The 115,343-nt window shown below is 62.2% G+C and carries 104 protein-coding genes, 3 tRNA genes and 1 pseudogene (2 of these 108 cut by a window edge); 63 read left to right on the top strand and 45 right to left on the bottom strand.

Translation table 11 applies throughout. The features are described 5' to 3' along the window. From NB311A_RS22290 to NB311A_RS10805, 6 genes are all read right to left on the bottom strand, one after another. Positions 1-886: the 5' portion of a hypothetical protein gene (locus NB311A_RS22290; RefSeq protein WP_009798583.1), read on the bottom strand. It extends 98 nt beyond the left edge of the window; the window shows 886 of its 984 coding nt (coding positions 1-886); its start codon is at positions 884-886; its stop codon lies beyond the left edge, outside the window. Then, the gene (locus tag NB311A_RS10825) at positions 886-2,409 is read right to left on the bottom strand and encodes a class I SAM-dependent DNA methyltransferase (RefSeq protein WP_009798582.1); all 1,524 of its coding nucleotides are present in this window, start codon (positions 2,407-2,409) and stop codon (positions 886-888) included. Before NB311A_RS10825 ends, NB311A_RS22290 begins: the two co-directional genes overlap by 1 nt. 207 nt (positions 2,410-2,616) lie before the next feature. Next, on the bottom strand, positions 2,617-4,575 hold the full coding sequence (locus NB311A_RS10820) for a DUF3732 domain-containing protein (protein ID WP_009798581.1): 1,959 nt from the start codon (positions 4,573-4,575) through the stop codon (positions 2,617-2,619). Further along, complete coding sequence (locus NB311A_RS10815) at positions 4,572-5,057, bottom strand: three component ABC system middle component (protein WP_009798580.1); 486 nt, start codon at positions 5,055-5,057, stop codon at positions 4,572-4,574. The genes NB311A_RS10820 and NB311A_RS10815 overlap by 4 nt, the downstream gene beginning before the upstream one ends. Next, on the bottom strand, positions 5,054-6,271 hold the full coding sequence (locus tag NB311A_RS10810) for an ABC-three component system protein (protein ID WP_009798579.1): 1,218 nt from the start codon (positions 6,269-6,271) through the stop codon (positions 5,054-5,056). The genes NB311A_RS10815 and NB311A_RS10810 overlap by 4 nt, the downstream gene beginning before the upstream one ends. Before the next feature lie 170 nt (positions 6,272-6,441). Beyond that, entirely contained in the window at positions 6,442-6,702 is a 261-nt protein-coding gene (locus tag NB311A_RS10805; RefSeq protein ID WP_009798578.1) for a helix-turn-helix domain-containing protein, read from the bottom strand. A gap of 80 nt (positions 6,703-6,782) precedes the next feature. Here NB311A_RS10805 and NB311A_RS10800 point away from each other — a divergent pair, with 80 nt between their 5' ends. From NB311A_RS10800 to NB311A_RS19735, 5 genes are all read left to right on the top strand, one after another. Further along, complete coding sequence (locus tag NB311A_RS10800) at positions 6,783-8,030, top strand: MBL fold metallo-hydrolase (RefSeq protein ID WP_009798577.1); 1,248 nt, start codon at positions 6,783-6,785, stop codon at positions 8,028-8,030. Next, the gene (locus NB311A_RS19745; protein WP_245256979.1) at positions 8,027-9,013 is read left to right on the top strand and encodes a hypothetical protein; all 987 of its coding nucleotides are present in this window, start codon (positions 8,027-8,029) and stop codon (positions 9,011-9,013) included. The genes NB311A_RS10800 and NB311A_RS19745 overlap by 4 nt, the downstream gene beginning before the upstream one ends. A 216-nt stretch (positions 9,014-9,229) precedes the next feature. Then, a complete protein-coding gene (locus tag NB311A_RS10790) occupies positions 9,230-9,829 on the top strand; it encodes a DUF4339 domain-containing protein (RefSeq protein ID WP_009798575.1) in 600 nt (199 codons plus the stop codon). Between the two features lies 1 nt (position 9,830). Then, positions 9,831-10,247 carry a superinfection immunity protein gene (locus NB311A_RS19740; RefSeq protein ID WP_009798574.1) on the top strand — a complete coding sequence of 139 codons (417 nt, stop codon included), beginning with the start codon at positions 9,831-9,833 and terminating at the stop codon, positions 10,245-10,247. A gap of 90 nt (positions 10,248-10,337) precedes the next feature. Then, positions 10,338-11,117 (top strand): PP2C family serine/threonine-protein phosphatase, encoded by a 780-nt coding sequence (locus NB311A_RS19735; RefSeq protein ID WP_009798573.1) that lies wholly within the window; start codon positions 10,338-10,340, stop codon positions 11,115-11,117. Positions 11,118-11,334: 217 nt separating this feature from the next. On the opposite strand, the gene NB311A_RS10775 is transcribed toward NB311A_RS19735, so the two are convergent. From NB311A_RS10775 to NB311A_RS10765, 3 genes are all read right to left on the bottom strand, one after another. Then, a complete protein-coding gene (locus tag NB311A_RS10775; RefSeq protein WP_009798572.1) occupies positions 11,335-12,855 on the bottom strand; it encodes a DUF6538 domain-containing protein in 1,521 nt (506 codons plus the stop codon). Between the two features lie 86 nt (positions 12,856-12,941). Next, positions 12,942-13,031: transfer RNA gene (locus NB311A_RS10770), tRNA-Ser, on the bottom strand. 489 nt (positions 13,032-13,520) lie between these two features. Next, a complete protein-coding gene (locus NB311A_RS10765) occupies positions 13,521-14,648 on the bottom strand; it encodes an ROK family protein (RefSeq protein WP_009798571.1) in 1,128 nt (375 codons plus the stop codon). Between the two features lie 433 nt (positions 14,649-15,081). On the opposite strand from NB311A_RS10765, the gene NB311A_RS10760 reads away from it, so the two are divergent. The 14 genes from NB311A_RS10760 to NB311A_RS10695 all read left to right on the top strand — a co-directional run bounded on the left by NB311A_RS10760 (position 15,082) and on the right by NB311A_RS10695 (position 30,287). Further along, positions 15,082-17,883 carry a hypothetical protein gene (locus NB311A_RS10760; RefSeq protein ID WP_040674735.1) on the top strand — a complete coding sequence of 934 codons (2,802 nt, stop codon included), beginning with the start codon at positions 15,082-15,084 and terminating at the stop codon, positions 17,881-17,883. A gap of 268 nt (positions 17,884-18,151) precedes the next feature. Beyond that, the gene (gene rplU / locus NB311A_RS10755; protein ID WP_009798568.1) at positions 18,152-18,610 is read left to right on the top strand and encodes a 50S ribosomal protein L21; all 459 of its coding nucleotides are present in this window, start codon (positions 18,152-18,154) and stop codon (positions 18,608-18,610) included. An 85-nt stretch (positions 18,611-18,695) separates the two neighbouring features. Further along, positions 18,696-18,968: a 50S ribosomal protein L27 gene (rpmA, locus tag NB311A_RS10750; RefSeq protein WP_009798567.1), complete on the top strand. Its 273-nt coding sequence runs from the start codon at positions 18,696-18,698 to the stop codon at positions 18,966-18,968. A 134-nt stretch (positions 18,969-19,102) separates the two neighbouring features. Next, positions 19,103-19,705, top strand: coding sequence for a GNAT family N-acetyltransferase (locus tag NB311A_RS10745; protein WP_009798566.1), 603 nt, complete (start codon positions 19,103-19,105; stop codon positions 19,703-19,705). Between the two features lie 184 nt (positions 19,706-19,889). Next, positions 19,890-20,966, top strand: coding sequence for a GTPase ObgE (obgE, locus tag NB311A_RS10740; protein WP_009798565.1), 1,077 nt, complete (start codon positions 19,890-19,892; stop codon positions 20,964-20,966). Between the two features lie 143 nt (positions 20,967-21,109). Further along, positions 21,110-22,249 (top strand): glutamate 5-kinase, encoded by a 1,140-nt coding sequence (proB, locus tag NB311A_RS10735; protein ID WP_009798564.1) that lies wholly within the window; start codon positions 21,110-21,112, stop codon positions 22,247-22,249. A 244-nt stretch (positions 22,250-22,493) separates the two neighbouring features. Continuing rightward, positions 22,494-23,786 carry a glutamate-5-semialdehyde dehydrogenase gene (locus NB311A_RS10730; protein ID WP_009798563.1) on the top strand — a complete coding sequence of 431 codons (1,293 nt, stop codon included), beginning with the start codon at positions 22,494-22,496 and terminating at the stop codon, positions 23,784-23,786. Between the two features lie 39 nt (positions 23,787-23,825). After that, the gene (locus tag NB311A_RS10725) at positions 23,826-24,491 is read left to right on the top strand and encodes a nicotinate-nucleotide adenylyltransferase (RefSeq protein ID WP_040674732.1); all 666 of its coding nucleotides are present in this window, start codon (positions 23,826-23,828) and stop codon (positions 24,489-24,491) included. Between the two features lie 137 nt (positions 24,492-24,628). After that, on the top strand, positions 24,629-25,039 hold the full coding sequence (gene rsfS, locus NB311A_RS10720) for a ribosome silencing factor (RefSeq protein WP_086008706.1): 411 nt from the start codon (positions 24,629-24,631) through the stop codon (positions 25,037-25,039). A 45-nt stretch (positions 25,040-25,084) separates the two neighbouring features. Further along, positions 25,085-25,567: a 23S rRNA (pseudouridine(1915)-N(3))-methyltransferase RlmH gene (gene rlmH / locus NB311A_RS10715; RefSeq protein WP_040674729.1), complete on the top strand. Its 483-nt coding sequence runs from the start codon at positions 25,085-25,087 to the stop codon at positions 25,565-25,567. A 138-nt stretch (positions 25,568-25,705) separates the two neighbouring features. Then, positions 25,706-27,013, top strand: a complete 1,308-nt coding sequence (locus NB311A_RS10710; protein ID WP_009798558.1) for a murein hydrolase activator EnvC — start codon at positions 25,706-25,708, stop codon at positions 27,011-27,013. Further along, positions 27,010-28,365, top strand: coding sequence for a S41 family peptidase (locus NB311A_RS10705; RefSeq protein ID WP_009798557.1), 1,356 nt, complete (start codon positions 27,010-27,012; stop codon positions 28,363-28,365). Before NB311A_RS10710 ends, NB311A_RS10705 begins: the two co-directional genes overlap by 4 nt. 151 nt (positions 28,366-28,516) lie before the next feature. Continuing rightward, positions 28,517-29,719 carry a divergent polysaccharide deacetylase family protein gene (locus tag NB311A_RS10700; RefSeq protein ID WP_009798556.1) on the top strand — a complete coding sequence of 401 codons (1,203 nt, stop codon included), beginning with the start codon at positions 28,517-28,519 and terminating at the stop codon, positions 29,717-29,719. Between the two features lie 55 nt (positions 29,720-29,774). Next, positions 29,775-30,287, top strand: coding sequence for an RNA pyrophosphohydrolase (locus NB311A_RS10695; RefSeq protein ID WP_009798555.1), 513 nt, complete (start codon positions 29,775-29,777; stop codon positions 30,285-30,287). Positions 30,288-30,420: 133 nt separating this feature from the next. On the opposite strand, the gene NB311A_RS10690 is transcribed toward NB311A_RS10695, so the two are convergent. From NB311A_RS10690 to NB311A_RS10665, 6 genes are all read right to left on the bottom strand, one after another. After that, positions 30,421-30,831, bottom strand: coding sequence for a F0F1 ATP synthase subunit epsilon (locus NB311A_RS10690; RefSeq protein ID WP_009798554.1), 411 nt, complete (start codon positions 30,829-30,831; stop codon positions 30,421-30,423). A 118-nt stretch (positions 30,832-30,949) separates the two neighbouring features. Continuing rightward, a complete protein-coding gene (atpD, locus tag NB311A_RS10685) occupies positions 30,950-32,380 on the bottom strand; it encodes a F0F1 ATP synthase subunit beta (RefSeq protein WP_009798553.1) in 1,431 nt (476 codons plus the stop codon). A 28-nt stretch (positions 32,381-32,408) separates the two neighbouring features. Beyond that, entirely contained in the window at positions 32,409-32,813 is a 405-nt protein-coding gene (locus tag NB311A_RS10680) for an organic hydroperoxide resistance protein (RefSeq protein ID WP_009798552.1), read from the bottom strand. Positions 32,814-32,829: 16 nt separating this feature from the next. Next, positions 32,830-33,708, bottom strand: a complete 879-nt coding sequence (locus NB311A_RS10675; RefSeq protein ID WP_009798551.1) for a F0F1 ATP synthase subunit gamma — start codon at positions 33,706-33,708, stop codon at positions 32,830-32,832. Positions 33,709-33,848: 140 nt separating this feature from the next. Next, on the bottom strand, positions 33,849-35,381 hold the full coding sequence (gene atpA, locus NB311A_RS10670) for a F0F1 ATP synthase subunit alpha (RefSeq protein WP_009798550.1): 1,533 nt from the start codon (positions 35,379-35,381) through the stop codon (positions 33,849-33,851). Continuing rightward, positions 35,381-35,941 carry a F0F1 ATP synthase subunit delta gene (locus NB311A_RS10665; RefSeq protein ID WP_040674906.1) on the bottom strand — a complete coding sequence of 187 codons (561 nt, stop codon included), beginning with the start codon at positions 35,939-35,941 and terminating at the stop codon, positions 35,381-35,383. The genes atpA and NB311A_RS10665 overlap by 1 nt, the downstream gene beginning before the upstream one ends. A 670-nt stretch (positions 35,942-36,611) precedes the next feature. Between NB311A_RS10665 and NB311A_RS10655 the strand changes: the two genes are divergently transcribed. Further along, positions 36,612-37,136: a septal ring lytic transglycosylase RlpA family protein gene (locus NB311A_RS10655; protein ID WP_009798547.1), complete on the top strand. Its 525-nt coding sequence runs from the start codon at positions 36,612-36,614 to the stop codon at positions 37,134-37,136. A gap of 80 nt (positions 37,137-37,216) precedes the next feature. Here the strand turns inward: NB311A_RS10655 and NB311A_RS10650 are convergent, their stop codons facing one another. Beyond that, complete coding sequence (locus NB311A_RS10650; protein WP_009798546.1) at positions 37,217-39,433, bottom strand: primosomal protein N'; 2,217 nt, start codon at positions 39,431-39,433, stop codon at positions 37,217-37,219. A 138-nt stretch (positions 39,434-39,571) separates the two neighbouring features. Here NB311A_RS10650 and NB311A_RS10645 point away from each other — a divergent pair, with 138 nt between their 5' ends. Next, positions 39,572-40,537, top strand: coding sequence for a tyrosine recombinase XerC (locus tag NB311A_RS10645; protein ID WP_040674903.1), 966 nt, complete (start codon positions 39,572-39,574; stop codon positions 40,535-40,537). Between the two features lie 239 nt (positions 40,538-40,776). Here the strand turns inward: NB311A_RS10645 and lpdA are convergent, their stop codons facing one another. From lpdA to NB311A_RS10595, 10 genes are all read right to left on the bottom strand, one after another. Next, entirely contained in the window at positions 40,777-42,180 is a 1,404-nt protein-coding gene (lpdA, locus tag NB311A_RS10640) for a dihydrolipoyl dehydrogenase (protein ID WP_009798543.1), read from the bottom strand. A gap of 10 nt (positions 42,181-42,190) precedes the next feature. Beyond that, complete coding sequence (locus NB311A_RS10635; protein ID WP_009798542.1) at positions 42,191-42,691, bottom strand: hypothetical protein; 501 nt, start codon at positions 42,689-42,691, stop codon at positions 42,191-42,193. A 122-nt stretch (positions 42,692-42,813) separates the two neighbouring features. After that, a complete protein-coding gene (gene odhB / locus NB311A_RS10630) occupies positions 42,814-44,100 on the bottom strand; it encodes a 2-oxoglutarate dehydrogenase complex dihydrolipoyllysine-residue succinyltransferase (RefSeq protein WP_009798541.1) in 1,287 nt (428 codons plus the stop codon). Positions 44,101-44,209: 109 nt separating this feature from the next. Further along, entirely contained in the window at positions 44,210-47,167 is a 2,958-nt protein-coding gene (locus NB311A_RS10625) for a 2-oxoglutarate dehydrogenase E1 component (RefSeq protein ID WP_009798540.1), read from the bottom strand. A 132-nt stretch (positions 47,168-47,299) separates the two neighbouring features. Next, positions 47,300-48,184: a succinate--CoA ligase subunit alpha gene (sucD, locus tag NB311A_RS10620; protein WP_009798539.1), complete on the bottom strand. Its 885-nt coding sequence runs from the start codon at positions 48,182-48,184 to the stop codon at positions 47,300-47,302. Continuing rightward, positions 48,184-49,383: an ADP-forming succinate--CoA ligase subunit beta gene (gene sucC / locus NB311A_RS10615; RefSeq protein ID WP_009798538.1), complete on the bottom strand. Its 1,200-nt coding sequence runs from the start codon at positions 49,381-49,383 to the stop codon at positions 48,184-48,186. The genes sucD and sucC overlap by 1 nt, the downstream gene beginning before the upstream one ends. A 147-nt stretch (positions 49,384-49,530) precedes the next feature. Then, on the bottom strand, positions 49,531-50,499 hold the full coding sequence (gene mdh / locus NB311A_RS10610; RefSeq protein WP_009798537.1) for a malate dehydrogenase: 969 nt from the start codon (positions 50,497-50,499) through the stop codon (positions 49,531-49,533). A 104-nt stretch (positions 50,500-50,603) separates the two neighbouring features. Beyond that, entirely contained in the window at positions 50,604-51,788 is a 1,185-nt protein-coding gene (gene zapE / locus NB311A_RS10605) for a cell division protein ZapE (RefSeq protein WP_009798536.1), read from the bottom strand. A 72-nt stretch (positions 51,789-51,860) separates the two neighbouring features. Then, entirely contained in the window at positions 51,861-52,397 is a 537-nt protein-coding gene (gene thpR / locus NB311A_RS10600) for an RNA 2',3'-cyclic phosphodiesterase (RefSeq protein ID WP_009798535.1), read from the bottom strand. 138 nt (positions 52,398-52,535) lie between these two features. Then, positions 52,536-53,177 carry an arylesterase gene (locus NB311A_RS10595; protein ID WP_366006677.1) on the bottom strand — a complete coding sequence of 214 codons (642 nt, stop codon included), beginning with the start codon at positions 53,175-53,177 and terminating at the stop codon, positions 52,536-52,538. A gap of 187 nt (positions 53,178-53,364) precedes the next feature. Here NB311A_RS10595 and NB311A_RS10590 point away from each other — a divergent pair, with 187 nt between their 5' ends. The 6 genes from NB311A_RS10590 (at position 53,365) to NB311A_RS10565 (ending at position 61,336) form a co-directional block, all read left to right on the top strand. Then, positions 53,365-54,087 (top strand): ABC transporter ATP-binding protein, encoded by a 723-nt coding sequence (locus NB311A_RS10590; RefSeq protein ID WP_009798533.1) that lies wholly within the window; start codon positions 53,365-53,367, stop codon positions 54,085-54,087. 82 nt (positions 54,088-54,169) lie between these two features. Continuing rightward, a complete protein-coding gene (locus NB311A_RS10585; protein ID WP_009798532.1) occupies positions 54,170-56,725 on the top strand; it encodes an ABC transporter permease in 2,556 nt (851 codons plus the stop codon). A 308-nt stretch (positions 56,726-57,033) separates the two neighbouring features. Next, on the top strand, positions 57,034-57,825 hold the full coding sequence (locus NB311A_RS10580; RefSeq protein ID WP_009798531.1) for a Bax inhibitor-1/YccA family protein: 792 nt from the start codon (positions 57,034-57,036) through the stop codon (positions 57,823-57,825). 165 nt (positions 57,826-57,990) lie between these two features. Then, on the top strand, positions 57,991-59,037 hold the full coding sequence (locus tag NB311A_RS10575) for a ligase-associated DNA damage response exonuclease (protein WP_009798530.1): 1,047 nt from the start codon (positions 57,991-57,993) through the stop codon (positions 59,035-59,037). Beyond that, entirely contained in the window at positions 59,034-60,785 is a 1,752-nt protein-coding gene (locus NB311A_RS10570) for a cisplatin damage response ATP-dependent DNA ligase (RefSeq protein WP_009798529.1), read from the top strand. Before NB311A_RS10575 ends, NB311A_RS10570 begins: the two co-directional genes overlap by 4 nt. A gap of 245 nt (positions 60,786-61,030) precedes the next feature. Beyond that, entirely contained in the window at positions 61,031-61,336 is a 306-nt protein-coding gene (locus NB311A_RS10565) for a DUF6460 domain-containing protein (RefSeq protein WP_009798528.1), read from the top strand. 66 nt (positions 61,337-61,402) lie between these two features. Here the strand turns inward: NB311A_RS10565 and NB311A_RS10560 are convergent, their stop codons facing one another. Further along, complete coding sequence (locus NB311A_RS10560; RefSeq protein WP_009798527.1) at positions 61,403-62,497, bottom strand: quinone-dependent dihydroorotate dehydrogenase; 1,095 nt, start codon at positions 62,495-62,497, stop codon at positions 61,403-61,405. Next, on the bottom strand, positions 62,494-62,838 hold the full coding sequence (locus NB311A_RS10555; RefSeq protein WP_009798526.1) for a DUF952 domain-containing protein: 345 nt from the start codon (positions 62,836-62,838) through the stop codon (positions 62,494-62,496). The genes NB311A_RS10560 and NB311A_RS10555 overlap by 4 nt, the downstream gene beginning before the upstream one ends. Before the next feature lie 219 nt (positions 62,839-63,057). On the opposite strand from NB311A_RS10555, the gene NB311A_RS10550 reads away from it, so the two are divergent. Beyond that, complete coding sequence (locus tag NB311A_RS10550) at positions 63,058-63,684, top strand: helix-turn-helix transcriptional regulator (protein ID WP_040674897.1); 627 nt, start codon at positions 63,058-63,060, stop codon at positions 63,682-63,684. Positions 63,685-63,799: 115 nt separating this feature from the next. On the opposite strand, the gene acs is transcribed toward NB311A_RS10550, so the two are convergent. From acs to tsaD, 4 genes are all read right to left on the bottom strand, one after another. Continuing rightward, positions 63,800-65,758: an acetate--CoA ligase gene (gene acs / locus NB311A_RS10545; RefSeq protein ID WP_009798524.1), complete on the bottom strand. Its 1,959-nt coding sequence runs from the start codon at positions 65,756-65,758 to the stop codon at positions 63,800-63,802. A gap of 164 nt (positions 65,759-65,922) precedes the next feature. Beyond that, positions 65,923-66,336 (bottom strand): EVE domain-containing protein, encoded by a 414-nt coding sequence (locus NB311A_RS10540; RefSeq protein WP_009798523.1) that lies wholly within the window; start codon positions 66,334-66,336, stop codon positions 65,923-65,925. Between the two features lie 2 nt (positions 66,337-66,338). Further along, complete coding sequence (locus NB311A_RS10535; protein ID WP_040674895.1) at positions 66,339-67,319, bottom strand: NAD(P)H-dependent glycerol-3-phosphate dehydrogenase; 981 nt, start codon at positions 67,317-67,319, stop codon at positions 66,339-66,341. A gap of 13 nt (positions 67,320-67,332) precedes the next feature. Then, positions 67,333-68,406: a tRNA (adenosine(37)-N6)-threonylcarbamoyltransferase complex transferase subunit TsaD gene (gene tsaD / locus NB311A_RS10530; protein ID WP_009798521.1), complete on the bottom strand. Its 1,074-nt coding sequence runs from the start codon at positions 68,404-68,406 to the stop codon at positions 67,333-67,335. Positions 68,407-68,499: 93 nt separating this feature from the next. On the opposite strand from tsaD, the gene hemC reads away from it, so the two are divergent. The 8 genes from hemC (at position 68,500) to NB311A_RS10490 (ending at position 75,359) form a co-directional block, all read left to right on the top strand. Beyond that, on the top strand, positions 68,500-69,450 hold the full coding sequence (gene hemC / locus NB311A_RS10525) for a hydroxymethylbilane synthase (RefSeq protein ID WP_009798520.1): 951 nt from the start codon (positions 68,500-68,502) through the stop codon (positions 69,448-69,450). A gap of 3 nt (positions 69,451-69,453) precedes the next feature. After that, positions 69,454-70,200 carry a uroporphyrinogen-III synthase gene (locus tag NB311A_RS10520; protein ID WP_009798519.1) on the top strand — a complete coding sequence of 249 codons (747 nt, stop codon included), beginning with the start codon at positions 69,454-69,456 and terminating at the stop codon, positions 70,198-70,200. Positions 70,201-70,289: 89 nt separating this feature from the next. Continuing rightward, entirely contained in the window at positions 70,290-71,687 is a 1,398-nt protein-coding gene (locus NB311A_RS10515) for a hypothetical protein (protein WP_040674894.1), read from the top strand. A gap of 7 nt (positions 71,688-71,694) precedes the next feature. Beyond that, positions 71,695-73,350: a heme biosynthesis protein HemY gene (locus NB311A_RS10510; RefSeq protein ID WP_040674892.1), complete on the top strand. Its 1,656-nt coding sequence runs from the start codon at positions 71,695-71,697 to the stop codon at positions 73,348-73,350. Positions 73,351-73,481: 131 nt separating this feature from the next. Beyond that, a tRNA-Thr gene (locus NB311A_RS10505) sits at positions 73,482-73,557 on the top strand. A 66-nt stretch (positions 73,558-73,623) separates the two neighbouring features. Continuing rightward, positions 73,624-74,028, top strand: a complete 405-nt coding sequence (locus NB311A_RS21980; RefSeq protein WP_165475252.1) for a hypothetical protein — start codon at positions 73,624-73,626, stop codon at positions 74,026-74,028. After that, a complete protein-coding gene (locus NB311A_RS10495; RefSeq protein ID WP_009798515.1) occupies positions 73,992-74,471 on the top strand; it encodes a TerB family tellurite resistance protein in 480 nt (159 codons plus the stop codon). The genes NB311A_RS21980 and NB311A_RS10495 overlap by 37 nt, the downstream gene beginning before the upstream one ends. Before the next feature lie 105 nt (positions 74,472-74,576). Beyond that, positions 74,577-75,359, top strand: a complete 783-nt coding sequence (locus NB311A_RS10490) for an SDR family oxidoreductase (protein ID WP_040674722.1) — start codon at positions 74,577-74,579, stop codon at positions 75,357-75,359. Positions 75,360-75,453: 94 nt separating this feature from the next. On the opposite strand, the gene NB311A_RS10485 is transcribed toward NB311A_RS10490, so the two are convergent. Further along, positions 75,454-75,529: transfer RNA gene (locus NB311A_RS10485), tRNA-Ala, on the bottom strand. Positions 75,530-76,108: 579 nt separating this feature from the next. On the opposite strand from NB311A_RS10485, the gene NB311A_RS10480 reads away from it, so the two are divergent. Genes NB311A_RS10480 through NB311A_RS10470 form a run of 3 tightly spaced genes read left to right on the top strand, consistent with a single transcriptional unit; the run spans position 76,109 to position 77,634 of the window. Beyond that, complete coding sequence (locus NB311A_RS10480; protein ID WP_040674890.1) at positions 76,109-76,399, top strand: YggT family protein; 291 nt, start codon at positions 76,109-76,111, stop codon at positions 76,397-76,399. 11 nt (positions 76,400-76,410) lie between these two features. Then, positions 76,411-76,731, top strand: a complete 321-nt coding sequence (locus tag NB311A_RS10475; RefSeq protein WP_009798512.1) for a DUF167 domain-containing protein — start codon at positions 76,411-76,413, stop codon at positions 76,729-76,731. Between the two features lie 18 nt (positions 76,732-76,749). Then, positions 76,750-77,634 (top strand): bifunctional methylenetetrahydrofolate dehydrogenase/methenyltetrahydrofolate cyclohydrolase, encoded by an 885-nt coding sequence (locus NB311A_RS10470; protein ID WP_009798511.1) that lies wholly within the window; start codon positions 76,750-76,752, stop codon positions 77,632-77,634. 231 nt (positions 77,635-77,865) lie between these two features. On the opposite strand, the gene ppa is transcribed toward NB311A_RS10470, so the two are convergent. The 6 genes and pseudogenes from ppa to NB311A_RS10445 all read right to left on the bottom strand — a co-directional run bounded on the left by ppa (position 77,866) and on the right by NB311A_RS10445 (position 84,509). Then, the gene (gene ppa / locus NB311A_RS10465; protein ID WP_009798510.1) at positions 77,866-78,396 is read right to left on the bottom strand and encodes an inorganic diphosphatase; all 531 of its coding nucleotides are present in this window, start codon (positions 78,394-78,396) and stop codon (positions 77,866-77,868) included. 93 nt (positions 78,397-78,489) lie between these two features. Then, positions 78,490-78,999: a GNAT family N-acetyltransferase gene (locus NB311A_RS10460; protein WP_040674887.1), complete on the bottom strand. Its 510-nt coding sequence runs from the start codon at positions 78,997-78,999 to the stop codon at positions 78,490-78,492. 348 nt (positions 79,000-79,347) lie between these two features. Continuing rightward, positions 79,348-79,483, bottom strand: a pseudogene (locus NB311A_RS21325) (short-chain dehydrogenase); the annotation flags it as partial. 9 nt (positions 79,484-79,492) lie between these two features. Then, the gene (locus tag NB311A_RS10455) at positions 79,493-80,752 is read right to left on the bottom strand and encodes an NAD(P)/FAD-dependent oxidoreductase (RefSeq protein WP_009798508.1); all 1,260 of its coding nucleotides are present in this window, start codon (positions 80,750-80,752) and stop codon (positions 79,493-79,495) included. An 84-nt stretch (positions 80,753-80,836) separates the two neighbouring features. After that, positions 80,837-83,563 (bottom strand): DNA mismatch repair protein MutS, encoded by a 2,727-nt coding sequence (mutS, locus tag NB311A_RS10450; protein WP_009798507.1) that lies wholly within the window; start codon positions 83,561-83,563, stop codon positions 80,837-80,839. Positions 83,564-83,717: 154 nt separating this feature from the next. After that, complete coding sequence (locus NB311A_RS10445; protein ID WP_050752105.1) at positions 83,718-84,509, bottom strand: class I SAM-dependent methyltransferase; 792 nt, start codon at positions 84,507-84,509, stop codon at positions 83,718-83,720. Between the two features lie 143 nt (positions 84,510-84,652). On the opposite strand from NB311A_RS10445, the gene NB311A_RS10440 reads away from it, so the two are divergent. From NB311A_RS10440 to ispG, 3 genes are all read left to right on the top strand, one after another. Next, positions 84,653-85,513, top strand: a complete 861-nt coding sequence (locus NB311A_RS10440) for an alpha/beta fold hydrolase (RefSeq protein ID WP_009798504.1) — start codon at positions 84,653-84,655, stop codon at positions 85,511-85,513. Positions 85,514-85,886: 373 nt separating this feature from the next. Next, complete coding sequence (locus NB311A_RS10435) at positions 85,887-86,384, top strand: Fur family transcriptional regulator (RefSeq protein WP_009798503.1); 498 nt, start codon at positions 85,887-85,889, stop codon at positions 86,382-86,384. A 264-nt stretch (positions 86,385-86,648) separates the two neighbouring features. After that, positions 86,649-87,941, top strand: coding sequence for a flavodoxin-dependent (E)-4-hydroxy-3-methylbut-2-enyl-diphosphate synthase (gene ispG, locus NB311A_RS10430; RefSeq protein ID WP_009798502.1), 1,293 nt, complete (start codon positions 86,649-86,651; stop codon positions 87,939-87,941). Between the two features lie 5 nt (positions 87,942-87,946). Here the strand turns inward: ispG and NB311A_RS10425 are convergent, their stop codons facing one another. After that, entirely contained in the window at positions 87,947-88,873 is a 927-nt protein-coding gene (locus NB311A_RS10425; RefSeq protein ID WP_009798501.1) for a polyprenyl synthetase family protein, read from the bottom strand. 260 nt (positions 88,874-89,133) lie between these two features. Between NB311A_RS10425 and mtgA the strand changes: the two genes are divergently transcribed. From mtgA to NB311A_RS10400, 5 genes are all read left to right on the top strand, one after another. Then, the gene (mtgA, locus tag NB311A_RS10415) at positions 89,134-89,814 is read left to right on the top strand and encodes a monofunctional biosynthetic peptidoglycan transglycosylase (RefSeq protein ID WP_009798499.1); all 681 of its coding nucleotides are present in this window, start codon (positions 89,134-89,136) and stop codon (positions 89,812-89,814) included. A 99-nt stretch (positions 89,815-89,913) separates the two neighbouring features. Continuing rightward, entirely contained in the window at positions 89,914-90,099 is a 186-nt protein-coding gene (gene rpmF / locus NB311A_RS10410) for a 50S ribosomal protein L32 (protein ID WP_009798498.1), read from the top strand. 115 nt (positions 90,100-90,214) lie between these two features. Next, on the top strand, positions 90,215-90,871 hold the full coding sequence (locus tag NB311A_RS10405) for a hypothetical protein (RefSeq protein ID WP_040674886.1): 657 nt from the start codon (positions 90,215-90,217) through the stop codon (positions 90,869-90,871). A 59-nt stretch (positions 90,872-90,930) separates the two neighbouring features. Next, positions 90,931-91,086 (top strand): hypothetical protein, encoded by a 156-nt coding sequence (locus tag NB311A_RS21970; RefSeq protein ID WP_165475251.1) that lies wholly within the window; start codon positions 90,931-90,933, stop codon positions 91,084-91,086. A 299-nt stretch (positions 91,087-91,385) separates the two neighbouring features. Further along, a complete protein-coding gene (locus tag NB311A_RS10400; RefSeq protein ID WP_297533662.1) occupies positions 91,386-93,164 on the top strand; it encodes a bifunctional diguanylate cyclase/phosphodiesterase in 1,779 nt (592 codons plus the stop codon). Positions 93,165-93,295: 131 nt separating this feature from the next. Here the strand turns inward: NB311A_RS10400 and NB311A_RS10395 are convergent, their stop codons facing one another. Beyond that, positions 93,296-94,354 carry a polysaccharide deacetylase family protein gene (locus NB311A_RS10395; RefSeq protein ID WP_009798494.1) on the bottom strand — a complete coding sequence of 353 codons (1,059 nt, stop codon included), beginning with the start codon at positions 94,352-94,354 and terminating at the stop codon, positions 93,296-93,298. 263 nt (positions 94,355-94,617) lie between these two features. Here NB311A_RS10395 and NB311A_RS10390 point away from each other — a divergent pair, with 263 nt between their 5' ends. The 10 genes from NB311A_RS10390 (at position 94,618) to phoB (ending at position 104,331) form a co-directional block, all read left to right on the top strand. Further along, positions 94,618-96,009, top strand: coding sequence for an OmpA family protein (locus tag NB311A_RS10390; protein ID WP_009798493.1), 1,392 nt, complete (start codon positions 94,618-94,620; stop codon positions 96,007-96,009). A gap of 4 nt (positions 96,010-96,013) precedes the next feature. After that, positions 96,014-96,352 carry a hypothetical protein gene (locus NB311A_RS10385; protein ID WP_009798492.1) on the top strand — a complete coding sequence of 113 codons (339 nt, stop codon included), beginning with the start codon at positions 96,014-96,016 and terminating at the stop codon, positions 96,350-96,352. A 116-nt stretch (positions 96,353-96,468) separates the two neighbouring features. Beyond that, positions 96,469-97,524, top strand: a complete 1,056-nt coding sequence (locus NB311A_RS10380) for a lysylphosphatidylglycerol synthase domain-containing protein (RefSeq protein ID WP_009798491.1) — start codon at positions 96,469-96,471, stop codon at positions 97,522-97,524. Further along, positions 97,505-98,851, top strand: a complete 1,347-nt coding sequence (locus tag NB311A_RS10375; RefSeq protein WP_009798490.1) for an ATP-binding protein — start codon at positions 97,505-97,507, stop codon at positions 98,849-98,851. The genes NB311A_RS10380 and NB311A_RS10375 overlap by 20 nt, the downstream gene beginning before the upstream one ends. A 130-nt stretch (positions 98,852-98,981) precedes the next feature. Next, positions 98,982-100,007: a phosphate ABC transporter substrate-binding protein PstS gene (pstS, locus tag NB311A_RS10370; protein WP_009798489.1), complete on the top strand. Its 1,026-nt coding sequence runs from the start codon at positions 98,982-98,984 to the stop codon at positions 100,005-100,007. Between the two features lie 145 nt (positions 100,008-100,152). Then, a complete protein-coding gene (gene pstC / locus NB311A_RS10365; RefSeq protein WP_371256506.1) occupies positions 100,153-101,121 on the top strand; it encodes a phosphate ABC transporter permease subunit PstC in 969 nt (322 codons plus the stop codon). Positions 101,122-101,203: 82 nt separating this feature from the next. Beyond that, positions 101,204-102,049, top strand: a complete 846-nt coding sequence (gene pstA, locus NB311A_RS10360; RefSeq protein ID WP_009798487.1) for a phosphate ABC transporter permease PstA — start codon at positions 101,204-101,206, stop codon at positions 102,047-102,049. Then, on the top strand, positions 102,046-102,858 hold the full coding sequence (gene pstB / locus NB311A_RS10355) for a phosphate ABC transporter ATP-binding protein PstB (protein WP_009798486.1): 813 nt from the start codon (positions 102,046-102,048) through the stop codon (positions 102,856-102,858). Before pstA ends, pstB begins: the two co-directional genes overlap by 4 nt. Before the next feature lie 30 nt (positions 102,859-102,888). Next, entirely contained in the window at positions 102,889-103,605 is a 717-nt protein-coding gene (gene phoU / locus NB311A_RS10350; RefSeq protein ID WP_009798485.1) for a phosphate signaling complex protein PhoU, read from the top strand. 21 nt (positions 103,606-103,626) lie between these two features. Continuing rightward, positions 103,627-104,331, top strand: coding sequence for a phosphate regulon transcriptional regulator PhoB (phoB, locus tag NB311A_RS10345; protein WP_009798484.1), 705 nt, complete (start codon positions 103,627-103,629; stop codon positions 104,329-104,331). Between the two features lie 244 nt (positions 104,332-104,575). On the opposite strand, the gene NB311A_RS10340 is transcribed toward phoB, so the two are convergent. Next, complete coding sequence (locus NB311A_RS10340; protein ID WP_009798483.1) at positions 104,576-105,082, bottom strand: GcrA family cell cycle regulator; 507 nt, start codon at positions 105,080-105,082, stop codon at positions 104,576-104,578. 456 nt (positions 105,083-105,538) lie between these two features. Here NB311A_RS10340 and NB311A_RS10335 point away from each other — a divergent pair, with 456 nt between their 5' ends. Together NB311A_RS10335 and argF are read left to right on the top strand one after the other, a co-directional pair. Next, positions 105,539-106,750, top strand: a complete 1,212-nt coding sequence (locus NB311A_RS10335) for an aspartate aminotransferase family protein (protein WP_009798482.1) — start codon at positions 105,539-105,541, stop codon at positions 106,748-106,750. Further along, positions 106,747-107,673, top strand: a complete 927-nt coding sequence (gene argF, locus NB311A_RS10330) for an ornithine carbamoyltransferase (RefSeq protein WP_009798481.1) — start codon at positions 106,747-106,749, stop codon at positions 107,671-107,673. Before NB311A_RS10335 ends, argF begins: the two co-directional genes overlap by 4 nt. Positions 107,674-107,862: 189 nt before the next feature. On the opposite strand, the gene NB311A_RS10325 is transcribed toward argF, so the two are convergent. Beyond that, positions 107,863-109,134 carry a hypothetical protein gene (locus NB311A_RS10325; protein ID WP_009798480.1) on the bottom strand — a complete coding sequence of 424 codons (1,272 nt, stop codon included), beginning with the start codon at positions 109,132-109,134 and terminating at the stop codon, positions 107,863-107,865. A 247-nt stretch (positions 109,135-109,381) separates the two neighbouring features. Next, the gene (locus NB311A_RS10320; protein WP_009798478.1) at positions 109,382-109,984 is read right to left on the bottom strand and encodes a DUF1134 domain-containing protein; all 603 of its coding nucleotides are present in this window, start codon (positions 109,982-109,984) and stop codon (positions 109,382-109,384) included. 112 nt (positions 109,985-110,096) lie between these two features. Between NB311A_RS10320 and NB311A_RS10315 the strand changes: the two genes are divergently transcribed. Further along, a complete protein-coding gene (locus NB311A_RS10315; protein ID WP_009798477.1) occupies positions 110,097-110,603 on the top strand; it encodes a YHS domain-containing (seleno)protein in 507 nt (168 codons plus the stop codon). Between the two features lie 17 nt (positions 110,604-110,620). Here NB311A_RS10315 and NB311A_RS10310 read toward each other — a convergent pair whose 3' ends face one another. Continuing rightward, entirely contained in the window at positions 110,621-111,409 is a 789-nt protein-coding gene (locus NB311A_RS10310; RefSeq protein ID WP_050752103.1) for a 3'(2'),5'-bisphosphate nucleotidase CysQ, read from the bottom strand. A gap of 189 nt (positions 111,410-111,598) precedes the next feature. On the opposite strand from NB311A_RS10310, the gene chpT reads away from it, so the two are divergent. From chpT to NB311A_RS10295, 3 genes are all read left to right on the top strand, one after another. Continuing rightward, positions 111,599-112,246 (top strand): histidine phosphotransferase ChpT, encoded by a 648-nt coding sequence (gene chpT, locus NB311A_RS10305; protein WP_009798475.1) that lies wholly within the window; start codon positions 111,599-111,601, stop codon positions 112,244-112,246. A gap of 209 nt (positions 112,247-112,455) precedes the next feature. Next, on the top strand, positions 112,456-115,131 hold the full coding sequence (locus tag NB311A_RS10300; protein ID WP_040674880.1) for a chemotaxis protein CheW: 2,676 nt from the start codon (positions 112,456-112,458) through the stop codon (positions 115,129-115,131). A gap of 11 nt (positions 115,132-115,142) precedes the next feature. Further along, positions 115,143-115,343, top strand: partial view of a chemotaxis protein CheW gene (locus NB311A_RS10295; RefSeq protein WP_040674878.1) — the start only. The gene runs 270 nt beyond the window's last position; the window shows 201 of its 471 coding nt (coding positions 1-201); the start codon lies at positions 115,143-115,145; the stop codon falls past the right edge of the window.

Genomic DNA, 115,343 nt, shown 5'->3' with positions numbered 1-115,343 from the left:
GTGCCCTTTGAATGGCTCTCAACTCCGCGCCGGGGCGGTCCCCAGCGCGGATTGTATAAAGATAATATGGAGCCATCGCGGGATGGTCGGCCTCGCCGGAACGCTTGTGCGTCGCTATGTCCGTCTTGCTCCGTGTTCGCCAGAGCAATGAGCTATTGGAGGGCCGAGCTCCTGATGGCGAACCGTGTGGGACTATCTCGTCCAAGATCGGATGCTCGAACTCTGCGTAGTCCATGCCGTCCTTTGCCCGCCCGCTCAATCCCCGCACGCGCGCCAGAACCTGATGGTAGTCTTTTGCCGCATCGGCACCACCCGTCAGGTAGCGCTTGAGGTGCTCGAAGTGCACTTCACCGAGGAGATGGCGATCGACCTGTACCGAACGGGCCAACGCGTGCGTGCTACGCGCATACGGAAATACGACGGCCCGGAGCTCATCGGCTCGCTTGCGGGTATTGGACCATTCTCCCTCGATCAGGATCTGCTCGACATCAGCACTTCCGACGACGCCGATCGCCAAAAGGGCTGCGATCGCTGAAGGCGATATTCGCGTCGGAGGCCATGGCATCACCACCTGCGCTGATCCATCTCGGGCTACCTCCGCCGCGGACCGCACCAACCTCCTGTAGGCTGGCGTGAGCTCTGCTACTTCTAGAGATGCCAGTCGGTGGAACGGCTGGACTGCAAGCGCCGCCATGTATCCTTCCACGTTCCGATCGATGCGCTCAACAGGGGTACTGGCAACGGTGGTTTCCGCCGCCTGGCGCGAGACTTTGACAGACAGCTTCGACGTTAGTCCGGCCCGCTTTTCGAGCTGCGCCTGGCGCTGCAGCTGTCGATCCCGCAGGTCGGTGCCCGGTGCGCGGTCAAAGGGGCGGTGCCGCGCCATTAAGCATCAACCATGTCTGCCTGCAGGCGATACGCAGCGAGAGCCGCAGCTTCGGTATCACCGGCGGTTTCGCAAAGCGCGGCCTGGAACGCTGCCGGCGTGGGAAGATCGAGCTGTCGGAGCAGAGTCACAGAGACGGCCGCCGTTCCGGATACGCGGCGGTAGCGCTGGTCGACCGCGGCGGTATTGAGAAGTGCGACGGCAAGCGCGAGCCGTTCGGGATCTTGGGCTGTGAGCACAATCGTATGGTTCTCCGACACGAAGCCGCCCCACCGCGCGACGACGGCGGGATCCACCATCGCCGCAATAAGCCGTCGCGGCTGTTTGTCGTTAGTTGTACGTTGCATGACGGCCGCCGTTGACCGGATCACTGCCGGGCTCTCATCCTGGAAAGTGACAAAATCGATCCTGGTACCCAACTTGCCGGCGGGCCGGCAAAGCTCTCCTGGTTGCACGTTCTTCGCCCAAATCAGAGGAAAGCCACGCCGGCTTCCGAGCTGGGTCACGAGTCGGGCGCCTTCGCGATTCCAGACGAAGTATCCCGCGCGCGCGCTGACCCCGTAATCGGCCAGCGTCGCGCCACCGATCGTCTGCGGATCGAAAGCGGGAAGCGGCCAAGCTGCGTCAGGTTTTGTCGGTAGCGCCTGCTCAAACACGCGGGTCATGGCGGCCGCCGCGCCGATGATTGGAAATCGCACCATTGCTTCCGCACGATGAGGTTTTCCCTTGCGGGCAATCAACACACTAATGTCTTGGGCGACGTCGAGAAAAATGCCGTCGCGGTCGGCGATTGAGCCGATTGTCAGCACCTCTCCCTGCGATCGGATAAATTTACGCATACGGCCGTAAAGGGGGCCGGCCCGAAAACTCGAGGGGATAACGAGCGCGACTACCCCTCCAGGCTTTGCATTGCGGAAGCAGAGTTCTGCGAATAGCGCGTACTTATTGATGTGGCCGGTATGGGCAACGCGCCGCCACGCCTCGCCGTGGACGTCGTCGATCGACATCCGACCATACGGGGGGTTTGCGATGACAAGCCCATACGAGGCTGGGATTTGAACTCGAAGCGCATCGCCGATGATGACGACATCTCGCGGCAATGCCGCGCCCAATCGATCGGCAATCAGGTGGCGGGAAAGGGTTGCCAAGCCCGCGTCGATCTCGATACCGTTAAGCCGAAAGGCGACCTCGTTCGCGGCAAGCCCTACGGCGGCCATTCGACCAGCGATCGTCGACAAGAAGGCCGCACCGCCGGCCGCCGGATCGAGCACGTCATCGCCTGCCAGATCAAATCCGGCCTCGATGGCCAACTCTACAACCGCATCGGCCACGCCCGGCGGTGTAAAATAGGTCGCTTGTGATCGCCGGACCTTGGTCGGCAGCATTAGCGTGTACAGCGTACCAATCCAGTAATGACGCTCCTCGACCGGCAAAATCTTGAGCGCCTTGCGGAGGGCCCCGAGCCGCTCATCCGCTCCGATCTCGGCGAGTAAGCCTAGACATGCGTCGGCACGTGCTTGCATCGATGTGGCATCAGCCGCAAGAATCCGAGCAGCCAAACGGGCTCGAGTCAACAGCGTCGTCTCGCCCCCCTTTGGCTCCACGTGTCCTCTCCCGTCCCGGCCACCCACAGTCGTTAGAATGATGTAAGACGATGTTCCCATAAAATAACAATATAAGTGTGAGATCAACCGAGTACTCGGTAGCGTCCAATGGCGCTTGTGAAATTCCTATTCGGCGCCGCGTGTCGGCCAATTGAGTGGAATAAGGGCTTGTCCCGAGGCACGCGTCCATCGCTCCCTAGTGGCGGTCACGTAGCGGGGGTCGTCCGCGAAATATGCATGTTCAATGAGCAGGACCTGTAGCCCCTTCCGTCGAGCCGTCTCGGCGAACAGGAAGTCGATGTGCTTGCGCATCGCTTGCACGTCCTCATCTTCCTCTCCGCCGGAGATTTCGGCCTCGTCCTCGTCCTCGCCGCTTGTTGGGAAGTAAGGTCGACTGATCTGGTCGAGCACGAGCAGACCTGGCACCGGAGCATTCACCGTCTCGAAGTAGCGCTGTAACGCGAAGGAGAGCGCTATGTGGATCGCTAGATAATTTTGATCAGATCCGACATCAGGAAGCCTTAGAACAGCACCGCTTCCCTCTTCAATGACGGTAACTTCCGGCTGGCGGGACGAGAAGTCGAGTTCTGACCCGATGCAAGGCGCCACAGTCGGCAGCGCCACAAATGCCTCAGACGCAAACTGCGAGATTCTTGTCTCCGCCCGCCGCAGCTTGATTTCTTTCGCTTTCTGATCGACCCGCGCCTCCAACTCGGCGATCTCGGCGCGCAATACGCTGAGATCGCGCGCGGCCTGATGTGGTTCGTCTATGCTCGCTTCTAGAAAGAAAGAAATCCGGCCGAGTAGATGTGCTCGAAGCTGGCCAAGATCAGCCAAACGGCGCGTCTCCTCGCTTTGGCGCAACCAAGTTTGAATCTGATCGTCGATGCGGCGCAGCTCGACATTGAGCCGGCCGATCTCCTCCTCAAGCGCGCCATCATGCTCGACAAGCCGGGGCCTCACACGCTCCACGGCCACGCTCTCCGCACGCACTTTCGTCAGAGTGGCCTGCAGAGCCTGGGCTGCCTCGCGTCCGCGCTCGGATGGGGTCTCGCACACTGGGCAAACTTCAGCGATACCGTCGAGATGCAGGTGCTCGGCTAGCATGAGCTTGTCACGCTGACGCGAAACGGCGCCTTGGAAGCCCGTCGCCTCGCGCAGCGCCGTTCGGGTCGCCTGCAAGCGCCGACGTAGCGCACTGACTTCGGACAAAATCTCTCGGCGCCGCCGATTGAGAGCTCCCAGTTCACCCTCGTCCGGGTAAGTGTTTGCCTGAAGCTGCGTCTCACATATCGTCTTTAATTCTGCGAGAAGCGTGACCTCTGGCGCATCCGGCGGGGGCGACTTGGCCAGCCCGATGCGATGGGCTTCAGTAAGGAGACTGATTGCGCGCTGCTTGAGCGCCGTCTCGGCAGCCGCGCGCGAGCGTGCTTTCGCCCCCTCTTTTTCGAGCGCCCGCTGCAGCTGCCGCAGCCGCCGCTCGTCAATTGCGCTCGCCTCGTCGGTCGCGCGAAGGAAGTAAGGCATAGCCGCGATGATGTCGCGCGCCTTGTCCGCCTTCTCCAAGCCGTGGAGGAGGGTTGACTCGCTGTATATGACCTCCTTAGTCACAAACAAATAGGGTGTGACGTGGCGCACGCTGGCGCGCCCACGCACGCCAGCGACATCCGGCTCCGAGATTACATCGCCGATCCCGAACGCGCGCTCGATAAAGGCCTTCGCAGCCTCAACTGTCGTCGCACCGTCGAACTCGTCTACCGTCTCAGGCAGCGGCAAATTTCGACCGGTGGCGGTGAACATACGCGTGCTGGTTGCCTGACCTACGGGCGGGATCACGCGTCCGACGATCATCTCCGCGTCGCCTGCGATCCATTTTACTCCGACCGCGACGCTGCGTCGGCGAACATGGGCGGGCAGCTCGCATTTGCTCGAGCCGAGGCAGTAGTCGATCGCCTTGATCAGGGTCGATTTGCCCGTGCCAGAGGCGCCCGTGATGATGTTCAGTTCGTCAGCCGCGAAAGTCACCTCTCGGCGCTGCCTGGACACGCCCAGGAAGAAGATCGTGGTGATGTTCCAGCGTGTCATGCTGTTAGTCCCATCATATCAAAAACCGTGCGGGTTGAGCCTGCTGCGGCAAACCAATACCCAAGGCGTCCGGCCCGCTTCATTGCCTGCGCCGGCTCCTGGCCAAGCGCGCTGATTGCGCTCGGCTTCAACTTCTTGTCTCCAAGTCTAAGGAACGTCCCTTTGCCCAAGATCAGCAGCTGTGCGAAGCACCCAAATCGAATCGCCTCGGTAACGATGTCCAGTGAGGCGTTTGCCCGCTTGGCCAGCCCGACTCGGACCTGTGGGCTGCGCTCCAGCCATTCGAGTAGGCCAGTGTTCTTATTCGTCCCGGCGAAAGTGCTAGCGAGCTCGCCCGAGAGCGCGACTGGCAGCGCTAGATACACAGCTGGCGTCTCCGGCCCCTCAGGCCGCATCGACACATACGTTTTGGTGAACTCGACGAGAACGGCCGCGCAGAAGGCAGGATTGGTCTCGGCATAGACGTCGTGGGCGACCTTCATTCCCCATCCTCGAGTAATTTCTCGTATTCAGGATGCCAGCCCACCTTCATGTTGATCGCGAGCACTTGATAGCTCCCGCGCACATAGTAGGCCGCACCCCAGCCTTCGGCGATTGGGCGAACGATCGTCGGCGCGTCGTTATGAGTCCAGCGCAGAAGATTCAGCCCCGAGGCGCACTTCGCGTCATCTTGGAGTGCGGTGCAGCCGTCCACTATCTCGGCGTACCGATCAGCCCAGTGCTCACGCAGGACATGGTCGTACTTGGTGATCCTTGTCGCCATTGCGGGACTGTTGGCGAGCCACCGAGCCCGCTGCTCACGTGCCTTCCACTCTTCGCGAATGGCACGCTCAAGGTCGAACGGCTTGCCCTTCACAAGCGCTATCTGCCGAGCCAGCATGCTATCCGGCTGGTAGTCTTCAGGATGGCTGATCGTCTCGAATTCGGGGACGAGGTTGCCCTGCTCAAGATCGGCAACAATCGCCATAATCTGGGCCTGCAGTTCGGTCCGCGTGATGACACACTCGCGCTCACGGCAAAGGGAGTAGACGATCTGCCGATCCCACCATTCGATGAGACGGCTTGCCACGGTCTGCCGATGCTCGGGGAGCACGAAATGGAAATGGCCTGCGATCTCCTGCTCAACCTCCGCCACCGTCGGACTGTTCGGGCGAATTTGGACGCGGCGAAGAAGATTAAGCCGCTCCGATTCGGAAAGATCGAGAAAAGCGGCACAGCCATTGAAGCGGTCGGCGTAGGGTGGCGCATTGTTCGCTTTCGCAGCGACTTCGCGCGCCTCCATGACACGATTGGCTTCTGTCGTCATCGCCGTGACCAAATCGGAGCGGTCGGCCCCAGGGTCAGTCAACGCCATAAGAGCGCTATCTACAGAAATCTCGGCCACGGTTACGAGGTGCAGCGTCGTATCGGCTAGGCTCAGCGATGGCAACGCATCGATCCAGACCTTCATCGTACGCCAAAGCGATGTTGATTTGAGGGTGATAGGCGCCGGTGCTGCGCTGATCGAGTGCTTGAGCTGATAGAGCAGTGTCTGACCGTCAGCCTTAAGCTCTATGTCATCAAGTTGCTCGATGCCGATCGCCGCGTCGTCTGTAGTCAGCGTCACTAGGATTTGGAGCGCATAGAAGGATTGATACCAAAATCCGAGCGCCGCGGCATCGGCCGAGTGCGCTTTGCTGGCGTGATCTTTGTCCATACCTCAGCCTGCCCCAAGCGATTATTGTTATTGGACAATCATAGCCCAACACTCCGCCAAATCTACCCGACGATTGAGCGGCGCAGATCGCAGGAGGCTGCTGAGTATGGTTGTCGTCTGCCGGTGCGCGATGCTGACGTGATCAAGGCCGGATATCGCTTACGCGATCTTCACCTCTTTTTACGCCCTTTTCGAAGTGTAGCTGGCGGCTTCTCGCCGGCCTTAGGCACTAGCAGAAGCTCCGCTGCAGCGACTTGCAGCGCCGTTGCTAATTTATCGAGCGTTTCTACCGTCGGATTTTCTACGCCCCGTTCGAGCCGGCCGACATACGAACGGTCGATGCCAGCATCCACCGCCAAAGCCTCTTGAGACAACGCGCGCTTCACACGCAGGCGTCGAAGATTCCAAGCTACAAGCGCGGTCGCCTTCATTAAGGCAACAAACGGCTTGGCGGTCCATTAAAACACGGACTATAATGTCCCTATTATGGGCATATGGGCTTTTTTAATTCGTGCGCGTCCGAATCCATCGTGGGACCAAAGAAATCGGCGGGACGTGCATCGAACTGCGGGCCGATGGCGCCAGGCTTTTGCTGGATTTGGGGCTGCCGCTGGACGGCAATCCGGACGATGTCGGATCGCATCCGGTCATTGAGGGGCTGGCTGGCGGCGACGACCTTTTGGGCCTGGTGCTCTCGCATGGGCATGTGGATCATTGGGGTCTGGCGCCGTTGGCGGGACCTGATCTCCCGGTGGCGTTGGGCGCGGCGACCCTTCGCATTCTGCAGGCCGCAGCCCCGTTCGTGCCCCGGCCCTATGTGCCGGCGAGGCCGGTCGAATTCACCAGCGGCACGACGCTCCAATTTGGCCCGTTTCGGGTGACGCCGCATCTTGTCGACCACTCCGCCTACGACGCCCACGCCATCGAGGTTGAGGCTGGCGGCAAACGGCTGTTCTATTCCGGCGACATTCGCGGCCACGGTCGCAAAGCGGCGCTGTTCGAGAAGCTCGTCTCCGATCCGCCTGAAAACGTCGATGTCATGCTGATGGAAGGATCGAGCTTCGGCCGCCTTGATCCCGATCTGTCCTTTCCGACCGAGTCGGAGGTCGAGCAACGCCTGGTCGAGCTCTTCGGCGAGGCCAAGGGTTTGGCCCTCGTCGCGGCCTCCGCGCAGAACATCGACCGCATGGTCAGTCTCTACCGAGCCTGCAAGCGGACCGGGCGAACGCTGATCATCGACCTCTATACCGCCGAAATGCTGCGGGCGACCGACAACACCCATATCCCGCAATCGAACTGGCCCGGTGTAGCTCTTTACATCCCGCAGTATCAGCGCGTTCAGATCAAGCGGTCCGGGCGCTTCGATCTTCTTGATCACCACGCCACACACCGCATTTTCGGCGAAGGGCTGACCGAGATCGCGCCGAACGCGGCGATGCTGTTTCGCTCGGCGATGCTCAGCGACCTCGACCGGGCGGGGTGCCTAAGCGGCGCGGTTGCGATCTGGTCGCAATGGAGCGGCTACCTCGCACAGGAACGCGGCCGGGCGCTCATGGCGGAACTGGCGCAGCGCGATATCCCGCTGGTCCATGCCCATACCTCCGGCCATGCCAGCATCAAGGACCTGAAACGACTGGCTCGCGCGGTGGCGCCCAAGATGCTGGTGCCGGTCCATACCTTCGCACCGCAGTCGTTTCCGGAGCATTTTGAGGCCGTCGCACTCAAGCAGGACGGCGAATGGTGGGAGGTCGCCGCGTGACAGATTCTGATTCCAGCTACGGCGTCAGTGACGCGTTTCTGGACCACCTCGACCAACTGGCCCGGCAGAACAGCGGATCCTGGTGGCGGGATGTCCTCAAGCGCGATGACGTCTTCCTGGCCGTGCGCCGCAACTCCTTGAACGTTTACTATCGAGGTGGCTCGATCTTCCGGATCGACGACAGGGGCGACGGCACCGCCAGCCCCAAGACCCATGTCAAATATCTGGTCCGCCAACAACAGGCACTGGCCGAACTGGTCGATGGCGAATTCAGGCCGAACGGGATCGGCTGGACTCACTATGCCGGCCAAGAAACGCTTCGGGACATGATCCGCGCGGCCAGCGATCTCGCGGGGGCCGAGAAGAGCGGCTTGCACCCGATGATTATGGGCAGCCCAGCCGTAGTCGATGTCGAAATTGCCTTGGGGAGAGCACAAGAGCGCGAGGGTAACGGCAGCATGGCTGACGGCGCTGGTTCATCGGCCAATCGCAGTCTAGACCGGCTCGATGTCGCAACATTAGAACGACAAGGCACAGACATCGCGGTGGTGTTCCACGAGGCCAAGCATTTTACCAATACGGCGCTCAGGGCACGCAGCGGAGTGCCCGCGGTGGTTGGTCAGCTTCGCCGCTACCGATCAACCCTTAGTCATCACACCCCGGCGCTGATCGCCCGCTACCAGGCCGCCTGCCGCGCCATCCTGCGGCTAGGCGCGATGCGCCGTCACGTGCGTTCGGACTCAGGAGCTGGTGTGCCGCTCCCGTGTGACCCGATGGTGCAAGAAGTTGCTACCGGCAACGCGGGCCTCACGATTGATCCCAAGCCGCGCCTGATCATCTTCGGCTTCGATGCCGATCAAAAAAAGGGCCAGCTGCAAGTCATCCTGAATGCTCTCAAGACCGCCGATCCGAATGTGATGGTGTACGCGGCCGGTGATCCTTCATCGGCCGGCGGCGCTTTTCGGCCGCCCACCAAGCTGTAACTGCGGCAATAAAGTCACGCCGGAGAATTTCTTGGTAAAGCCCGCAATTTCTCGGGGCCTCATTTGAATCTAGGAGGATCGACGCTTTCGACGCGATCCCCGTGTCGACCGCGTCCATCCTGACGGCTCGAGTTTTCAGAGTGCCGCGTTGGCCGGTCAGTGGACGAACACGGCCAACCGCTCTCGACGCGGACCGGATCATAACGGAGAGATATATTGACTGACCACAGCACGACAGACGGTGAGGGGTGGTTCTATACCCAAGGCGGACAGCGCAAAGGGCCTTTCCCGGCCGACGAACTCCACAAACTCCTGGCCGCACGGACGATCGACGGTGAGACCCCGATCTGGCGCAAAGGGTTGGCCGACTGGCAGCCATTGCGCACCACAGACCTCGGTACGCAGCTCAAGAATACCCCGCCGCCTATTGCTTCAAGCCACCTGAACAATGGTTTGGTGTGGGCGCTCGCCGTCGCGCCGATCGCGTATGTGTTCGTGGATGCCGCCATCCTGCATTATCAACTCACTCATATCATTCAGTTCCTGGACGGCACTCCCGTCTACGATCCGCCGTATCTGGCTTTCCTGTCGCCGCTCACCTGGCTCGTTCCGCTTCTGGTGAATGCGACGCTGTGCCTGACCGACGCGGCGCAACTCAAGCGCGCCGGCTACAGTTCCGGATGGATGACGTTCTTCGCGCTTTTGTTAGCCCCGGCCTATCTCTTCATGCGCGCACAACGGCTGTGCCAGACGCCGACCTATGGATACGTCTGGATAGCGTCGTTCATCGCCTCAATCATTCTGCGAGTATTGTAACATGCAGCCCGATTCTCATGCCGGCGACCTAATCTTCCTAGGCATCGTATTCCTCTTCGCCGGCATCATCTACATCATCCCGAGCATCGTAGCATTCCGGCGCGATCATCCGAACCGCTGGATCATCCTTGTCATCAACGTCGCCTTCGGCGGCACCATCATCGGTTGGGGGATCGCGTTGGTCTGGGCGATGCGGGCAGCTCAGCGCGTGGGGTCGACGAGTAGTGGCGGGGAATCCGGTCTCAACCTCTTTGTCAACGACGTGAAAAAGGTTCATGTCGTCGAGCCTCCACCGCTGCCACAATCGTCCATCGCTCAGGAGCTGGAGCGCCTTCATGGCCTTTTGACCAGAGGGGCGATCTCTCAAGGCGAATTCGACGACCTGAAGGCCAGGCTGTTGGGCGACGCTACAACGTAATTCAAGCGCTGCGCTTATGGCCGTATCGCAACCGCCTGAGCTATTCCTGTACGGAGGTCTCTCCTTTCCGAAAGCGTGGGAGGTCTGCGCATGACGGGCTGGACCATCGCTGCCTTCACCCATCGCGGTCGCATGCGGCCGGCAAACGAGGACGCCATCTCTGTCGGCTCTCGCGTGCTGACGGGCGACATGAGCACGCCCGTCGCCATGACGGCACCCGGCGATGGCTGTCTCCTGATGGTCGCGGACGGCATGGGCGGCCACGCGCAAGGCGCGCTGGCCAGCCGTGCAGTGCTCGATTATCTGGTTGCAGCCGCCGACCGGCTCTCAAATCCGGAAACGTGTTCGGAAGTGATCGAAGATGCCAATCAGCATCTGTACACGCTGATGGAGCAGCAGGAGGCGGCGCTTGGTATGGGGACCACGCTGGTTGGGGCGTTCCTCACCCCCACAGCGCTGCTCACCTTCAACGTCGGCGACAGCCGCAGCTACCTGTTCAGCGCCGGCCGGCTCATCCAGCTTAGCCACGACGATGTCGCCGATGATGGGATCAACCGCTCGGGCAACCGCCGGTCGCATGCCATCACCCAGGCGCTCGGTGGCTCCTCGTTTCCCGTTGCCATCGAGCCCCACACCAAAATCGATGCGCCGCACGGAACTGACGAAACCCTTCTGCTATGCAGCGACGGACTCACCGACATGGTAGACGACCGGGACATTAGGCATGCTCTGAGTGTGGCCAACGATCCCATCCGAGCTGTGCGCGATCTCGTGGCCAAGGTTTTCGCCGTCGGCGCGAGAGACAACATCTCTGTGATCGTTGCGCGGCCACCAGAGAATCTCATCATTCCGGATTTCGGAGCGGGATGAGGCCCGACCAGAGGCAGAGATCTGGCTGGCGATTTCGGGCGGGAGTCTGTCCGGCAGGTCGAAAGACAGTTGCAATGCATATCGCGGCACTCAACGTTCTCTGCCCATTTGCTCATCGAGTTATTCCACGACCTAACTCTCTGAAAATTATGGATGCAGGCTATGATGCAGGCTATTATGGGCGGTTTCGTGGTGCGGATGATTTGATCGCTAAACCTTACAGCTTGACTGGCGGAATTTTCGAAAGCTCCCGCAACATCGCGGCTGGCGGAAACTCACCGTAGGTGTCTGCCACCGTCTTACGACCGTGACCGGTCATTGCGTCGAGAATATCAACCGCAAGCCCATAACGCCGACCTAGCGTTTTGATGCGATGCCGCCATGAATGGTTTGGCGAAATTCGGGTATCCGTCACACCGAGCGACCTGATCCATCTGCTGAGGATCTTGGTACCGGTGCCACCGCGGCTACCAAATCGATCCGGGGACAGTTCGTCGAACAAGGGGCCCTTGCGAGCGGAAGCCACAAACTTCAGAAAGCCTTCCGTTTTCAAGGCCGAATGCACCGGCACCACGCGCTCCGAATTCACGTTCTTCAGTGAGCCGGCTTCGCCTGTGAAAGCAATGCACCAGATGCCGTCAATCTGCTTGATGTCTTCCGCGCGAAGCTGACAGATTTCTGCAATCCGCGCGCCCGTATAGGCACAAACCCAAGGCACCCAGCGCTTGTGCGCTTCCCTCTCAGTGTGCGCAGCGCTCAAGATGATCCTGGCCTCATCGTCCGTGTAACCTCGTCTCTTCTCTGACGGACGTGCTTTGAGATCGATGTTAACGCGGGCAGCAGGATTGGTATCGAGCTTTCGATTATCCACGGCCCATTGGAAAATGGCTCGCACCGGTGCAAGTTTACTGTCGCGAATGGTCTTGGCCTTCAGATCCTTTGAAAGGAGGTCTGCTTTCCACTCCACAAGATTCTCTGCACGAACACGGCGTGCATCATCATGGCCAAGGAATCCCGAGAGCTCCTTCATGACCCTGCGCCATGTGTATTCGGTCTTTTGGTTTGGTTTCTTTTCGATGAGCCATCCTTGGATGATCGCTTCGAACGTTAGGGGTGCTACAGCCTGCCGAAAAGTTGTGGACATGCCAGCATGTGGCTGGGCTTCAGCTTTGCCCAGTAGATAGTTTTGGTGTGCTTGGACTGCACGCTGCAGCTCGATAGTGGCGGCTCGGGCCACCTTTTCGCGATCGTCATGTTGAAGGAACAGCTCCTTTGCGGTGAGATGCAGGTCGACAACGTAATAGCAGAGCTTTCGCTGACGCGACTGCTGTTTGTCCTTCATGGTCTGGGCAGCTGTTGGGTCAAATAGCTGTGCGACAAATTCGGCAGGCGTCGGTTCTTTCCATAAGGTGGCGCCAATATTGAGGTCCCAGTCCACCGGTTCGTACGGGGCGGCTTCGAGCTGCCGCCGAAATCGCTCGCCTATCGCTGCCGCTTCTCGAGCAATCTCGTCCGGGGAAAGCGGGCGCTCTCCCCGCCGCAAATTCGACCAGCGCTCCTCAATTTCAACGAGCTTGATGGCAAGGAGCCGCTTTGCTTCGCTCGGGTCTCGCGTGCCCAGAGTGAAGCGCAACTCGTTCTTTCCGACGAGGTTGCGAAGATCCTTTGGAACTCGCTTTCGGAACCAATAAAAACCGCTGTCGGGATGCTTCCAGGGACGACTCATCGAAAGGGCCATTGTGTACCACCCGTGTGTACCAGTCGGGCGGAAAAAAGCCTATGGCGATCAATGACCTGTTGATTTCATTGGATACTTTGTGCCGGTGGCGGAGAGGGAGGGATTCGAACCCCCGATAGGCTTGCACCTATGCCGCATTTCGAGTGCGGTGCATTCGACCACTCTGCCACCTCTCCAAAGGGGCCGCCGGGCGGGCGGGGTCGCGTTTAGCGCGTTTTCATGCGAAGCGGAAACAGGTTCGCGCGAAAAAACGCGCGCATTGATACATTGCCGCGCGGTCAAATGCAAAAGCGAACCGGCAACTATCGCGTTTCGAGCGAAGCATGTCCTCGGGCTGACCCGAGGATGGATACCGGTTCGCGTGAAGAAAACGCATCAAATCAAAATCATGGAGCTCTATCCAGAGCGGGAAGGCTCTGGACTCGCGACAACGGGCTCCGGCCGGGCCGAATCGGGCGTCACCAGCGTCTTAATTCTCGACAAGAGTGGGACCGCCGGACGCGATAATAACCGACGGTCCCGTGCCGCGTCATTAAAATCGTGGTCGGAAGTGCGGCTTCGCGGACCACCTGCGCGACCATCCGACCGTAGCGGTCTTTATGAAACCGGCAACGCGATCCCGATTTTAACCTCACCAATCAAGGTTACTTTGTTGTGAAAGGAACTCAGTCCTTGGCTGTCCTGTCTTTCTTATCCTTGTCCTTTCCGTTCTCTGGCTTCTTCTCTTTCTTGTTCTCTTTCCTGCGGTTGGTGAAGCGCGCGTTGCCAAGGCCGGTACCGATGGTCAATACGCCCCAGCGGCTGATGTCTTGCATGTAGGGCATTTCGCTCAGGCCCTGCGCCACGCCGTCATTGTGCATGAGCACGGTGGTGTCGTGACCGCCGATCTGGGGGATGGCCCCGATCAGTAACGCCGGCAGGTTGAATCTGCTGCTCTCCCAATTGCCGGGAAGGTTCTGCGCGCCCTTCTCGATCGATCCGTCCTCCTGGATCACGCCTGGACAGGAAATGCCGATGAACGGCGCGAGCTTCAGTCCCTGCTTTTCCGCCTGCGAAATGAGATCCTTTAGCATTTTCGCGAGTTTCTTCACCGCGCCCTCTCGGGTTGGCTCATCGTCGGCATGACGCCACAGATCAGACTTCCACACAGCCGCCTTGGAGAGATCGGCAGCTTTCTTGCATTTGGTCTCGATGACGCCGCAACGGATATTGGTGCCGCCGATATCGACCGCCAGAATGCTGTCGAACGCCTCGAATATCCACGACGGCGCCAGATGCAGACAGCCGATCAGCCCGGCCTCGTCGGGATCGAAGCGAATCGGGATCAGGTGCACTTTGTGGCCCTCGCTTTTCAGCAACAGGTCGGTGCGGGCGATCGCGATCTCGCCCACCCGACTCTTGCGGAAGCCGCCGCCGACGACGATGCATTCGGTGTCGGCCCAAGCTTTGGTTTTGAGAAAACGGCCGGTCACATAAGCCAGCTCCTGCGCGAATTCCTCGATCGCGCCGTGCACCAATGCCGCAGCCTCGATGTCCTCGCCGATCAGCGCCTTGTCGAGCGGTCCCTTGCCAATCTCCTCGGACGGAGTTTTGCCGAGCGGGTCGTCGCCGTTTTTCTTCAGCGGCTTGCGCAAATCGTCGAGGATTTTCCGGAAGGCGCCCCTGCAGGCGCGGTCGCCGAGAAAGCCGTCATCGTCCTTCAGTTCGATGTTGTAGCTGTCGACATCCACCGAAGGCAGCCGGAGAACGCCGTGCTTGCCGATGCCCGAAGTCGTCGGAGTGTCTTCCGCCATGTTGCATGGAGCCCCTTGCCCGCGTGATCCCGCCTGCAACAACGGCGAGGGAACTCATTGGTTTCATGACCAATGCCGGGCGGCCCGCCGAAGGCGGCAGCGCTCGTCAAGCTCGGAAAGCCGCGGGGCATTCGCTTGACATACAATCCGTTTCCTTGACTCGCGGTCCCGGCGGCTATAAGTGCCGCAACCGGCGCGGAGCACCCCCGCGCGCCCCGCGCCCGCGCCGGTTGTTTTGTATGACCGGCTGGACGATCCCCGGTTACGCTCGCGATGCCGCCATCCGGCGCCGCGATAAGGTTTAATGCTTACGTTCGATGCAGACTGCAAAGCGTTTTCAGAAGACCCAGTTTTTCATGCCGCGTCGTGTCGTGGAAACATTCGACCGACCTGCCAGGGGCATCTCATTGTGGAATTTCCTTACCGGAGCTGTTTGCTCGTAGCTGCCTGCACATTCGGATTTGCCGGCTCAGCTCTTGCCGCTGATCTCGCCGGCATCTGGCAAGGCCGTTATTCATGCGGGGCGAACCGCAACATCGCCTTCACGCTTGACCTGCAGCAGTCGAACACCAAATTTGAAGGCACTTTTCGTTTCGCTGCGCCGAATGCGCGTGACAAGGGCGGCGCGTACAAGGTCAGCGGCAGCATAGATGCCAAGGGCGCGTTCACTTTCGTGCCGCGCGACTGGATCGAACGTCCTACCGGCTACGCCGCGCTCGGACTGGTCGGGAGGTTGCGCGACAATGGCCTGATGATCGAAGGCGCCATGCCGGGTTGCGGCGGCATCGGCGACAATTTCACCGCCACGCGCAACGCTGCGGCGGCGTCATCGGGTAACGCCGATGCGGCGAATGCGCCTGTCACCAAACCGCAGCCGCCCGGCGGCGGCAAGCTTCAGGGACAATGGCGCGGCACCATGACCTGCACGGCGAAGCGGCGCGAAACCGAGACGCGCGACGCGCGGGCCGACATCGTCCAGGACGGCGATCAACTGGCCGCGATATTTCGATTTGAAGTATTGAACAAGGCGCGCCACGGCGGTGCCGAGACCGCCGAACAGATCATCGTGACCACCGGCCATGTGGACGGTAGCCGGGTGAAATTTGACCCCGGTCTGGTGGTCGAGGGATATCCGCGGTTCTCTTTCAAGGTTGACGACGCGCTGCTCGATCCATCGGGCAAACAACTGACCGGCAATGTGATGGCATCCGGTTGTCAGCAGATCAAGCTTGAACGGCACGGCGCCGGCAAGCTTGTCGCGTTCAACGCCAACATGGCTGGCGTCTGGACTTATGCCGGCCGAGGTCATACCGACCTGACGATGTCGGTTAGCGATGATGGCTCGATGCCCTTCGCCGAATTGATCGCCTCCACGCCCAACGATCAGCCGCCTGCCGCTCGCGACCGGCTCCGGCGCGTGCTGGCGCCGCTGCACGTCAACGATCATCGGACTATTCTTGTCGTGGCCGGAACCCGTGAGGCGACCGGGCTATTCCGGCCTGAAGGCATTGGTCCGCGTCGCCATGTGCTGTCGCAGGCGCGCGCTTTCACGTTATCGACCGTCGGTGACGGCCTGGCTCTTGTGCCGGTGGGGAGCACGCGGGATATCTGGCAAGCGCCCGGGGACGATGCACAGATTTCGTCGCGCAAGCCGCGTAACGAAATGCTGCTGACGCGGGCCGATCGAACATTGCAGAGACAACTCGACGCGGGGCGAACGCCGCCGGTCAAGCTGGCGGACGGCATCGGTGGGCTGCTTGCCGCCGCGCATTCGCGCGAAGATCAATGCACGGTATTGGGAAACTGGATCGCGCCATTCGTCGCCGGCGCCGACCTCAATCGCATGAGCATCGATGCCGGCACGCGCACGATCATGGATGCCTTCGCCGATAAAGCATTCGTGCCGGTGTTCGGCCGGCCATTTGCGGACCTGCAGGAGATGCAACGGCGCTCGATCTGGAAGTTGATGCAGGCCCATTGCATCCGCGCCACGAAAATCCAGACGCTCAACAATCTGGCGGTTACGAATCCGTTCTTGAGTGAGCGCCACTTCATCGACATGGCGTCGCTGTTGTCCAACCGCGCCGAAGCGGGCAAGTGGTTCGATGACATAGCCCAGACCGTTGACCAGCTGCCGCTGGAGCGGCCGGCGCTGGAACGCATCGCCGCGATCCGCAAGGAGGCGGCGAGCCGCTACAATGACGTCGCGCCGGCGCGCAAAGCTGCTTTCGAGGACAGGCTCAAGACCAAGGGCAATCAAGTGCTCGAAAGCGTTTTCAACGAGGATCTGAAGTCGCTGATCGCCGCCGACGATAATCTCGCAACATTGAGGAAGCTGTCGGACTTGCTCGGCACGCTCGAGAAGTCGTCGCTGCCGCAAGATCGGCAGCAAGTCCTCGTGCGGCAAGCCGCGCCGAAGGCGAATGCCATTGCGCAGCCGCTTTACGTCAAGGCCGCCGCGCAGGCCGAGGCGGCACCGCAATCGCTCGATGGACTCGCCGCCATCCGCCGCATCTGGGCCGAACTCGCACCGGTATCCCGCATGATGGCGACGCATTTCGCGCCCGACCGCAACGGTCTGTTGCGCGCCGTGTCGACCCGCGAGCGCGCTCTGTTGGACGACACCGCGGTCCAGCAGGCGTTCCGGGCAGCGATGCTGGCGGTCAAACCGGCGGGCGATCCGGAGACCAGCGTCCGCAACGAAGCGTTGAAATACGTCGACGCCCGGGTCATCGACGATGGTCCGAGTGCGATCCGGGCCTATCAGACCGCCGTCAATGACGGCGTCGTGCGCGCCGAAATGCGGCTCATCGACTTCAGCGAGAGCAGCGCCCTGACTGAACCCGGCGAGCCGACGGCGGAAGACATCTTTCTGCTGGTCCACCAACGGCTGACCCAGGCCAATCAGGCAATTCGCGACCTTGAGCGGCAATGCCTGTCCGGCGGCTACCGCAACGATCCGGTCCTCGGCATCCAGTGCCTGCAAGTTCTGACGCTGACCGGCGGCAAGGGCGGCATGAGGGTGCGGCTCACCGCGTTCAAAAAGATCAGTTGCGCCAAGGACGCTGGCCAGGGCCGCTATCGTTGCCTGTTCTCGGTCGCGCACACCAGCAACAGTCCCGTGATCACCGGGCGGTTGGGCCAGCTTTTCGCGGCGCCCGGCGTGCAAGACAGTCTGTTCATCCGCAATACCGATGGGTGGACCATGGTCAGCGGAGGCCATGATGCGCGCTGATGGCAGGTCATTCCGGATCGCGACGATAGGATCTGCCTGGGCGCGATGGCTAGCTGTTCAGTCCTGGCATTGAGGTTGCCTTGACTCCTTTCGCCGGGCCGCTATAAAGCCGCCAGCCGGCGCAGGGTGTTTCCCGCCGCCGCTTGTTTTTGCGCGGCCGGCAGGCTCTCGTTCCGAGCGCGCGGAAACGATATCAACCCATGCGACTGAACAAAAAGCCGGCCCGGGAACTCCCCGAGGCCGGGATCGAACACGAAGGAATCAAACGATGTTCGCAGTCATCAGAACCGGCGGCCGGCAGTATCGTGTCGTTCCGGATGATGTCCTTGAGATTGGCAAGATCGCCGGCGAGGTCGGAACGATCGTGCAGCTTGGCGAGGTTCTGGTGCTGGGCGGCGACACGCCGGTGCTCGGCGCACCTACGGTCGCGGGCGCCTCGGTGGCGGCGGAAGTGCTGCAGCATAAGCGCGGTCCCAAGGTGATCGCGTTCAAGAAGCGTCGCCGCAAGCACTCCAAGCGCAAACGTGGTTATCGCGACGAGATCACCGTCTTGCGCGTCACCGAGATCCTGGCTGACGGTAAGGCCCCGACCATCGGGCCGCGCCCCAAGAAGGAAAAGGTCGTCGCGCCCGCCGTAGGCGAGGGTGACGACGAGACGCCGAAGGCGGCTGCTGCCAAGGCGCCGGTGAAGAAGGCGGCGGCCAAGAAGGCGAAAGACGCGGATTAAGAGCAATTAAAAATCTCCGTGAGAGAAAATGAATGATTCTGTCACGGAAATGATCTAGAGATTCGGACGAGTTTGGAGACGGGCGATGGCTCACAAAAAGGCAGGCGGTTCCTCGCGGAACGGGCGCGATTCGCGTGGCAAGCGCCTTGGGATCAAGGCGTTCGGTGGCGAGCACGTGATCCCCGGCAACATCATCGCCCGCCAGCGTGGCACCACCTGGCACCCCGGCCTTAATGTCGGCATGGGCACGGACCATACTCTGTTCGCCAAGGTCGAGGGTCGCGTCGCGTTTCGCGTAAAAACCGGCGGCCGCACTTTCATATCGGTCCTCCCGATGACGGAAGCCGCAGCCGAGTAGACGGTGGATGACACACATCCGCCGGTGCCTGTTGAACCGGTGGAGCATCGATGGCTCCCAGGGGAGGCGGGAAACCGGCCTCCTTTTTTATTTCGCGCCGCACGGGACTTGCGTTCGCACCACGGAGCCCGACCATGTTGCAGGACATGCCCATCCCCACGCCCTTGCTGCGCGATCGGCGGTTGTTCGCGCTCGAGACCGAGCGGTTGACGCTGCGCAAGCCGACCCAGGCGGACGCCAGGGGCATCGCCGCGCTCGCAAACGATCGCCGCATCGCGGAGATGGCGCGCCGCCTGCCCTATCCCTATACGCTGGATGACGCGATTCGCTTCGTCGAAGCCGTTGCAGGCGATAGCCGCGAGATGGTGTTTCTGGTCGAGCACAATCATGTGCCGGTCGGGGTAACCGGCGTTGACTGGAGCGAGCCGGATGCGCCCGAACTGGGCTATTGGGTCGGCGTTGATTATTGGGGCCGGGGCTTTGCCACCGAGGCTGCGCGCGCAGTGATCGACTACGCCTTCGAGGAGTATAATATCGATTACATGGTCTCCGGCGCGCGTGTGATCAATCCGGCGTCACGCAACGTGCTGGAAAAGTGCGGCTTCCAGTGGACCGGCGTCGAACTGCACCGAATCAGGGCGCTCGGTTCGTCCACGCCGATCGATCGTTTCCGTCTGTCCCGCGGCGTGTGGTCGTCGCTGAAGCACTGGAACAGAGCCGCTCGTCGCGAACGGTAACATCTGCAACCTTGTGGAACGGGCAGTCCCGTCCCGGCAAAGGGGAGGCTCACGCGAACCGGTATCCAAATCCTGGGTCAGGCTTGAGGACATGCCGGTCGAAACGCCGGAGCTCACGATTTCAGGCAGCGGCCGTGATGCCATGCCGTTGTCTCGCCGGTCCGCCTGTCTTACCTAATCAGCTATGAAATTCCTCGATGAAGCCAAGGTCTATATCCGTTCCGGCGACGGCGGAAACGGCTGCGTCGCATTTCGCCGCGAGAAGTTCATCGAGTTCGGAGGTCCCTCGGGCGGCAATGGCGGACGCGGCGGCGACGTCGTCGTCGAGGTCGCCGACGGCCTTAACACCCTGATCGACTATCGCTACCAGCAGCACTTCAAGGCCTCAAAGGGCGCTAACGGCATGGGCTCGGACCGCCACGGCGCCAACGGCAAGGACATCGTGCTCAAGGTTCCGCTCGGCACCCAGATCATCGATGAGGATCGCGAAACCCTGATCCATGACTTCACCAGGGTCGGCGAACGCCTTGTGCTGGCCGAAGGCGGAAATGGCGGGTTCGGCAACGCGCATTTCAAGTCGTCCACCAACCGCGCGCCGCGCCACGCCAATCCCGGCCAGCCTGGCGAGGAGCGCTGGATCTGGCTGCGGCTGAAGCTGATTGCCGATGCCGGTCTGGTCGGTCTGCCCAATGCAGGCAAGTCGACGTTTCTCTCCAAGGTGAGCGCGGCGAAGCCCAAGATCGCCGACTACCCCTTCACCACGCTGCATCCGCAGCTGGGCGTCGTGAATGTGCAGGACCGCGAGTTCGTGCTGGCGGATATTCCCGGGTTGATCGAGGGCGCGCATGAGGGAGTGGGGCTAGGCGATCGTTTCCTCGGACATGTCGAGCGCTGCCGCGTGCTGTTGCATCTGGTGGACGCCGGCTGTGATCATGCGGGTCGTGCCTACAAGGTCGTGCGCGGAGAAATGGAAGCCTATGCCGACGCGCTCGCCGGGAAGATCGAGATCGTGGCGCTCAACAAGATCGATGCGGTTACCGCCGAGGATTTGAGGAAGCAGCGCGACCGCCTCAAGCGCGCGGCGAAAAAGACGCCGCTGCTGGTCTCGGGCGTCACGGGTGAGGGCGTGCCGGAGGTGCTGCGCGCGCTTGTCGAGGTCATCGGGCAAGCGCCGGTCTCGGACAAGGCGAAAGGCCCGGATGCTTCGGCTGCGCAGGCGATGACAACGCCGGTCGCCCGGGCCAAGCCGTGGTCCCCCTGAGCCGCGCGACCGCGAGCGCATATTCCGGATAAAAGTGGATGCCGATCTTGCGATGGAATGATCCCGATCGGCATTCCGCTTTCCCGGCCGCCGCTTTCATGTGATGAAGGCGGCGCTTTCGTTTCGATTGACCGTCCATTGCCATGACCCGCCCGCATCTCAAGAAATTTCGTCGTATCGTCGTCAAGGTCGGCTCGTCCCTGCTGATCGATTCCGCGGCGGGCAAGGTGCGCGGGGAATGGCTGTCGGCGCTAGCCGCCGATATCGCGGGGCTTCACGGCGACGGCTGCGATGTGTTGGTGGTCTCGTCGGGCGCGGTCGCGCTCGGCCGCAGCAAACTCAAATTGCCTCGCGGCCCGCTGAAACTGGAGGAGAGTCAGGCCGCAGCCGCGGTCGGGCAGATCGCGCTGGCCCGGATATGGTCGAAAGTATTGGGCGATCACGGCATCGGCGCGGGGCAGATCCTGGTGACATGGCAGGACACCGAGGAACGCCGCCGCTATCTCAATGCGCGCTCGACCATCGCGAAGCTGCTCGAATGGCGCGCGGTCCCGGTCATCAACGAAAATGATACAGTCGCTACCAACGAAATCCGCTATGGCGACAATGACCGGCTTGCCGCACGGGTCGCCACCATGGCGAGCGCGGATCTGCTGATCCTGTTGTCGGATATCGATGGGCTCTATGACGCGCCGCCTCATCTCAATCCGGAGGCAAAACTGATTCCGGTGGTGAAAAGGGTCACCGCGGACATCGAGGCGATGGCGGGTAGCGCTGCGTCCGAGCTGTCGCGCGGCGGAATGCGGACCAAGGTCGAGGCAGCGAAGATCGCAACAACGGCCGGCACGCACATGCTGATCGCTTCCGGCAAGATCGAGCATCCACTACAGGCCATCATGGATGCAGGTCCCTGCACATGGTTTCTGACGCCGGCAAATCCGGTCACGGCGCGCAAGCGCTGGATCGCCGGTTCGCTGGAGCCCAGGGGCACGCTGACGATCGATGCCGGTGCGGTCGCTGCGCTACGCGCGGGCAAGAGTTTACTCCCGGCAGGCGTGACCCGGATTGACGGGCGTTTCGCGCGGGGCGATGCCGTCATCGTGCGCGGCCCGGATTTGCATGAAATCGGCCGCGGTCTGGTCGCCTACGATGCCCTCGACGCCGACAGGATCAAGGGACGCTCCTCTTCCGACGCCGCACAGCTTCTGGGTGTCCGAGGCCGCGCCGAAATGATCCATCGCGACGATCTCGTGGTCGGCGGGCCACGCGGCGACGCCGGTTAGGGCGTTTTCGAGCGACGTGGGGCCGGTTCGCATGAAGAAAACGCGTCAAAACATAAAGATAGAGACTTTCACCGTTTCCATGAAGCGGTGAAAGTCTCTAGAAGCGGAAAGGCTCTCGCAGAGCGGGATTCTATTGAATCAAGCCAGGCTGTCATGCGCGAGCAAAGCCGTCCCACGCCTCGCTGGCCACGGATTTCTGTGCTAGGGCTACGGGCAGAGAGTGGGACCAAAGATTGTTACCTCAATGGCTGCTTCCCTGAAGGCGATTGACGCTTCGGCCGATCTTCCGGTCCTGATGGGCGACCTTGCAACACAGGCGCGCGCGGCCGCGCGAGCGCTCAGCCTCGCTTCAACGGCGCAGAAGAACGAGGCGCTCGATGCGATGGAGCGCGCGATCCGAAGGAATGCGGCTGCGATTCTCGAGGCGAATGCGGAAGACGTTACTGATGCACGCGCCGGCGGTGCCACGGCGGCGTTCGTCGATCGTCTCACCCTGACGCAAGCGCGGGTGGAGGCGATGGCGGACGGCGTGAAAGTCGTCCGCGAGATCGACGATCCGGTAGGACGCGTCACAGAGCGCTGGCAGCGGCCCAACGGCATGACCATCGAGCGCGTGCGGGTGCCGCTCGGGGTGGTCGCCGTGATCTTCGAGAGCCGTCCCAATGTCTGCGCCGACGCCGGTGCGCTGTGTCTTAAATCGGGCAACGCCGTGATCCTGCGCGGCGGCTCGGAAAGCTTTCGCTCATGCCGCGCGATTCATGAGTGTCTGGTTCAGGGACTACGCGAGGCGCAATTGCCGGAAGCGGCGATCGCGCTGGTGCCGACGCGCGACCGCGCCGCGGTCGGGCTGCTTTTGAGCGGGTTGAATGGCGGCATCGACGTGATCGTGCCGCGCGGCGGCAAAAGCCTTGTCGCGCGCGTCGAGGCCGAGGCGCGGGTGCCGGTGTTTGCGCATCTTGAGGGCGTCAATCATGTCTATGTCGATGGCGCTGCCGATCCTGCCATGGCAAAGGCGATCGTGCTCAACTCAAAGATGCGCCGTCCCGGCGTTTGCGGTGCGGCCGAGACGCTGCTGGTCGATCGCGCCGGCGCGCGGGACGCTCTGAAGCCGCTGATCGAAACGCTGATCGATGCCGGCTGCGAGGTGCGCGGCGATTCCGTCGTGCAGAGCATCGATCCGCGGGTCAAACCCGCGACCGATAATGACTGGGACACGGAATATGGGGAGGCGATCATTTCCGCGCGTGTGGTCGACGGTTGCGGTGGCGCCATTGATCATATCCAGCGCCACGGCTCGCACCACACGGACGCGATCGTGACGGCGGATCCCGTAGCAGCCGCCCGGTTTCTTAACGAGGTCGATTCAGCGATCGTGCTGCACAATGCCTCGACGCAATTCGCCGACGGCGGCGAATTCGGCTTCGGCGCTGAAATCGGCATCGCAACGGGTAAATTCCATGCGCGCGGGCCGGTCGGCGTCGAGCAACTGACGAGTTTCAAATATCGCATACATGGTAACGGGCAGGTCCGTCCGTGAGCGCGATTGGATCATCCTGCGGGTGGCGCGGGGATTGATTTGGGGTCGCGTTCCGTCGTCTCACGCGCCATCCCGCTTCATTCCGATGGCATGCGCATCGGCCTGCTTGGCGGCTCGTTCAACCCGCCTCACGCCGCGCATCGCGCCGTCAGCCTGTATGCGCTGAAGCGGCTGGAACTCGACCGGGTCTGGTGGCTCGTTTCACCCGCCAACCCGCTCAAGGATGCGCGGGCGCTCCGCGCTCTCGGCGAACGCGCCGCCGCGGCGTCGGCGGTAGCGAGTGATCCGCGGATCGACATCAGCTGTCTCGAAGCCGTCATCGGAACGCGCTACACCATCGACACCATCACCTATCTGCGACGCAGGTGCGCGAACGTGCGCTTTGTCTGGATCATGGGCGCCGATAACCTGGAGCAGTTTCATCGCTGGGAAAACTGGCGGCGGATTGCCGCCGCGGTGCCGATCGCGGTGGTTGATCGCCCGCCGCACAGTTTCCGGGCTCTTGCGGCGCCGGCTGCGCAGGCGCTTGGGCCGTGGCGTTTGCCTGAAGCCAGAGCTGACCGGTTGGCCACGCACCGCCTGCCTGCCTGGGTTTTCCTCACAGGGATGAAATCTCGGTTGTCATCGACCGGGCTGCGGAACCGGGACGGAACATGGATGGACGGGAGCCAAAAACATGAAAGCGCCGCCTCACTGGAATATTGAAACCTCTGCCCCTACATGCCTATTATAAATCCACCGGACGCCGGGATTCGGCGTCGGTTCAGCGAAAGGAATGGTCCCTGACCTCACCTGTATTGTCCAGATCTGCTCCGTCCGGCTCGTCGGCGACGACGAGAACGATAGCCGGGACCGACAGGCCTAGAGCACGAACGACTTCGGCAGACGCCGTCACTTCGAAGGCGCAACCGGATGTCGAGCAGACCCTTAAGCTGATCCTTTCCCGCCTTGAGGATATGAAGGCGGAAGAGATCGTTACCATCGATCTACGCGGCAAGTCGGCTTTTTCGGACTACATGGTCATCGCCACTGGCCGGTCCAACCGCCATGTCGGGGCAGTCGCGGAAAATGTGGCCAAGGGCCTCAAGGATACCGGAGTGAAGAAGATTCATATCGAGGGCATGCCCAATTGCGACTGGGTGCTGATCGACTCCGGCGATGTGATCGTGCATATATTCAGGCCCGAGGTTCGTGAATTCTACAATCTCGAGAGATTGTGGATTCAAAATACGGCGACGGCGAAGACGGTCTGAACCGTCCGCCGCTGCGATTCAATCATCGCATGTCAGCGTGCGCCAATGCGACTGGTCGTCATTGCCGTTGGTCGTCTTAAGCAGGGTCCTGAGCGAGAACTGGCCGATCGCTATCGTGAACGCTTTGAGGATATCGGGCGCAAGCTCGGCTTTCGCGGCCTTGATGTCCATGAAGTTGTGGAAAGCCGCGCCCGCGATGCTGAGCAGCGCGTTCGTGAAGAAGCGGCGGCAGTACTTGCGTTGACTCCCGAAAAGATGGTTCTGGTGGCGCTGGACGAAAAAGGTAAAAGTATCGACAGCGGCGCATTTGCGGCACATCTTGGCCGCTGGCGGGATGAGTCGGTAACGAGCACTGTTTTTGTCATCGGGGGAGCGGACGGACTTTCGCCAGAATTGCGGCGCAGGGCTAGATTGAGCGTTGCGTTCGGTACGGCCACCTGGCCGCATCAGATGGTACGCGTCATGTTGCTGGAGCAGATCTACCGGGCCGCGACCATCCTGGCCGGCCATCCTTATCACCGTGGTTAGCGCGCCTGGCTGAACGCGCTGGCGCGATCGGATTGAACTGTGCGAGCAAACGAGCGCCCATCACCTGAACTGGAACTGGTCCGGGGCTTCTGTTTAGAGCCCGCGGAGGTGCGATATGGACAGTCGCCGCCGGCTTCCATGCTTGTGATCTCGGCTTGTCTGCTCGCGGGTTTTTCGTTCGCGCTTTCGTCGTGTGTGATGGCGCAGGCCGGAACCCCCTCGCCGGCGAACCCGTCGGCGGACGATATCAAGCAGCGCGAGCGGGATCTGGAAGCGGTACGGGCACAGCAAAAGAGCGCTGTTGAATTACAGGAACGACTGAAGGTCGATATTGCGGCGATTGGTCGGAATCGCGCCAAGCTCAATCAACAGTTGATCGAAGTCGCCGCCAGGGTTCGCGACATCGAGACTGAAATTACGGAGGCCGAGGCGCGCCTGCTGCCGCTCGATGCCCGCGAACAGGAAATCCGGGGTTCACTGGATTCGCGGCGATCGGAGATCATGGAAGTGCTCGCCGCGCTCCAGCGCGCCGGCCGCCGCACACCGCCTGCCTTGCTGGTGCGGCCGGAGGACGCTTTGCAGTCGTTACGCACCGCGATCCTGCTCGGTTCCGTTGTGCCAGAGATGCGCGTGCGCACGAAAAAGCTCGTGGCCGATCTCGATGAACTTGTCGGCCTTCGGAAATCGATCGCTGCCGAGCGGGATCGGATGGCTGCCGATCGCGACAGCCTCAAGCAGGAACAAGCCGGCTTGGCGACGCTGGTGGACGAACGACAGCGGCAGCAGAGCAGCATCGAAAAAAATATGGCCGTGGAGGCGGCGCGCGCGATCGAATTGTCGCGTCAGGTCGATGACCTGCAGGGCCTGATCGCGAAGATGGAGCAGGACCTCAAGAGCGCGGCCAAGGCAGCGGCTACAGCCAGCCGGCAAGGCGTTCCGGGGGCGCCCGACGGCAAACCGAATCTAGGCGCCCTCAAGGATCCCGGCCGGCTCAGTCCGGCTATTGCCTTTGCGTCGGCCAAGGGCTTGTTTGCGCTTCCGGTAAACGGCACGAAGATTCGGGACTTCGGCGGGTCGGATGGCGCCGGTGGCGTGGAAAAAGGCGTGTCGCTGGCCGCCCGTCCGGGCGCTCAGGTGACGACACCATGTGACGGCTGGGTGGTATATGCGGGGCCGTTCCGGAGCTACGGACAACTCTTGATCCTCAATGCCGGTGGCGGATATCATGTGCTGATCGCCGGCATGGAGCGTATTTCGGTTAACATCGGCCAGTTCGTGTTGACCGGAGAGCCGGTAGCGACGATGGGATCGACTTCCCGTGTCGCCTCGATTCTCGCGGCAAACGCTAGTCAGCCCGTCCTCTACATTGAGTTCCGTAAGGACGGCGCTCCCATTGATCCAGGCCCGTGGTGGGCTGTCAACAAAGGTCAAAAGGTTCGCGGATGATGCGCAAGGTTTCCCTTATTGTTCTCAGCGCCGCCGCGGGTGCCGCGTTGACGCTGTTCGTGACACAGCCGCGCTCTGTGCTGGTGGGATCAAGCGCACGAGCCGCAACGTCGGATACCTATCGCCAGCTTAACCTGTTTGGCGATGTGTTCGAGCGTGTCCGCACCGACTACGTCGAAAAGCCTGACGACAGCAAGCTGGTCGAATCGGCAATCAGCGGAATGCTGACCGGTCTTGATCCGCATTCGAGCTACATGGATGCGAAGAGCTTCCGCGACATGCAGGTGCAGACCCGCGGCGAGTTCGGAGGTCTCGGCATCGAGGTCACGATGGAGGATGGCCTGGTCAAGGTCGTCTCGCCGATCGACGACACGCCGGCATCCAAGGCGGGGATCCTGGCGAATGACATCATCACCAATCTTGACGACGAGGCGGTGCAGGGGCTGACCCTCAACCAGGCCGTCGACAAGATGCGCGGCCCGATCGGCACCAAGATCAAGCTGAAGATCATCCGCAAGGGACAGGAAAACCCGATCGATGTGACGCTGGTGCGCGACAACATTCGCGTCCGTTCGGTTCGTTCGCGGATCCAGTCCGACGACATCGCCTATATCCGCATCACGACATTCAATGAGCAGACGACCGAGGGACTGAAGAAGTCGATTTCCGACCTTCAAAGCCAGATCGGCGACAAGCTCAAGGGTTATATCATCGACCTGCGCAATAACCCCGGCGGGCTTCTCGAGGAAGCGGTCACCGTTTCAGATGCCCTCCTCGATCGCGGCGAGATCGTGTCGACGCGAGGCCGCAATGCCGAGGAAACCCAGCGGCGCAGCGCACATCCCGGCGACCTCACCAAGGGCAAGCCCGTTATCGTTCTGATCAACGGCGGGTCGGCATCGGCCTCCGAAATCGTCGCCGGCGCGTTGCAGGATCACAAGCGGGCGACATTGATCGGGACCCGCTCGTTCGGCAAGGGCTCGGTGCAGACCATCATTCCGCTGGGGTCGGGCAACGGCGCGCTCCGGCTGACCACCGCGCGCTATTATACGCCCTCGGGCCGTTCGATTCAGGCCAAGGGCATCGTTCCGGATATCGAGGTGCTTCAGGACGTGCCCGATGAATTGAAGTCACGGACCGACACCAAGGGCGAGGCTTCGCTGCGGGGGCATCTTCGAAACGGCACCGATGAGAAGACAGGCTCGCAATCCTACTTCCCGTCGGACGCCGCGAAAGACAAGGCCCTCAAGATGGCTGATGACCTTCTCCACGGCGTCAAGATCAACGCATCGTCGCCGCTCCCCGGTAACAAGGCGGCGATTGAAAAGCCCGCAAACAAGGCAGCGAATTGATCCTCTGAAACCATCCTGTTTTCGGATTCGGGCGGCCTGCGGGTCGCCCGTTCGTTTCGCGGGTGCGGAGGACGACAGGCAACCGCCTGATCTGGTGTGCCGCCTTTGCAAGCGCCCATGGTATTCTTGATTCGGATGATTCGAGGGGGCCATGGCTGATACTACGGAGGATCTCAGCATGCCGCTTGGGCAGAATTCCGCGCCCAGGCGCCGTTTGCGGTTTCCTTTCACGCTGCCACAGGCCGCGGGATTTTTACTGGGATCGATCCTCGTCGTCTTCCTCGGCTTTGTTTTCTTTAATCACGATCCGCTCGGCGGCGAACCCGTGGCCAGGGTCGTGATCCGGCACACCCCGGTCAGCGATGAAAAATCCGCAGCCACCCGGCCTGCGTCGCAACAGCCGGACAGCGCCGCCGTCGCCACTCGATCCGCAACCGGACAGAAGACCATCACCATCATCGACGGATCCAGCGGATCGCGTCAGGATGTCGTCGTCGCCGGTCCGGATTCCGATGCCGCGGACGCTCGCTCCGAGGCGGCGGCAACGGGAATCCATCAGCGTCTGTTGGAGAAGTCGCGTTATGGAATGATTCCAGTGGTTGCTGCCGACGGGTTGAAGGCTTTCAAGGCTTATGCGATGGGCACCGAGGCGGATCGCGCGAAGGCTGCAACGATGCCGGTGGTTGCGATCGTGGTCAGCGGTCTCGGCATCGGTACGACGAAGACCATCGACGCAATCATGAAGCTGCCGTCAGCCGTGACGCTGGCGTTCACACCCTATAGCTCCGATCCGGGCAAGCTGGTGGAACAGGCGCGCGCTCAACATCACGAGGTGCTGCTGCAGCTTCCCATGGAACCCCATGATTATCCCGACAACGACCCGGGACCGCAAACCCTGCTCACGACACTCGGCACTGATCAGAATATCGATCGCCTGCATTGGCAGTTGAGCCGCTTTCAAGGCTATGTCGGTCTGACCAATTTCATGGGAGCGCGTTTTGTCACTGCGGTTGCGGCCATGCAGCCGATCATTCGCGAAGCAGCCAAGCGCGGCCTCGGCTACCTTGACGACGGCACTGCGCCGACGAGCGTCGCGGGTCAACTCGCCAAGGGGCAGGCGATGCCGTTCATCAAGGCCGACCTGACCATTGATGCCGTCCCGACCTCGGTGGAGATCGACAAAACTCTCGCAAGACTTGAAGAACTGGCGAAGGGACGAGGGACGGCCGTGGGCATGACTTCGGCGCTTCCGGTTTCCATCGATCGAGTTGGCGCCTGGATCAAGGGTCTCGAAAGCCGTGGCGTGATGCTTGTGCCATTGACAACCGCAATGCTGAAATCAAAATCGAACTGATATCGAAATCCGAGTCCGTTTTCAGAGCGGAGGAGGCGTGCAGGGCATTGATGGAATGGCGCGTTATGACGATCTACCCTACCGCACTTGCGTGGGCATGATGCTGATCAACGAGAGGGGGCTCGTTTTCATCGGTCGCCGCGCAGGCATTGAGCACGCCGATGATCAGCATGTTTGGCAAATGCCGCAAGGCGGCGTCGATCCCGGCGAGGACACGTGGCTTGCAGCGAAGCGCGAACTCTATGAGGAGACCAGCGTTCGATCGATCGAGAAGCTTGCTGAAATATCCGATTGGTTGATCTACGATATTCCACGGATGGTGGCAGGACGGGCGTGGAAGGGCCGCTATCGCGGCCAGCGTCAGAAATGGTACGCGATGCGCTTTATCGGCAAGGATAACGAGATTAACATCACTAACCCTGGCGACGGTCACAAGCCGGAATTCATCGCATGGCGTTGGGAGCCGATGCAGAATCTCACCAGGTTGATCATTCCCTTCAAGCGTCCGGTCTATGAGCGCGTGGTCAAGGAATTCGGGAGCCTCGCCGGGCGCTCAAACTCAACATAGTTCCGATCCGTCAGAAGCGGAAAGACTCCAGCTAGAGTCGGGTTCAACTGCGTTGAATCAGACTCGTCGCCTATCTTTTTGTTTGAGCAATGATCTTATTCGAAAACCGGTTCCCACTTTTCGGGATCATGACCTAGTGCATAGCCGTCGTATTGAGCTGACTCTGGATGCTCTTGAAATGGTCCAGCCGCTCGATGGCCTTGTCGAGCTCGGAGCCTTCTTTTTCAGTCAGCTGGGCTTCCATGCCTGCGATCATGTCAGTGAATTGCGCACGATCAAGTTCCTCGATTGAGGTCGCCACGTCGGCCAGGACCGTCAGGCCCTTTTCCGATACTTCGGCCAGACCGCCGAGTACGATGATCTTCTGTCGTGTACCGCCGGCGGCGGTGACGGTCAGGATTCCAGGGCGGATCGTCGCGACGACAGGCGCATGGCCGGCCAAAACACCGAAATCGCCCTCAACGCCGGGAATGTCGACCTGATCGACTTCGCCCGAAAAAGCCAGTTTCTCCGGCGAAACGAGATCGAAATGGAAAGTCGCCATGGTTCCAGTCTCTTTGCTGTCACCCGCGGGGCTTGACCCGCGAGTGCATCCGCCAAGAATATTTAAAGAATATTTATCGATGGATCGCCGGGTCAAGCCCGGCAAGGGCATCGACCATTTAAGCCGCTTCGGCCGCGAGCTTCTTACCCTTCTCGACGGCTTCCTCGATGGTGCCGACCATGTAGAACGCCGCTTCCGGCAGATGATCGTATTTGCCCTGGCAAAGATCGCGGAAGCCTTTGATAGTGTCGGCGAGATCGACGAACTTGCCCGGCGAACCGGTGAACACTTCGGCGACGTGGAACGGCTGCGACAGGAAGCGCTCGACCTTGCGGGCGCGGGCCACCGTCAGCTTGTCCTCTTCCGACAGTTCGTCCATGCCGAGAATGGCGATGATGTCCTGCAGCGACTTGTAGCGCTGCAGCACCTGCTGGACCATACGCGCGGTCTGGTAATGCTCCTCGCCGACGATCAGCGGCGACAACATGCGCGAGGTCGAGTCGAGCGGGTCCACCGCCGGATAGATGCCTTTTTCCGAGATGGCGCGGTTGAGCACCGTGGTCGCGTCCAAGTGGGCGAACGAAGTGGCCGGCGCTGGGTCGGTCAAGTCGTCGGCCGGCACGTAAATCGCCTGCACCGAGGTGATCGAGCCCTTGTTGGTGGTGGTGATGCGCTCCTGCAGCGCGCCCATGTCGGTGGCGAGCGTCGGCTGATAACCCACGGCGCTCGGAATACGGCCGAGCAACGCCGACACTTCCGAACCCGCCTGCGTGAAGCGGAAGATGTTGTCGACAAAGAACAGCACATCCTGGCCCTGGTCGCGGAACTGCTCGGCGACCGTGAGGCCCGACAGCGCAACGCGGGCGCGCGCGCCCGGCGGTTCGTTCATCTGGCCGTACACCAGCGCGCATTTGGAGCCTTCGCCGCCGCCCTTCTTGTTCACGCCCGACTCGATGAACTCGTGATAGAGGTCGTTGCCCTCGCGGGTGCGCTCGCCGACGCCGGCGAACACCGAGTAGCCGCCGTGCGCCTTGGCGACGTTGTTGATGAGTTCCTGGATCAGCACGGTCTTGCCGACGCCGGCGCCGCCGAACAGGCCGATCTTGCCGCCCTTGGCGTATGGCGCGAGCAGGTCGACGACCTTGATGCCGGTGACGAGAATTTCCGCCTCGGTCGACTGGTCGGTATAGGACGGTGCTTCCGCATGGATCGGGCGCAGGTCATCGGCCTTGATCGGACCACCCTCATCCACCGGCTCGCCGATCACGTTCATGATGCGGCCCAGCGTGCCTGCGCCAACCGGCACCCGGATCGGCGCGCCGGTATCGCTGACCTCCTGGCCGCGCACCAGACCTTCGGTGGTATCCATGGCGATGGTGCGCACGGTGGATTCGCCGAGATGCTGCGCGACTTCGAGAACCAGGCGGTTATCGCCGTTCTTGGTCTCGATCGCGTTCAGAATGGCGGGCAGATGCCCTTCGAACTGCACGTCGACAACGGCGCCGATGACCTGGGTAATACGACCGATCTGGTTGGCTGCTGTAGCCATAGAAAGTCTCCTATAACGACGAGGCGTGTCAGAGGACGCTGAGCGTCACCGGCACGTTGTTGCGCGTGGCCCGGGAATACGGGCAAATCGTATGAGCGTCTTCGAGCAGCGCCTTGACCTTTTCCTTGTCGGCGCCCGGAATGCGCAGCGTAAGTTCGGCCTTCAGCGCGAAGCTGATGTCGTCCTTGTCGATCGAGACATTGCAGCCAACTTCCGCAGCCTGACCGTCGAGGCCGTGCTTTTTGGCAAGTGCCAGCACCGCCTGACCGAAGCAGGCCGACCAACCCAGCGCGAAAAGCTGCTCGGGGTTGTGTCCGTCGCCCGAACCACCCATTTCTTTTGGCAGGGCCATGGCGAGGCCGAGCCCGCCATTATCGAGGATTGCGCGGCCGTTGCGGCCACCCTTGGTCGTCGCCTTGGTGACATAAGCCATGCTGCGTCTCCTTCGACTAGACCGCTTCGGCGCCGGAGATGATCTCGATCAACTCCTTCGTGATCATCGCCTGTCGGGTGCGGTTGTAGATCAGGGTCTGCTTGCGGATCATCTCTCCGGCGTTGCGGGTGGCGTTGTCCATCGCCGTCATCTGTGCGCCGTAGAACGAAGCGTTATTCTCCAGAAGCGCGCGGAAAATCTGCACTGCGAGATTGCGCGGAAGCAGCTGGTTGAGAATCTCGTCCTCTTCCGGCTCATATTCGTAGGACGGCGCCGCATTGCCATTTCCGGCCGCGGCCTCGACCGCAAGCGGAATGACCTGCTGGGCGGTCGGGATCTGCGCAATGACGGAGCGGAAGCGCGAATAGAACAGGGTGCAGACATCGAATTCGCCGGCATCGAACCGGGCCAGCACTTTCTTTGCAATGTCCTCGGCATTGACGAAGCCGAGCTGACGCACCGAGCGCAGTTCGACGGTCTCGACGATCTGCTTGTCGAAGATACGGCGGAGCTGCTCATAGCCCTTTCGCCCGACGCAGAAGAACTTGACTTCCTTGCCCTGGTTCATCAAGGCGAAGGCTCTTTCACGGGCCAGGCGGACGATGGCCGAGTTAAAGGCGCCGGACAGGCCGCGCTCGCCGGTGCAGACCAGCAGCAGGTGAACCTGATCCTTGCCGGTGCCGACCAGAAGCGGCGACGCGTTGGGCGAGCCGGCCGCGGCGCTGGCGATGTTTGAAATCACCGTGTCCATTTTCTCGGCGTAGGGCCGCGCTGCTTCCGCGGCGTTCTGCGCACGGCGGAGCTTGGAGGCGGCCACCATCTGCATGGCCTTGGTGATCTTCTGCGTCGCCTTGGTCGAGGCGATGCGGACACGCATGTCCTTGAGTGAAGCCATTCTCTGTCTCGCCCTGCGCCGATCCGGTCATGGACCCGGCTGCAAATTCCCTACTTCGTCACGCCCGGCCTTGTGCCGGGCATCCACGTCGTCTTTCGCTGCCGCGCCTCAAGGCACGGAAGGCTCAGCCATGACGAAACTTACGCAAATGTCTTGGCGTAACCTTCGACGATGCCCTTGAGTTTGCCCGCCGTCTCGTCGCTGAGATCGCGGGTGTCGCGGATGGTGTTGAGGATATCGGCGTGCTTGCCGCGCAGCAGCGCCAACAGGCCGTCCTCAAACGCGCGCACCTTGCCGAGCGGCAGCGGATCAAGATAGCCGTTGGTGCCGGCCCAGATCACCACCACCTGTTCTTCCATCTTCAGCGGCGAGAACTGCGGCTGCTTGAGAAGTTCGGTCAGGCGCGAGCCGCGATTGAGCAGGCGCTGGGTCGAGGCGTCGAGGTCTGAGCCGAATTGCGCGAAAGCAGCCATTTCGCGGTACTGCGCGAGTTCGCCCTTGATCTTGCCGGCGACCTTCTTCATCGCCTTGGTCTGCGCCGACGAGCCGACGCGCGACACCGAGAGGCCGACGTTCACCGCGGGGCGGATGCCCTGGAAGAACAGGTCGGTTTCAAGGAAGATCTGGCCGTCGGTGATCGAAATCACGTTGGTCGGAATATAGGCCGACACGTCGTTGGCCTGGGTCTCGATCACCGGCAGCGCGGTCAGCGAGCCATTGCCCTGGCTGTCGTTTAGCTTCGCGGCGCGCTCCAGAAGGCGCGAATGCAAGTAGAACACGTCGCCCGGATAGGCTTCGCGTCCGGGTGGACGGCGCAACAAAAGCGACATCTGACGGTAGGCGACGGCCTGCTTGGAAAGGTCGTCATAAATAATGACGGCGTGCATGGCGTTGTCGCGGAAGTACTCGCCCATGGTGCAGCCGGTGAACGGCGCGAGGTACTGCATCGGAGCCGGATCGGACGCGGTCGCGGCGACCACGATCGAATATTCCAGCGCGCCCTGCTCCTCCAGCACCTTGACGAACTGCGCCACGGTGGAGCGCTTCTGGCCGACCGCGACGTAGACGCAATAGAGCTTCTGGCTCTCGGGGGCGCCGGCGGCATTGAGCGGCTTCTGATTAAGAATGGTGTCCAGCGCGATCGCGGTCTTGCCGGTCTGGCGGTCGCCGATGATCAGTTCGCGCTGGCCGCGGCCGATCGGGATCAAGGCGTCGATGGCCTTGAGGCCGGTCGCCATCGGCTCGTGCACGGACTTGCGCGGAATGATGCCGGGAGCCTTGACGTCAACGCGCTTGCGCTCGGCGCCCTGGATCGGACCTTTGCCGTCGATCGGATTGCCCAGCGCATCGACCACGCGGCCAAGCAGGCCCTTGCCGACCGGCGTGTCGACGATGGCGCGGGTGCGCTTGACGGTCTGACCCTCTTTGATCTCGCGGTCGGCGCCGAAAATCACGATACCGACATTGTCGGTTTCGAGGTTTAGCGCCATGCCGCGCGTGCCGTTTTCGAACTCGACCATCTCGCCGGCCTGGATGTTGTCGAGGCCGTAGACGCGGGCAATACCGTCGCCGACGGACAGCACCTGTCCGACTTCCGAAACTTCGGCTTCCTTGCCGAAATTCTTGATCTGATCCTTCAGAATCGCAGAAATTTCCGCGGCGCGGATGTCCATCAGCCTGCCTCTTTCATCGCGTGCTTGATCGAATTGAGTTTAGTCCGGAGCGAGGTGTCCACCATGCGGCTGCCGAGCTTGACGACAAGCCCGCCGATGATGGACGGATCGACCTTCACGTTGAGCGTGATGTCCTTGCCCGTCACTGATTTCAGCGCGGTTTTCAGCGCGTCCAGATTCTTGTCATTAAGCGTCTCGGCGACGGTGACCTCGGCCGCGGCCTCTCCCTTGAACCTCGCGACCAGCGCGCGAAACGCCCGGATCACGTCGGCAACGGCAAACAGCCGGCGGTTGGTGGCCAGGACTTTCAGGAAGTTTGCGGTCGTGCCGCCGATTCCGGCCTTATTCAACACGGCGGCGAGCGCCTTGCCTTGCGTATCGGCGCTGAAAACCGGACTGCGCACCAGGCGCACCAGTTCAGGGCTATCCGCCAGCATGGCATCGAACTTGTCGAGATCGGCCCTGACGGCGTCGATCGATTTCTCTTCGCGCGCCAGTTCGAACAGAGCCGTCGCATAACGGCCGGAAACACCGGAAACCGAGGGATCTACAGCAGCCACCACCGCGCTCTTCAAGCTGTCAAATTCGCAAGAGAAAAGCCGTCGCCGAACAAGCGGCGCCAAAGCGGCCCAAGCCCTTGGAATTCAAGAGGGACTTTGATTTCCGGCCGGCACGAGCGTGCCGGCAGCGTTAAAATCGCGGCTTTGCTAACATAGCGCGCGCGCAGGTGCAACATGAGGGCGGCGTACGTGATGCCTTGTCGCATGGCGCCAGAAATTCAACCGGTCCTGGTCCGGCGTCTGGTTCGGTCAATCCCGTGAGGCGCGAGACTCATTCCTGCGTGCAGCAATTCAAGGGGCAAATGCCGGATCAGAACAAAAGCCCATTGGACAGACCCGTGTAGACCCGTGTCCCGGGTGTTTTCCGCACGGCTCGAGTTCAAGCCTAGTGCCTGGGCGGTCCCCTGCAGTACTTGCCGAATGGTTTCTGGTCCGGCGCGATGACTTTCTTTTACAGTATGTGAATGTATATTATCGTGATCTTTTCATTAAAGTATGTATTTCAGCGACTGACGGACCAATCCTTTCCGATCAAAAGATATTTCATCCGAGTCATGAAGCAATTCTCTGCCCATTTTACGCCTTAGTTTGAGGATCAACCCTGCCCCGACGAAAAAATCAGGGGTTTCACTTGCCGCAAGGGCGGCAATACTTTCAGGGGTCCTTATCAATGTTGCACTCGCAAAACACGACCTTGGGATTTCTCATCCGGCCGCGTACGCTGGCCGCCGTGATCGCCGCAAGCGTTTTGGTGGCAGGCAGCGTCACCGGGGCATCAGCCGGGTCGCGTAATCATCATCGGCATCATTATCATCACCACCATCATCATCAGGCACATCATGCGAAGAGCCACGGCGCCAGCGGACGGTCCTGGAGGAACGCCTATGCTTCTTTTGGGGGTTCTAGCCATTCGGGGCGATCGTTCTCCGGCGTGGCCTCCTATTACGGCAATGAGGCCGGCAGCCGCACCGCATCCGGCCAGCGCTTCAACCAGAACGCCATGACCGCCGCCCATCGCAGTCTGCCGTTCGGGACCAAGCTGAGGGTCACCCATGGCAGCCGCAGCGTGGTCGTCACCGTTAATGATCGCGGTCCGTTTATCCGCGGCCGCGTGCTGGACCTTTCAAAAGGCGCCGCCCGCGCGATCGGTTTGACCGGCCGCGGCGTCGGCCGTGTGGTCGCCGAGGTTATGTAAACCCCGTCCCGATCCCGCACGATGATTGCGGTGATTTGCGTGGGCTCGCAAGGCCGCGGCCGGCAGCGGAATTATGAGCGCTACAGAAAGCTCTGCGGATCAACATCCACTTCGAGCTTGAGGTTGCCTCGCGTCTTCGGCGCGGACGCGAGCCAGTCGCGCAAATAGCCGGACAGGTCCACGCCGCGCGCCGACTTCACCAGCAGGCGGAATCGATAGCGTCCCCTGATCAGGGCCAGCGGCGCTTCCGCCGGCCCGAGCACCTGAATGCGTTCGTCGATCGGCGCGATCGCGGCGAGCCGGCGTGCGAAGCTCTCCGCGCTCGGACGGTCACCCGCGGAGATGATCAGGCTGGCCAGCCGGCCGAACGGCGGGTAGCCGGTCCGCTCCCGCGCCGCGATTTCGCTGGCATAGAACGCCTCGCGGTCGCTCGCGACCAGCGCCTTCATCACGGGATGTTCGGGCTGGTGGGTTTGCAGATAGCCGATGCCGTGGCCCGTCTCGCGGCCGGTGCGGCCGATCACCTGATTGAGCAGTTGGAAGGTTCGCTCCGCGGCGCGCGGATCGCCGTTGCCGAGGCCGAGGTCGGCGTCGATCACTCCGACGAGGTTCAGGCGCGGGAAATGGTGCCCCTTCGCCACCAGTTGCGTGCCGATGATGATGTCGACGCGGCCCTCGGCGATGTCGTTCAGCTCCGAGCGCATGGTCTCGATCGAGGTGATCAGGTCGCTCGACAGCACCATGGTCCGCGCGTCGGGGAATAGCGCGGCGGCCTCTTCCTGCAACCGTTCGACGCCGGGGCCGACCGCGACCAGCGATTGTTCGGCCGCGCAATGCGGGCATTGATGCGGGCGCGGCATCGAGAAGCCGCAGTGATGGCATACCAGCCGTTCCCGGAAGCGGTGATCCACCAGCCAGGCATCGCAGATGGCGCAGGCGAAGCGGTGGCCGCAGCCGCGGCACAGGGTCAGCGGCGCGTAGCCGCGGCGATTGAGAAACAGCAGCGCCTGCTCGCGCCGCTCGATGGCGGCGAGGATTTCGCCGGCGAGACGCGGAGAAATGAATCGTCCGCGTGACGGTCCCTCGCGCCGCAGATCGATCAGCTCGATCCGCGGTAAATGCTGACCGCCGAACCGCGACGTCAGCGCGATGCGCTGGTAGCGGCCCTTGCGCGCATTGACCTCACTCTCAACCGATGGCGTGGCCGAGGCCAGCACGATCGGAATCTTCGCGACATGCGCGCGAACCACGGCCATATCGCGTGCGTGATAGCGCACGCCCTCGTCCTGCTTGTAGGCTTGATCGTGCTCCTCGTCGACGATGATCAGTCCGAGGCCGGCATAGGGAAGGAACAGCGCCGAGCGCGCGCCGACCACGACCTGCGCCTCGCCCGCCGCGATCGCGGCCCAGTTGCGTGCGCGATTGCGCGGCGTCAATTCGGAGTGCCACTCCAGCGGGCGCTCGCCGAAGCGGGCTGCGAAACGGTCGCGGAACTGCCCGGTCAGCGCGATCTCGGGCATCAGGATCAACACCTGCTTGCCGCGGCGGACGGTTTCGGCGACCGCTTCGAAATAGACTTCGGTCTTGCCGGAGCCGGTGACGCCATCGAGCAGCGCGACGTGGAAGGTGCCGTTCGACGCCAGCGCGCGCATGGCGTCAACGGCCGCACGCTGCGATCGGGAGAAATCGGGCACGGCGAAATCCGGGTCCGGCGGCGGGGGCGGCGGTGAACGCGGCATCGGCTCGGTTGCCAGTGTGCCCTCGTCGACGAGGCCGTCGACGACGCCGGTGCTGACGCCTGCTTCCTTGGCCGCATCCGATTTTGCACGCAGCAGCCCGTCCGACAGGACCGCCAGCAGCCGCCGTCGCGCCGGGGTCATGCGCCGGGGCGGCTCGCCGCTCAACCGTACGCCTGGCCGCGCCCGCTCCGGCCCGAGGTGCTCACCCATCCGCAGGCTCATGCGCATCACCATGCCGCGCGGCGACAGCGTGTAGTTGGCGACCCAGTCGATCAGCGTGCGCAGCTCGTCCCTGAGCGGAGGGACATCGAGCTTGCCGGAGATGTCCTTCAGGCGGTTGTGCAGGCGCGGATCGGGCGCGGGGTTCTCGGCCCAGACCACGGCGACCACCTCGCGAGGTCCGAGCGGCACCGTCACCACGTCGCCGGGCCGCACCTCCATGCCGTCCGGCACGCGATAGGAATAGGCGTGATCGATCGCAACGGGAACCTGCACGTCGACGATGCGCGTCGTCGATGACGATGCCGGGAACGTGCCATGGCGCGAAGAACGGTCCATCCGGAGAATCGGTCTCTGTCGGGAGTGGCGGCCAGCTTAGGAGGACACGGCGCCATAGGCCAGCCAACCGGAAGATTAGCGAAGGATAAACCAGGACGGCGCGATATAATCGCCGGACTCAACATGCAGGGTGCGATGATGGCGAAACTCGCAGAGCCGCTTCCCGATCCCGCCTGCGCGGCGTCGGACGTCGGGCAGCAGATCGCGCGATGGCTGACGCATCTGCGGGCCGAGCGGCGGCTGTCGGCAAAGACGCTGGAAGCCTATGCGCGCGATGTCAGGCAATGCCTGATGTTTCTCGGCCAGCACTGGGGCGAGCTGGTGACGCTGGAGCGTTTCGCCGCGCTTGAACCAGGCGATATCCGAGCCTTCATGGCCGCGCGGCGCGCGGAGGACATCGGCGGCCGGTCGTTGATGCGTTCGCTGGCGGGGCTGCGCTCGTTCGCGCGATTCCTGGAACGGGAAGGACTCGGCAAGGTCGGCGCGCTCGGCGCGATCCGCGCGCCGAAGGTTGGCAAGAGCCTGCCGAAGCCGATCCAGATGAGCGCGGCGAAACGATTTGCCGACGCGTCGGAGCGCGCGGGCGAGGATCGGGAGCCATGGATCTGGGCGCGCGACGCCGCGGTGATGGCGCTGTTGTACGGATCCGGCTTGCGGATTTCCGAAGCGCTCGGGCTGAAGCGCCGCGACGTGCCGCTGCCCGGCGCGGGCGACGTTCTGGTTGTCACCGGGAAGGGCAACAAGACGCGGATGGTGCCGGTGCTGCATAACGTGCTGGCTCTTATTCATGAATATGTGGCGATGTGCCCGCATTCGCTGTCGCCGGACGGACCGATCTTTGTCGGAGCGCGCGGCGGCCCGCTCAGGGCCCGCATCATCCAGCTTGTGATGGCGCGGATGCGCGGCGCGCTCGGCCTGCCCGACAGCGCGACGCCCCATGCGTTGCGCCATTCATTCGCCACGCACCTCTTGAGCCGCGGCGGCGACTTGCGCGCGATCCAGGAACTGCTCGGCCACGCGTCGCTCTCGACCACGCAGATCTACACCGGCATCGACAGCGAGCGGCTCTTGGAAGTCTACAGGACGGCGCATCCTCGCGCCTGACCATAGCGTTTTCGAGCGAGTGGAATCCGGTTCGCGTGAAGAAAACGCGTCAAAACATAAAGATAGAGACTTCCACCGTTTCCATGAAGCGGTGAAAGTCGCTAGAGTCTGTTTCAATTGCGTTGAATCGGACTCGTCGCTTATCTTTTTGTTTGAGCATGATCTTTTCCGAAAACCGGTTTCCACTTTTCAGGATCATGCTCTAAGGATCGCGACAAACTAACTTGGCCTCGCGGTCCTCACATGTGAATGGCGCGTTTTCCAACCGCGAGGGCGGCTTCCTTGATGGCTTCCGATCGTGTCGGATGCGCATGGCAGGTTCGGGCGAGGTCTTCCGCCGAGCCGCCGAACTCCATCAGCACGCAAGCCTCCTGGATCATCTCGCCGGCTTCGCGGCCGATGATGTGAACACCGAGCACGCGGTCGGTTTTCGCGTCCGCAAGAATTTTCACAAAACCGTCGGTGGTCTGATTGACCTTGGAACGGCCATTGGCCGTGAACGGAAACTTGCCGACGGCATAGGCGGTACCGGCCTGCTTCAGCTCCTCCTCGGTCCTGCCGACTGACGACACCTCGGGCGTTGTGTAGATCACGCTGGGGATCACGTCGTAGCTCACATGGCCGGCTTGTCCCGCGAGAATCTCCGCACAGGCCACGCCCTCATCCTCAGCCTTGTGGGCGAGCATCGGCCCTCGGACGACATCGCCGATGGCGTAAATGCCCTTGACGCTGGTCGCGAAATGCTTGTCGATCTCCACGCGGCCGCGATTATCAAGCGCGACGCCGGCTTCCTTGAGGCCGAGGTCCCGGGTGTAGGGCGCGCGGCCGATCGCAACCAGCACCACGTCGGCTTCGATGGTTTCGCCCGCGCCGCCCGCTGCGGGCTCAACCTGCGCCGACAGCGTCTCGCCTGATGTATCGACGCCGGTGACCTTGGCTCCGAGTTTAAATGCAAAGCCCTGCTTTTCGAGAATGCGCTGGAATTGCCTGGCGATCTCGCCGTCCATGCCGGGCAGGATGCGGTCGAGAAATTCCACGACCGTCACCTGCGCGCCGAGGCGGCGCCACACCGAGCCGAGTTCGAGTCCGATCACGCCGGCTCCGATGATCAGAAGTTTTCCCGGTACTTTGTCGAGAGACAATGCGCCGGTCGATGACACGATGCGCTTCTCGTCGATCGCAACGCCTTTGAGCTTCGCGACATCGGAGCCGGTTGCGATCACGATGTTTTTCGCTTCAACCGTCTGTTTCCCGCCGTCGGCGGTCGTCACCTCGATCCTGCCGGCTGCGAGGATGCGGCCAGTGCCGCTGATGACATTGATCTTGTTCTTCTTCATCAGGTACTCGACGCCCTTGACGTTGCCGTCGATGCCCTGCTGCTTGAAGCCCATCATCGCCGGCAAATCGAGCTTCGGCGCACTGACGCCGATGCCCATTTTTGCGAATGAATGTCCGGCTTCCTGAAACATCTCGGAGGCGTGCAGCAGCGCCTTCGACGGCATGCAGCCGACATTGAGGCAGGTGCCGCCAAGCGTCGGGTTCTTCTCGACCACGGCGACTTTCATGCCGAGCTGCGCCGCGCGAATGGCGCAGACGTAGCCGCCGGGGCCGGTGCCGATAACGATGAGATCGTAAGTCGCCATGAATGCCTGCTCAACCCGTCTGGTCCGGCCCGGGAATCAGTTTTGCACGCTGCTCGAAGAGCAACCCTCCGATGAGCCGGTTGAGCTCGTCGGGGTCGGCTCCGTCCTTGATCAACTTTCGCCTCAAAGCGTGGGCGTTGTCGAGGTTGCCAAGCTTTTTCTCGATGATCGATTGATGCTTTTCGTCAGCGCTTGCCTTCTCCTGATCGGCCCTTGCCCGTCGCCTATGGTTGTCGTGGTAGAACAACGTTCGTGACAGAACCCAGTCCGCGGATTTTTTCGAGATGTTCTTGAAGTCTCCCAGAACATCCAGCGGATTCTCATAGCTAACGCTTTTGATTTCCCCGCCATACTCGGAGAGGTACATCCCTGCGGCGGATGGACCGTGCTCGAAGCTCAAACAAGCCAGATACACCAACTCCAAAATGACGGCATTCAACTCCAGATCGATGGCGGTTAAATGACCAAGCTCGGCGGTTCTGATATTGGACTTCAGCAGGATTTGCGTCATGTGGTTGCCTTATAGCGTTTTCGAGCGAAGTGGGAGACCTGTTCGCGTGAGGAAAACGCGTCAAACAAAATCATAGAGCCTCGCTTCTGATTCAATCAGAAGCGAACATGCTCGAGCTTGAATTACAGATCCAGCACCAGCCGCGCCGGATCTTCGAGCGACTCCTTGACGCGCACGAGAAAGGTGACGGCCTCCTTGCCGTCGATGACGCGGTGATCGTAGGAGAGCGCGAGATACATCATGGGCCGGATTTCCACCTTGCCGTCGATCGCCACCGGCCGCTCCTGAATCTTGTGCATCCCAAGGATGCCGGCCTGCGGCGCGTTCAGGATCGGCGTCGACATCAGCGAGCCGTAGATGCCGCCATTGGTGATGGTGAAGGTTCCGCCCTGCATCTCCTCGATCTTGAGCCGGCCGTCGCGGGCGCGGCGGCCGTAATCGGCGATGCTCTTCTCGATCTCGGCGATCGATTTGTGATCGCAGTCGCGCACCACGGGCACCACCAGTCCCTTGTCGGTACCGACGGCGATTCCGATGTGATAGTAATTCTTGTAGATCAGATCGCCGCCGTCGATTTCAGCGTTGACGGCCGGAATGTCCTTCAGCGCCTGCACGATGGCCTTGGTGAAGAAGCCCATGAATCCGAGCTTCACACCATGTTTCTTCTCGAATGCATCCTTGTAGTGCGAACGCAGCGTCATGACGCCGGTCATGTCGACCTCGTTGAAGGTCGTCAGTATCGCGGCGGTGTTCTGCACCTCCTTGAGGCGGCGCGCGATGGTCTGGCGCAGCCGCGTCATCTTCACGCGCTCCTCCCGCGAGGCGTCGTCCTGAGGAGAGGGCGCGCGAACCTGCATGGCGGCCGCCGGCTGGTGGACCGGGGTCGGAGCGGAGGCTGCCTCTTCGATCGCGGCCAGCATATCACTCTTGGTGACGCGGCCGTCCTTGCCGGAGCCCGGAACGGTCGAGGCATCGATGCCGCTCTCGGCGGAGAGTTTACGCACCGAGGGGGCGAGCGGTGCATCGGTCGGCGCCGCGGCTTCCGGTCTGGGCCGCGGTTCCTCCGGGCCTGCGTTGATCGGCTTCGTGGTGTCCGACTTAAGGTCCGGGCGTCCGGTCGCGCTTTCGGGAGCGATGCCTTGCGCTTTAACCGCCGCCGGTTTCGCCGATGCGCCGCCTTCGGTGATCTGTCCAAGCAGCGCGCCGACGGCAACCGTTTCGCCCTCCTTGGCGACGAGCTCGGCGAGCGTGCCGGCGGAGGGCGCAGGCACTTCGATAGTCACCTTGTCGGTTTCGAGTTCGACGAGCGGCTCGTCGACGGACACGGCGTCGCCGGGCTTCTTGAACCATTTTCCGATAGTGGCCTCGGTTACCGATTCGCCGAGCGTCGGAACGCGTATCTCGGTCATGGTCCTCTTCCTTTCGTCATGGCCGACTTGTCCTGAAGACGGCGGCATGGATGCCCGAAGATATCCGCAGCAAGGAGCCTCGCGTTTCAGTCCGACATGAGTGTTGGTGTCAGTCCAGCGCCTCGTCGATGAGCGCCTTGAGCTGAGCAAGATGCTTCGACATCAACCCCGTCGCGGTGGCTGCGGCCGCGGCGCGGCCGGCATAACGCGGACGCTTGTTGGATGAGCCGATCTGGTTGAGAATCCATTCGAGGTAGGGCTCGATGAAGTGCCATGCACCCATATTGCGCGGTTCTTCCTGGCACCAGACGATCTCGGCGTTCCTGAAGCTGCCGAGGACGTGCACCAGCGCCTTCAGCGGAACGGGATACAATTGTTCGATCCGCATCAGGTATACATCATTGATGTCGCGCTTCTCGCGTTCCTCGTAGAGATCATAGTAGACCTTGCCGGAGCATAGCACCACGCGGCGAATTTCATCGTCGTTCACCAGCCTGATCTTCTGTTCCGGCTGCATCGCCGCGTCGTCGTAGAGGATACGGTGGAATGCGGTGTCGGCGCCGAGTTCGTCGAGGCGCGATACCGCCCGCTTGTGACGCAGCAGCGACTTCGGCGTCATCATGATCAGAGGCTTGCGGATCTGGCGCTTCAATTGACGGCGCAGCGCATGAAAATGATTGGCCGGAGTCGTGATGTTGACGACCTGCAGATTGTCTTCCGCGCACATTTGCAGGAAGCGCTCCAGCCGCGCGGAGGAATGCTCCGGTCCCTGGCCCTCATAGCCGTGGGGCAGCATGCAGACGAGACCTGACATGCGCAGCCACTTGCGTTCACCGGAGGAGATGAACTGGTCGAACACCACCTGCGCGCCGTTGGCGAAGTCGCCGAACTGCGCTTCCCACATTGTCAGCGTGTTGGGCTCCGCGAGCGAATAGCCGTACTCGAAACCGAGCACGGCTTCTTCCGACAGCAGCGAGTTGATGACCTCGTAGCGACCCTGGTCCGCGCCGAGATGGTTGAACGGCGTGTAACGACTCTCGTCTTCCTGATCGAACAGCACGGAATGTCGCTGCGAGAAGGTGCCGCGCTCGCTGTCCTGGCCGGACAGGCGGACGTTGTGGTGCTCCAGCATCAGCGTGCAGAAGGCCAGCGCCTCGGCCGTCGCCCAATCGAGCCCGGCGCCGCTCTCGATCGTTTTGGCGCGGTTATCGAGAAAACGCTGCACCGTGCGATGCACCCGGAAGCCGTCCGGCGCCCGCGTGATGCTGCGGCCGATCTCCTTCAGAGTCTCGGTGTTCACGCCGGTGACGCCACGGCGCGGCTCCTCGTTCTGATCGGCGAGTTTGAAGCCGGCCCACTTGCCGTCGAGCCAGTCGGCCTTGTTCGGCTTGTAGCCGGCGCCGGCCTCGAACTCGGCGTCCAGCCGCGCGCGCCAGTCGGCTTTCAGTTTTTCGATCTCGCCCTCGGTTATGACGCCCTCGGCGGCCAACCGCCTGGCGTAGAGTTCGAGCGTCGAGGGGTGCGTTGCGATCTTCTTGTACATCGTCGGATTGGTGAATGACGGCTCGTCGCCTTCGTTGTGACCGTGGCGGCGATAGCAGAACATGTCGATCACGACCGGCTTGTGGAATTTCTGCCGGAATTCGACGGCGACCTTGGCGGCGAACACCACGGCTTCCGGATCGTCGCCATTGACGTGGAAGATGGGTGCGTCGATCATCTTCGCGACGTCGGACGGATAGGGCGATGAGCGGGAGTAGCGCGGATAGGTGGTGAAGCCTATCTGGTTGTTGACGATGAAGTGGATCGAGCCCCCGGTGCGGTACCCCTTCAGGTCCGACAAGGCGAAACATTCCGCCACCACGCCCTGTCCCGCGAAGGCGGCGTCGCCGTGCATCAACAGCGGCAGCACGGAATCGCGCTGCTCGGGCGGATCGCCGTGCTGATCCTGCTTGGCGCGCACCTTGCCGAGTACTACCGGATCCACGATTTCGAGGTGTGAGGGATTGGCGGTCAGCGACAGGTGGATCCGATTGTTGTCGAACTCGCGGTCGCTCGACGCGCCGAGATGATACTTGACGTCGCCGGAGCCCTCGACCGCGTCCGGATTCACCGAACCGCCCTTGAACTCATGGAACAGCGCACGATGAGGCTTGCCCATCACCTGCGTCAGCACGTTCAGCCGCCCGCGGTGCGGCATGCCGATCACGATTTCCTTTACGCCGAGGTTGCCGCCGCGCTTGATGATCTGCTCAAGCGCGGGGATCAGCGACTCGCCGCCGTCGAGGCCGAAGCGCTTGGTCCCGGTGAATTTGACATCGCAGAACTTCTCGAAACCTTCAGCCTCGATGAGCTTGGTCAGGATGGCGCGCCGGCCTTCCGGCGTGAAGCTGATCTCCTTGTCCGGCCCTTCGATGCGCTCTTGAATCCAGCCCTTCTGCGCGGCGTTTGAAATGTGCATGAACTCGACGCCGAGCGTCTGGCAGTAAGTGCGCCGGCAGATCGCCACGATCTCGCGCAGCGTGCCGTATTCGAGCCCGAGCACGTGATCGAGGAAGATCTTGCGATCCATGTCGGCCTCGGTGAAGCCGTAGGCGCGGGGATCGAGTTCTTCATGATCGCGCGTAGGCTCGAGACCGAGCGGGTCGAGTTTGGCATGAAAGTGCCCGCGCATGCGGTACGCGCGGATCAGCATCAGCGCGCGAACCGAGTCGCGCGTCGCCTGATTGACGTCGACGCCGGCGAGCGCCGAAGCTTTCGCTTCCGTCCTCTCCCGCGTCCTGGCGTGCATGATCTTTTCGGGCTGAGTCCAGTTGCCGTCGAGCGCTGAGGTGAGGTCGTCCCGGGGCGCCAACGGCCAGTTGGTCCTCTCCCAGGATGGGCCTTCCGCGTTCTTTTCGACGTCCCGCGGAGAGTCCTTCAGGCTTTTGAAGAATTCCTGCCACTCGGCGTCGACCGAACCGGGATCCTTCTGATAGCGGGCGTAAAGTCCGTCGATGTAGCTGGCATTCGCGCCCTGCAAGAACGAGGAAAGGGCAAATGCGGTATTCGCGTCCTGGCGAGACATATCGCGTCCTGACGTTTTCGGTCATGCGCGTGACAGACAGCGCACGCGCTTTCCCCCCGGCGAGATCAGAGCGAATTCAAACGTTACCTTATTTGGGGAGAAACTTCCCGCCGAAAAGAACCAAGAGATGAATCAGGACTTCAATTTTTCGACAAGAGTTTTTCCCAATCGTGCGGGGGACGGGGAAACCACGATTCCGGCCGCTTCCATGGCCGCAGTCTTGGATACGGCATCGCCCTTTCCACCGGAAATGATCGCGCCCGCATGTCCCATGCGGCGGCCTGGAGGCGCTGTGACCCCGGCAATGAAGCCGACCACGGGCTTCTTGCGGCCGCGTTTGGCCTCGTCGATCAGGAACTGGGCGGCGTCTTCCTCGGCCGAACCGCCGATCTCGCCGATCATGACGATCGCGCTGGTCTTGGGGTCGGCCAGAAACATTTCCAGCACGTCGATGAACTCCGTGCCCTTGACCGGGTCGCCGCCGATGCCGACCGCCGTGGTCTGACCGAGGCCCTCCTGACTGGTCTGGAACACCGCCTCATAGGTCAGCGTGCCTGAGCGGGAGACGATGCCGACATTGCCGGTTTTGAAGATGTTCGCCGGCATGATGCCGATCTTGCATTCGCCCGCGGTCACGACGCCCGGGCAATTCGGCCCGATCAGCCGCGACTTCGAACCCGACAGCGAGCGCTTGACCCGCACCATGTCCAGCACCGGAATGCCCTCCGTGATACAGACGATCAGCGGGATTTCGGCGTCGATCGCCTCGCATATCGCATCTGCGGCGCCTGCCGGCGGCACATAGACTACGCTGGCGTCGGCGCCGGTCGCCTCGCGGGCTTCGCGGACGGTGTCGAACACCGGCAGGTCGAGATGGGTCTGTCCGCCTTTGCCCGGGGAGGTGCCGCCGACCATCTTGGTGCCGTAGGCGATGGCGGCCTCGGAATGGAACGTGCCGTTCTTGCCGGTGAAGCCCTGGCAGATGACCCTGGTGTTCTTGTCGATCAGGATGGACATCACGCGACCCCCTTCACGGCCTTGACGATCTTTTGTGCCGCGTCGTCGAGATCGTCGGCGGGCAGCACGTTGAGGCCCGACTCGCGGATAATCTTCTTGCCGGCGTCGACATTGGTGCCTTCGAGGCGAACCACCAGCGGCACATTCAGCCCCACCTGTTTCACCGCGGCGACGACGCCGTCGGCGATGACGTCGCACTTCATGATGCCGCCGAAGATATTGATCAGGATGCCCTTCACATTCGGATCGGCGGTGATGATCTTGAAGGCGGCGGCGACCTTGTCCTTGGTGGCGCCGCCGCCGACGTCGAGGAAGTTCGCAGGGCTCATGCCGTAGAGCTTGATGATGTCCATGGTCGCCATGGCAAGGCCGGCGCCGTTGACCATGCAGCCGATCTGGCCGTCGAGCGCGACGTAACTCAGATCATACCTCGACGCCTTGATTTCCTTGGCGTCTTCCTCGCTCTCGTCGCGTAGCGCCACGACCTCGGAGTGGCGGTACAGCGCGTTGCTGTCGAACGATATCTTGGCGTCGAGCACGCGCAGTTCGCCTTGCTTCGTGACCACCAGCGGATTGATTTCCAGCATCGCCATGTCCTTGGCGATGAAGGCGTTATAAAGCTGCGCCACCAGCTTCTCCGCCTGCTTGCCGAGATCGCCGCGCAATCCCAGCGCCTTGGCGGCGGTGCGGCCGTGATGGCCCATCACCCCCGTGACGGGATCGACCGAGAAGGTCACGATCTTCTCAGGCGTTTTGTGGGCGACTTCCTCAATATTCATTCCGCCTTCGGTCGAGACGACGAACGAAATCCTCGATGTCTCGCGATCGACCAGCGCCGAGAGATAGAACTCCTTGTCGATGTCAGAGCCTTCCTCGATGTAGAGGCGGTTGACCTGCTTGCCGGCCGGGCCGGTCTGCGCCGTAACCAGCGTCGCGCCAAGCATCTGGCCGGCAAACTGCTTCACCTCGTCGATCGATCTGGCAAGGCGGACGCCGCCCTTGTCGCCGGCGGCGGATTCCTTGAATGTGCCCTTGCCGCGGCCGCCCGCATGGATCTGGCTTTTCACCACCCAGACCGGACCGCCCAGCGTGTGCGCCGCTGCCTCGGCCTCCGATGCTTTGAGCGCCGGCACCCCGCGCGAGACCGGCACGCCGAACTCGCGCAGCAACGCCTTGGCCTGATATTCGTGGATGTTCATCTGGATGGTCTCCGACCCGCGGCAGGACAGTTCTGGCAAGGGCCACTTCGAGTTCACTATTTTTCGCCGGCCAAGATATGCCCGCCGCGATGGCCTTGCCGGCGGCGCATGCGTATCCCCTCGGCACCGTACTGATGGCCGTGCCGATCAGCCGTCAAGCAGATCGGGCGCGATCTTCTTGCAGGCGTCGACGAGCCCTTGAACCGCAGCGACCGATCTGTCGAAGGCTGCCCGATCCTTGCCGGTCAATTCAATCTCGACAATGCGTTCCACGCCCTTGGCGCCGATCACCACGGGTACTCCGACATACATGTCGTTCACGTCGAACTCGCCGTTGAGATAGGCGGCGCAAGGCAGCACACGTTTCTTGTCGCGCAGGAAGCTCTCCGCCATTGCGATCGCGGAGGTGGCCGGCGCATAGAACGCCGAGCCGGTCTTGAGCAGATTGACGATCTCGGCGCCGCCGTTGCGGGTGCGCTCCACGATTTCATCGATGCGGGCCTGCGAGGTCCAGCCCATTTTGACAAGGTCCGGCAGCGGAATGCCCGCCACGGTTGAATACTTTACCAGCGGCACCATGCTGTCGCCGTGACCGCCAAGCACGAAGGCCGTTACGTCTTCCACCGAGACGTTGAATTCGTCTGCGAGAAAATAGCGGAAACGTGAGGAGTCCAGCACGCCGGCCATGCCGACTACCTTTTTCGGCGGCAGGCCGGAGGCTTTCTGCAGCGCCCAAACCATGGCGTCGAGCGGATTGGTGATGCAGATGACGAAGGCGTCGGGCGCGTATTTCCTGATGCCGGCGCCGACCTGCTCCATCACCTTGAGATTGATCCCCAGCAGATCGTCGCGACTCATGCCCGGCTTGCGCGGAACACCGGCAGTGACGATGCAGACGCTGGCCCCCTCAAGCGCTTCATACGAATTGGCGCCCGCCAGTCTGGCGTCGAACCCTTCCACCGGGGAGGACTGGGCGATATCGAGCGATTTGCCTTGCGGAATGCCTTCCGCGATATCGAACATCACGACGTCGCCGAGTTGTTTCAGTCCGATGAGATGAGCGAGCGTCCCTCCGATCTGGCCAGAGCCGATCAGTGCGATCTTGTCGCGCGCCATGGGAATCTATCCTTTGATGGCAAAACATGCAGGACGAGAAAATCTCGATACGATCGTGGTTAGACCTTTCGTCCCGCCCGTTCAAGTCGTCGCAACGTGCAACGTCAAGTCTCGACCAGTCCGGCGCTGGAGCTGCTGGCTGCGGAATCGCTGCGGCCGTGAGCCTTGGCCAGATAGGATTCCGCGTTCATCTCGATCAGGCGCGAGGAGGTGCGCTTGAATTCATTCGCCTCGAAGCCCTCGCTGGTACGATAGAGCGAAAGCGGATCGGCATCGCTCGAGGCCATCAGTTTCACGCCGTTGTCATACAGCGCGTCGATCAGGGCGATGAACCGCTTGGCGGCGTCGCGGTCGGCATGGTCCATCACCGGGATGCGGTCGATCATAATGGTATGATAATCCCGCGCAAGACGGAGGTAGTCGGAAGCAGCAAGCGGCTGCTCGCACAGGGTTGCAAAGGAAAAGCGCGCGACGCCGTGGGCCGAGCATGGCACGTGCAGCAGGCGGCCTTTGATCGCGATGTCGCGCGGCTTGCAGGGCGCGCCGCCGGTCATGAGCGTCCACGCCCTGTCGAGCGCCTCCTCGGCCTCGGCGTCGGCGGGTGTTAACCACATCTTGACGCTGGCGAGCTTCTCCATGCGGAAATCCGTGCGGGCGTCGAGACGCAGCACGTCCATGCGTTCCTCGATCTGCGCAAGGAATGGCAGGAACAGCACGCGGTTGAGGCCGCCTTCATAGAGGTTGTCAGGAGGCACGTTCGATGTCGCCACCACGACGGTGCCGAGTTCAAACAGCCGCGCGAACAGGCGGCCGAGGATCATGGCGTCGGCGATATCGGTGACATGAAATTCGTCGAAGCACAAAAGCCACGCTTGCTCGAATATCGATGTCGCGGTGAGCTGAACGACGTCGGCGTCGGCTATCTCACCGCGCGCGATGCTCTGGCGAAAGGCAAAGATGCGTTCATGGACGTCTGCCATGAACTCATGGAAATGGACCCGGCGTTTGTGGGCGATCTGGCTCTCCTGGAAGAATAGATCCATCAGCATGGTTTTGCCGCGCCCGACGTCACCATGGATATAAAGTCCCTTCGGCGGAGGTTCGTCATCGGAATGGAAGAGCTTGTCGAGGAAGCCTGACCTGCCCGCGGGCTTGTAGGTCATGAGCCGTTCGTCCAGCGCGGCAAGCGCTTCCACCGCCCGCGCCTGCGCGGCGTCCGCCTCGATCGCGCCAGAGGCGACGAGGGCCTGATAGTGATTCCGGAACGATGTGGAAGACGCCGAAAACATCGGTCAGTTACGACTCCTGGGCGGCGGGAACGCAAGGCGTGAATTTGGTTGAAAAGTCTTGCGAATCAGCGATTACGCGTTGAGCTCGTAGGCGTCCTCGATGACGTAAGGGCCCCCGCCGACCGAGGCGCGTGAGGAGAACAACACGAATCGCTCGGCGGTGAATACCGTGGTTGGGAAGTAACCCCGAATCGACAGATAGTTCGCGACGTCCTGGTTCGATGCATCGCGCAAGCGCGCCAGCGTGACGTGGGGCGTGAACTTGCGTCCTTCGGCACCCAGCCCGCACCGCTGCATCAGCCGTTCAAGCTCGGCCTGCAATTCGACCAGGGGCGCGCTCGGTTCCACCGAGGCGACCACGGCGCGCGGCTTCTTGCCGCCAAAACTCGACAGCCCCCGCAGTGTCACCTCGAAAGGCTTGCGATTGACCCGCAGCAGCACCGATGCGACCTCGTTCGCGGCCGCGCCGTCGATATCGCCGATGAAGCGGAGGGTGAGGTGATAGTTCTCCGGATCGATCCAGCGGGCGCCTGGCAAGCCGCCGCGCAGACCGGACAGCGTGTGGCAAATCTCGGGCGGTATTTCCAGTCCCGTGAACAAACGCGGCATCGCAATCCTCGACGCTTGGCTTTGGTCCCGCCGCTATCGCAGCCGGGACAATCGTCTGTCGGCTTGGCGACGATTACGGCTGCCGTTCTATCGCAGTTTCATGACGGTGCAAGCCGTGGCCTGGATGCGCATGCCTTTTCAAGTTTTCCCCGCGGGAAGTGTGTCGAGAAAGGCTTCAACCGTGGGCAGAATATTCCTGACGATCATTGTCACGCCAGCCGTCGTGGGATGCATTCCGTCCGCCTGATTGAGTTCGGCATTCGCCGCAACGCCTTCCAGGAAGAATGGATATAAGGGTACGTCATATTTCTTCGCGAGATCGGGAAAGATTGCGTTGAATTGAGCGGCGTATTCGTCGCCGTAATTCGGCGGCGCGACCATGCCGCATAGCAGGACCGCGACATTGCGCGCCTTCAGGCGTTTGAGGATTTCGTCCAGCGCGGCGCTCGTCACCTTGGGATCAATGCCGCGCAGCGCATCGTTTGCGCCCAGTTCCAGGATGACGCCTTGCGTGCCGGCCGGAACGGACCAGTCCAGCCGGTCAAGACCGCCGGACGCGGTGTCGCCGGAGACGCCGGCATTGTTGATCGTGATGTTCATCCCCTTGTCTTTTAACGTCTTTTCCAGTTGAGCGGGAAATGCGTCGGCGGCGGGAAGTCCGAGGCCGGCGCTTAAGGAATCGCCGAGCACCACGATCCTGACGGGGGCGTCGGACGCCCGGACCGGTCCTGCGATAACCAGGCCAGCGCCAACCAGCAGGCACGCAAACCTGCGCGTCAACCTCTCGATCGCTGAAAAAGAAATGCCATATGAGCCAGCAAGGCGGCTCGGAAGGTCTCCGTCATTTTGCTTCAGGCGCTCTCGAGACTTTCTGAACCCAAGCATCCTGGAATAAGTTTCCAGTGTCCTTCTGAATCCGAAGTTCGCTCGGAGCGGTGCGGCAGGATAGGCGAACATAGGATCAGGCATGGACAATCTCATCGAACGCTCGTCTCCAGCCGGTTATTCCGAAATCCCGGATGCCATCGCCATTTCCAATGTCAATCTTACGCTTGGCAGCGGCGCTGCGCGCGTTCATATCCTGAAAGACATCAGTCTCCGCATTGCCCGAGCCGAAGCGATCGGTTTGATCGGTCCGTCCGGGTCGGGAAAATCCACCCTTCTCATGGTCATGGCGGGACTGGAGCGTCCCGACAGTGGAGAGGTGGTGGTCGATGGCGCCCATTTCAACGCTCTCGACGAAGACGGTCTGGCGCGATTTCGCGGTCGTCATGTCGGCATTGTGTTCCAGTCCTTTCATCTGATCCCGACCATGACGGCGTTGGAGAATGTCGCCGTGCCACTCGAACTCGCAGGCGCGCCAGACGCGTCGGCGCGTGCAGCGAGCGAGTTGAATGCTGTAGGTCTCGGCGCGCGGCTGCATCATTATCCGGCGCAGCTATCTGGCGGCGAGCAGCAGCGCGTGGCGCTGGCGCGGGCGTTCGCGCCAGATCCGGCGATACTTGTCGCCGACGAGCCGACCGGCAACCTGGATGAGGCGACCGGCCAGCAGATCGTCGATCTCCTGTTCGCCAAGCACGCGGAACGCGGCATGACACTGGTGCTGGTGACCCACGATACCGCGCTGGCGCAACGTTGCGACCGCGTTGTGAAACTACGCTCGGGGCGCATCGACGGGGCAGGTCGATGACTTGTCATCCGCCATTCCCGAGGTGCGGTAAGCCAAAACACCGTCATCGGTGCGCCCCATCCGTCTTCATGGCCTTTCGCGCATGACGACAAACAGGACCAGCAGGCTGCTCCTTCCATTGCGGTTGGCGTTGCGCGAACTGCGCAGCGGGCTGCGCGGCTTCTATGTTTTTATCGCCTGCATCGCGCTCGGCGTCATGACGATTGCCGGCGTCGGCTCCTTGGCCTCCAGTCTGTCGGACGGGTTGGCGCGCGAGGGCCGCACGCTGCTCGGCGGTGATGTTTCGTTTTCATTGATTCAGCGCGAAGCCAAGCCGGATGAGATCGCCTTCCTGCGTGCGCGAGGAACGGTCTCGGTGGCGGCGACGCTGCGTGCGATGGCGCGCGCGCCGGACGGCAGGCTGGCGCTGGTCGAACTGAAGGCGGTCGATCAGGCCTATCCCCTGCTCGGCGGGCTGGCGCTGGATCCTGACATTCGGATGTCCGATCTGTTCGCCGAACAAGACGGAATATTCGGCGCGGCCGCCGACCCGGCTCTTCTGGCGCGACTGGATCTTAAGATCGGCGATCGCCTCACCATCGGCGGCGCCAGATTCGAGATCCGCAGCGTGGTTGATGCCGAGCCGGACAAGCTGGCAGGCGGACTTGGGCTCGGGCCGCGCTTCCTGGTCAGCATTGATGGCCTGCGCGCCACGGCATTGCTGCAGCCCGGCAGTCTGGTGCGCTGGATTTACCGAGTTCGGCTTGCGGGCAATGGTGCGGATGATCGGACGGCGACTGCGCTGGTCGATGCCGCGCGAACGGCGCTGCCGGAGGCGGGCTGGGACATCCGCAGCCGCACCAATGCCTCGCCGCAACTTGAGCGGACCATCTTGCGGTTTACGCAGTACCTGACCCTGGTCGGGCTCGCCGCCTTGCTGGTGGGGGGCGTCGGCGTCGGCAATGCCGTCAAGAGTCATATCGACCGGCGACGCGACACCATTGCAACGTTCAAGGCGGTGGGCGCGACCGGGCGCGACGTATTTGCGATTTATCTGGTGCAAGTGATGGTACTGGCCGCGCTCGGTTCAATCGCCGGCCTGATCGTCGGAGCTGCGCTGCCTTTCATCATTATCGGCGCCTTCGGCCATCTGCTGCCGCTTTCGGTCGTTCCGACGCTGCATCCCGATGAACTGGCGTTGTCTGCCGTATATGGCCTGTTGACGGCGCTGGCATTCGGCATATGGCCGCTGGCACGAGTTCATGACATTCCGGTCTCGGCCTTGTTTCGTGACACCGTTGCTCACGAAGTTCTTCGGCCGCAAACCCGCTACCTTGTCTTGATGATGCTCCTGATCGCAACCTTGGCCGGGATCGCCATTGGTCTTGCCTACGACAAGCGCGTGGCTCTGGTGTTCGTGGCGGCGTCGGCGATTGTGTTCGGATTGTTGCGCGGCATCGCCTCCGCCCTGATGGCGCTGGCGCGGCGGCTACCGCGATCCCGGATCACCATGGTGAGGCTTGCGATTTCAAACATCCATCGTCCGGGAACGCTGACGCCGTCCGTGGTGCTTTCGCTCGGCCTCGGTCTTGCCGTCCTGGTTACGATCACCCAGATCGACGGCAATCTGCGGCGGCAGTTCTTGGCGGCGCTGCCGGAGCGCGCCCCCTCCTTGTACTTCATTGACATTCCCTCGTCGGTATCGGACCGGTTCGACGAGTTTCTCAGGCGGCTGACCCCGCACGCGGTCGTGGAGGACGTGCCGATGCTGCGCGGGCGCATCGTCGCGGCGCGCGGCGTCAAGGCCGAAGACCTGAAACCTTCCCGCGACGCCCAATGGGTGCTGCAAAGCGATCGCGGCCTGACCTACACCGGCGAGGTGCCGAAGGGATCGAAGGTGGTCGAGGGCGAGTGGTGGGGACCAGACTATGCCGGGCCGCCGCTGGTGTCGTTTGAGAAGAAGCTTGCCGACGGGCTCGGGCTCAAGATCGGCGACGCCGTCGTCGTGAATGTGCTCGGCCGCGAGATCACGGCCACCATCAGCAACATGCGTAGCGTCGACTGGCAGAGCCTCGGCATCAACTTCGTATTGGTGTTCTCGCCCAATGCTTTTCGCGGCGCGCCGCACACTCATATCGCAACTCTGACCGGAATGCATGGCAGCTTTGCGGAGGACGCATCGATCATCAAGGCTGTCGCCGACGCCTTCCCGATGGTGACGAGCGTGCGCGTGCGAGAGGCCCTCGAAACCATCGGGACGGTCGTCACCAATCTGGTGCTGGCGATCCGTTGCGCCAGCGCCGTCACGCTGATCTCGGCGGTTCTCGTCCTTGGCGGTGCGCTGGCTGCCGGCCATCGGCACCGCGTCTATGACGCGGTGATTCTGAAAACCCTCGGCGCCACCAGGTTGCGGCTGCTTGGCGCCTATACGCTGGAGTATTTCATGATCGGAGCGGCCACCGCGATGTTCGGCATGGCGGCTGGTTCGCTTGCCGCGTGGCTGATCGTGACGCGGTTGATGACACTTGGTTTCGAATGGCAGGCCGGCAGCGCGGCTATTGTGGTGGGCGCCGCGCTGATCGTCACCGTGGCGCTGGGATTGATCGGCACGCTGATGGCGCTCAACCGGAAGCCGGCCACAATACTGAGGAATTTATGACAATATGTAGCAGGTCTCATGGCGTTCTCCTCCCGCCATGGCCGAAAGCAGGCGGTCAGGGGCTCTCTTGCGAGTCGGACGCTTTTGGCGCATTCGGTCTTCCGCGGATGAGCTGATTCCCTATCCTGAGGGCGACATTCAGCCGCGCGGAAGCTTGCGCCGGTTGTGCTAGTTTCCCACATACAGCTTGGGTCGGATGACATGCCCTGATGACCAAAAATTAATATAGCGGGCTGACCTATCCGAGACAGAATTCGAACTGGCGCGTAAATTCTTTGCGGCGCCAGACCAACCACGGGAATTCGACCATGCCGGACTTAGACCGTAATTATGCCTCTCCGTTTGGCCGGACCGCCGGGCGCGTTGATACCGCGGCCGTCGACGCCGGTCTGCGGTCCTATATGCTCAAGATCTACAATTACATGTCGATCGGTCTCGCCATTACCGGCCTGGCTGCGCTCGGCGTCTACATGGCGGCCGTCACCGGCGATCCATCGGGCGCAGCTGCCCAGATCGGTAACGCTTATCTGACGCCGTTCGGCTACGCGCTGTTTGTGAGCCCGTTGAAGTGGGTCTTCATCCTCGCGCCGCTGGCGATGGTCTTCGTCATCTCCTTTGGCATCAACCGGCTCAAGCCTGCGACCGCGCAGATGTTGTTCTGGGCGTTCTCGGCGTTGATGGGTCTGTCGCTGTCCTCGATCTTTCTGGTGTATACCCACACATCGATCGTGCGGGTGTTCTTCATCACCGCGGCCTCGTTCGGCGCGCTGAGCCTGTTCGGTTATACCACCAAGCGTGACATGAGCGGCATGGGCTCATTCCTGATCATGGGTCTGTTCGGCGTCATCATCGCGAGTCTGGTGAACCTCTTCATCGCAAGCTCTGCGCTGCAGTTCGTGGTGTCGGTCGTTGGCGTGCTGGTGTTCGCGGGTCTGACAGCCTACGACACCCAGCGGCTGAAGAACGACTACATTTACGGTTACGCCTCGCAGGGCGGCGAAATCGCCGAACGCGCGGCGATCACCGGCGCACTGTCGCTCTATCTGAACTTCATCAACCTGTTCACGCTGCTGCTGCAGTTGCTCGGGCAGCGGGAGTAGGCAGGGCTTTGAAAACCGGTCTGCCGGCTTTCGGATGGTCCTGCTAGAATGAACAGATGATTTAGGACGTGAAGCCCCGGGTTTTAGCCGGGGCTTTTTGTTATGCCGGGAGTACCCGTCAGGCGCTGGACTCGAACGATATCCGCGTCCGCCTATATACCCCTCATGCGCCCGCATGACATCCTGATGCTTGATGCCGCCGGATTGTTCTGCAAGCCTGGCGGCTTTCATATCGATCCGGTGCGGCCTGTGAACCGCGCGATCGTCACCCACGGTCATTCCGATCACGCCCGGCCTGGCCATGGGGCGGTGCTGGCGACGCCGGAAACGCTTGACATCATGCGGCTGCGCTACGGGAACGATTTCGCGGGCTCGGTGCAGGCGATCTCCTATGGGCAAGAGATCAAGCTGGGCGATGTCTCGATCGTGCTCCATCCCGCGGGGCATGTGCTGGGTTCGGCGCAGATCGCTGTCACGCATGGCGGGGTTCGCATCGTTGCATCGGGCGATTACAAGGACGTTTGCGATCCGACCTGCGCCCCATTTGAGGTGGTTCCTTGTGATGTCTTCATCACCGAGGCCACGTTCGGATTGCCGGTGTTCCTTCATGGCGATCCGGCTTCGGAAGTAGGCAAGCTGCTGGCCTCGGTCGCGCTGTTTCCGGAGCGAGCGCATCTGGTGGGTGCTTACTCGCTCGGCAAGACGCAGCGTGTGATCGCGCTGCTCCGCGAGGCCGGTTACGACGCGCCGATCTATCTGCACGGCGCGATGGACAAGGTGACCCGATATTATCAGAGCCGCGGCATCGCGCTTGGTGATCTGAGGCCGGTCAGGGGAATGAAGAAAGCCGATCTTGCCGGCGCCGTCACATTGGCGCCGCCCTCGGCCACGACCGATCTCTGGACGCGGCGATTTCCCGATCCGGTGAGAGCCTTCGCCTCGGGCTGGATGCGCGTGCGCGCGCGGGCGCGCCAGCGCGGCATCGAACTGCCGCTGGTCATCTCGGATCATGCCGACTGGACTGGATTGACCCGCATCATCGCCGCGACAGGAGCGGGCGAGATCTGGGTGACCCACGGTCAGGAGGATGCGCTGGTGCGCTGGTGCATGACCAAAGGTCTCGTCGCGCGCCCGCTGGCGCTGGTCGGCTATGGCGATGAAGACGGCGAGGGGGATACGGTTGGTTTCTCCGGCGGAGAGTCAAACTCGTGAATCGCTTCGCCGAACTTCTCGACCGCCTCGCCTACGAGCCCGGCCGCAACAACAAGCTGCGGCTGATCACCGCATACTTTCGCGACACGCCGGATCCGGATCGAGGCTACGCACTGGCCGCGCTCACCGGCGCATTGTCGTTCAAACACGCCAAGGCGGGGCTGGTCCGCGATCTGATCGCCGCGCGCGTCGATCCGGTGTTGTTCGCGCTGTCCTATGATTATGTCGGCGATCTCTCTGAAACGGCGGCACTGATGTGGCCGACGTCATCACTTGCCGAAGGGGCAATGGACGACCACCACGACAGTTCTCCACCCCCGACTCTCACAAACGTCGTCACGACGCTTCGCACGCTCGGCAAAGCCGAACTGCCGGCGCAACTTGCACGCTGGCTTGACGAACTGGACGAGACCGGGCGCTGGGCGCTGTTGAAACTCGTCACCGGCGCCATGCGGATCGGCATCTCCGCCAGACTCGCCAAGACCGCAGCCGCCGCGCTTGGTGGCAAAGACGTTCACGATGTCGAATTGATCTGGCCCGGTCTCGCGCCGCCTTACCTCGATCTGTTCGCATGGCTTGAGGGCCGCGGCGAAAGACCGGTCAATCGCATCCCCGCGCCGTTTCGGCCGGTGATGCTGGCGCATGCGATCGATGATGCCGATTTTGCGCGTCTGGATGCCGCCGATTTCATCGCCGAGTGGAAATGGGACGGCATCCGGGTGCAGGCGGTGAGCGGCTGCGATGAGCATGGCAATATCGCGACACGGCTCTATTCGCGCACGGGCGAGGACATCACCCACAGTTTCCCCGATTTGCTCCCCTCGTTGCGGCGCGAGGGCTCTTCTGAAGGGAGGCTCAATGACTCGCGGAAGCCTTTTGGCGCTTTTCGGCAGCAAACTTTCGCTATCGATGGCGAGTTGCTGGTGGTGCGCGATGGACGGGTGCAATCGTTCAACGTCCTGCAACAGCGGCTGAACCGCAAGGCGGTGACGTCCAGGCTGATGAAGGAGTTTCCTATTCACCTGCGCGCCTACGACCTGCTCGAAGATGGCGACAACGATCTGCGCGAGTTGCCGTTCGAGGATCGGCGGCGGCGGCTTGTTGATTTCATCGCCGCGCTTGACGACCCGCGCATCGACCTTTCGCCGCGGGTGGCTTTCGCGACCTGGGGCGAATTGGCGGCAGCCCGGGCCGACCCGGCCGCCGCCGGCGCGGGGGCAGATGCCGATGCCATCGAAGGCATCATGTTGAAACGTTGTGACGCGTCCTATCTGCCGGGGCGTCCAAAAGGTCTTTGGTGGAAGTGGAAGCGCGATCCGCGTATCATCGACGCCGTCCTGATGTATGCGCAGCGCGGACACGGCAGGCGCTCGTCCTATTACTCCGATTACACCTTTGGGGTCTGGACCGCGGGGGAGGAGGGCGAACAGCTGGTGCCCGTCGGCAAGGCTTATTTCGGCTTTACCGATGAGGAATTGGTCCGGATCGACCGGTTCGTCCGCCGCAACACCACCGAGAGTTTCGGCCCGGTGCGCCATGTCCTGCATGAGCCCGATCGGGGACTGGTGCTCGAAATCGCCTTTGAGGGCTTGCAGCGTTCGGCCCGGCATAAATCAGGAGTGGCGATGCGCTTTCCGCGGATCAACCGGCTGCGTTGGGACAAGCCGCCGCGCGAGGCGGATCGGTTGGAAACGCTGGAACGGATGCTGACCTCTGAAGCCGCCAAATCAACCGGCGCTGGCGCATGATCCCGAAAAGTGGAAGCTGGTTTCCGGCTAAGATTGTGCGCGATCAAAAAGTTAAGGCTGGAGCATGATCCCGAAAAGTGGAAACCGGTTTTCGGATAAGATCATGCGCGATCAAAAAGTTAAGGTTAGAGTCTTGTTCAACGCGGTTGAACCCGACTCTAACGGCCATTGATGGCGGAACGGTGGTTTCCCCTCCGCCGCATACTGATTATGTTGGTGGGCCTTATGTCCGCAGGAGAACTTTGATGCCGAACGACGACACCCGGAACTTGCAGGCCAGCCAAGACAGCCTGTCGCGTTTTCTGGGCGGCTCGCCGCTCGCGGTCGCGTTTCGCCTGATCCTGCTATCGACGCTGGTCGGCGTCATGCTCGCGGCGATCGGCTTCGACCCCTGGAATATCGTGCAAAGCATTCGCCTGCTGATCGAACGCGTCTGGGATCTCGGCTTTGATGCAATCAACGGATTGTGGCGCTACTTCCTGCTCGGCGCCGTCATCGTGATCCCGATCTGGCTGCTGTCGCGCCTGTTCGGCGCGCCGCGCGGGCGGTAGAGAGTTTTCCGGCACGTCATCAGATCTGAAAGCCCCGCTTCTGGTTCTATCAGGAGCGGACAGGCTCTACACCGGCCAGTCTTCCGCCGTAATGGTCGCCGCGTCAGCGCCGATGACATCCGCTAGCGAGTCGCGGCCGGTTCGCAGCAATGTCGAAGTCAGATCGCTCTTGATGTTGTCGATCAGTCCGAGCCCCTTGTAGACCAGGGACGAGTAGAGCTGAATCAAGGTGGCGCCTGCGCGAATTTTGGTCAGTGCGGCGCCGCCTGAGTCGATGCCGCCGACGCCGACCAGCGGAAATGCGCCTTCCGTCCGCACATAGGTTTCCGCCACCATCCGCGTCGACAGGCGGAACAGCGGTCGTCCTGATAATCCACCCTGTTCTTTCGCGCGCGCTTGATCGCGCAGGGTCGAGGGGCGCGTCAAGGTAGTGTTGCCGACGATCATACCGTCGGTGCGTCGTGAGCGTGCGATGTGAACGACGTCGTCGAGCTCTGCCAGGGTCAGGTCGGGCGCGATCTTGAGCAGCACCGGCGTGTCGCCTGCGTTCTGTCGGACACGCTCGCGGGCGTCGATCACCCTCGCCAGCAATTCGTCGAGCGCCGCCGCCTGCTGCAGGTTGCGCAGGCCGGGAGTATTGGGCGACGACACGTTCACAGTGAAGTAACTTGCCACCGGGGCAAAGATTTCGATCAGCCTGACATAGTCGGCGATGTGATTGGCCGAGTCCTTGTTGGCGCCGATGTTCACTCCAACGATGCCGCCGGAATGCGCGCGGGCCGCAAGCCGGCGAAGCACGGTGTGTGCGCCGTCGTTGTTGAATCCCATGCGGTTGATGACGCCCTCGTCGCGTTCAAGCCGGAACACGCGGGGACGCGGATTGCCGGGCTGGGCTCTCGGCGTTACCGAACCGATTTCGACGAAGCCGAATCCGAGTTTCAGCAGTGCGTCCGGAACCTCGGCGCTCTTGTCAAAACCGGCGGCCAGGCCGATCGGATTAGGAAAATTCAGGCCGAAGGCGCGGACCGCAAGTTTCGGATCCTCGGTGCGCTGGCGTATCGGCGGCAGGAGCCGTAAACCCTGTATCGCCATGCGATGCGCATCTTCGGGATCGAACCAGCGCAACAGGGGCAGCGAGAAGTTATCGAAGGCGCGGATCACGGCGCAAGCTCCGGAATATCGTGATATCCGTCCGGTCGCGCGGGCATATCCAGCACAGTTGTGACATGACGCAGATCGAGTTCGCCATAGAGATGTGGAAACGGTTCGCCTCCGCGCGAGATTTCCCACCGCAGCGCCTCACCCAGTCCATCGGCATCGATCGCGATCAGGAGCAGCCCGGTCTGGCCAAAAAAGTGCTTGCGGGCCGTGCCTTCGAGCTGGGACGCGGTTGAAAAATGAATGAACCCGTCACGGAAATCGTCGGCGCTGCCGCGAAAGACGCCGTGCCGCTCGGCCTCCCGCCAGGCCGAAGCAGGACAGATTTTGTAGATCGTGCGCACGCGTGTCCGAGCCCGTCATCGCGCTTCCTGAAAAGCGCATAACCCCCTTGCCACCCGCTAAAATTGCGGCGGATCATGCGTGACCGTATCGGTGGCTCGCCCGCACTTCAAGAGCCGCATTTTATCCCCGGCGCAATTGCAGGCTTGCGCCCGTTGAGGTAATAATTCCTAATCTTTGACAGAATTCACCGCCGCGGAATCAGGACGCGCCCCATGGTCATGCTGACACACGCCCAGATATGGACCGCGCTGGACCGTCTCGCGGAGCGCGCCGGCCTATCGCCGTCGGGCCTTGCGAGAAGGGCAGGGCTCGATCCAACCACCTTCAACAAATCGAAGCGCATTACCAGCGACGGACGGGAGCGGTGGCCTTCAACCGAGTCGGTGGCCAAAGCGCTCGCCGCGACCGATACCGCGATCGACACCTTCGTGCAGTTCATCGAAGATTCGGCGCGAGCCGCGCAGGCCGTGCCGTTGTTGGGGTTCGCCGAAGCCGGCGCCGGCGGCTATTTCGACGATGGCGGCTTTCCTGTGGGGAAGGGCTGGGATGAGGTGGGGCTTCCTGCTGTCAACGACGAGCACGCGTACGCGCTGGAGATATCCGGAGACTCGATGAAGCCGGCCTATCGTGACGGCGATGTCATCGTGGTCTCGCCGGGGACGCCGATCCGGCGTGGCGATCGCGTGGTGGTGAAGACCAGGGATGGCGAGGTGATGGTGAAGGAACTCAAGCGCCGGACTGCGAAGACGATTGAATTGCAGTCGCTCAATCCGAGCCATGCCAACCGCACGCTGCCCGCTTCCGACGTGGAATGGATCGCGCGGATCGTGTGGGCGAGCCAATGACCTCGTTGAAATCTCCCGCTGGAGCATGATCCCGAAAAGTGGAAACAGGTTTTCGGAAAAAGATCATGCTCAAACAATAAGCGACGAGTCTGATTCAACGAAGTTGAAACAAACTCTAAGCTGTCGCGCCGTCTTTTTTGTTCTGGCGATTCTTGACGAGATCGGTGACGACGGCAGGATCAGCAAGCGTCGTGGTGTCGCCGAGGCTGGACGGCTCATCCTCGGCGATCTTGCGCAGGATGCGGCGCATGATCTTGCCGGAACGGGTTTTCGGCAGGCCGGGCGCAAACTGGATCAGGTCAGGGGAAGCGATCGGGCCGATGTCCTTGCGGACCCACGCGACCAGTTCCTTGCGCAGTGTCTCGCTCGGCTCCACGCCCTGCATCAGGGTGACGTAAGCGTAGATGCCCTGGCCCTTGATGTTGTGGGGATAGCCGACCACGGCGGCTTCCGACACGCTTTCATGCGCGACCAGCGAGCTTTCGACTTCCGCCGTGCCCATGCGGTGACCGGAGACGTTGATGACGTCATCGACGCGGCCGGTGATCCAGTAATAGCCGTCGGCGTCGCGGCGGCAGCCGTCGCCGGAAAAGTATCTTCCCTTGTAGGAGGAGAAGTAGGTCTGCTCGAAGCGGGCGTGATCGCCATAGACCGTGCGCACCTGGGCCGGCCACGATCTTGCGATGCACAGGTTGCCGCTGCATTCGCCTTCCAAAACATTGCCGTCGGCATCGACGATCTCGGGCACGATTCCGAAGAACGGCTTGGTCGCGGAGCCGGGCTTCTGAGCGATCGCGCCCGGCAGCGCCGAGATCATGATGCCGCCGGTTTCCGTTTGCCACCAGGTGTCGACCACCGGGCAGCGGCCGTCACCGACCACGCGGTGGTACCATTCCCAGGCTTCGGGGTTGATCGGCTCGCCGACCGAGCCGAGCAGGCGAAGGCTCGCGCGCGAGGTTTTCTTCACCGGCTCGTCGCCCGCCTGCATCAAAGCGCGGATCGCGGTCGGCGCGGTATAGAAGATGTTGACCTTGTGCTTGTCGATCACGTTCCAGAAACGGGAGGTGTCGGGATAGTTCGGCACGCCCTCGAATATTATCGTGGTCGCGCCGTTCGCCAGCGGCCCGTACAGGATGTAGCTGTGGCCGGTGACCCAGCCGACGTCGGCGGTGCACCAGTAGATGTCGCCGTCGTGATAGTCGAAGACGTATTGGTGCGTCATCGCCACGAAGACCAGATAGCCGGCGGTGGTGTGCAGGACGCCCTTGGGCTGTCCGGTCGATCCCGAGGTGTAGAGGATGAACAGCGGATCTTCCGCGTTCATCGGTTCGCACGGGCATTCACTTTCGACCACGGCCGCGGCCTCGTGATACCAGACGTCGCGCGTCGGATTCATGTCGACATTGCCGCCCGTGCGTTTGACGACGATCACCCAGTCGACCTCGCCGTTGACCTTCTCGATCGCGGCGTCGACATTGGCCTTCATCGCGATGGTGCGGCCGCCGCGCAGGCCCTCGTCGGAGGTGATGATGACGCGCGATTTGCAATCGCGCAGGCGGCCTGCGATGGAGTCCGGGGAGAAGCCGCCGAACACCACCGAGTGGATCGCGCCGATCCGCGCGCAGGCAAGGATCGCGTAGGCAGCTTCCGGAATCATCGGCAGGTAGATGGTGACGCGGTCGCCCTTCTTGACGTTGCGCAGCCGCAGGATGTTGGCCATCTTGCAGACTTCGTCGTGCAGTTCGCGATAGGTGATGTGCCTGGACTGCGAGGGATCGTCGCCTTCCCAGATGATCGCGGTCTGGTCGCCGCGTGTTTCCAGATGCCGGTCGATGCAGTTGTAGGCGGCGTTGAGCACGCCGTCCTCGAACCATTTGATCGAGACCTTGCCGAGTTCGAACGAGGCGTTCTCGACCTTGGTGAACGGCGTGATCCAGTCCAGGCGCTGCGCCGCCTCGGACCAGAATCCGTCCGGATCCTTGATCGAGCGCGCATACATCTCGCGATATTTGGCGTCGTCGACCCAAGCCCGCTTGGCCCAATCCGCGCTTACATCATAAATATTGTCGGACATTGTTTTGCTCCACCGCAGGACTCGGGCCCCGGAACCGAAGGCAGGTCCGTCTTCGCCGTTGCGACGATTATGCGTCGCGGTGTGTAACGGCGACAAGCCGCCAGGTTGGATTCTCATTCAACTGTGTCGAGGTCCGGAATCCGGCCTGGAGCGCTCGCGTCTGCCTACAGCCCGCCCATCTTGCAGATAAGCTTCCATTCCGCCGGGGTCACCGGCTGTACCGACAGACGCGAATATTTCACCAGCGCCATGTCGGCCAGGCGCTCGTCGGCCTTGACGGCGGCGATCGTCACCGGTGTCTTCAGCGGCTTGTTCGCCTTGATATCCACGCAGACGAACTTGCCGGTCTTGTCGGTGGGATCTGGATAGGCCTCGCGGATGATTTCGGCGATGCCGACGATCTCCTTGCCCTCGTTGGAATGATAGAAGAAGGCGAGGTCGCCTTTTTTCATGGCGGCGAGATTCTGCCGCGCGGTGAAGTTGCGCACGCCGGTCCAGGGCTCGCCCTTGGCACCCTTCGCCACCTGCTGCTCCCATGACCACGCCGAAGGCTCCGATTTCACCAGCCAGTAGGCCATCGCTATCCCTCTCCCCGGAACGGCCGCGTCAGCAGATTGTCGATGGCGCCGTCGATCGTCAATCGCCCGGCCAGAATGGCCGCGACAGCCTGCGCGACCGGCATCTCGACCTCGTGGGCGGCTGCCAGTTCGAGCAGCGCCGGCGCGGTAAGTGCGCCTTCGCTGAGTTTGCCGTGAGGCGCTGGCTCGCCGCGCCCCAGCGCGATGCCGAGCGAGAAATTGCGCGACTGGAGACTCGAACAGGTGAGGATGAGATCGCCGAGACCGGACAGGCCGGCCAGCGTTTCGCCGCGCCCGCCGCACGCGCATCCGAGGCGAACCAGTTCGCTGAACCCGCGCGTGGTCAGCGCCGCCAGCGCCGACGCGCCGAGTTGTTTACCGACGACGATCCCGGCAGCGATAGCGAGGACGTTTTTGGCGGCGCCGCCGATCTCGACGCCGCGGACGTCCGTCGTGTGATAGGGGCGGAAGGCGGCCGAGCCGAGCGCGTGAACCAACGCGACCGCCAACTCGTCGTCTCTCGCGGCCAGCGTCACGGCCGTGGGCAGCCCCTTTGCCACGTCGTCGGCAAAACTCGGTCCGGACAGGATCGCGGGGACGGCATGAGGCGCGGCCTCTTCGATCACCTCGGTCATGAAGCGCCGGGTGCCATGCTCGATGCCTTTGGCGCTGGCGATCACGGGAGTCCCGCGCGGAAGATGCGGCGCCAGTGCGGCGACCGCCGCGCGCGAATGTTGCGCGGGCACCGCGATCACGACGATATCGGCGCTACCGGCGGCGGCGAGATCGTGCGTCACGATGATGTTGCGGTCGAGCGGAATGCCGGGCAGGCGCGGATTGTCCCGCGTTGCCGAGATCTGTGCTGCGGCAGCGGCGTCGCGCGCATACAACGTGACCTCCCGGCCCGCGCGCGCGGCGACGCCAGCCAGGGCGGTACCCCAGGCTCCTGCGCCGATCACGCAAACGCGGTTGAGCGGTCTCATCGCGGCGTCGCCTTCAAAATCCGGCGCGGGTATTGGCGAAGCCTGCCGGCGCTTGCGCATTGGCATCGAGCAGCCAACGGGCGCGCGGAGGAGCTTCAAGCGTGTCGGTCAATCCCGCCGCCAGCCGCTCGGCGCCCGCCCATGCGATCATGGCGCCATTGTCGGTGCAAAGGGCCGGCGGTGGAATGATGAGCATGGTCTGCGCCTTGGCGGCAACGCCTTCGAGCGAGGCGCGGATCGCCCGGTTGGCGGCGACGCCGCCGGCGGCGACCAGGGCGCGCGGCGTTCCGAACCGCTCTTGAAACAGTTTGAGCCCGACGCCGAGCCGATCCGCGGTCGCCTCCAGCACGGCCGCCTGAAACCCGGCGCAGAGATCGCTGATGTCCTGCGGCTTCAGCGGATCGATGCGACTGGCTTCGTTCCGCACGGCTGTCTTCAGCCCGGAGAGCGAGAAATTGGCGTCGGGCCGTCCGAGCATCGGCCGCGGAAAATTGAATCGCGACGCATCGCCACCCTCCGCGGCGCGCTCGACCTGCGGGCCGCCGGGGTAGGGCAGGCCAAGCATCTTCGCAACCTTGTCGAAGGCTTCGCCCATGGCGTCATCGACCGTGGTGCCGAGCCGGACATAGTTGCCGACGCCGAGCACGGCGACGATCTGGGTATGCCCGCCGGAGGCGAGGAACAGGCAGTAGGGGAATTCCAGCGCGCGGGTCAGCCGCGGCGTCAGCGCGTGGGCTTCGAGATGGTTGACCGCGATCAGCGGCGTGCGATGAACAAGTGCGATCGCCTTGGCCGTGGTCAGCCCTACGATGACTCCACCGATCAGGCCCGGACCGGCTGCGGCGGCGATTCCCGAAAGCTGTGGGAATCCGACGCCTGATTCCTTCATCGCACGGGCCACAAGGCCGTCGAGCAGTTCGACATGGGCGCGGGCCGCGATTTCCGGAACCACGCCGCCATAGGGGGCGTGTTCTTCGGTCTGCGACCGTACGATGTTGGAGAGAATCCGGGCGCTGCCGTCCGGGAGACGCTCGACCACGGCGGCGGCGGTCTCGTCGCAGGTGGTCTCGATCCCCAGCACCAGCATTGGCGTATTGTACCTAGACTAGATGTGGCCCTTGCGTTATCGGGCAAACCAGCGTTTCCCTTCCCCAACGGCGTAGCACTATGAGGTCTTGGCGTGCAATCCTCGGACGAGACAGAGATTCTGGCAACGATCGGCACTCGGGGCAGCCCGCTGGCGCTGGCGCAGGCTCACGAGGTGCGGGACCGGTTGGCGCGTGCGCATCAGGTGGCGCCCGAGCGGATCGCCATCAAGACCATCCGAACCTCGGGCGACGCCATTCAGGACCGGCCGCTGTTCGATGTCGGAGGCAAGGGACTTTTCACCAAGGAAATCGAGGAGGCGCTGCTCGCCGGCGCCATCGACTTCGCGGTGCATTCTTCCAAGGACGTGCCGACATTCCTGCCCGACGCGACCTGGCTGCCGGCCTTTCTGCCGCGCGAGGACGTGCGCGACGTCTTCATCAGCCCGCGCGCTGCGTCTTTGCACGATCTTCCCGCCGGCTCGATCGTCGGGACAGCGTCGCTGCGGCGGCAGGCCATGGTGCTTCGGTTACGCCCTGATCTGAAGGTCAATGCGCTGCGCGGCAACGTCGAGACGCGTTTGCGCAAGATCGATGCCGGGGAGGCCGACGCCACGCTGCTGGCGCTCGCCGGGTTGAATCGCCTCGGATTGCAGGACAAGGCGACGCGCATTCTCGAGACCGAGGAATTCCTGCCGGCGGTCGGGCAAGGCGCCATCGCGATCGAATCGCGCCGTGACGATGATCGCATCAACGCGTTCGTGAAAGCGATCGGCGATTCTGAAACGGAGGTGGCGCTGAGCGCGGAGCGGAGCTTTCTGGCATTGCTCGACGGCTCCTGCCGCACGCCGATCGGCGGTCATTGTCGCGTGAACGGCGACCGCATCCACTTCCGTGGCCTTATTATTTCTCCCGATGGCACGGAATCCTATGAAACCACGCGTGAGGGAGCACGTGCCGATGCGGCCGCACTCGGGGCGGACGCCGCGCATGAACTGCGTGAGCGCGCCGGCGAAAAGTTCTTCACTTTGTTTGCCGGAGCGTGAGGCGTGGCGGTTCTCGTCACACGGCCTGAACCGGACAATGGAACCACGGCGGCGGCGCTGCGCGCGATGGGGCGCGAGGCGCTGTTGTCGCCGGTGTTACGCTTCGAGGCGGTTGCTTTCGAAATCGATCAGGACGCGAATTATGGCGCGGTCATTGTGACCAGCGCCAACGCGCTGCGCGCGCTCGCCGTCCATCCGGGGATTGAATCGCTGCTGAATCTGGCCGTGTTCGCGGTCGGCCGTCACACTGCCGAGGCCGCGCGCCGGATCGGCTTCCAGGATGTGGTGGCGGCAACCGGAGATGCCGCGGCATTGTGCGAGCTCATTTTGGAGGGTGTCCGCGCGAAACGTCTGATAAAAGGCGCCAGGATTCTTTATCTCGCTGCGGCGGATCGTTCATGCGATCTCGCCGGGAAGCTCGAAGGGCACGGTTTGATTGTCGTAACGACAACATGTTACCGCATGGCGCCGGTGGCGAGCCTGTCTCGCGAGGTCTGTGACGCATTTGCCTCGCACCGGATATCAGCGGTGCTGCATTATTCGCGGCGCAGCGCCCGTGCGTTCCTGGATGCCGTCCGTATCGGGGGCGTCGAGATTTCGGCGTTGGCGGTGCCGCAATGTTGCATCTCTGGCGCAGTCGCCTCGATTCTGCGGGACGCCGGTGCTCCCCATGTGCTGGAGGCGAGCGTCCCGGCCGAGCAAGCCGTATTGGAGGCACTGGATTGTGCGTTGCGGTCGTCGTCGCAGTAAGACGTGCGTTACGGCCACAATCGCGGTAAAGAGGGGGAGGGGTCTCGAATCTGATACACGATGTGTCGCTGCAATGGGGAACCGTGACGATGGCAGATGACAAGCATGACGACGTCTCCCAGGAGGGAAACTCGCGTCCGCTTTCCACAGGCGACGACGCGACTGGAATCTCCGGGGCGGCGGAGAATGCGGCCCCAGCGGATGGGGGTGAGGCAGCGGGCGATCAACAGGCCGGGAACTGGCCGTCCACGTCTTCGGATGCGCCCTTCAGCGCCAGTTCGGGCGCGGATGACGCCTCTCAGGACCGAGGCTGGCAGGATCAGTCGTCGGCTACAGACCTCGGGGCCGACCTTTCCGTCGCAGCCGATGAAACCGACCCTGGTTCGGGCGGGGCGGTTGATGATCAGCCCTTGGCCCGGCAGCCGGCTCCTCCGCGGTCTCCATCCCGCGCATCGTTGGTTCTGATCGCCGCCTTTTCAGGCGCTGTCGCCGCCGGGATCGTAGCCGGCGGCGCGTGGCTGGCGGGCTTGCCGCCGTCACCCACCGTCCCATCCTCGGAGCCACAAGTGAGTCAGGCGGAATTCGGCGCTCTCGCGAACCGGGTGGATCGGATCGAAGCGGCGGCGGGCAAGCCGGCCGCCTCGTCGCTCGATCAGGCCGCGGCGGAGCGCATCGAGACGCTGGACAAGTCCGCCGCCTCCTTGCGCGAGGAACTGACGTCGTTGCGCGAGGAATTGGCAACCGTTCGCGGCCAATCCGACAGGCTGGCCGCCGCGCTGAAGGATGGAACGGCTGTGCCGCGGCAAGACGGCGAGACGCCGTCCGATGTTGTTCCATCCGACCCTGCGCCGTCCGATCTTGCGGCTCTCAGCGCGCGACTCGCGCAGACCCAACAACAGGTCGAGCAGATGACGCAAACCCTCACCGCGGAGGAGACAGCCAAGCGTGGCGCGGCTCCGGCCGACGACGGACCGCTTCGGCTGGCCGTTGCTGCGACGCTGCTGAATGTCGCGGTGCGCCAGGGGCAGCCTTATGGCGATTTGCTGGCGGTGTTCAGGACGCTGATCTCCGAGCCGGATAAGTTGAAACCGTTGGAGGCGTTCGCAGAGTCCGGGGTCCCGAGCGCGAACGTGCTATCTCGCGAACTTCTTGCGATCGTTCCGAAACTCGAGCCTGCGCCGATCAAGGTCTCCGCCAACGACATCGTGAACCGGTTGCAGGAAAGCGCCGTGCGTTTGGTGCGCATCGAACGCCTGGACGCGCCGCCAGCCGGAGATTCCGCCGGCGCCGTCGTCGCTCGCATCAAGGTGGCCGCCCGGCACAACGATGTCGCCGCCGCGAGAAAAGAACTGAATACACTTCCGCCGACCGATCGTACCACCGCGGAGCCCTGGATCGCCAAGGTCGACGCCCGCGATGCTGCTCTCGCCACTGCGCGTCAATTCGCTTCCGAAGCGATGGCGGCACTGGCCAAACCGGCGCCATAGGTTCCAGATGTTGCGTATCATCCTGTTTCTCGTTCTTATCGCCCTCTCTGCCTTGGGCGCTTCCTGGATCGCTGATCAGACCGGCACGATCGTGCTGTCGTGGGACGTCTGGCGGATCGAGACGACGCTGCCGGTATTCGCGCTCGGGCTGGGCCTGCTGGTCGTTGCCTCGCTCCTGGTATGGAGCGCCGTGCGCGGATTGTGGCAAGCCCCAACGCGGCTCCGCCGCGCGCGCCGGGCGCGCCGGACCGCGCGCGGCAGGGACGCCATTACGCGTGGACTGCTTGCGATCGGACATGGCGATGCGACAGCCGCGCGCAATCATGCCAGGGTTGCCCGGCGTCTGGTGTCGCAGGACCCGTTGGCGCTGCTCCTACATGCCCAAGCTGCGCAACTTGACGGCGACGCGGACCGTGCGCAGCGCGTCTTCCGCACCATGGCCGAACGCGCGGATACGCGGCTATTGGGTTTGCGAGGGCTTTTCATCGAAGCCCAGCGTGCCGGCGATCCGGCGGCTGCAGTTGCGATCGCGGAAGAAGCGCTTAAGACGTCGCCATCCTCGATATGGGCTTCTCAAGCCGCGCTTGGCTTCCGATGCGCCAGGGGCGACTGGGCTGGCGCGCTCGCCATTCTCGACAGAAACGCCGCGTCAGGCCGTATCGACAAGGCGCTGTATCGCCGTCAGCGTGGCGTGCTGCTCACGGCGAGGGCGTTGGAGCTTGAGACGTCCGATCGCGACCTGTCACGCCAGACCGTGATGGAGGCGGTAAAGTTTGCGCCGACGCTGGTTCCGGCCGTGGTGCTTGCAAGCAAGTACCTGAGCGAAGCCAACCAGATGCGGCGCGCGATGCGTATGATCGAAACCGCGTGGCTGGCACAGCCGCACCCCGATCTCGCTGATGCCTATGCCCATGTGATGCCGGGCGATTCAGCGTTGCAGCGGTTGGCGCGCGTCGAGAAACTCTCGGAAAAAGCGCCTGGTCATCCGGAAAGCGCGATGGCGATTGCGCGCGCCGCGCTCGATGCCAGCGAATTCGCGCGGGCCCGTGATGCTCTGGAGCCGCTGATCGCAGCGCCGACGCAACGCGTCGCGATGTTGATGGCCGAAATAGAGCATAGCGAGCATGGCGATAGTGGGCGCGCCCGCGCCTGGACGTTGCGCGCCGTGCGTGCCCTGCACGATCCGGTCTGGACTGCAGACGGGTACGTGTCCGACCACTGGCGTCCGGTTTCACCTGTCACTGGCCGCGTTGACGCGTTTCAGTGGCAAACGCCTCTGGCGGCGCTGCCTTCGAGCAGGCCTCCCTTGGTTGAGGCGGACGTTTCGGACCAGATCGCGGAAGAGACGCCTCGCGTCGAAGCCTTGCCCGCCGCTTCCCCCGGCGGGGAGTCCAAAGCTCAAGACGACGCAATGTCACCGGCTGATGTCGAAGCCGCATCGTTTGGAACTATTCCTATGCCGGACGAGACTGCGGCGTCGCCGATCAGTCATACAGAGGAAGACAAGCCCGGCGCTATTCCGGACGTGATCCCGATTGTCCGCGCTCCGGACGATCCGGGGGTCGATGACAGTCCCCAAAACGATGAGTTTGCTGAAGACGACTCCGCGGCTGCGCGTCAGGCGGGAGGGTTGCGCGGACTCCTGTCGCGCCGGGGGAACTGATGCGGCCGGGCGGCGATTTTTAGCGGCGGCGCGGCGGCCGGGTTCTTGCCAAGGGAGGTCGTGCCCGATATCAGAGGTCCCGCGCGCCGGACGGTTGCCGGGGCCGCAAACACGGCATGTTGTAAAGGATAGCCGCTTTAGCTCAGTTGGTAGAGCACATCATTCGTAATGATGGGGTCGCGTGTTCGAGTCACGCAAGCGGCACCACTTCCTTCATCGTTCGATCCAAATTGGTGGGAACGGTCGCCGTCGAGACCAGCAAGATTTTACCTGATGGAGCGCGCCAATGGTCCGTTTTGTCGTCGTTTTATCGTTTCTTCCCTTGCTCGCCGCCGCGGCATCGGCGCAGACCGCTGCGGAGAAGCGCAATTCCGGTTGCTCGCGCGACGCCGCCAAATATTGCCGGGCCCAAATGAACCATGGCGACATGGCTGTGCTCACGTGTTTGAAGGCGCACCGCGCGAAGCTGAGCAGAAAGTGCGCGAGGACCTTGGCGGCGCACGGCCATTAAATCAACAGCGACCTGGTCTTGCCGACGTGGAATCCGGCTGCGAAACTCCGGCATATGGCGCACGTTTTGCGTTCCGCGCGCGTATTGAACATACTCTTGCGACATTCCAAACGCTGCGGCAGATGGATCAATGCTTGATAGATTGCGCCATTTCATCATCGACGTGATATCGCCAGAGGCACCTGAGCATCGATCATTCGATGAGAATGGCTGCAAGCTCGCGGCGACCGCGCTGTTCATCCATGTCATCTCACTCGATGGCCAGCCTTCCGACGTGGAAATCCGCAAGCTGCACGAACTGATCGAAACCCGTTTCGGATTGGATCCCGGTATTGCCGACAAGTTGATCACATCGGCGACGCTGGCCGAAGGCGAGGCGGTCGACCTCTATCAATTCACCAGTGTGCTGATGCGTTCGCTGAATGATGAAGATCGTTTGCGCATCGTCGAAATGATGTGGGAGTTGGTCTATGCGGACGGCCGCGTCAGCGAATTCGAGGAAAATGTCGTGTGGCGCGCCGCTGATCTGCTGGCCATTTCGTCGCGCGATCGTATCAAACTCAAGCATCGCGTCGGCCGCAAGCGGCCAGCGCCCGATGCTGCGACCTGACCGGGGGTCTGCGAAGCAAGACTCCAGCGATAAGCCGGCAAGCCCGGTCGTTGCATCGAGCCTTGATCGTGTCATGTTCTAACCATTTCGAGGTAAGAGCAGATCGTGACTAACCCGGTAACATTGATAACAGGCGCGTCCTCCGGGATCGGCGCCGAGTTCGCGCGGGTATTCGCTGCGCATGGACACAGGGTGGCTCTGGTCGCCCGGCGTGCCGATCGCCTCCACGCCCTTGCGGCTGAAATCGTCGCATCGGGGCGCATGGCTCCGATCGTCATCTCCTGCGATCTCGGCGAGGCGGGTGCGGCAGACCGGATCGCGGCGGCGCTCACGGCCGAACGTGTCGAGGTCAAGTATCTCGTGAACAATGCCGGCTACGGGCTGTTCGGTCACGCCGTCGAACTGGATCGCGCCGATCAACTCGCGATGATCGACGTCAATGTTCGGGCGCTGACGGATTTGTCGCTGCGGTTTTCCGAAAGCTTGATCCGGCTGCGCGGGGGCATTCTCAACGTCGGGTCGATCGCCGGATTTCTGCCGGGGCCGGGCATGGCCGTCTATTATGCGTCGAAGGCCTATGTCCTGTCGTTCAGCGAGGCGTTGCGCGGCGAACTCGGTCCCCGCGGCGTCCGTGTCACCGTGATCTGTCCGGGCCCGGTCCCAACCGAGTTTCAGGCGCGAGCCGGTGTGAAACCCGGTTTCCACTCCTCAATCCTGAAGGTATCTGCAAAGGATGTCGCTCTGGCGGGTTATCGGGGGCTGATGGCCAACAAGAGGGCGGTGCTGCCCGGCCTGGGGATCAGAATGCTGCCGTTGTTGCTTCGGCTGTTTCCGCGCGACGTTATCCTATGGGCTGCCGCAGGGTTTCAGACGCGAAGAGGATTGTGAGGCTTCATCGGCCTGTGTGGATACTGACGTCGCGATGACGCCGACGAAGTCCGGAGAAGCGGGTGAAACAAAGCAGTTAGGGAAGCCAAGCAATTGGTGGAGCCAGGCGGGATCGAACCGCCGACCTCGTCATTGCGAACGACGCGCTCTCCCAGCTGAGCTATGGCCCCGTCTGCGATCGGCGGCGAATAAACGGCGCTCCGACCGGAACGCCGCCATTTACAATCCTCGCCAACGGCAAGTCAAGAACGGTCAAAATAGTGCGAATCGGCTCTTTAGACCTCATTTGCCCGGCCTTCCCTTGTTTAGCCGGAACCGAAACGATATTTAGCAGGCTCGTGTTCCGCGTTCGAAGCCCGTTCCCGTGACTGCGCTATAAAGCGACGAATCTTCGAAATCCAGGGACACGAGAGACCAATGCTCGTAGAGCCTTTGCGCTTTTGACGGAGTCAGAAGCGGGGCTCTATGATTTTGACTTGACGCGTTTTCTCACGCGAACCGGTATCCACTTCGCTCGAAAACGCTATAGTGTGGCTGCAATTCGGAGGTTCTCTTGACGGACTTTTGGCTAGGTAAAGGAACATTCGAACCGCCGCTTCAGACACCGGTGGTCAGATCCTGACATTCGCATCCGGTTTCACCACGCGTTCCCGCGAATGTCAGAATCGAACATCACTGGCAAATAAGTCGCGAACGTCAAATTCACTCCAATGGTCGTGTTCACGATCAAACCCGCGAGCCAATCCGCCATGCGAGCCATACTGGATATCGTTCTTATCATCCTTGACCTCTATGTTTGGCTGCTGATTGCCTCGGCGATCCTGTCATGGCTGATTGCGTTCAATGTGGTGAATACCCGCAATCAGTTCGTCGCCGCGGTGGCTGAGTTTCTGGAGCGGATCACCGAGCCTCTGCTGGCGCCGATCCGCCGGATGCTGCCGAATCTCGGCGGGCTGGATATTTCTCCGATCATCCTGATTCTGATCATCCTGTTCATGCAGCGAGTCATCACCTATTACATCTACCCTGCCGTGTTCTGACCGGCAGCCTGATGGAGCCGTGGCGGTATTCTTCGCAGGGGCTCCGCATCGCCTTGCGAGTGACGCCGCGCGGCGGCCGCGACGGAATCGACGGCATTGAAATGCTGGCGGACGGCCGGCCGGTGGTGAAAGTTCGCGTACGTGCCGTTGCCGAGGGCGGCGAGGCCAACCGAGCTGTCATGGCGGTGCTGGCAAAGGCGCTGGGCGTACGGAAAGTCGACGTCCGGATACTTGCGGGAGCAACGTCGCGGCTGAAGCAGGTCGCAGTCGAGGGCGATCCCGTTCAACTCGGCGACGCCCTGCGGGCATTGACGGCGGCTCAATCGAAATAGCCCGAACTGAGGATCAGCATGGCGGCCAGTATCATCGATGGAAAAGTCATCGCCGCCGATTTGCGTGCGCAGGTGGCCGGTGAGGTGACGCGGATGAAGCGTGATCACGGGCTGACGCCGGGTCTCGCCGTGGTGCTGGTCGGCAACGATCCGGCGAGCGAAGTCTACGTCCGCAGCAAGCACAAGCAGACCCAGGCCGCCGGCATGGCGTCGTTCGAGCATACGCTGTCCGCGGACGTCGCGCAGGCCGATCTGTTGGCGCTGATCGCTGAACTGAATGCGGATCCCGCCGTTCACGGCATTCTGGTTCAACTGCCGCTGCCGAAGCGGCTTGATACCGGGGCGGTCATCGCCGCCATCGATCCGGCCAAGGATGTCGACGGGCTGCATCCCCACAACGCCGGCCGCCTCGCGGGCGGCCTGCCAGCCCTGTCGCCTTGCACGCCGCTCGGCTGCATCATCCTGACCAAAAGCGTGCATGCCTCGCTCGAAGGCCTGGACGCCATCGTGCTCGGACGCTCCAATCTCGTGGGACGGCCGCTGGTGCAGTTGTTGCTGAATGAAAACGTTACGGTGACGATCGCGCATTCGCGCTCCCGCAACCTGCCTGAACTCTGTCGCCGCGCCGATCTCGTCTATGCGGCTGTCGGCAAGGCCGAAATGGTCCGCGGCGACTGGCTCAAGCCGGGCGCGACCGTGATCGATGTCGGCATCACGCGCGTGCCGACAGTCGAGGGCCAAACGCGGCTGATAGGCGATGTTGCATTCAATGAGGCGATGAAGGTCGCGGGCGCGGTCACGCCGGTTCCCGGTGGCGTCGGGCAGATGACCGTGGCTTGCCTGTTGGTCAACACGCTTCGCGCGGCTTGCGCGATCAGAGGGCTGCCTGCGCCGGGGGTATGAACGCCGAAGGGCGTCATTGCCGACTTGATCGTCTATGGAATTGTCGCGTTTCCGAGCGAAGCATGTCCTCGGGCTTGACTCGAATGGAATCCGGTTCGCGTGACGAAAGGCATCAAATCAACATCTGAGAGCCGCGCTTCTGATTTCATCAGAAGCGAAATGGCTCTATCGAATTCGCGTGCGACGCGAGTGGCGCAGCTTTTGAAAGCTGTGCCCGTGAATGACGCTCGATTACGCGCCTTCGGCCCGCGTGATGGCCTCCAGGATCAACTTGTGGGCCTCGTCAGCACTACCCCAGCGCAGCACCTTGACCCATTTGCTCGGTTCGAGGTCCTTGTAGTGCTCGAAGAAGTGCTGGATTTGCTGCAGCGTTATGTCCGGCAGGTCGCTGTAGTTTCTCACCCTGTCGTATCGCTGGGTCAGTTTCGACGTCGGAACGGCGATGATTTTCTCGTCGCCTCCTGCCTCGTCCTCCATCAAGAGCACGCCGACCGGCCGCACGCACATTACGGCGCCCGGCACGATGGCGCGCGTGTTGGCGACCAAAACGTCGCAGGGATCTCCATCTTGCGACAGCGTGTGCGGGATGAAGCCATAATTGCCGGGATAGCGCATCGCCGTGTAGAGAAACCGGTCGACCACCAGTGTGCCGGCATCCTTATCCATCTCGTACTTGATCGGCTCACCGCCGACCGGCACCTCAACGATGACATTCACCTCGTGCGGCGGATTGGGTCCGGTCGAGATCGCGTCGATACGCATCGGTGCCCCATGATTGAAGAGTGTTGGTCAACACATTTTGGTCTGATGTGTTTTCTTCACGCGAGCAGGTCATCCACCTCGCTCGAAAACGCACTAACTCGTCCAGGCGAACGCCATCTTGTCGAGCGACTTCGGCCCGAACTTCTCGGAGGAGCGGGCGACCATGCGGCCACCGAGTGCACGATAGAATTCCATCGCGGGCTCGTTGTCGGACAGCGCCCACGTCACCATGCTTTTCAGCCCGCTTTGTATCAAATCGCGCCGGGCCGCGGTGAACAGACGCCGGCCGAAGCCTAAACCCTGGAATTCGGGGCGCAGGTAAAGCTCGTAAATTTCGCCATCATACTGCAGGCTGCGGGCGCGGTTGCGGCCGTAGTTGGCGTAGCCGGCGACGCTTTCGCCGAATACCAGAACGCTGATGCGGCTGCCCTTGCGGATCGCGCTATCCCACCAGTGCGGGCCGCGCCGGTTGATAAGCTTTTCCAGCTCCGCTCCGGGGATGATGCCCTGATAGGTCGAACGCCAGGACTCGTCGTGCGTTGCTGCGACCGCGGATGCATCCGCGACCTTGGCTTGCCGGAGTTCAATCAGGATCGTGCTCATGTCCCGATCAAAGCAAGTCGGCGCGCCGTCTTCAAGCTCCATCGTTAATTAAGGGTTAAAATGTGGATTTCGCGTATCACAGGTGCGACGTTTTGTATCGAAAAGGGACAGTTGCGGCGCGGGGAACGCGACACGTCGATAGAGAAATCGGTTGGAGACATCGTGACGTCTGCGGGATCTGTTCGCGGCCTGGCAAACGCACGAAAATATCGGAGGGAATCATCGGCACGAGGAAGTTGTTGATGCGCTTCATTGCACCCGCAAGCTGTTCCGGTTGCGACGTGCCGACCGCATCGCCGATGGCGGCGATACACTCTTAAAAGACGGAGTCGGTGCGTCGTCGTCCGTCTATTTTGTCGTATAGCCGCCGTTGACCAGAATCGTCCGGCCGGTTCATCCACCAGCCGTCCGACACCAGAAACCGGATGAAGGGGACGATATCGCGAATGCCGGTGAGGCCGGTGCCGGTGAATTTCGATCGCGCGGGCAGCGATCAACTCCGCCTTGCCGCCATCACTTCTCCCGCGGCCCGCTCGCCGCTATCGCGCGCGCCGTGCGCCGTGGAAAAGAAGTTCGCCGACGTGGCTTCGCCAGCAAAAAACAGGCGGCCGTCGACCGGCATGGCGAGGATGGCGCGGGCACAGGCCCGGCCCGGCAGAGCGTGGGAATAGGCGCCTTGCGCGAAGGGATCGCTGGCCCAGCGCGATTCCGCGAGGGGCGTCAACTTGCTGCGAAAATCGGAGCCGAGCAGTGCCACGATCTCGTCGATCGCCTGCGCCGCGAACGCGCCATCGCCAGCGGCTTCCAGTTCGCGCGCAAAGCTGCCGCCGAAAAAGCCCTCGATGCAGGGCTGGCCGAACGGGCGCATGTGAAAGGCTCCCGTTCTCGTCCGCATGGTCGCGCCGCTCAGGTTGCCGTCTTTCGGCACCATGTTTTCGGGATCGTCGAGCGCCAGTATGACCTTGTCGTCGACGCCGAGCGGCAGGCCGGCCGCGGCGTTCACTTTTGCGGGCAGCTCGGGATGAAAGCGGATTGATTCGTTCGCGAGCAGATTGGTCGGGACGGTGATGATCACCTGCGTCGCGGACAGCGCGCCGTTCGATGTTTCGATGCGAATGCGCGGAGCGGAATGATCGATGCGCCACACCCGCGTGTTCAGCACGAGCGGACAGGGCCGCGCGTAGGCCGCGATCAGCGCGCCGTAGCCGCGGCGCACCCGCCAGTTTACCTTTGTATCTTCATACGCGCCTGTGTCGCGAACCGAGACGCCGTCGAGTTCGCAGCCGTTCACATAGGTCGAGATGGCGTCGATCATCGGATTCCAGCGGTTGCCTTGTTCGAGATAGCGAGTGGCAGTGTCGTCTGCATCGTCGGTATCGTTCTTCGCTGCTTTCTGGATGCGGTCGTCGAACGCATCCAGCGCGGCAAAAAAATTCTCGCGTTCGGCCGCCGTGAATCCGGTGGCAAAGTTTTGCTCGCGCCATGGGGGCGGCGTTTTGTCGATTTCGAAGCCGAGCTTGTCTGCGATTGGAACGAAGGAGTTCCTGTCGGCCGAATGCAGCCAGCCGCAGCCGAGATCGAAGACGATGCCGGGGGCGGGAATAATGGTGTGGGCGCGTCCGCCGACGCGATCGCGAGCTTCCAGCACGATGACGGAGAGGCCGGAGTCTTTCAGTGCATCGGCCGCGCCGAGCCCGGCGGCGCCGGCTCCGATAATGGCGACATCGACGTTGGAAGGGAAACTTTGCGACATGTCGCCACGCTGACTAACGCTCTATGATTTTATTTTGACGCGTTTCCTTCACGCGAACCGGTGTCCGCTTCGCTCGAAAACGCTCTATTGTTTCGGCAGTTTCGCCTTCAGCGCATAGAGCGCGTCCAGCGCCTCACGCGGCGACATCTCGTCGGGGTGCAGGGATGTCAACGCTTCGATCAATGGAGCGGTTTCGCTCGATGGTGCGGATTCGCCGACCCTGCGCGCGGGCACCGCGAACAGCGGCAGATCGTCCGCCAGCGCGCGCGCGGTCGATCCGCGATCCTGCGCCTCCAGTTTCGCCAGCACGGATTTCGCCCGCGCAATGACCGAGGGTGGAAGCCCGGCGAGCCTGGCTACCTGGATGCCGTAAGAGCGGTCGGCGGCGCCAGGCAGCACTTCGTGCAGGAATATGACCTCGCCATGCCATTCCTTGACCCGAACGGTGGCGTTGAACAGCCGCGGCAGCTTTGCCGACAGCGCGGTCAGTTCGTGATAATGCGTGGCGAACAGCGCGCGGCACCGGTTGCTTTCGTGCAGGTGCTCGATGGTCGCCCAAGCGATCGACAGCCCGTCGAAGGTCGCGGTGCCGCGGCCGATCTCGTCGAGAATGACCAGCGCGCGTTCCGACGCCTGATTGAGGATGACGGCGGTTTCCACCATCTCCACCATGAAGGTCGAGCGTCCGCGCGCGAGATCGTCGGCAGCGCCCACGCGTGAGAACAGCCGGTCGATCATGCCGATGCGCGCGCGGCGCGCTGGCACGAAACTGCCGATCTGCGCCATCAGCGCGATCAGCGCGTTCTGGCGCAGAAACGTCGATTTCCCGGCCATGTTCGGACCGGTGAGCAGCCAGACCTGCCCCGAAGTCTGGCCTGGGCCCGGCGACAGATCACAGGCGTTGGCGATGAACGGCTGGCCGGTGCGCTTCAGCGCCTGCTCGACCACCGGATGCCGCCCGCTTTCGATGGCGAAGCCGAGCGAGGCGTCAACCTCCGGCCGGGTATAATTCTCGTCGATCGCGAGTGTTGCGAGCGCCGCCGCGACGTCCAGTTGCGCGAAGGCGTGCGCGGCATTGCGTATTTCGTCGCCATTCTGGATTGCCATCCCGGCAAGCCGCTCGAAAATTTCAAGTTCAAGACCAAGCGCGCGTTCGCCGGCATTGGCGATCCTGGCTTCGATTTCACCAAGCTCCGATGTGGTGAAACGCACCTGACCTGCCAGCGTTTGGCGATGGATGAAGGTGGCGTTCAGGGGAGCGCTCATCAGCCGGTCGGCATGCTGCGCCGTCACCTCTACGAAATAGCCGAGCACGTTATTATGGCGAATTTTGAGCGTCTTGACGCCGGTCTCCTCGGCGTAGCGTGCCTGCATCGCGGCGACGACCAGGCGCGAATCGTCGCGCAGCTTTCGTGCCTCATCGAGCGCGGCGTGATAGCCTTCGCGGACGAAGCCGCCGTCGCGCTTCATCAGGGGCAGGCTCTCGGAGAGAGCGTTGCCGAGTTCGCGCGCAAGCTCGCGGGACGGCCGCCGCAACCCCTGCATCGCCGCGGCGATGTCCTCCGGCGGATCAGGAAACTCCGCGAGCCGCGTCAGCGCCTGGTCCGCCGCCATGATGCCGTCACGCAGGCCTGCGAGGTCGCGCGGTCCGCCGCGCCCGAGCGAAAGCCGCGCCAGGGCCCGCGACATGTCAGGCGCGGTCCGCAGGATGGCGCGGATGTCATCGCGCGCCGTGTTGTCCGAGGTGAATGCGGCGACGGCATCGAGCCGCCGGGTGATCGCCGCCGTGTCGGTCAGCGGGGCCGCCAGCCGTTGCGCCAGAAGGCGCGATCCCGCCGCCGTCGTGGTGCGGTCGATGGCGTCGAGCAGCGAACCGCGCCGTTCGCCGGCGAGTGTGCGCGTCAGTTCGAGGTTGGCGCGGGTGGCGGGATCGATCGCCATGGTGCTGCCGGACGCCTCGCGTGATGGCGGCGAGAGCGGTGGCCGTTGGCCGATCTGGGTGCGGTCGATGTAGGTGACGGCGGCGGCGGCCGCGGTCGCTTCCAGCCGCGACATGGCGCTGAGGCCGTCCATGGTCGCCACGGCGAAGTAATCGCATAGTCGCTGTTCGGCGGTGGCGCCGTCGAACACGTCGCGGGTCAGTGGCGTCACCGACGGCAGTTCGCGCAGCAGGACGTTCAGGCCCGGGTCGCCATGGAGTGCGTCGGATACGATCACCTCATTGGGATTGATGCGCGCGAGCGTCGCCGCGAGTTCACTGGCTCCGCATTCGGTGACCATGAATTCGGCGGTCGAGATGTCGATCCAGGCTAGCGCGAAACGATCCGCGTCGGAGGACGCTCGCGCGCGCGCCAATGCCAGCAGGTAATTGTTGGCTCTGGCATCGAGCAGCGTATCTTCGGTCAGCGTTCCTGGTGTGACAAGCCGGATCACATCGCGGCGAACCACGCTCTTGTTGCCGCGTTTGCGCGCGGCGGACGGGTCCTCCGTCTGTTCGCATACCGCGACCCGGTGGCCGGCTGCGATCAACCGGTGCAGGTAGTCGTCCGAGCGTTCGACCGGAACGCCGCACATCGGGATGTCCGCGCCCTGATGCTTGCCGCGTTTGGTCAGCGTGATGCCGAGCGCGCGCGAGGCGATTTCGGCGTCCTCGAAGAACAGCTCGTAGAAATCGCCCATCCGGTAGAACAGCAGCAGGCCGGGATTGGCCGCCTTTATTTCAAGGTACTGTTCCATCATCGGCGTCACCCGCGCCGCCTCGGCGGGGGCGGCCGGGTTTGGTGATATCGGCACGGTGCGCTGGATCGTCATGGCGGCGAAGCTACAAAGTTTCGGCGCCGGCTCCTACGGCATTGCGGCGGTCGTGCGTCTTTTCCACGCATCGCTTCGCGGTTGCGTCGTGGAGCGATCTTGCTATCGCCCTGCTCTTGAAAGAACCGGAGAAACAAACAAGCGCTGATAGCGATCAGGGCACGGTTGCCCAGGCCCCCACAAGACGAGGGTAGAAAACGCAATATTCGTCGGAAGCGGCTTCCTGCAAAAGCCGCTGGCGCAGCGTATCAATCCCCACGATTTCCTCGGTCGCTATTCCCAGCTTCACGATCGCCGGCAGCAGGCTGCGCACGGAGTCGACCAGGAAGTCTATTGCCGCGTCGTTAGCGGGCGTTATCCGGGTGAGCCCAGCCATCTCCGGTGTCAAACCCGCGGCACGGAACGTACTGAACAGCGCCACCCCCATATCGAGCTGGCGTCCGATCCGGCGATAAACCTCATTAACCCAGCCGATACACTGTTGGAAAAAAGTCAACGGCGGATAGACCTCTGCCGTACTCAGATCAAATTCGATAAACGACATGATCGCTCCGGTCCGCAACCGGCTGCGCAGCGCGCTCAATGCCTGCGCCGGGTTTGCAAGATGGATAAGAATAAATCGGCCTATGACCGCATCGAACGGGGTGCATTCCTCAAGGCTTTCGAGCGTTCCCTGCGAGAAGCTCGCCCAGGTCTTGCCGTCGGCCTCAAGCCGCATCCGCGCAATCGCCAGCGCCTCGGCTGCCGGATCGATTCCCTTTACGGTTCCTTCCTGGGAAACGAGGTCTGCAGCAATCAGGGAAACATCGCCCACGCCGCAACCAATATCGAGAACCTGCATCCCCTTCTTTAGTCCAGCGCGCTGGAGAAGATCACGTGTGAGATCGGAGAATAGCGCGCCCTGGCGGCCAAGCCTCTTAAGTTCTAGATCGGAATGTCCCAACACATAATCTGCGCGGGTCTTACCGTCCTGATCTTCGGCCGCCGCAGTGTCGGCTCCAGAAAGAGGCGGATTCCTCACAAATGTCTCCTAAATCTTTCACACCTTTTACATTTTATCGCGCCTAGGCTGGACGCAGAGGTACGAAAATGTTGTCGCGCACGATCGATACGCCACAAGGGCGGGTGGCCTTCTTGGAAAGTTCAGGGAGCGGCACGCCTGTCGTTTTTATACATGGAAACTCGACCTGTCGTGACGTATTTCGATATCAGTTCGAAACGGCGTTGGCGACCACACAGCATATCATCGCGATCGATTTGCCGGGGCACGGACAATCGGACGACGCGCTGGATCCGCGACAAGCTTATACCATTCCCGGTTATGCGGCCACGCTGATCGAGGCTTTGCGATCGTTGAACGTTACGCGGGCGGCGCTCGTTGGCTGGTCGCTGGGTGGACATATCAGCCTCGAAATGATCGGGCAGGGGTTTGAAGCCGTCGGCGCCATGATCGTCGGCGCGCCGCCCGTTAAGCCTGGTATTCTGGGAATGTTCCGCGGCTTTCAACCCCAGCTCGATCTGCTGCTCGCCACCAAACGCACACTGAATGCGCGCGATATCAGCCGATTTGCACGTGTCTGCGTCGGGGAGAAGCACGCGGCGCAGCTTCACGACACGATCGCGCGCACGGACCGTCGCGCGCGCCAGATCCTGGGGCGTGGATTGAGAGCCGGACTCGGCGTCGATCAACGCTGGATCGTCGAAAACCTGCCGACACCGATTGCCGTCGTCAACGGTTCAGAGGAGCCGTTTGCGCGTCTCGACTACGTGGCAGGCATCTCCTACGAATCCCTTTGGGATCAACGCTGCCATATCATCGACGGCGTCGGCCACGCGCCTTTCCTCGAAGCGCCCGAGCGGTTCAATCCGCTGCTGTTTCGCTTTCTGAATGACATCGATTTCAGCCGCACCGACAATACAACGCAGCAACGAATCCGTAGCGTTGCTTGAGCGCCGCGCACCAAGCCAAGCGTCCCGAGCGCCGATCCCTTCGACGACGTTTCGGATGAGCATGGATTCCCTGTAAAGCTCTCGACCTCGCGCCGCTGAGCCCCACTCACCACCACATGGTGGACGTTGGCCCATTGCGGCTCCTGGGTGATTGGCATCAGATTCGCGCCGTAACGAACTGCATAAAATTTTCGCGGCGCTGCGCCGCAAGACCACGAGTGTCGCGCCGGTTCCAGCCATGGATCATCCGGCCCGAAGAGGCTTGACGCTCGGGCTCCTTATACTGCAATGCAGCATGAGTCGAAAATTGTCGGGGTGATGTTGCTGAAATGAGAGCAGAACCGGCTTAAACGGGTTAAATGGGTGAGTCGAAATGACCGCGACGAGACCGACATTCCCCGTTCCGGGGCACGACCATAACCGGTGCGCCGCGGAGGCGATCAGCCACGCGGAGCAAATCTGCGCGCGGCGTGCTCAGAAATTCACGCCGATCCGCCGCCAGGTGCTGCAGGCGTTGCTGTCGAGCCATCGGCCGCTCGGCGCTTATGAAGTGATCGAGGAACTGGCGAAATCGATGCCGCGTCCTGCGCCGATCACCGTCTATCGCGCGCTGGATTTTTTGATAGGAAACGGGCTGGTTCACCGTATCGAAAGCCGCAATGCGTTCCTGGCCTGCGGGCACGATCACGATGAGAGCGCGATGGTGGCGTTTTTGATTTGCGAGCAGTGCGGCTCGGTCGGCGAAATTCCCGCGAGCCGCGTGGCGCAGAGTCTGAGCGATGCCGTCCGCACCACGGGGTTCACACCGAAACTGTCAGTGGTCGAAATTACTGGCACCTGCGCGCATTGCCAGAACGCATCCAAAAAATAATCGTCGCCCGCCGCGAATTTCCGTTGATCGTTGAATTGATGTCATATGATAATTTGTTGTATTTCAATATCTTACATTGATTTCGCAGTGGATTTCCGGCTTTTGCCTTTGTTTTGGCTCTCGGGACTGGCTATCTCAGGCTTTGAGATGCGACTTTCAGCATCGCGGCGCTGTGGTAATGCTGGTCACAGACCTGCAACCGGCGCACCTTAACTCTCACATTGATCCGTTGCTGAATCTTACGAAAACCTGATATTTGAGCCCATGAACAAGTTGGAAAGTCCGTCGGAAATCGACGTCGCAGGTCCGAGCCCGCGGCACAAGACCACGCAGGTGATGGTCGGCAATATCACTGTCGGCGGTGGCGCGCCGATCGTGGTGCAGTCGATGACCAACACCGACACCGCTGACGTCGAGGGCACGATCGCCCAGGTCGCAGCCTTGTCGCGCGCCGGTTCGGAAATGGTTCGCATGACGGTGGACCGCGACGAGGCCGCCGCCGCCGTGCCGCATATCCGCGATGGTCTTCGCAAGCGCGGCATCACCACGCCGCTGATCGGCGATTTCCACTATATCGGCCACAAGCTGCTCGCCGATCATCCGGCCTGCGCCGAGGCGCTCGACAAGTACCGGATCAATCCGGGCAATGTCGGGTTCAAGGACAAGCGCGACAAGCAGTTCGGCGACATTGTCGAAACGGCGATCAAGTACGGCAAGGCGGTGCGGATCGGCGCCAACTGGGGTTCGCTCGATCAGGAATTGCTGACGCATCTGATGGAGGAGAACGCCAGTTCGTCCGCGCCGCGCGACGCCCGCGCGGTGACGCGCGAGGCGATGGTGCAATCGGCGTTATTGTCGGCGAAGCGCGCCGAGGAGATCGGGCTGCCGAAGACCAAGATGGTTTTGTCGGCGAAGGTCTCGGCGGTGCAGGATCTGATCGCCGTCTACCAGACGCTGGCGCAGCGCTCCGATTACGCGATCCATCTCGGTCTCACCGAGGCCGGCATGGGCTCGAAGGGCATCGTCGCCTCAAGCGCCGCGCTCGGCATCCTGCTCCAGCAGGGCATCGGCGACACCATCCGGATTTCGCTGACGCCGGAGCCCGGCGGCGACCGCACACTGGAGGTTCAGGTCGCGCAGGAACTGTTGCAGACCATGGGCTTCCGCACCTTCGTGCCGCTGGTCGCGGCATGTCCTGGCTGCGGCCGCACGACTTCGACCACCTTCCAGGAACTGGCGCGGTCGATCCAGGATTTCATCCGTGACGAGATGCCGAACTGGAAGGCGCAATATCCCGGCGTGGAGCAGCTCAACGTTGCGGTCATGGGCTGTATTGTCAACGGCCCTGGCGAATCCAAGCACGCTGATATCGGCATCTCGCTGCCCGGCACGGGCGAAGCGCCGGCGGCGCCGGTTTTCGTCGACGGCAAGAAGTTCAAGACGCTGCGCGGGCCGGCGATCGCGCAGGATTTCAAGGCGCTGGTGATCGATTACATCGAGCAGCGTTATGGCAACGGCGGCAAGGCGCGGGCCGAAGCGGTGAGTGCGGCGGAGTAGCCGGTTCAGCTCTTGCGGTCGGCGACGAAGTGCGCTGCGGCGCGCAGCACCTCACCGCGTGTACCGAATACCGACAACGCTTCATCCGCCTTCGCCAGAAGGTCCCGAACGCGTTTCTTGGCGCCGTCAATGCCGAGTTGGGTGACGAAAGTGGTTTTGCCGAGCGCTGCGTCAGCGCCGGCCGGCTTGCCGAGCGCGGCCGCGTCGCCTTCGACGTCGAGAAGGTCGTCGGCGATCTGGAAGGCTTCGCCCAGCGCGCGACCGTAAGTGTCGAGAGCCTGATAATCTTCCTGCGAGGCCTGGCCCAGCAGCGCGCCGGCGATGCAGCCGAAGCGCAGCAGCGCGCCTGTCTTCATCTGCTGCACGCGCGCCACGTCGACCGGCCCGCGGTCGCCGAAGCGTCCTTCACCGGCGAGATCGAGCAACTGCCCGCCGACCATGCCGCCGATGCCGGCGGCGCGCGCCAGCGCGCGCGTCAACAACAGGCGAACAGTCGGATCCTGATGGACCTCGTCGCGGGTGATGATATCGAAGGCGAGCGTCAAAAGACCGTCGCCGGCCAGGATGGCGGTGGCGTCGTCGGTGGTCTTGTGCAGGGTCGGCCGCCCGCGGCGCAGGTCGCTGTTGTCCATCGCCGGCAGGTCGTCATGAATCAGCGAATAGCAATGGATGCATTCGAGCGCCGCGCCGGCCAGCAGCGCCGCCTCGCGCGCCACGCCGAACACGGCCGAACTTTCGACCACGAGAAACGGCCGCAGCCGCTTGCCGCCGCCGAGCGAGGAATAGCGCATGGCGTCCATCAGCCGCTTCGGGCGCGCGATCTCGTCGGGCAGGGGGGCGTCGGAAAGCAGCTTTTCCAGCAGGGCCTCGGTCTCGTCCGCCGTGCTGTCAAGGCGCTTTGCGAAATCGGCGGATGAAAGTCCTGACGTCATCAAATGGCTCCAAAAACTGAAAACGGCGTCCTGACCGCAAAAGTCCGGCGAGGTCGATTTTTGCGGGACAATCCTTCATGGTATCGGCTTCGTCAATTCCGGGCGGCCGACAATCTGCCGCGCGGCCATGGTGATCGACAGAGGGAGTTTTCGATGCCTTCTTACACCGGCTCCGGTGTCATTAAGGGCGATTTTGTGAATGCTCTTCGTCGCGGGCGCGATGAACCTGCCCGTCGATCGCCCGAAGGCTTTGTGGCCTGATGCGGCGAGCGATCCGCGTCGTGGCGCTCTCCGTCATCGGACTGCTGTTGTTGCCTTATCTGCTGACGCCGCTGTATCGGACCGGTCATCCGGTCTCGACGCTGATGATATGGCGCAAGCTTTCGGGCGCGCCGATGTCGCGGCAGTGGATCGATTTCGCCGCGCTTCCGCCGGCGTTGCCGCGTTCCGTGGTCGCGTCGGAGGACGCCAAGTTCTGCAGCCATCACGGCATTGATTGGGGTTCGCTGCGGGAAGTGCTCGATGATGCCGAGGACGGCGAGTTCAAGCGCGGCGGCTCCACCATCACGCAGCAGGTGGCGAAAAATCTGTTTCTCTGGCCGGGACGCAGCATGGTCCGCAAGGCGCTGGAATTTCCGCTGGCGTTCTGGATCGATGCGGTGCTGCCCAAGCGGCGGATTCTCGAAATCTATCTGAATATTGCGGAATGGGGCCCGGACGGCCAGTTTGGCGTCGAGGCAGGGGCCCGCTATGCCTTCGGGCGATCCGCAGCCCACCTGACGGCGCGGGAGGCGGCGCTCATGGCTGCGATCCTGCCTAATCCGGTCCGGCGCAGCGCCCGAAAGCCGGGGCCCGGGGTTCGCCGGCTGGCCGGAACCTATATGGTCCGGGCCCGGGCAGCCGAACTGCGCGGTTGCTGGCGCGACGATCGTGGCCTATAAGGCCGGGCTTACCAGCATTCAACGCGCGTTCGGGACTCGCCGCGCCTGCTTATTGGCGTTTCGAGACGGAACTCGACAACATCCTGCAAGGACACGGATATGGCCGTTCCAAGAAGAAAAACATCGCCGTCGCGGCGCGGCATGCGCCGTTCGGCGGATGCGCTCAGCAAGCCGACCTACGCCGAGGACAAGGATTCCGGCGAGCTGCGCCGTCCTCACCATCTCGACCTGAAAACCGGCATGTACAAGGGTCGGCAGGTTTTGAAGGCCAAGAGCGACTCCTGACTCCAGGCCAGATCAGGCTTGCGGTCGGGAACAGGCGCGGGGGCTGGACTGAAGGGTACGCCAGGGATTCGGCACGCGGTTCGACCCTCCCGCTTGAATGAAGGAGGCCTCGGTGATGTCCGTAATCGGTTTCCCGCTGCTTCTAATTCCGCTGGCGATCTGCAACATCATCGTTTTCCTGATGCCGGGCGTCCTGTTGACGGAGCCCGTTGCCACATTGACCTTGATGTCGGGTGTGCCTTGGCTGGTGACGCTCGGAGATGCGCTGCTCGCGCTCGGCATCGTGCTGTTGCTGTTCGAGGTTGTCAAAGGCGCCCGCCCCGGTGGCAAGTATCTGACCGACCATCTGCTGTCGCTGGTGGTGTTCGCAGGCGCTGCGGCGGAATTCGTGATGCTGCCGCAATTCGGCTCGTCGACCTACTTCATGCTGACGCTGCTGGCGCTGGTCGACTTCCTCTCGGGGTTCGCCTTGCGCGCGCGGCGGCCGGCCCGTGCCGCCGCCGGACCGTCGCAAGACGTGGCGGAGGCAGCCGAAGCGCGCGAATCGCGCGTCGATCCGGCGCCTGCATCCCTGACGGCATCGGTTTCCTTGTCGCAGCCTGCCGACGCTTCAGCGGCCCCTGCCGGACCTGTCCCGCAGAGTGCTCCGGAGTCGGCAATCGTTCATGGTGAGGCTGCCGGAATGGAACCGCATCCGGACGTTCCGGGTCCTGGCATCCAGCCGGGCGGTGAGACGCCGACGCCTTCGGATCAGTCCGGCCGTCAGGCTTAGATGACGCGCAGTAGCCGCGGTCCTGACTGCGCGCTCGCCTGATTCCGCTCGCCCGTTGAATGATAGGCGGCCTGCGCGACCTGCGGCGTGGCACGGCGGAATATCCGCGTTTGTGGACCATTTACCGCAATGGCGATCAGTTGAGTGACGAAGAAGGCGTCATGGTGCGCCGCGCAACGCCGAACGGGACGATGCTCCACAGCCGCGACGGCTGACATGGGTTCGGGGCTTGTAAACTTCCTCGTGCTACCACGATCCCGCGCGATACTGGCAGTGATTCGGCTCATTCCTGCGATCGTCATGTTCATCAGCCTATGCGGATGTGTTGTTCCGGGACATGGAGCCCCGCTCTCGCAACCGCCATCGCAAGAGCCGTGCCGGGGATCTCTTTCTGGGGATTTGGGTTGGAAATGGTGGTTTTTCAGGTTGTATGTGAACTTTACCTAGCGTGAACGGGATGGAACGACCTATTCTTCAGCGGGGAATCACTTCAGCGTCCCAAAATGAGGCGACCGTGACATCCGCCATTTTACCGGCAGTCGATCCCTCGTCCGGCGCGGATGCGCCACAAGCCGCCAGCGCCCCAGCGCCCCTGTCCCCGACGGCTCAAGGGCCTCGGGTGCCGGCGATTCTTGCGGCGCTTGGTCGGGCCGCGTTTGCCTGGGATATTCCAAGCGATACCATGACCTGGACCGAGGGAGCGGCGTCGATCTTTCAGGGCATCGACCCCGCCTTGCTTGCAACCGGAGCCGGGTATGGAAGCCTGATCGAACCGTCGGGATCGATCCGGGTCGATGTTCTGTCCGCCACGCCAACCACACGGCGGCTCTGCGAAGGGGGAGTGCCCTATCGCATCGAATATGGATTGCGCGCCAGCGCCTCCACGCCTGCGCTGTGGATCGAGGAGTCCGGATGCTGGTTTGCCGACGCCGATGGCAAAACAGTGCGCGTCGAGGGTATCGTGCGGCTTGAGAATGAGCGGCGCGCGCGCGACGAGCGGCTTATCAGTTTGTCCCGGAACGACGCCCTGACCGGCGAGCTTAACCGCACGTATCTGACGGCGGCGCTCGCCGAAGCGATCGAGGAGGCCACCCGCTACCGCTCCTCGTTCGCTTTCATGATGGTCGGGATCGATCACCTCGCGCGCATCAACAATGCTTTCGGATTCGACGTCGCCGACGAGGTGATCGGAGACGTCGCCAGGCGCATCAGGGCACGATTGCGCGGCGGCGACGTACTTGGCCGCTTCTCCGGCAACAAGTTCGGAGTGATACTGAAGAACTGCGGCCTGGATGACGCAAGTGTCGCGGCCGAACGCCTTCTGGCAGGCATCCGCGAAGAGATTGTGATTACCAAATCCGGCCCCGTTTCGGTCACCGCCTCGATCGGCGCCGTTCTGGCCCCGCGCTATGCTCGTACCGCCGATGAAGCCATCAATCGCGCTCAGGAAATTCTCGAGGCCGCGAAAAGTCGCCGCAGCGGTTCGCTCGCAATGTGGCGACCCGATATCGAGCGCGATGCGCAGCGGAGAATCAACATCCGGGTCACCGACGAGATCGTCACTGCGTTGAACGAGCGCCGCATTCTCACCGCGTTCGAACGGGTGGCCGACGCGCGCACGCGCGAAGCGGCGTTTTATGAATGCCTGGTCCGGATGGAGCAGCACAATGGTCAGGTCCTGCTCGCGCCCGATGTTGTGCCGGTCGCGGAGAAGCTCGGCCTGATCCGTCTGGTCGATCATCGCGTGCTCGAGCTTGTGATCGCCGAGCTCGCCGAAGCGCCCCAGGTCCGGCTCAGCCTCAATATATCGCCGGAAACCACCATGGACGTCGACTGGTGGGCCGCGATCGAAGCGCTGATGGGCGCGCATCCTGGCGTGGCCGAACGCCTGATCGTGGAGATTACCGAAACCGCGGCGATTCAGGATATCGACGACATCCAGCAATTCGTTGTGCGGTTGAAGAATTTGGGCAGTCGCATCGCGATCGACGATTTCGGCGCCGGCTACACCTCGTTCCGGAACTTGCGCAAGCTCGGCGTGGACATCGTCAAAATCGACGGCGCGTTCGTGCAGAACCTCGCGCACTCCTCCGACGACCGGGCATTCGTACAGACGCTGATCGATCTTGCCCGGCGGCTCGATATCAGGACGGTTGCCGAATGGGTTCAGGACGAGCAGTCGGCTGCCATGCTGCGCGACTGGGGCTGCGACTATATCCAGGGCAGGCTGATCGGCCTTGCTTCGCCGGCGCGACCGTGGAGCGTTCCGGCGGCCGTTCCGGCGACGAACTGAGACCCTTCATTCGCATCGGCAGGTGCTGCCCCTTCCTTCTGCCGGGCAGAATGAAAAATGCACCGCGATGGTATTGCGACGAGGGGATTTTCACTTGGAGGAAGGATGCTTGAACGCAACCTTCTCAAGGCTCAAGTGACATCGACGCGACGGAAGCCATTCCACATGGCGGTGGCCGCGCCCGACGTCAGCACCGGAAGGACGCGGGCAGTCTGATAGTTTCCGTTGAGGGAAATTCGCGGCAACGCCGTAGGGTGCTCGGCATTTTCAGAAAAGATCATACCCGGTCGCGTTGTGACCGCGGTATGGAAACCGGCCGCCTTGGTCATGGCGAACTCGCGAGGTCCCGCGGCGGTACGGTCGCCGTAGGGGTAGGCGAGATGGACGATCGGACGCTGCAAGATGGCTTCGATCCGTGTCCGGCTGAAGGTGATCTCCTGAAGGGCTTGTTCCTCGCTTCGTTTTGCGAGGTTGCAGTGACTGACGGTATGGGCGCCGATCGTGACCAGCGGATCGGCGGCAAACGACTTCAATTCCTCCCAGGATAGACACAGTTCCGGGCTGATGACGGATTGATCGATGTGGTAGCGGGCACACAACCCGTCCAGTTCGCGCGCGATATCGCGGTCGTCCGGCAGCCCGCGCAGCAGGTCGTGAATTCGAGAGAACGCTCTCTGCTTTTGTTCGACCGTGCGGGTCTCGAGACGTAAGGTGGTGTCATCGATCTTACTGTCGATTTGCTCGGTGGAAGCAATGATCCGTTCGAGCGCTACCCACCAGAGGCGACCGTTTCCGTTTGCGAAATCATTTGCGACGTAGACGGTGAACGGCGCGTCATATTCGCGCATTGCGGGCAGCGCGAAGTCGCGGTTATCGCGATAGCCATCATCGAAGGTGAAGCAAGCAAACCGTCGCGAGAAATCACGTTGGGTCAACCGGCGGTGCATCTCGTTCGCCGTAACGATGTCGATCCCGCGCGATCGGACATGAGCCAGGACCGTGCGCAGAAATTCCGGGGTCACTTCTAGGTGATGATTGGGTTGGAACGAGACGTTTCGGTGCGGCCGCACATGGTGCAGCATGAAGATCGTTCCGACGCCTGAGAAGATTGGCCGCAGCAGGTGATGAGCGCCGCTAAAATACAGGACGTCCAATCCGGCCCCAATGACTGTGTTGCGGAGCTGCTTCATTTGAAGTGATCGGCTAGTCCCTTCTTTGACCAAATCTTAATCGGAAACGGTTGAAGAAACGGTTATCCTTCTGTCCCTCCGGGGATGAAGCTTCCATTTCATTTCGGTTTGACAGCCCGGCAAGGGTTTGTTTTCTCTTCATTTCATCACGCGTGGCCGACCGAATCGCGGCCGGTTTTACCCGGGGCGCGCGTCGAAGCTGGAGCGGATTGCATAATCCGATCCATCGGCCAGCCGGCAGATTTTGCGCGACAGGAAATTGAATGCGCGGATTTTTCAGATGGAGCGGCAAGTGGTGGCCAGGTGTCATCCCGCTCACCGTTCTTTGGGGGCTCGCCGCGTGGACGACCATGGGTCCGCTGGAAGCCGATCTGAGCGCGCAGGCTACCGCTGTACTCAAGGATAGCGTTCTCGATAAGACCACGATCAGCGCCGCGGGACGCGACATTACGTTCTCCGCCGAGGCATTTTCGGAGCAGGAACGCAGCAACGCGGTGGCCTTGGTGGAGACAGTCCCGGGTGTGCGACGGGTCAACGATCGCACTGCGCTCGTCGCCGAAGCCAAACCGTTTGTGTGGACCATCGAACGGGAGGTCGGCAGAGTGACGCTCGGTGGAAACGCGCCGTTGCCGGTGGTCAGGAACAAGCTGCTGGATGCCGCGCGTGCGACGTTCACCGGTATCGACATCGCTGATCGCATGGATTTGAAGCGCGGGGCGCCGCCGCGGTTTGAAGCCGCAGCGACATTACTGATCGGTGAGACGGGCAAGCTGAAAACCGGCAAGGCAACGATTTCGGATTTAGCGGTGAGTCTGACGGGCATGGCGCGTGAACTGGGCGGGCGCGAGGCAATTGCCGCGGCGCTGAAGAATTTGCCCGATGGATACTCGGTGGATAACGATATTCACGCTCCGCCATATGTCTTCGAGGCCAATAAGGATCCGGTCGCCGGAACGCTGATATTGACCGGGTATGTGCCGGACAACGCGATTCATGCCGCGATCGTCGCATCCGCTGGCCGCAAGTTCGGCGAGAAGATCATTGATAAACTCAAGGCAAGTCTTGGTGCGCCGTCAGGCTTCGATGCCGTCGTCACGCGGGCGCTGCGATCTTTGTCGCGTTTGTCGACAGGGAGACTCGTCGTCTCTGATCGGAGCGTCGATCTCTCCGGTGACGCGCTATATGACCCAGCCGGAAGACAGATCCGCGCTGGTTTGCCAGGCGACCTGCCTCGCGGCTGGGAGGCGAAACTGGAGGTTTCGGTCAAGCCGTCGGCCGGCCCTGTCGATCCGACGGTTTGTCAGCAATTGTTGAGCGATCTGCTGGAAAAGCGCACCGTCCAGTTTGAAACCGGCAAGGCGACGTTGGACCCCGATTCGATCGGCCTTCTGGATCAATTGACTGAAACCGCGCTGCGTTGTCCGACGGCGACGATCGAGATCGTGGGACACACCGACGGGGACGGCGACGCTTCATTTAACCAGGCGCTGTCCGAGCGACGCGCGCAGGCGGTTGTGGATTTTATGGTGAAAGCTGGATTGCCTGCCAATCGGTTCAGACCGATCGGCTACGGCAGCGCACAGCCAATCGCCACCAATGACACCGACGAAGGCAAAGCAAAGAATCGACGCATTGACTTCATCGTGAGGCAATAGAGATATGGTCTACCTGGCAGGATTTCACTGGGGTTGGCTCGTTGCATCGTTACTTCTCGGCCTTGCGATGGGGTGGATTGCGGTGGTGCATCGCGGACGGGAAGTTTCGAAATCAGCTGCGCGGTGGCTGTCGGTCCTGGTCTTGGCGCTGGTTGTGGTGGCGCTCATGCACGTTGTTCCTGGCCGGTTCGGTTACTGGCTCGACCTTGGACTGGTGATGTTCGGGGTTTATCTTGTAGGTTGCGCGGTCGGATCGTGGTTACGTGACGGGGTGGTCTCGCGCCAGGCGGCGTCCGGCGGACCGACGGAACATGCTGGCGGGACATCTGATGTGTTGGAATAAAGGGACCTATTGACGCCGGCTGAATTCCACCAGGAACCAAAACACGCTACGACCCTGTCCACGTGAATGGATGCGGAAAGGTACGACTTGCCGTGGACCGCATTTCGAGGTTCTCGATGCTCGGATTAATACGCAGAGCGATCTCGATTCTGCGCCGGAAACGAATCCTGCACAAGCTTGGTGTGGCGATCAGCGTCACTGTCATCGCGGCCGCGTTCTACGTGCTCTTCCATATTCTCCGGGACATCGATGCCGAGGAGGTAATGGAAGCCATCAAGCGGACCGAGTGGCGCTCGATCGCGTTGGCGGGTCTGTTCGTTGCCGCGGGCTATTTCACACTGACATTCTACGACCTGTTTGCGGTGCGGACCATCGGGGTCACTCATGTGCCGTACCGCATCACGGCGTTCGCGGCCTTCACCAGCTATTCGGTCGGTCACAATGTCGGCGCCAGCGTGTTCACTGGCGGGGCTGTGCGCTATCGTATCTATTCCGCCTGGGGACTGAATGCGGTCGATGTCGCGAAAATCTGTTTTCTGGCCGGCCTTACCTTCTGGCTCGGCAATGCCGCCGTGCTCGGATTGGGCATTGCCTACCACCCCGAGGCGGCAACGAGCATCGATCAGCTTCCGCCATTGCTCAATCGGCTGATCGCAATCGCGATCATTCTCGCACTGATCGGGTACGTGATCTGGGTCTGGATCCGGCCGCGTCGCGTCGGCAGCGGGTCATGGACCGTGGTTCTGCCGGGCGGTCCGCTAACGCTGCTGCAAATTTTTATCGGAATTGTCGATCTGGGATTTTGCGCGCTCGCGATGTACGTGCTGCTTCCCCACCAGCCCAATGTCGGCTTTGTCGTTGTCGCAGTGATTTTCGTGTCGGCGACGTTGCTTGGTTTTGCGAGTCATTCGCCGGGGGGACTCGGCGTGTTCGACGCCGCCATGCTGATCGGCCTCTGGCAGATGGAGAAGAAGGACCTTCTGGCCGGGATGCTGTTGTTCCGGCTGTTCTATTATATTGCACCCTTCGCGATTTCCATCATCTTGCTGACACTCAGGGAAATTTTCGTCAGCGCGCGAATGAGACGCGTGGGCAACGCGCCGACCGGACTGAACGCTGGGCCTGACAGTAAACTGCCCTATCTTGGAGAGCATGGCGATTCTGGCGCCTGACAACATTCAAGCGGCTGCGGAGGGAAACGCCTCCCGCGCCCCAGGATTTGCCGCGAGGCCCGCATCCTGGCCGGACCGGTTGCGCCGCTCCGCGCTCGTCCTGCTCGTTGCCGGGCTTGCGTTGATCGCGCTGGTTGTGTTCGGCGGCTTGCAGCCTTTGGGTGCCATCGCCGCCTTTGTCTGCATCACTGGCGCGGCGCTGGTGCCCTGGCAGGTTCATGATTCCGACGGGTCGCGCGAAACCGATCTCGGAGCCAATCCGGTAGAGACAGCGGTGGCGCGAGCCATCGTTGCCGGTATGCCGGATCCCAACGTGCTGCTTGATAGGGCTGGCCGCGTCATCCACCTCAATGCCGCGGCGGCGCAGCTCGTGCCGGCGCTGCGCCGGAACGAGCTCGCGCAGTTCGCGCTCCGAGCGCCCGAGATCGTCACGGCGTTGCGTGAGGCGATCGCGACCCGGGAAGCGCGGCGGACGACCTATCTCAATCCTGTTCCGGTCGATCGGTGGATGGAATTGATCATCACGCCGATTCCGGTGCCGACTGCATTCGGCGGCGTCGACTATTGCATGCTTTTGACATTTCACGATCAGACGCCGTTGCGACGGGTCGAGGAAATGCGCGCGGATTTCGTCGCCAATGCGAGCCATGAGTTGCGCACGCCTCTCGCGGCGCTGTCTGGGTTCATCGACACGCTCCAGGGCCCGGCGCGCGAGGACGCCCGGGCGCGCGAACGTTTTCTCGGCATCATGCATGCGCAGGCGGCGCGGATGGCGCGGCTGATCGACGACCTCTTGTCGCTGTCGCGGGTCGAGCTTTCGGCCCATGTGCGGCCGGAGACGATCGTCGATCTTGTTCCGATCGTCCGCGAGGTCGTCGACGGACTTGAGCCGCTCGCGGCGGAGCGTCAGGTCGAGATCGAGGTCGCGCTTTCCGAGACGTCGGTGGCGATCTGCGGCGATCGTGAGGAGCTTCTGCGCTTATTCGAGAACCTGATCGAGAATGCGCTGAAATACGGCGCGTCCGGCGGCAAGGTGAGGGTGTCGTCGATGCTCGACGTCTCGCCGGAGGGCGGGCCGGAATTCCGGGTGGTGGTGCGGGACTTCGGACCCGGCATCGCACCTGAGCATTTGCCGCGCCTTACTGAACGCTTCTATCGGGTCGACGTCGGCGATAGCCGGGCCCAGGGCGGCACGGGCCTTGGCCTGTCGTTGGTAAAGCATATTCTCAACCGTCATCGCGGTCGCCTCCTGATCGAGAGCGTGCCCGGCCATGGCGCGAGTTTCACTGCGGGTTTTCCACCGGCGCAGGCCGCGCCGGAAGCATGAAGTTTAATAATTTCATTTACTTAGCGTAGTCATGCCGCTGTCGTCAAACCGTCGTAAAAGCGGCATCGGTCGGGACCTAGAAGAGGCCATGAGCGCATCTGCGCTCCGCTCAATCCGAGGGAGATCCCGCATGAATGTCTTCAAGGCCATCGTTGCCGCCGGCCTCGCCATCGTTTCCACGGCCGCCCTTTCGATTTCGGCGAAGGCGGCCGACGTTACCGGCGCGGGGGCGACCTTCCCGTTTCCGGTCTATTCGAAATGGGCTGATGCCTACAAGAAAGAGACCGGCAAAAGTCTGAACTATCAGTCGATCGGTTCGGGCGCCGGCATCAAACAGATTCTCGCCAAGACGGTGACATTCGGCGCGACCGATGCGCCGCTGAAGGCCGACAAGCTCGAGAAAGACGGTCTCGTGCAGTGGCCGATGGTGATGGGGGCGATCGTACCGGTCGTGAACGTCGAGGGTGTGAAGCCTGGCGAGCTGGTTCTTTCGGGTGAACTGCTCGGTGATATCTACCTCGGCAAGGTCACGAAATGGGACGATCCCATGATCGTGAAACTCAATCCGGGCATCAAGCTGCCTTCGGCTCCGATCGCGGTGGTGCACCGTTCGGACGGGTCAGGCACCTCGTTCAACTTCACCAACTATCTGTCCAAGGTGAATGCCGAGTGGAAGTCCAAGATTGGCGAGGGTACCGCGGTTGAGTGGCCGGCCGGCGTCGGCGCCAAAGGCAATGAAGGGGTTTCCGGCAATGTCGGCCAGACCAGGAACTCGATCGGCTATGTCGAATACGCCTATGCCAAGCAGAACAAGCTGACCTACGCCGCGCTCGTCAACAAGGCCGGCAAGGCGGTGCAGCCCACCGTTGCCTCCTTCCAGGCCGCGGCCGCCAGCGCCGATTGGGCTCACTCGCCGGGCTACTACGTGATCCTGACGGATCAGCCGGGCGAGGCTTCGTGGCCGATCACTGCCGCGACGTTCATCCTGATGCACAATGAGCCGGCCGACAAGGCGGCCTCCGCTGAAGCTATCAAGTTCTTCAAATGGGCGTTCGAGAAGGGCGGCGGGATGGCCGAGGAGCTCGACTACATTCCGATGCCGGATTCGGTCGTGGAGCAGATCAAGAAAACCTGGACCTCCGATATCAAAAGCTGACCTTGGGCCGAGGAGGAGCGCCAGGGTGCCTCTCCATTCGCTTTTGGACGGCTACGAAACTGTCTCCGCAATCCCGAATATGGTGTTCTGTGAAACACAAGACAAAGGAGTGGGCGTGACGGACATAGCCGTTCATAGCAGCGCGATGGAGTCCGCGGGCAGCTGTGATCGAACCCGCGCTCTGAATGCATTCAAGCTCGGGGATCGCGCGTTCTACTGGACCACGCGCATCAGCGCGATGCTCGTTCTGACGTTGCTCGGTGGAATCATCATTTCGCTGGTCGTGGGCTCGTGGCCTGCGATCGTGGAGTTCGGAAGCTCCTTCCTGACGACGCAGCGCTGGGCGCCATCCGCCGAGCCACCGGTGCTGGGCGCGCTGAGCCCGGTGTACGGCACCATCCTGACCTCGGTCATCGCTATGATGATCGCTATCCCGGCCGGAATCGGAATCGCCATTTTCCTCACCGAGTTGTGCCCGCTATGGGCGCGTCCGCCGATTGGGATGGCGATCGAGCTGCTCGCGGGCATTCCCTCGATCATCTACGGCATGTGGGGCTTCTTTATCCTCGGTCCGATCCTCGCCAATACGGTGCAACCCTTCTTCATCGACCTGTTTGAAGGCGTGCCGATCCTCGGCTCGATCTTCGGCGGTCCGCCATCGTATTTGAGCCTGTTCAACGCCTCGCTGATCCTTGCGATCATGGTGCTGCCTTTCATCACCGCGATTTCGCGTGACGTGTTCGCAACCGTGCCGCCCGTCCTGAAGGAGGCGGCCTATGGCGTCGGCTGCACCACCTGGGAAGTCGTCCGCCACGTCGTGTTGCCCTATACGCGCGTTGGCGTGATCGGCGGCGCCATGCTGGCGCTCGGCCGCGCGCTTGGCGAAACGATGGCGGTGACATTCATTATCGGCAACTCGTTCCGCATCTCGCCATCGATCTTCGCGCCCGGCACGACGATTTCCGCGGCAATCGCCAGCGAGTTCGCGGAGAGCGACGGACTACATCAGTCGAGCCTGATGCTGCTCGGTCTGCTGTTGTTCGTTCTGACGTTCTTTGTGCTCGCGGCGGCGCGGCTGATGCTGTTGCGGTTGGAAAAGAAGGCAGGGAAATAGGCATGATGCCGAAGGACAGAAGCCTGGCTTTCCCTGCACGCGAATTCGTTTGTCCCACGATTATGCCTGTTCAGGTAAAGTCATGAATCCCATCTATGCGTCCCGCCGCCGTCGAGACTTTGTCGTCCGCACCCTCTGCTTTGTTGCCGCGGCATTCGGCGTGTCCTGGCTCGGCCTCATTCTGTTCACGCTGTTCTATAACGGTCTCGCCGGGATGAGCTGGCAGCTTTTCACCCAGAACACGCCGCCGCCCGGCGCATCCGAAGGCGGTCTCCTGAACGCCCTCATTGGCTCCATCATCATGACCGTGATCGGTGTGGGGGTGGGCGCGCCGATCGGGATGTTTGCGGGCACCTATCTTGCCGAATATGGCAAGCACGATCGCCTCGCGCCCGTCATTCGCTTCATCAACGACATTCTTCTCAGTGCGCCTTCAATCATCATCGGCCTGTTCATATACGGCGCGATCGTGGTGCCGATGGGAGGCTTCTCGGCGCTCGCAGGCTCGCTTGCGCTCGCGGTGATCGTCATTCCGGTCGTGGTGCGCACGACCGAGGACATGCTGAACCTGGTACCGAACTCGCTACGCGAGGCGGCTTCCGCGCTCGGCTTGCCGCGCTCGCTCGTCATCAAGCGCATTGCCTATCGCGCAGCGCGCGCCGGCTTGATCACCGGGGTGCTGCTCGCCACCGCGCGCGTTGCCGGCGAGACCGCGCCGTTGCTGTTCACCGCACTGAGCAACCAGTTCTTCAGCCTGGATCTGACCAACCCGGTCGCAAACCTTCCCGTCACCATCAACAACTTCGTGCAGAGCCCTTACGCCTACTGGAAACAACTGGCGTGGAGCGCCGCGCTGCTGATCACCTTGGCCGTACTGGCGCTGAACATCGGCGCGAGATTGCTCGGCTCTGAAAGGACTGCAAAATGACCGTCGTTGCCGCCGGCGCCTCGGGTCCGGCTCTTGCAGTGATCGATCCGGACGTTCCGGCGAAGGTCGCTGCCTGTAATCTCAACTTCTATTATGGCCAGCATCATGCGCTGAAGAATATCAACCTGTCGATCGCGACCAATCGCGTGACGGCCTTCATCGGCCCCTCGGGTTGCGGAAAGTCGACCCTGCTTCGTATCTTCAACCGCATGTACGACCTCTACCCCGGCCAGCGCGTCGAAGGGCGGGTGTTACTGGACAACGCCAACATCCTGGACCCCAAGCTCGATCTCAATCTTCTGCGCGCGCGGGTCGGCATGGTGTTTCAGAAGCCGACGCCGTTCCCGATGACGATCTATGAAAACATCGCGTTCGGCATTCGCTTGTACGAGAAGCTTTCGAAATCGGAAATGGACGGTCGGGTAGAGAAGGCGCTGCGGGACGGCGCCTTGTGGAATGAGGTCAAGGATAAGCTCAATGCGAGCGGGCTCAGTCTCTCCGGCGGTCAGCAACAACGCCTGTGCATCGCGCGGACGGTTGCGGTGCGGCCGGAAGTGATCCTGTTCGATGAGCCATGCTCGGCGCTCGATCCGATCTCCACGGCCAAGGTCGAAGAACTGATCGCCGAACTGAAAACGCATTACACGATCGCGATCGTCACCCACAACATGCAGCAGGCGGCGCGCGTATCGGATTACACCTCGTTCATGTATCTCGGCGAGATGATCGAGTTCGGTCCAACAAACAAACTGTTCACATCGCCGTCAGATCGCCGCACCCAGGATTACATCACCGGCCGTTTCGGCTGAGGCTGCGCAGAAGCGCGGGGAGAATTTGATATGGCGTTTGAACACACCGCAAAGGCTTTCGACGACGACCTCCAGGAGTTGACGCGGCTGGTTTCCGAAATGGGCGGACTGGCGGAACGGCAGATCGTGGAGTCGCTGGACGCGCTGATCCGCCGCGACGCCGTATTGGGAGATCGCGTCGTCGCCGCCGATGCCGAAATCGACCAGCTGCAGCGCATGATCGAGGAACGCGCCGTGCTTACCATCGCGCGCCGGCAACCAATGGCGGTGGATTTACGCGAGATTGTCGGCGCCATGCGGGTTGCCATCGATCTGGAGCGTATCGGCGATCTCGCCAAGAACATAGGCAAGCGCGTGGTTGCGATCGACAGCGATTTCCATCCGCTGAAACTGATCCGCGGCCTCGAGCACATGACCGACCTTGTGCGGTCGCAGGTCAAGTCGGTGCTCGACGCTTATGCGGCACACGATCTGCCATCGGCGATGGCGGTCTGGAAGGGGGACGAGGAAGTGGACGCTATCTGCACGTCTTTGTTCCGCGAACTTCTCACTTACATGATGGAAGATCCGCGCAATATCGGGTTCTGTATCCACCTGATGTTCTGCGCCAAGAATATCGAGCGGATCGGGGACCATGCCACCAATATCGCCGAGACGGTATTCTACATGATCGAGGGGCAGCAGATTCTCGAAAAGCGTCCCAAGGGGGACATGACCGATTTCGCGTCGGCGACTCCGCGAAACTGAAATGGGATCAGGCGAGACACGATGGGTGCACGCATTCTGGTAGTTGAAGACGAGGAAGCGTTGACGACGCTGCTGCGTTATAATCTTGAAGCGGCAGGCTATGAGGTCGAAACGGTAGCGCGGGGCGATGAGGCGGACACGGGCCTTAAAGAGCGCATCCCCGATCTTTTGATCCTGGACTGGATGCTGCCGGGCCTGTCCGGCATCGAGCTGTGCCGCCGGCTGCGGGCGCGTCCCGAAACCAAGGAACTTCCGATCATCATGCTCACCGCTCGCGGCGAGGAAAGCGAGCGGGTGCGAGGGCTTGCGACCGGCGCCGACGACTATGTGGTCAAGCCGTTCTCGGTGCCGGAACTCCTGGCAAGGGTGAAAAGCCTGCTGCGGCGCGCGAGCCCGGCGCGGCTGGCGTCGATCCTGACCTTTGGCGACATAGAACTCGACCGCGACAGGCACCGCGTCGCGCGTTCCGGCCGTCCGATCGATCTTGGCCCGACGGAGTATCGGCTGTTGGAGTTTTTCCTCGAGCACCCCGGCCGGGTGTTCAGCCGCGAGCAGTTGCTCAACAGCGTGTGGGGCCGTGACGTCTATATCGACGAGCGCACCGTGGACGTTCACATCGGACGATTGCGCAAGCTGCTCAATCCTGACGGTGAGGCGGATCCGATCCGCACGGTGCGTGGCGCCGGCTACGCGTTGGACGAGCAGTTCGCGAATGCAACCGAGTAGGCGGAGAACCGAAAAGCGCCGATAATCGTGGTGATGCTGCACCAGACGTGCAAACCGCGGCTTTCCGCAGGTCTACGGCAGGTCGCAAAACAGAAACGGCCGACTCTGATCTGACCTATAACCTTTATGCGCCTGACAGAAATTGGAAACGTCGATCTATGATTTGGATCTGACGCTTAACGCAACCGATATCCACTTCGCTCGAAAAGTGCTCTATGGCGGGATTTAGAAGTTTACGCTGTGATTATCGCGCCTTTGGTGATTGGCGGCGGCGGTCGGTGGCGGGTTGATAGGCGATGCGCGAGTGGTGCGCGCAATAGGGCAGGCCGGTGAGAGCCTTGCCGCCGCAAAAGAAGAACTCCGGACTCGAGGGGTCGCCAACCGGCCAATGGCAGGTGGCCTCGCTGAGTTCGAGCAGCGATAGGCGCTGGCTCATGGGCACGACATTGTCGTAGGCGATCGGGTTTGGTTCGAGCTCAACCTCGAAGGCTTGCGCGAGCGCGGTATTGCCTCGGGAAACAGGGCGGGATACCCGCATCATGTGCTGGGCGGGCCGGGCCTTGCGGGGCCGAGGCACCGTTGACGAAGGACTCTTGGCGCGGCCCGACAGCCCCAGCCGATGCACCTTGCCGATTACCGCGTTCCGGGTCACGTTGCCGAGTTCGGCGGCGATCTGACTTGCGGAGAGACCCGCTTCCCAAAGCTTCTTCAGTTGTTCGACGCGGTCGTCGGTCCAGTTTATCACCGTCATCGCACATTGTTCCCTTGTTTAAGGCGTGCCTCCGCAAGGCCGCGCACCTGAAGCGCTCCCTTAAAAACCCGTGTCGGCAGAATCCCTTAACCCTCGCCGGGCGGGATAACGCCCGGGCGCTTACGCCGAGAACAGGGACCAATCGAGGATCAAAACACCGCACGAGATGTCGTATTCGACGGCCCTAACGCTACAATATGCCGTGACTCACGCGCAAGAGTCGGGCCTTGCGGCGTCCACACCTTCTGCAAGAAAATGCGAGAAAGGGCGCATTCTGCGACTTTCCCGCATCACCGGGGCGCAAGTGGAATATTGACAGTGATCGCCGCCCACCTAGAATAGCTGTCGCGTGCCGCCTCGAAAGGCGGCACATTTCGTTTCCGGGGCTGACAGTTCATCGATCGCGTCACAGCGCAGTCGGGCCGATCCGCTCCCACCATCAATCGGCAAACCGTCATGACTACAGCCGCGGCGTCTCATCTGTTGCCCGTTTTCGCAAGGGCCGATCTCTCATTCGAGAGCGGCGAGGGAGCCTGGCTGCTCGGCTCCGACGGCGGACGCTATCTCGATTTCACCAGCGGTGTTGCGGTGAATGCGCTGGGCCATTGCCACCCGCATCTCATCGCCGCGCTTCAGGCGCAGGCGGCAAAGCTCTGGCACGTCTCGAACCTTTTCAAGTCGCCGGACGGCGAGCGTCTGGCGGCGCGGCTCTGTGACCAGAGCTTTGCCGATTTCGTTTTCTTCGCCAATTCCGGCGCCGAGGCGGTGGAGTGCGCCATCAAGGTCGTGCGGCGTTATCATGCCCATCGGGGTCATCCGGAACGCTATCGGATCATCACCTTTGAAGGCGCCTTCCATGGCCGCACGCTGGCGATGCTGGCCGCGACCGGCTCGAAAAAATATCTCGAAGGATACGGGCCGCCGGCGGACGGCTTTGATCAAGTGCCACTCGACGATATGGAAGCCGTGAAGAAGGCGATCGGTCCTGAGACCGCCGGCATCCTGATCGAGCCGTTGCAAGGCGAAGGCGGCGTGCGGGAGCCGCCTCATGCGTTCTTCCGGGCTCTGCGTCAGCTTTGCGACGAGCGTGGACTGCTGCTGGTGTTTGACGAGGTGCAGACCGGCATGGGCCGCACCGGCGATCTGTTTGCCTACAAGCGCATCGGTGTCGCGCCGGATGTGATGTCATTGGCGAAGGCGCTCGGCGGTGGTTTTCCGATCGGCGCCTGCCTTGCGACCGCGGAAGCCGCGTCGGGCATGACTCCCGGTTCGCACGGGTCGACCTTCGGCGGCAATCCGCTGGCGGTTGCGGTGGCCCATGCCGTGCTCGATGTGATGCTTGAGCCTGGCTTTTTCGAGCGGACCCGGAAGATGTCGCTGCTGCTGAAACAAAAGCTGGCCTCGGTGGTCGATCGATACCCCGATGTGCTCAGCGAGGTGCGAGGCGAGGGGCTTCTGATCGGCCTCAAGGCCGTGGTCCCATCGGGCGATCTGGTCGGGGCGCTTCGTGAGGAAAAGCTCTTGACCGTTGGCGCCGGCGAAAATGTCGTGCGTTTGCTGCCGCCGCTGATCATCGGCGACGCCGAGATCGACGAGTCGGTGCGGCGGCTGGAGCGGGCTTGCGTCAGGCTGTCCGGCGCATCCGCCAAGAAGGAAGCCGCGCAATGAGCAAGGCGCCGAGGCATTTTCTCGACCTGCTCGACATGGGAACCGGAGAATTGCGCGCGATCCTCGACGCCAGCGTCGCGATGAAGCAGCGGCGCAAGCAGGGCCTCATCGCCGACAAGCCGCTCGAAGGCAAGACGCTGGCGATGATCTTTGACAAGCCCTCGACACGCACCCGCGTGTCGTTCGACGTCGGTATGCGCCAGCTTGGCGGCGAGGCGATCATGCTGACGGGAGCCGAAATGCAGCTTGGGCGTGGCGAGACCATCGCGGATACCGCGAGGGTCCTGTCGCGCTTCGTCGATATCATCATGATCCGCATCCTCAGCCACGATGCACTGACGGAGCTGGCGACCCACGCCACCGTGCCCGTCATCAACGGACTGACGCGACGCTCGCATCCATGCCAGGTGATGGCCGACGTACTGACTTTCGAGGAGCATCGCGGGCCGATCAAGGGACGCACCGTGGCGTGGACCGGTGACGACAACAACGTGCTGGCCTCGTGGGCGCACGCGGCGGAGCGCTTCAGCTTCAATCTCAACATCGCGACCCCACGCGAGCTTGCGCCGAACAAGCTGCTGAAGGACTGGATCAGATCGAGCGGGGCATCGATCAGGGTTGGTACCGATCCCGAAGCGGCGGTGCGCGGCGCTGACTGCGTCGTCACCGACACCTGGGTGTCGATGGGCGACAAGGACGGCGAGCACCGTCACAATCTGCTCAGGCCCTATCAGGTCAATGCGGAGCTGATGCGGCTTGCCAAGCCTGAGGCGCTGTTCATGCATTGCCTGCCGGCGCACCGCGGCGAGGAGGTCACCGACGAGGTGATCGACGGACCGCAGTCGGTGGTGTTCGACGAGGCCGAAAACCGCCTGCACGCCCAGAAGGGTATTCTGGCCTGGTGTCTCGACGCGTGCGGGTAGCCGGCGCGGCGGCTCAAGACATGGGTGCCGGCCACGAGTGTGGCGGACGAGGATAGCGCGGAAAACCTGACTGGTTGATGCGTTGGCCGGAGCATGATCCCGAAAAAGGGGAAGCCGGTTTTCGGAGAAGATCATGCCCAAACAATAAAGATAAGCGACGGGTCTGGTTCAACGCAGTTGAAACGGACTCTAGCCCGGCCGACGCCCGCTGCGGGGGGGCCGAGATTGCAGCGCGCGAATGCGGTCGGCAAGCGTGCCGGCCGGGATCACGCCATTGCCCGCCGAGCCGTTGACGGCTTTCGCGGCCTTGGCGGGACCCTTAGCTGCTGCCGCCAGGATGGCTTCGATCGGTGAATCCGGTCCTTCGATGGTCATGGCCAGCTTCGCGACCTCGGCGGCAATGTCATTGATATGCTCACGCAGCAGCGCATTTTCCATCTGCTCGACCGTGCCGGATTCCGCCTGACGCTGGAGCACGTTGATGTCGCGCTGCAATTTGGCTCGCTCGTCATGGGCTGCGCGCAGCGCCCGTTCGGCCGCCAGCATTTCGTTGCGCAGCCCATCGATCAGCGGAGACTTGCCGCCGGTCAGCGATGAAATCTCGTCGCGCAACTCACTGTTGGCGCGTTCCGCGGCGGTTTTGGCGCGCCGCAACTCACTGTTCTTCGCATTGCGCTCGGCAAGCGCCGTGGTTTGCGCGGCGAGCTCGGCTTCGAGTTCTCTGACCCGCCCGCCGAGCCTTTCCACGTCCCTGGTCTTGTCGATGAGCTGGCCGTCAATCTTGACGATGCGCTGGCTCAAATTTTCAACGTGTTTGTGTGCCTCGTCACGCTGCCGGGCAGCGACTGTCGTTTCGTCGCGCTGTTGCTCGAGCAGTACATGCGTGGCGGCAAGCTCGCTTTCGACATCGTTGAGGCGGCTTTCCAATCGCTCGACCTGCGCGCGGACCACGAACAGTTCGGCTTGCCGGCCATCGGCAGTCAACGAGCGGTCCGACAACTCCTGGCGAAGCCGCCCGAGTTCGTTCTGCCGCTCGGCGAGGGTCTGCTCGACGCTCCGCAACACTTCGGCCTTGGCGGCAAGTTCCTGTTCGGCGGACTGCAAACGCTCCCCCGCCGATTTCCCGCGTCCCTCCAGACTGAAGATCCTCGCGTTCTTCTCGCCGAGCTCCACCTTCAGACGGTTGATGGCGTCGGCCTTCTTGCCGAGCTCCGCGGACTGGCTGGCGACCTTTCTTTTGAGTTGGTCGGCCCTCATTTCCAGCCGCCGCGCCGACATCGCAAACTCGGCGCGCAGCTGGTCTTTGTCGGCCTGGATTTCGACCATCGAAATCGGGGTAGTGGCTTCCATGCGTTTGATGGTGAGACGGACGGCGCGGTTATGCACAAGCGGCATGACCATCAGTCCGCACAGCATCGAAATCAGAAAACCGATCGCCAGATACATGATCGGCTCGACCATGGGCAACGCTCCACAACCCGGATAGGCCAGTACGGATCTGGTTACCATGCCACGGGCGGCTGGCAAAACGCCAGCATCACGCCTCGAATCCTTTCCCAGTTGAGCGGAATAGCCCTAAGAAAATGCTTTCGGTCATTGCCTGCGCCGACTCCGATGTAAGAACCGCATCCACTTTTGCCGACGACGCGTAGAAGCTTTCATCAATCGCGCTCATCCGCGTCGGGGGGGGGACAAACCTTACGGGAGGTCAGAACGGGTTCCAGGTCGCTTGTGGCGTATACTTCAAATAGCCGACATTGGCGCCAAGCCGGAGCCCGAGGCCAGAGCGGATCGGCACCAGCACGATGTTGTTTGCGGTCAGCGCTGTCATTCCGAAGCCGCCCACAATATAGGCGGAACCGTCGATGCCGACGAAACGCTGATAGATCGCGTTCGTGGCAGGCAGGTTGTAGACCAGCGTCATGGTGCGGGCGCCGTCGCCGCCCCAGTCGAAGCCGACGGATGGTCCCTGCCAATAGACTTTCAGGTCGCCGGCATTTTTTGTGTAGAGGGTGCCTTCGCCGTAGCGCAGGCCCGCCACGAAGGCCCCCGAGCCTTCCTCGCCCAGGATGTAGCCGTTCGGCAATCCCCATTGGCTCACCGCCCGCTCGATGACCGATGCGAGGCCGCGCGAAACGTTGCCGAAGAACCGGGTGCCGGATTTGAGGAGTTCATCCGAGGAATAGGTGCCAGGACCGTTCCGTTGCGCCGGCGGCGCCTGGTACGGCGCAGATTGCTGGGCTGAGGCCGGTACAATCCAGAACGTTATTGCAACGAGCGCGACCGCAGCAAGGCGCGAAATGAAAGTCATGAAAAGCACCCCAGAAGCAAAACTTGTCGCTGCGGCCTTAACCCGATGCTGAGATGCAGGTCCATAGGATGCGGCGATCGTCCCCTCGACTCGCAAGTTATCGGCACCAACTATGACGGCACGGCGGCAGGAAAGGAATGGCTTGCGACTCGGAATAGCCTTGATCGCCATGTTGGGATGCGGATTCGCGATCTCCGGCATCGATTTAGCGGCCAGGGCCGCCACCTCCGAACGGATCGTGGTCGATCGGTTCACGGGGCTTGCGATCGGCGGGTTTGATCCCGTGGCTTTTTTTACCGACGCGCGGCCGGTGCAGGGCGATCCCGACTACGAGGTGTCGCAGGGCGGCGCCATCTGGCGCTTCAGCAATCCCGACAATCGCGCTTTTTTCATCGCCGACCCCGATGTTTATAGTCCACGTTTCGGGGGCTACGATCCGGTGGACATCGCGCGGGGCGTGACTTGCGCCGGAACCGCGCGACTCTGGCTGATTTTCGGCCAACGGCTTTATCTATTCGCTCATGAGGACAGCCGAGCGGCGTTCGCAGCCAATCCGGCGCACTATCTGCCCGAGGCGACGCGCCGCTGGGCCGTGCTGAAGGAAACGCTCGCGCAGTAGCGCTGGCCCGGCTTCGCCTAACCTCGGGGCGCGGCAGAAGGGTCGCCCCAGGCGATAAATTCCGGGACCAGAAAGCCCTCACGGGTCTGGCCGAAACGCAGCGGCGCGCCCAACTCGTCCGTGACCTTGCCGCCGGCGGCGGTGACAAGAGCGTGACCCGCCGCAACGTCCCATTCGCCGGTCGGAGCGAGTCGCGGGTAGATGTCGGCGCCGCCTTCCGCGATCCGGCAGAACTTGACGGCGGAGCCGATCGGTTTGCGCACCGCGCCGGGCCGGCTCGCGATGAAGGCGTTCGAGCGGTGATCGGCATGGGAACGGCTGACGGCGGCGATCCATTGAGAACCGGAGGGAGGAAACGGTCGGGTCGCAATCGGTTCTGCGGCGCAGAATTTCCCGCCGTCAGGCGAGACCGCGACGCGCTGGGCGCCGCGCCCGACCAGACCTCGCCAGATCGATCCGAGCGCAGGCGCGCCGATGATGCCGAGCAGCGGCACCCCGTCTGTCACGATTGCGAGGTTCACCGTGTATTCGTCGCGACGCGCGATGAATTCCTTGGTGCCGTCCAGCGGATCAATCACGAACAAGCTTCCGGAATAAGGTGGTGTCGCGAGATGGACGCGCTCCTCGGACAGCATCGGAATATCAGGGTAAAGCTGCGCCAGTCCTTCGGCGATCACACGGTCGGAGGCGAGATCCGCTTCCGTGACGGGAGACCCGTCGATCTTGCCCTCGATCGTCATTTGGCCGCGATTGACCGAGAGAATGGCGGCGCTGGCTTTCGCGACCAGTTCCGTGAGGACATCCATCAGCGCCGCGGCGGCGTGAGCATCGATCACCGGCACGTTCGAGGCATCCTTGCGTTGCACCCGAGGACGGAGCCGGCTGCCTCAAGGTGGCAGCACAGGCTCAGGCCGTGTATCAAGCCCTGAAGATCGTTTGATTCGCCGTGTCCGCATGCTGCGGAGTTGCCGAAACTGATCCCAGGAACAGGTTTTATGTCTGGCACAACGTCTCCCGGTCCCGCTCCCGACGCGCTCGAACTCGCGGCACTGCTCTGTTCGCGCGTCTGCCACGATCTCATTAGTCCTGTCGGCGCAATCGTCAACGGACTTGAGGTGCTGGACGACAACCCCAAGCCTGACGATCGTGAGTTTGCCCTCGATTTGATCCGCAAGAGCGCCAAAACCGCATCGGCGCGGTTGCAGTTTTGCCGTCTCGCGTTCGGGGCAGCGGGTTCGGTCGGCGCACAGATCGACCTGGGCGATGCGCAGAATATGGCGAGGGGCCATTTCGAGGACGGTAAGATCACGCTCGCCTGGAATCTGCCGCGTCTTCTGCTGCCGAAGAACAGGGTGAAGCTTTTGCTCAACTTGCTGGTGATTGCGCAGCAGACGATACCCCGAGGGGGCGTGCTGACGGTCGATCCGCTCGGCGAAGGTGAGGCCATGGGTTTTCGGATCACCGCCGCTGGGCAGAATGCCCGCGTGCCGCAGCCCATCGCCGATCGTCTGGCGACCGGCTCGTCCGGCGTCGTGGATGCTCACGCGGTGCAACCCTATTACACCCGTCTGCTGGCCGACGCCTGCGGCGTCAGCATCTCGCTTGCCATCGACGGTGACAAGGTCGTTGCGACCGCCAGTTGAGCTTCTGCCTCTCCGACTAGGTTAACAAATGGTTTCCAGATTGAACGCGATGGTCGAAACCAGAGCGAGCGATCGTCTTTGTCATTTTGCCCTCTCGTTGGGCGCGTTCTTTTTGACGTGCTCAACCAATGTTAACGCTTTGCGTTGAAACTGGTCCGGCCGCGAAAGGCGCGACGACGTCGCCCCGGCGTTTCGAAGGCCAGAAGGCTATGGATGATCTTCTTTGTGAATTCCTGACCGAGACCAACGAGAGTTTGGACACGGTTGACAATCAGCTTGTCCGATTTGAGCAGGACCCGAACAACGCGAAGATATTGGATAACATCTTCCGGCTGGTCCATACCATCAAGGGCACGTGTGGTTTTCTGGGCCTTCCGAGGCTAGAGGCGCTCGCTCATGCGGCGGAGACGCTGATGGGCAAGTTTCGTGACGGCATGCCGGTGACCGGCGAGGCCGTGACGCTTATCCTCTCCACCATCGACCGCATCAAGGATATCCTGGGCCAGCTCGAGGCGACCGGGTCGGAGCCGGAGGGAGCCGATGCCGATCTGATCGATGCATTGCATCATATGGCCGAGGACGGTCCGTCCAGTTCCGGTCCCGAGCTTTCCGAGGTGATGCCGGCAGATGAAACGGCGGGGACACTGACTTATCAGGTTCTTGAACGGCCCTTGCGTCCCGGCGAGGTGTCGCTTGATGATCTCGAGCGCGCGTTCCGCGAGACGGAGGTCGAGTCGACCGCGCCTGCCACGCCGTCCGCGCCCGAAGTGTCCGCGGCGCCGGTTGCTTCGAAGCCCGTCGCAAAGGCCGCTCCGAAGAAAGTGGAGGACGCTCCGGAAGGCGATCGGGTCGCCAACCAGTCGATTCGCGTCAACGTGGATACGCTTGAGCATCTGATGACGATGGTGTCCGAGCTTGTGCTGACGCGCAACCAGCTGCTCGAGATCAGCCGCCGCCACGAAGACAACGAATTCAAGGTGCCGCTGCAACGGCTGTCCAATGTCACCGCGGAGCTGCAGGAAGGGGTGATGAAGACGCGGATGCAGCCCATCGGCAACGCCTGGCAGAAGCTGCCGCGCATCGTGCGCGACCTCTCAAGCGAACTCGGCAAGCAGATCGAACTCGAGATGCATGGCGCCGACACCGAACTCGACCGTCAGGTTCTTGATCTCATCAAGGATCCGCTGACTCACATGGTGCGGAATTCCGCCGACCACGGCCTGGAAACACCGGCCGAGCGCGTCAAGGCGGGAAAGCCGGAGCAGGGTGCGATCCGTCTTTCGGCGTATCACGAGGGCGGCCATATCATCATCTGCATCGCCGACAACGGCCGCGGCCTCAATACCGAGCGCATCAAGGCCAAGGCGATTCAAAACGGCCTGGCGACCGAGGCCGAAATCGAGAAGATGACCGAGGCGCAGATCCACAAGTTCATCTTCGCGCCTGGATTCTCCACCGCCGCGGCTGTGACCAGCGTCTCCGGACGCGGCGTCGGCATGGACGTGGTGCGGACCAATATCGATCAGATCGGCGGCACCATCGACATCAAGTCGGTGGCTGGCGAGGGTTCGAGCGTCACCATCAAGATTCCCCTGACCCTGGCGATCGTGTCGGCGCTGATCGTGGAGGCCGCGGGCGACCGCTTTGCGATACCGCAGCTCTCGGTGGTCGAGCTGGTGCGCGCGCGCGCCAATTCGGAGCACCGCATCGAGCGGATCAGGGACACGCCGGTCTTGCGGCTGCGCAATAAGCTCCTGCCGTTGATGCATTTGAAGAAGCTTCTGAGGATCGATGATGGTACGGCCAGCGATCCCGAGAACGGTTTCATCGTGGTCACGCAGGTCGGCAATCAGACCTTCGGCATCGTCGTGGACGGCGTATTCCATACGGAGGAAATCGTGGTCAAGCCGATGTCGACCATGCTGCGGCATATCGGCATGTTCTCGGGCAATACCATCCTGGGCGACGGGGCTGTGATCATGATCGTCGACCCGAACGGGATCGCGCATGCGTTGGGCGCATCGGTTCTGACTCAGCAAGAGATGGCCGATGAGAACGCGGCGCGCGCCAGCGCCGCCGAGCGGACGTCACTGCTGGTGTTCCGCGCCGGATCGGATCAGCCCAAAGCCGTGCCGCTCGCGCTCGTCACGCGACTGGAGGAGATCGCAGTCGACAAGATCGAGATCTCCGACGGCCGCTATATGGTGCAGTACCGCGATCAGCTCATGCCGCTGATGCAGATGAATGGCGTTACGGTTGGAAAAGACGGGTCGCAACCGGTCCTGGTGTTCGCTGACGACGACCGGGCAGCGGGACTGGTGGTCGATGAGATCATCGACATTGTCGAGGAGCGTCTGAACATCGAGGTGGCGAGCAGCCAGCCGGGCATCCTCGGCTCCGCTGTCATCAAGGGCCGGGCGACGGACGTGATCGATATCGGTCATTTCTTGCCGATGGCCTTCGCCGACTGGTTCAAGCGCAAGGAGATGCGTGCGGCAGCCAGCGCGCGGTCGGTGCTGCTGGTGGACGACAGCGCCTTCTTCCGCAACATGCTCGCGCCGGTTCTCAAGGCCGCAGGTTATCAGGTCCGGCTCGCGACCAACGCGCGGGAAGGTCTTGTCGCGCTGCGGTCGGGTCAGGAATTCGACGCGATCCTCACCGATATCGAAATGCCGGACATGAACGGCTTCGAATTTGCGGAGACGGTACGCTCCGATAACCGCTTGAGCGGCACTCCGATCATCGCGCTGTCGTCGATGATTTCTCCGGCCGCGATCGAACGGGGGCGTCAGGCCGGCTTCCACGACTACGTCGCCAAGTTCGACCGGCCCGGCCTGATTGCTGCACTGAAGGAGCAGACCGCCGAAATTAGCCGGGCGGCTTGAAGGATCAGATCATGACCACGGTTAATCACGCAAACGAAAGCGCACTCACCGAATACGTCACCGCGACGATCGGCGGTCAGTTGTTCGGGCTGCCGATCTCACGAGTGCAGGACGTGTTCAAGCCGGAACGCCTGACCCGCGTGCCGCTGGCCTCGAACGATATCGCGGGCGTCCTCAATCTGCGGGGCCGTATCGTCACTGCGATCGATATG

Source organism: Nitrobacter sp. Nb-311A (assembly GCF_000152905.1).
Classification (GTDB): domain Bacteria; phylum Pseudomonadota; class Alphaproteobacteria; order Rhizobiales; family Xanthobacteraceae; genus Nitrobacter.
This window is presented reverse-complemented; position numbering and strand designations above follow the sequence as displayed.

Coding starts and splice junctions, on each gene's coding strand:
- NB311A_RS10825 (WP_009798582.1), bottom strand. CDS start 2,409: ATGCAAGCACGTGCCGACGCATGTCTAGGCTTACTCGCCGAGATCGGA.
- NB311A_RS10820 (WP_009798581.1), bottom strand. CDS start 4,575: ATGACACGCTGGAACATCACCACGATCTTCTTCCTGGGCGTGTCCAGG.
- NB311A_RS10815 (WP_009798580.1), bottom strand. CDS start 5,057: ATGAAGGTCGCCCACGACGTCTATGCCGAGACCAATCCTGCCTTCTGC.
- NB311A_RS10810 (WP_009798579.1), bottom strand. CDS start 6,271: ATGGACAAAGATCACGCCAGCAAAGCGCACTCGGCCGATGCCGCGGCG.
- NB311A_RS10805 (WP_009798578.1), bottom strand. CDS start 6,702: ATGAAGGCGACCGCGCTTGTAGCTTGGAATCTTCGACGCCTGCGTGTG.
- NB311A_RS19740 (WP_009798574.1), top strand. CDS start 9,831: ATGCAGCCCGATTCTCATGCCGGCGACCTAATCTTCCTAGGCATCGTA.
- NB311A_RS19735 (WP_009798573.1), top strand. CDS start 10,338: ATGACGGGCTGGACCATCGCTGCCTTCACCCATCGCGGTCGCATGCGG.
- NB311A_RS10775 (WP_009798572.1), bottom strand. CDS start 12,855: ATGGCCCTTTCGATGAGTCGTCCCTGGAAGCATCCCGACAGCGGTTTT.
- NB311A_RS10765 (WP_009798571.1), bottom strand. CDS start 14,648: ATGGCGGAAGACACTCCGACGACTTCGGGCATCGGCAAGCACGGCGTT.
- rplU (WP_009798568.1), top strand. CDS start 18,152: ATGTTCGCAGTCATCAGAACCGGCGGCCGGCAGTATCGTGTCGTTCCG.
- rpmA (WP_009798567.1), top strand. CDS start 18,696: ATGGCTCACAAAAAGGCAGGCGGTTCCTCGCGGAACGGGCGCGATTCG.
- NB311A_RS10745 (WP_009798566.1), top strand. CDS start 19,103: ATGTTGCAGGACATGCCCATCCCCACGCCCTTGCTGCGCGATCGGCGG.
- obgE (WP_009798565.1), top strand. CDS start 19,890: ATGAAATTCCTCGATGAAGCCAAGGTCTATATCCGTTCCGGCGACGGC.
- proB (WP_009798564.1), top strand. CDS start 21,110: ATGACCCGCCCGCATCTCAAGAAATTTCGTCGTATCGTCGTCAAGGTC.
- NB311A_RS10730 (WP_009798563.1), top strand. CDS start 22,494: ATGGCTGCTTCCCTGAAGGCGATTGACGCTTCGGCCGATCTTCCGGTC.
- rlmH (WP_040674729.1), top strand. CDS start 25,085: ATGCGACTGGTCGTCATTGCCGTTGGTCGTCTTAAGCAGGGTCCTGAG.
- NB311A_RS10710 (WP_009798558.1), top strand. CDS start 25,706: ATGCTTGTGATCTCGGCTTGTCTGCTCGCGGGTTTTTCGTTCGCGCTT.
- NB311A_RS10705 (WP_009798557.1), top strand. CDS start 27,010: ATGATGCGCAAGGTTTCCCTTATTGTTCTCAGCGCCGCCGCGGGTGCC.
- NB311A_RS10700 (WP_009798556.1), top strand. CDS start 28,517: ATGGCTGATACTACGGAGGATCTCAGCATGCCGCTTGGGCAGAATTCC.
- NB311A_RS10695 (WP_009798555.1), top strand. CDS start 29,775: ATGGCGCGTTATGACGATCTACCCTACCGCACTTGCGTGGGCATGATG.
- NB311A_RS10690 (WP_009798554.1), bottom strand. CDS start 30,831: ATGGCGACTTTCCATTTCGATCTCGTTTCGCCGGAGAAACTGGCTTTT.
- atpD (WP_009798553.1), bottom strand. CDS start 32,380: ATGGCTACAGCAGCCAACCAGATCGGTCGTATTACCCAGGTCATCGGC.
- NB311A_RS10680 (WP_009798552.1), bottom strand. CDS start 32,813: ATGGCTTATGTCACCAAGGCGACGACCAAGGGTGGCCGCAACGGCCGC.
- NB311A_RS10675 (WP_009798551.1), bottom strand. CDS start 33,708: ATGGCTTCACTCAAGGACATGCGTGTCCGCATCGCCTCGACCAAGGCG.
- atpA (WP_009798550.1), bottom strand. CDS start 35,381: ATGGACATCCGCGCCGCGGAAATTTCTGCGATTCTGAAGGATCAGATC.
- NB311A_RS10655 (WP_009798547.1), top strand. CDS start 36,612: ATGTTGCACTCGCAAAACACGACCTTGGGATTTCTCATCCGGCCGCGT.
- NB311A_RS10650 (WP_009798546.1), bottom strand. CDS start 39,433: ATGGACCGTTCTTCGCGCCATGGCACGTTCCCGGCATCGTCATCGACG.
- NB311A_RS10645 (WP_040674903.1), top strand. CDS start 39,572: ATGGCGAAACTCGCAGAGCCGCTTCCCGATCCCGCCTGCGCGGCGTCG.
- lpdA (WP_009798543.1), bottom strand. CDS start 42,180: ATGGCGACTTACGATCTCATCGTTATCGGCACCGGCCCCGGCGGCTAC.
- NB311A_RS10635 (WP_009798542.1), bottom strand. CDS start 42,691: ATGACGCAAATCCTGCTGAAGTCCAATATCAGAACCGCCGAGCTTGGT.
- odhB (WP_009798541.1), bottom strand. CDS start 44,100: ATGACCGAGATACGCGTTCCGACGCTCGGCGAATCGGTAACCGAGGCC.
- NB311A_RS10625 (WP_009798540.1), bottom strand. CDS start 47,167: ATGTCTCGCCAGGACGCGAATACCGCATTTGCCCTTTCCTCGTTCTTG.
- sucD (WP_009798539.1), bottom strand. CDS start 48,184: ATGTCCATCCTGATCGACAAGAACACCAGGGTCATCTGCCAGGGCTTC.
- sucC (WP_009798538.1), bottom strand. CDS start 49,383: ATGAACATCCACGAATATCAGGCCAAGGCGTTGCTGCGCGAGTTCGGC.
- mdh (WP_009798537.1), bottom strand. CDS start 50,499: ATGGCGCGCGACAAGATCGCACTGATCGGCTCTGGCCAGATCGGAGGG.
- zapE (WP_009798536.1), bottom strand. CDS start 51,788: ATGTTTTCGGCGTCTTCCACATCGTTCCGGAATCACTATCAGGCCCTC.
- thpR (WP_009798535.1), bottom strand. CDS start 52,397: ATGCCGCGTTTGTTCACGGGACTGGAAATACCGCCCGAGATTTGCCAC.
- NB311A_RS10590 (WP_009798533.1), top strand. CDS start 53,365: ATGGACAATCTCATCGAACGCTCGTCTCCAGCCGGTTATTCCGAAATC.
- NB311A_RS10585 (WP_009798532.1), top strand. CDS start 54,170: ATGACGACAAACAGGACCAGCAGGCTGCTCCTTCCATTGCGGTTGGCG.
- NB311A_RS10580 (WP_009798531.1), top strand. CDS start 57,034: ATGCCGGACTTAGACCGTAATTATGCCTCTCCGTTTGGCCGGACCGCC.
- NB311A_RS10575 (WP_009798530.1), top strand. CDS start 57,991: ATGCGCCCGCATGACATCCTGATGCTTGATGCCGCCGGATTGTTCTGC.
- NB311A_RS10565 (WP_009798528.1), top strand. CDS start 61,031: ATGCCGAACGACGACACCCGGAACTTGCAGGCCAGCCAAGACAGCCTG.
- NB311A_RS10550 (WP_040674897.1), top strand. CDS start 63,058: ATGCTGACACACGCCCAGATATGGACCGCGCTGGACCGTCTCGCGGAG.
- acs (WP_009798524.1), bottom strand. CDS start 65,758: ATGTCCGACAATATTTATGATGTAAGCGCGGATTGGGCCAAGCGGGCT.
- NB311A_RS10540 (WP_009798523.1), bottom strand. CDS start 66,336: ATGGCCTACTGGCTGGTGAAATCGGAGCCTTCGGCGTGGTCATGGGAG.
- NB311A_RS10535 (WP_040674895.1), bottom strand. CDS start 67,319: ATGAGACCGCTCAACCGCGTTTGCGTGATCGGCGCAGGAGCCTGGGGT.
- tsaD (WP_009798521.1), bottom strand. CDS start 68,406: ATGCTGGTGCTGGGGATCGAGACCACCTGCGACGAGACCGCCGCCGCC.
- NB311A_RS10515 (WP_040674894.1), top strand. CDS start 70,290: ATGGCAGATGACAAGCATGACGACGTCTCCCAGGAGGGAAACTCGCGT.
- NB311A_RS10510 (WP_040674892.1), top strand. CDS start 71,695: ATGTTGCGTATCATCCTGTTTCTCGTTCTTATCGCCCTCTCTGCCTTG.
- NB311A_RS21980 (WP_165475252.1), top strand. CDS start 73,624: ATGGAGCGCGCCAATGGTCCGTTTTGTCGTCGTTTTATCGTTTCTTCC.
- NB311A_RS10495 (WP_009798515.1), top strand. CDS start 73,992: ATGCTTGATAGATTGCGCCATTTCATCATCGACGTGATATCGCCAGAG.
- NB311A_RS10480 (WP_040674890.1), top strand. CDS start 76,109: ATGCGAGCCATACTGGATATCGTTCTTATCATCCTTGACCTCTATGTT.
- NB311A_RS10475 (WP_009798512.1), top strand. CDS start 76,411: ATGGAGCCGTGGCGGTATTCTTCGCAGGGGCTCCGCATCGCCTTGCGA.
- NB311A_RS10470 (WP_009798511.1), top strand. CDS start 76,750: ATGGCGGCCAGTATCATCGATGGAAAAGTCATCGCCGCCGATTTGCGT.
- ppa (WP_009798510.1), bottom strand. CDS start 78,396: ATGCGTATCGACGCGATCTCGACCGGACCCAATCCGCCGCACGAGGTG.
- NB311A_RS10460 (WP_040674887.1), bottom strand. CDS start 78,999: ATGAGCACGATCCTGATTGAACTCCGGCAAGCCAAGGTCGCGGATGCA.
- NB311A_RS10455 (WP_009798508.1), bottom strand. CDS start 80,752: ATGTCGCAAAGTTTCCCTTCCAACGTCGATGTCGCCATTATCGGAGCC.
- mutS (WP_009798507.1), bottom strand. CDS start 83,563: ATGACGATCCAGCGCACCGTGCCGATATCACCAAACCCGGCCGCCCCC.
- NB311A_RS10440 (WP_009798504.1), top strand. CDS start 84,653: ATGTTGTCGCGCACGATCGATACGCCACAAGGGCGGGTGGCCTTCTTG.
- NB311A_RS10435 (WP_009798503.1), top strand. CDS start 85,887: ATGACCGCGACGAGACCGACATTCCCCGTTCCGGGGCACGACCATAAC.
- ispG (WP_009798502.1), top strand. CDS start 86,649: ATGAACAAGTTGGAAAGTCCGTCGGAAATCGACGTCGCAGGTCCGAGC.
- NB311A_RS10425 (WP_009798501.1), bottom strand. CDS start 88,873: ATGACGTCAGGACTTTCATCCGCCGATTTCGCAAAGCGCCTTGACAGC.
- mtgA (WP_009798499.1), top strand. CDS start 89,134: ATGCGGCGAGCGATCCGCGTCGTGGCGCTCTCCGTCATCGGACTGCTG.
- rpmF (WP_009798498.1), top strand. CDS start 89,914: ATGGCCGTTCCAAGAAGAAAAACATCGCCGTCGCGGCGCGGCATGCGC.
- NB311A_RS10405 (WP_040674886.1), top strand. CDS start 90,215: ATGTCCGTAATCGGTTTCCCGCTGCTTCTAATTCCGCTGGCGATCTGC.
- NB311A_RS21970 (WP_165475251.1), top strand. CDS start 90,931: ATGATAGGCGGCCTGCGCGACCTGCGGCGTGGCACGGCGGAATATCCG.
- NB311A_RS10395 (WP_009798494.1), bottom strand. CDS start 94,354: ATGAAGCAGCTCCGCAACACAGTCATTGGGGCCGGATTGGACGTCCTG.
- NB311A_RS10390 (WP_009798493.1), top strand. CDS start 94,618: ATGCGCGGATTTTTCAGATGGAGCGGCAAGTGGTGGCCAGGTGTCATC.
- NB311A_RS10385 (WP_009798492.1), top strand. CDS start 96,014: ATGGTCTACCTGGCAGGATTTCACTGGGGTTGGCTCGTTGCATCGTTA.
- NB311A_RS10380 (WP_009798491.1), top strand. CDS start 96,469: ATGCTCGGATTAATACGCAGAGCGATCTCGATTCTGCGCCGGAAACGA.
- NB311A_RS10375 (WP_009798490.1), top strand. CDS start 97,505: ATGGCGATTCTGGCGCCTGACAACATTCAAGCGGCTGCGGAGGGAAAC.
- pstS (WP_009798489.1), top strand. CDS start 98,982: ATGAATGTCTTCAAGGCCATCGTTGCCGCCGGCCTCGCCATCGTTTCC.
- pstC (WP_371256506.1), top strand. CDS start 100,153: ATGGAGTCCGCGGGCAGCTGTGATCGAACCCGCGCTCTGAATGCATTC.
- pstA (WP_009798487.1), top strand. CDS start 101,204: ATGAATCCCATCTATGCGTCCCGCCGCCGTCGAGACTTTGTCGTCCGC.
- pstB (WP_009798486.1), top strand. CDS start 102,046: ATGACCGTCGTTGCCGCCGGCGCCTCGGGTCCGGCTCTTGCAGTGATC.
- phoU (WP_009798485.1), top strand. CDS start 102,889: ATGGCGTTTGAACACACCGCAAAGGCTTTCGACGACGACCTCCAGGAG.
- phoB (WP_009798484.1), top strand. CDS start 103,627: ATGGGTGCACGCATTCTGGTAGTTGAAGACGAGGAAGCGTTGACGACG.
- NB311A_RS10340 (WP_009798483.1), bottom strand. CDS start 105,082: ATGACGGTGATAAACTGGACCGACGACCGCGTCGAACAACTGAAGAAG.
- NB311A_RS10335 (WP_009798482.1), top strand. CDS start 105,539: ATGACTACAGCCGCGGCGTCTCATCTGTTGCCCGTTTTCGCAAGGGCC.
- argF (WP_009798481.1), top strand. CDS start 106,747: ATGAGCAAGGCGCCGAGGCATTTTCTCGACCTGCTCGACATGGGAACC.
- NB311A_RS10325 (WP_009798480.1), bottom strand. CDS start 109,134: ATGGTCGAGCCGATCATGTATCTGGCGATCGGTTTTCTGATTTCGATG.
- NB311A_RS10320 (WP_009798478.1), bottom strand. CDS start 109,984: ATGACTTTCATTTCGCGCCTTGCTGCGGTCGCGCTCGTTGCAATAACG.
- NB311A_RS10315 (WP_009798477.1), top strand. CDS start 110,097: ATGACGGCACGGCGGCAGGAAAGGAATGGCTTGCGACTCGGAATAGCC.
- NB311A_RS10310 (WP_050752103.1), bottom strand. CDS start 111,409: ATGGATGTCCTCACGGAACTGGTCGCGAAAGCCAGCGCCGCCATTCTC.
- chpT (WP_009798475.1), top strand. CDS start 111,599: ATGTCTGGCACAACGTCTCCCGGTCCCGCTCCCGACGCGCTCGAACTC.
- NB311A_RS10300 (WP_040674880.1), top strand. CDS start 112,456: ATGGATGATCTTCTTTGTGAATTCCTGACCGAGACCAACGAGAGTTTG.